Origin of the sequence: Amylibacter sp. IMCC11727 (assembly GCF_029854195.1) — a bacterium.
Lineage (GTDB): Bacteria > Pseudomonadota > Alphaproteobacteria > Rhodobacterales > Rhodobacteraceae > Amylibacter.
Genome location: NZ_CP122960.1, coordinates 2,692,235 through 2,807,577 on the forward strand (window position 1 = coordinate 2,692,235; position 115,343 = coordinate 2,807,577).

The window sequence follows — 115,343 nt, forward strand, 5'->3', positions numbered from 1 at the left end:
AAGATGAATGAATTCACCAGCTATCTCGCCTCAACGGCCCACGTCAATCACGCCCATCGCATGCGTGGTTCACGTTGGGCCACTCAACAATCGAGCTTTGATGACATGGCCGCCAAAGTGCCCCAGAACATGCGCGACACCTATGCCTACATCCAATCTGAATGCCTGCGCGGCCCGTGGGTCATGGGCGATCAGTATACGGTTGCAGATGCCTATCTGTATACGGTCTCCGCTTGGCTCGAAGGGGACAGCGTCGACATCAACGAATTCCCCGCAATCGCCGCCCATTCAACGGCGATGAAAACCAGACCAGCGGTGCAAAAGGCACTGGCCTACTGAACCCCGTTCTTGGCCTTCCACGCGTCCCACACCGCTTGGGAACCGTGGTACACGTTCAAATCAATGTCGCCTGGGGCCCCTGGCACACGCCCCGTACCTGAATACTGCCAGAACCCCCATTTCTGGCCCGGATACACAACCGATGGATGATCCGCCACGGACCGCAGCCAAAATGTATACCCGTTGACCTTTTCCAGCTCATTTTCACGGTAAAAATCAACGGTGGTGTAAATGATCGGCGCTTTGCCGTAATGCGCTTTCACAATGCGCAGGAATTGCCGCATCGACGCACGCACCTTACGCGCTTCTGGCCGCAATTTGCATGTGGGCGACGCGTGGTTCCATTCGATATCCAACACAGGCGGCAAAGCCCCCGCATCTTTGGGCACATTGCGAATATACCACGCGGCCTGTTCGCGGGCGTTGCGACAGAAGTAATAGAAATGATACGCCCCGCGTGACACACCTGCACGGGCTGCTCCGCGCCAATGGCTGCGAAACTCTGGGTCCAAATGATCCCCACCCTCAGTGGCCTTGATAAACGCAAACTGAATGCGGTTGGCCCGCATCTTGCGCCAATCAAGCCCCAGCTGATACCGCGCCACATCCACACCATGCACAGGATACTGCCACGGTTTAACCCCTGGCCAATCCACAGGATCACTGTCGGCAAATTTCGGATTGCCCGCCACAATGCTCGGACTTGGCTGCACCACTTGCGTTTTAGGGACCGAGTTCTGCCGCCCGCCGCCACAAGCCACCAATCCCAAAACCATAAAAACAAAAACCAAATACCGCATCAAATCGCCTCAACTTTTTTCTCAGTCTTGGCTCAATCCACCGCCAAGAGCCAATCACAAATCGCGACATCAGAAAAACGGTCAAAACCCGCCCATTCTTCTGGCCAAAAATATCCCCCGCGCGGAGCGCTAGAAATCTACGGCTCGTCTGGAATGGCTTTTGGTGGCCCCTCTGGCCCTTGCGATGCCTCTTGCGCCGCACCCGCAACCGCCCGCTTTTGCTCCTCGGTTAGATCGGCCCCCCCGCCTTCGATCTCAACCTTCACATTGCGTTCGGCCATACGAATACCGTTTGCATCAAAGATATCGCGCACCTTTTGATAGGCATCGCGGCGCACCAACCATTGTTCACCCGGTTTGGTCATGAACTTCACACCCACCACCATGTTGAACTCTTCCATGCGGCGCACCCCTTGGGATTTCAGCGTGGACAGGATCGACGGGCCGTAATGCTCATTGGCCTTTAATTCCGCGCCAACCTTCTTGACTAGCTTTTTAACCAGCTGCAAATCCGTATCAAACGGCACGCGGAATTCCAGCTTCATAATCACCCAGTCGCGCGAATGGTTGGTCAGCGATTTCAGCTCCCCATAAGGCACCGTATGCACTTTACCTCGGTGGTGACGAATGCGCATGGAGCGCACAGAAATGCTCTCCACCGTGCCCATCAAATCACCCACTTCGATGTACTCCCCAAGACGGAACGCATCATCAATCAAAAAGAAAATGCCAGCCACAATATCGCGAACCAAAGATTGCGTCCCGAACCCGATGGCAATGCCCATGATCCCAGCCCCTGCCAAGATCGGCGCAATGTTCACACCCGCGGCGCTCAGAACGCTCAACGACACCATAATCAGCAGGGACACCATCAAAATGGTGCGCAACAACGGCAACAACGTGAACATCCGCGCCTCTGGTCCAGGGGCTTGGCCGTCCACGGGCGGTTCATAATCTGCCACCCGTTTGTCGATCACGGTTTTCGCCCACGTCCACACCAAATCGGCCAGCAACAAGGCCACGATACTGTCGACCAGTACCTCCAGCACACGGCCCACGACACTGCGATCTGACGACAGATCAAAAATGTTGATGCCCCATGCCATGGCCAGTGCAAAGACCGCGCTCATCAGCAGAACAAACCGCGCAGCACGCTGCACAATGGGCCGCGTGGTTGCATAAGGATCTGCAAACTCTGGCGTCACAGGTTGCGGCTCCCCTTCCAAAACCTCGCCCTCGGCCTCGGCGGCTACAAATTCGTCCAAAACCTCTTGCGCCTCGGCAAGATGTGCATCGTGCAGGGCAGCGGTTGATTGATCAAAGAAATGATCGATCCACGCCGCCATCAATTTCAGGCTCGGAACGATCAGGCCAATCACAAGGATCGCCCACATAATTCCAAACAACCCGACCAGCCATGCGGCAAACACCACGCCCACCAAAATCATCAGATAATTGCGCCAAAACCGCAAATCCCGCAGCGCGGTTTCGTCTTCGCACAGGGTTGGAACACGGCGAAACGCCACCCAGATACAGACCCACGCCACCACCACAACCATCAGCGCCAAACCAACAGTTTGCGCCAATGCTACGGCCGTGATGCTGCCGCCCATGTCCATATCGCGCATGGTTGCGATGCGGTTCAAAATAAAGGACAGGGCCAAACCCGACACCACCGCAAAGGCCAACACCCGCACCATCCAATGCAAATGCCGCGCCACAGGCGACCCATAAGGAACAAGGCGCAGTTCAGGTGCATGTGGCGCTTGGAAAAACAGCGACACAGTCATGATAACGCGGAACAACAGCACCATCACCAAGAAATCCATCACCAGCGATTCCACCAATGGATGCCAAGTGAAACTCTTGAACGCGCCAATACTGCCCACGGCAAAAATGCCAAGACCCGCAAAAATGATCGCTGCGCGCAGGGCCGCCCCGGTCAGTTTTTCCATCGGCGCGTCTTTGGGCGATTGCTCCACACGCAACAGCGGATATTGCATAAACTGCCGATACAGCCATTCAAGCCCCAAACCGATCAGCAGAAATGTGATCAAATACGTCAGTGACCGCACCTTTTGCGCATGGCTCAATTCGCTGTCCCACACATCGGACATAACCATTGGCATACGCGGCAACACGTTCCACGCGACTGCCAAGGATTGCGCGCGCTCGGCAATTCGTGCCAGCCGCGCATCAATCTGTTCGCGCAGGGTCAGCACAGGGGCATCATCAATAACACCATCTTCGGTCACGCTGTCTTTGATCCATTCCTGCACACTCGGGTCACCAAGCAGACGCAAAAATTCTTTTACATCATTGGGGGATGGATCAGGCACGACAACGGTTTCCGATCCGCCACCGCTTGGCATGATTTGGGCGAATGCTGGCACAACGCCAAAGGTCAAAAGGATCGTGATAACAAGGCTGCGCAGAAACAAGGTCATGATGCACCTACTGGGCTACCGCTGTTTTTGTTGGCTTGGGCATAATCCAGATTGGAATAATCCGCCTTAACCACCCGTTCCACATCCAAAACACCTTCTTGGGGCATCACCTGACAGGCCAACCGTTCATTGGGCTCCGCATTCCATCGGGCCAGAACCTTTGCTTCCAATTCACTTGGCGGGGCCAGCTTTTCGCCCCCCTTCACAACCCGCACGCGGCAGGTTCCACACCGCCCGCGCCCGCGGCAGACGTTGGCGTGCGGGATGCTGTTTTCATGGGCCATTTCCAACAGGGTCAGCCCCGTTTCAGATTCAAACGTCATGGGGCGACGGCCACCATAGGACACCCGCACATGGGATCGCTCGCGCAGTTTCAGACGAATAAACCGCGCCAATAACACCAAAGCCACCAACCCCAGCGAAACGCGCGTGGCCAGTTTGGGGCGTTCTTTGGCCTGCGCCAAAATCACGGGGATCATTTCAGGATCAACGGTGGGGCCATCTGCATTGGGATCATTTTCCATCACCATGCCCAAACCACCCTCTTCAACCGAGATGATCTGGCGTCCCCCTTCCACAAACCCCAACATGGCAAGGATCGGCAACAGGACAACAAATGGATAAAAGAACTTCATCACACGGGCCGATCCATCTCGCGCCCGCAGCCATGAATACACACCAATGGCCCCGTGAATCCACGCCACCACCAACAGCGCAACCTGTTGCAAACCATTGATAGGCGACACGATCCAAAACTGGCTCAGGATCAGAAAATACGTGGGCTCCAACCCCAATTGCTTGACCGCCATAACCCCAAACACATGAATGCCCATCAGCGGGATAATCAGAACACCCGCAATCATCTGCGCCATGTCGTAAGCAGGTACGCGCAGCGTATTGCGCCGATACAGCGAATATAGCGCGATAATGAAATGCACGACCAAAGAGACCTGCAACAGAACTTTCAAAGGCAGGACCGAGGACCAAACGCCGCTCAATGCAAAGCGCCAATCCTCCATCAATTGCACCGAATGCAACCCGAGCGACAGGTTCAGCAAATGCATGGTGATAAAGGCAAACAACACCATGCCCGTGATGATCATCGCTTTCAGTCGAAGTTTTGCGCCCCAATGGTTGGCGATCACGGCATCGGACATCGTATAGTTCCCTCGTTCGCAGTGCCATCATTGGCGCAGCACGTGCATAGGAAAACCTTTGACCCAATGGGCCAAAAGGTCAAGCCACCGATCACGCCATCGGGTTTAGGATTTGTGCAGTTTCGCCGCCGCCCGCAGACCATTGGCCAACATCACCACATCAATGGCCACACAGGCGAAATTCACCCCCCAGCCAATGAATTTTTCCGCCAACTTTGGATCAGGGCACATAATCCCCGCCGCCTTACCCGCCGCGCGAATACGCTTGATTGCGTCTTCCATGGCCGCCTGCACGTCTGGCGCTTGATCATTGCCCAAATACCCCATGTCGGCGGCCAAATCAGCAGGCCCAATAAACACCGCATCAACACCATCAACCGCAAGGATATCATCCAGATTGTCCAATCCGCGCTGCGCCTCCACCTGAACAATCAGGCACATCTGATCGTTTGCGGTGGTCAGATAATCAGGAATGCCCGTCCACTGCGACGCACGCCCCAGCGCCGAACCGACCCCGCGAATACCTTCGGGTGCATAGCGCGTGGCCCGCACCATCTCCGCCGCCTGCTCCCCCGTTTCCACCATCGGCACCATCACTGTTTGCGCCCCTGCATCCAGCACTTGTTTGATGAACCAATCTTCGCCTTTTGGAACCCGAACAATTACCTGAGACGACGACGCGCTCAGCGCGCCAATCTGCTGGGAAATCTCGGTTGTGCCGTTGGGGGCATGTTCCCCGTCAATCAACACCCAATCAAACCCCGCCGTGCCCGCAATTTCCGCCGCATAGCCATCCACCAGCCCCAACCAAGCCCCTGTTTGCAGCCTGCCTGCGGCCAGATTTTGTTTCAATGTGTTGATCGGTGCGCCCATAGCGGCCTCCTGTGTGTGGGATTGGTGTGGTGTGTCCAGCTTTTCGGGAAACGCAGCGCGGTTCAAGAGAATTGCGAGGTGAGGCCGTGATTGAACACGTTACAAAGATTGAACACCTTACCAGTTGGTTAACTCTGACGCGTCGTGCAACACGCGTTGTCTAAGACGCGTTATCCATGACGCGTGTTGTATGACGCGTCATGATTCACCATTCGTTAATAAATCGACAAAAGCCTCGCAAAATCATCACCCTAGGGCGCGGCCGCAATTCTCAAACCTCAACAAACAGTTAATCGAACGTCACATCCACACGCCCAAACGCGCCATAATCTGCAGCAAAAACAGACCCTGACGGCGCCTCAATCGGGCGTATGAACGAGCCTGAAAGCACAACATCCCCCGCACTCAGTCCTTGGCCATACTGCGCCAACCTTTGCACCAACCAGACAATCCCCATCGTCGGATCGTTCAGCACACCCGCCCCCAAACCCGTTTCTTCAACCGTTCCATCGCGCGCAACAACCGCCCCGACCCAACGCAGATCAAACGCATCAGGGCTATGTTTTTTGTCTCCCAAAACGATGCCCGCATTGGCCGCATTATCGGCAATCGTATCAAACACTTTGCGTGGGGCGCCGCTGTCTGGGTCCACCCGTTTGATCCGCGTGTCCAGAATTTCAATCGCAGGGGCCACCCAATCTGTTGCCGCCAAAACAGCCTCGCGCGTCACATCCGCGCCAGCCAAATCTTCTCCCAGAATAAACGCTATTTCCGCTTCGATCCTTGGCTCGATAAATCGCCCCTTTGGCACATGCCCATCGTGATCAAAAAACATGTCGGCAAACAGGATACCGCTGTCAGGAATATCAATACCCAGCGCCATCTGCATCGCCCGACTGGTCAGCCCGATTTTCCACCCCTTTCGCACTGCGCCGCCCGCCTCTTTTGCCGCGACAAACGCGTCTTGAATGGCATAGGCCTCGTCCATCGTGATATCGGGATGCGCCACTGAAATCACACCCGTTTGGGTGCGTGTCACTTCGGCATCCAGCAATTTTTGCGCCGCGACTTTGATCTCTTCAGGGGTCATTCGTCCACCACGCTGTTGCGCAAAATGCCAACACCTTCCACTTCCACTTCAACCACATCACCTGGCTTCAAAAATACGGGCGGATCAAATCGCGCCCCTGCCCCTGTCGGCGTACCTGTGATGATCATGTCCCCGGGCACCAGCGTCGTGAACGTCGAAATATACGCAATCTCGGCCGCATGATTGAAAATCATCCGACTGCTGCGGTCTGATTGGCGCACTTCACCGTTCACCCGCGTTTCCAGCTTAATATCCAAAATCTGATTTGGGTCTTTGAACGGCACAATCCACGGTCCGATGGCCCCCGATCCGTCAAAATTCTTTCCTTGCGTGACGTTGAATTTCGCGTGGCGCACCCAATCGCGCACCGTGCCCTCATTACAAATCGACAAGGCCGCAATATGATCCAGCGCATCTTCTTCTTTGATGTGCCGTCCGCCTTTGCCAATCACCACAACCACCTCGCCCTCATAATCCAATTGCTCTGAAACAGTTGGGCGGGTCAGCGGCACGTCATGGCCAACAAAGCTGCGTGGAAATCGCGGAAACAACGACATAAACTTCGGCGCGTCTTGGCCGTCTTTGTACTCGGCATTTCGGTCGGGAAAATTCACCCCGACACAGATAATTTTTTCTGGCTGCGGGATCGGAATTTCATACACAAACGTCCCGATGGGATGGGTCACGTCTTTGGTTTGCGCGGCTGCGTCCAACCTGTCCAACCCACCCTCTGCAATCACTTCGCGCAGGGTCGGCCACTCTGGAAACTGGTCGGATAGGGCAATCATTCCGCCCTCTGCAACAGCGCCGTAAAACATGTGGCCTTCACTGGAAAAAGTCGCAAATCGCATGGGATATCCTCACGTCATAGGTCGAAATATAGATAACACGTTAACAAGATTTCGCAACAGATATCCCGTTTCACCCAGATATCTCATTCATTAACATTCATTAAAATGAACGCACATTAACGGTTTTCAACAGACAATAAGGTACGTTTCTGGGCGCGTTCTGGGTGGTTTGCTTTTTTCCAAACTGACGTTAACCTTTTCTCGTCTGCCCGTTAATGAATCCGAACGCCTTGGCGCACCAATTCGTCCTGAACCTGTTCAATATTAACCTTTGCCACTTCGGTATTGCCCTGCACGGCAACGGCCGCAGCGATCCCCGCACCCTGCCCTGCCACCGCACAACAGGCCATGTTGCGGGTCGCCGCATGGGCCACTTTATCCCCGCCAATGGCACGCCCTGCCACCAGCAAATTCTTCACCCCTTTCGGGATCAAAGCACGGTAGGGAATCTGCATATACCGCCCCGTTGTTGGAATGATCAAAATACCGTAACCATCTATGAATTCGGGATAAATTCCAATCGTATCCTCGAAACGCCCTTGCGCGCGCACATCCGTTTCACTCATATTGTAAACCGCATCAATCTTGCGCGTATCCCGAATGCCAATGGTCATACCAAAGTTGCGCAACCGCGCCCCTTCACATCCAGGCGTGTATTCGCGCAGCGCCTGGATCGCCAGCATCGCTTGCTTACGCCCTTCGATCTCGAACCGTGTCAAACTATCTGGGTCCGTCCCGTCACATTCGGCCAGATGCACAAGGTTCATATAGGTCATTTCACCTGTGTCATGCACCGCGCCCCACGTGCCCGCAATGGTGTTCAAATGCGGTGGGATAATTCCATTTTTTATCGCCTTTTCAAAGGGTTTGCCCAGATAGGGCGAAAACATCTCGTCCTCTTTCCCATCCGTTTCCACCTGCCATTCGCCGCTCGACCAATCCGCATAGGTTTGCGGATCGGCCTTCACGCCCTCCATGAATTTCTGCTTATCCGCACCTGCCAAATGGAACATCACAGACGCGGCCTGCATCTCTTCCACAGGGGTTTTCACACACGGAGCCCCTGCCCGTTCCGCCACATCCGCATCCCCCGTGGCATCAATCACAACGGTTCCCAAAATCGCCTCGCGCCCAGCTTTGGATTCCACAATCACGCCTGTGATTGTGTCCCCGTCCATCACGGGGGCCACAAACTGGCGGTGCATCATCGGATGAATGCCAGCCTCTTCCACCAGCGCATCCGCAACCAGCTTAAACCCTTCGGAATCAAGTTCATAAGACAGAGATTGGCTCTCAGGAACCGCAGCGCCCGCCGCCTTGGCTCGCTCTTCAAACTCCATGCCAATGCCGCCTGCTTCAACGGTCTGCGCATGGCGATACCATGCAAATCCTTCAACCCCGACCGTGGTGATATTGCCGCCAAAACAGCCAAACCGCTCCACCAGCGCCACACGCACCCCTGCCCGCGCCGCCGCCAATGCCGCAGCCAAGCCGCCAGGGCCAGACCCGATCACCAACACATCCGTTTCATGGATCACAGGGGTTTCACGGGGCGGTTCATTAATGGTTTGCATGGGTTTTCCTGCTAAAGATCACTCAGATTTGGCGTTTTCAACTTCTTCCAACAAAATCGGTATCGCCAAATTACAAGAATGGATTCCCATCACAGTGGTCAACTGGATCGCTTCCAAAATTTCCGCCTGCGTGGCCCCTGCCGTTAACGCATTCTTAATATGTCGCCGCACGCCTGGCCCGTACAAATGTGTTGTCGCAGCATTAATCGCAATCAGGATCAGCTCCTTCGTTTTCTGATCCAACGGTCCTTGTTGGGGCACAGTTCGAAACGCCAAATAGGCTTCTAAAAACTCTGGATCCAGGTCCGCAAACGTATCCCACAAAGGGTTCCAATCCCCTTTGTCTTTATGCGCTTTCATGTTCGGATAATCGGTCATTTCTTTGTTCTCCAAATACTCATCCACCCCGATGCTTAAACGAATCCCGACGGAAAGAATAAAGCGCGTTTGGATCAACCGCCACATCCACCACCGCTGGTTTTCCACAGGCCAACGCTGCGGTGATCGCATCCCCAACCTCTCCAATTTCATCAACGGAATAGCCAACCGCACCGTATAATTCCGCCGCTTTGGCAAAATCGGGCGAAGACACATCAGCCCCAATATACCGCCCATTGAAAAAGTCCCGCTGATAGGCTTTTTCCGCCCCCCAACAGCCATTGTTCATTACCACAGTCACGGTATTGATGTTATGATCCACGGCGGTGGACAATTCGGAAATCGTCATCCCAAACCCACCATCCCCCATCAGGGACACTACGGGCCGATCAGGCTGCGCGCATTTAATCCCCAGCCCACAGGCATAGGAAAAGCCAACCAAGCCGAAATCCATCGGCGTGTGCAGTGATTTTGGCGACCAGTAATTCAGCGCATCCGTGGCCTGCAAACACAGCGTGCCTGCATCCATGGTAATCGCCGCGTCTTTTGGGATCACATCGCGGAACACTTTGAACAGGCCAGAGGGCTGGATCGGCCCCGCACCCATCATTGCCTCCGCATCACGTTTGGCCAAAAACGCACCGCGTTCTTCCTGAAATGTCGCGGTCCAATCGGCAATTTCATGGCGCTGCACGATCTTGCCAATGGCATCGGCAATCTGGCGCGCCGCACTTGGCGCATCCGCCCAAATGCCCACAGCTACAGGGAAAAATCGCCCAATCGCGGTTGGTTCCAGCTCTACCTGAATGATCTGCGCATCACGGTTGATGTTGTCATAGCTATAAAAAGTGGAGTTAAACCCCAGCCGCGTGCCCAGCGCCAAAATCACATCCGCTTCTTTCACCAAACGGGATGCCACAACATTACCGCGTGGCCCCATCTGCCCTGCATTCAATGGATGCCCAAACGGCACCGCATCGCCGTGACCTGGGCTTGTCACAATCGGACAGTTCACCGTTTCCGCCAGATAGATCGCCGCTTTGTGCCCGCCTGTATTCTTGATGCCACCGCCCGCAACTATTACAGGCTTTCTCGCGTTCTGCAGCAGCTCTGCAGCCGCCACAACACCTTGCGCACCTGCGCTTGGCAGGCTCGTGTTGCGATACGCATTTGGCCTTTGCAAATCTTCAAAATCATGCTGCCCAGACAACACATCGCGGGGCAAGTTCAATTGCACTGGCCCACGGCGCGGGCTGAGTGCCGTGCGAAACGCTTCGCGGAACATCTCTGGCACACGGTCCGTTCCTGTGGCCGTCCAGGTCTTTTTCGTCACAGGCGTGAAAATCGCCTGCTGGTCCACCTCTTGAAACGCATCGCGGTACACATGGCCAGACGCCAGCGCCCCCGCAATCGAAACAACAGGCGAAAACGCCGCCTTAGCCTGCCCCAACCCTGTCACAAGGTTCGTCGCACCCGGCCCATTTTGCCCCGCCAAGATCACGCCTGTCTCGCCCGAGACCCGCGCATAGCCATCGGCCATATGGGTTCCTGTGCGTTCGTCATGCACACCCACAAAATTGATGCTTTCACTGTCATAAAGCGCATCGAACATTTCCATCGTGGCGGACCCGATCAACCCGAAAACGGTCTTAACCTCTTCCACCTCAATCGCAGCAACTGCCGCCTGCCCACCAGACATAACACCCATGTCATTCACCCTTTTTCAAAAATTCTAAAATTGGCCGCGAAAATAATTCGGGGCTTTCCATCATGCCAAGATGCTGTAAATGCGGTACAATCTGCACTTCTGCTCCTGCTATTTCTGCGGCAATCGCATGGCTCATGGCGGGCGTGCTGCCGCTGTCGTTTTCACAGGTCATCACAAACGAACGCGCCGAAACGGGTGGTTTCGGCGCGATCAGTTCCCGCACACCATGGGCCAGAACCCACGCCGCTTGGGCATAACTTTCGCCGTCCACCAACCCACGCCATTCGCGTACCAATCCTGGCGCAACATGATCGCTGTCCAAACAGGCAGGTGTAAACCACCGCTTCAACGCCGCATCAAACGTTGAAAACGCGCCTTGGTCTCGCACCGACTTCGCCCGCTCTTCCACCGCTGCCTGTCCGTCTTCCCCCCGATCATGCGGGGAGTTCAGGATCACCAGCGACGCAACCTTTTCGGGATGATCGAGCGCAAAGCGCCGATTGATCATGCCGCCAATGGAAAACCCAACCACATGCGCAGTCGTAACGCCCAGATGATCCATCAGCCCCGCCAATTGATCCGCATAAACAGCCAAAGACGCATCGCCAGACAGCGGCGCAGATTGCCCGTGACCATACAGATCATAGCGCAAAACACGGTACTCCGCTTCAAGTGAGGCCAACATCCCATCAAACACACCCGAACACAGGCCAAGACCGTGGATCAGCGCAATAACAGGCCGATCCACCGCTCCGCTCAGCGCAAAGGCTGTGCCATCTGGGGCCGTTTTAAACACCCGCTGGGTTGTCCACATCGCGGCCCATTTCGGCCAAATCTTCGTACCGATCCCCGATACGGTGATGTGGATGCCCCCCAATCGATGCCCCAAACGCGATGATCACTTCGTCATCCGCAGGCGCATCTGGCACCGTCAAATGAATGGTCTGATAGTGGGAGCGACGCCCTCCATCGTTTTTATCCATCAACGGGATCATCATGGAACAGCCCGCCGCCCCACGTGTGTTTGTGAACGCCAAATAGGATTTCGCATTCACCGCATCACGCATTTGATTGCCAAAAAACAGCGTATGCGTCAGCGCCTGCGCATGTTCAAGCGAACCGCCCATGCCCACAACAGATGCTTTGCCATACCCTTCCAGATCATCGCCTGTCACATCCAAAATCATGTCGGTCAGCAGCTTGCCCACCACAGGGCCAGATTCGATGATCGCAGGGCGCAGGTTTTCAACATACCCCATCCCAAACCACGGGTTTTTAATGATCGCCAGCGCGGCCACCAGTTTCGTGGCAGGTTCGACGGCACGACCCTCTTCAATCAGGGTATTTTGCACGTGCAACAACGTGCGGCGAATTTCTACGGCCATGTTTACGGTTCCTTAGCTAAATTCTGGCATAACTTCGTCGATGAACAATTTCATCGACCGTTTTTGATTTTCGATGTCGAGCCCCATGGACGCGTAATACAAAAAGCCATCGACGCCCAGCGCCTCGTATTTCTTTAACTTTTTGATCACCTCGTCGGGTGTGCCGAACATCAGGTTTTCTTCCAACATATTGGGTTCAACGCGCACGTTGCCCTCTAACTGATCAAACGGGATTGGCTCGGGGAATCCGTTCACCACATCGCCTTTTTTCATCATCAGATTGCCAAACAAGGACAACACATTGCGCACCGCCCCCAGCGCCGCCTGACGATCTTCTTCAGTGTTATAAACCGCCGTGTGACGCATGGTGGTGAATTTGCCGCTGAAATTCGGGTTCAACCGCGCCTTCGCATCATCCAACCGCTTCTTGTATTCTTCCAATTCAGAAAACGGCATGGTCAGCGGCCAAGACATGATATTGCAATTGTTTTCAACGGCATAGTCATAGGTCACAGGCGCCCGCGCGGCCACCCAAACAGGCACATCCTCTTGCAGTGGTTTGGGGCAAGATGTGGCTTTCGGGAACTGCCAATATTCGCCGTTATGCTCCACATCGCCTTTCCACAATTTTTGTACCAAAGGCAGCATTTCCTGCATGTATTTATAACTGTCCCGTTGGTCGAGCCCTGGGAACATGCGATCAAATTCGCGCTGATAGGCCCCAGAACCGATACCGAATTCCAACCGTCCACCAGACAGTAAATCGAGCATCGCTGCCTCGCCCGCCAAATTGATCGGATGCCAATAAGCGGCGTTCACGACACCTGCACCTAGGCGGATGTTTTCCGTATGCTCGGCCCACCACGTCATCAACTGAAACGGGTTTGGCGCGATGGTCATTTCAAGCGCATGATGTTCGGCGGCCCAGACCACTTCGAACCCAGCCTTATCGGCCATTCTAACCATATCAAGCGTGTGATCGCGCACCTCAATCATAGAGGTCTGATCGGTAATCCGTTCCAGATTGATTGCCAGATGAAACTTCATAACGTCCTCCTATCGTGGGGTGAATTGGGATGGCAGCGGATCAGATGACGTGTTCATCCAAACCGTTTTGGGCCGCGTGTAATCGTAAACCGCCTGATAGCCGCTTTCACGACCATAGCCCGAGTTTTTCATGCCGCCAAACTCGGCTACAGGGGAAATCACGCGGTAGGTATTCACCCAAACGATCCCCGCTTTTACGGCTTTTGATACGCGTAAGGATCGCGCAGAATCCCGCGTGAAAATCCCTGCCGCCAGCCCGTGTTCGGTATCATTCGCCAATCGAACCGCTTCTTCTTCGGTTTTAAATCGAACCACGCTTACCACAGGGCCAAACAGCTCCGTATCAACAATGCGCAGGTCATGGCTGGGGCAATCCACAATTGTGGGCTCAAAGAAAATACCATCAAGCCCTTCGGGGACTTTGCCCCCGGCCCGAATGGTCGCACCTTCGCTTACCGCATGGGCCACTTCGCGTTTGATGTGATCCTGCTGGGCTTGTGTACACAGCGGGCCCATTTCGGTTTCATCCAGCATCGGATCACCGATTTTTACGCTTTTCGCAACAGCAGTCAGTTTGTCGATAAACTCATCGGCAATATCTTCGTGCAACAACAACCGCGACCCGGCCACACAGGATTGTCCCGTGGCGGCGAAAATCCCGCCAACCGATCCGTTCACAGCACTTTCAATGTCAGCATCATCAAACACGATGAACGGAGATTTCCCACCCAATTCGAGCGACACCTCGGCAAAGTTCTCTGCCGTGTTCTGAATAACATGACGCGCTGAAATTGGTCCCCCCGTAAAGGACACACGCGCCACTTTTTTATGGCTAGTCAGTACCTTGCCACATGGATCGCCGTGGCCCGAGATGATGTTGACCACCCCGTCTGGAATACCTGCCTTTGCGATCAGTTTGCCAAATTCGAGAATTGGCGCAGCCGCGTGTTCCGATGTTTTCAACACAATCGTATTACCCGCCGCCAAAGCAGGTCCGATTTTAACCGCAGACAGGAACAACTGACTGTTCCAAGGCACCACGGCCGCGATCACGCCTAGCGGCTCGCGGTGGGTAAAGACAAACAGATCAGGCTTATCAATCGGCAGAGTTTTCCCCATAATCTTATCCGCAGCACCCGCGAAAAACTGGAAAAACTCCGCAATATACGTAGCCTGCCACCGCGTTTCCTTCAACATTTTGCCCGTGTCTCGGGTCTCCATCGCGCCCAGCGCTTCGGAGTTTTCTGCCAGCAAATCCCCCAAACGGCGCAGGCAATGGCCCCGTTGTGTTGGCGTCATTGTGGCCCATGGTCCCTCGTTAAATGCGCGATCTGCTGCTTCCACCGCGGCATTCACATCCTCGGCTGTTGCTTCTGGGATTTCTGCCCAGTCTTGACCTGTCGCGGGGTTAAAGCTGGTAAAGCTGCCCCCGTCGGACGCGCCAACCCATTTGCCATCAATCAGCATCTTAAACTGTGTCAGTTCAGCCATGTGGTGTTCCTTTTGTAAATTCGCCAAAGGCCCCATCGAAATAAATCAACGGCGCAGCTTTGGATGATCCTGCCCATGTCACCACCCCGAAAAACGCGGTGTGGCTGCCCTGTTCGACCGCTTGGGACACACTGCAAGAAAAAGACGTGCTGTCCTCGATATGAGGCGCATCCCAATCTTTGTGCGGCACGTCTGAAAAGCGGTTTTCAACCTGCAAATCATCGTTACCCGCAAACCGAAGGGCCGTGTCTTTCGCCCCTTTGGGCAGCACACATACAGCAAATTTCCCGTTGTCTTTCACCGCTTTTGCGATGCGACTGTCGCTGCGCAAACAGACCATCACAGTTGGCGGGTCTGCAGATACGGAGGCAAACGCACTAACGGTTGCACCGTGTTTTCCAGCGGGCCCGTTCGTTGTGACCACCGTCACCGATGCCGCCACGTGGCGCATGGCGGCGATGAAATTATCCCGTTCAACGATTGTGGTGGAAGGTGTGTTCGATTCCATTGAAACCCCATTTCGAGTGGCAGATGATCCTTTATTGCCGAAATTTATCTATTTGAAAAACGAATTTTACTGCATATAAAGTTCGAAAAAATCGAAGTGTGAGTGATGAATCTCTCTAACCTGCAAACTTTCCTCGCCATTGTCGAAACAGGCAGTCTGATCCGCGCGTCTGAACAGTTAAACGTGACCCAATCCACCGTCACCGCGCGGCTGAAAACACTGGAAGATGATTTGGGCCAAACCCTTTTTGTACGGCAAAAAACTGGTGCAACGCTCACTGCGCGGGGTGTGAAATTGCGCCGTTATGCCGAGGTCATGGTGGAACTATGGCACCAAGCCCGCCAAGAAACCGCCCTGCCCGAAGGGATAGAGGCACTCGTTAACATCGGGTGTCATTCGGATTTGCGCAAAGGGTTGGGGCAATCCCTGTTGAACAGCATTCGCGGTGCGCGCCCGAATTTGGCGGCAAGTGCTTGGTCAGGATCCAACGCCGATCTGACGCAATGGCTAAGCAGTGGGTTGATTGATCTGGCGGTCACCTATCACACCGCCACTGAGGACGGATTTCGCCTACATGGATTGACCGATGAGCCATTGGTTCTGGTGTCTTCGGACCCAAACAGCCCGATGCGGTTCGATCCCAACTATGTCTTTGTGGAGGGGGGCGAACAATTTGGCCGTGACCATGCCGCCTATTACGCGGATGCAGACACGGCGCGGTTGAGTTTTGGCTCACCAAACTGGGCGTTGGAACATCTACTGGAACAAGGCGGATCGGCGTATTTGCCCGCCAGTATTGTGAAACCCTATTTGGCGGCTGGCACATTGCACCCCATTGCCGAGGCGCCTAAATTCAATCGAAAGACCTATTTGATCGTAAATGAAAAGGCGACAGCCACATGGGATTGGTTGCCAAACGTCATTGCGGCCTTACAAGCATAGGTATCATTGAATTGGACAGACCATGAATACCATCGAAATTCTCGACCGTTTAATTGCCTATGACACGGTGTCTGCGAACCCTAATCTGGATTTGATTGAATGGTGCGCCGAACTGATCAAAGACGCAGGGGGCGATGTAACGCTAATCCCTGATGCCACGGGCAAAAAGGCAAATTTATTTGCAACGATTGGCCCACGGGATCAATCGGGTGTCATGCTGTCTGGCCATACAGATGTCGTGCCCGTTGAAGGGCAAGCATGGACCAAACCGCCTTTTGAATTGACGCTGGATGATGGCAAATATTTCGGGCGCGGAACCTGTGACATGAAAGGATTTGTGGCCGCTGCATTGTCCGCCGCTCTGACTGCTGCGCAATCAGATTTAAAAACACCGCTACACCTTGCCTTGTCGTATGACGAAGAAATTGGATGTATTGGGGTGCGGTCCTTGGTGGACATGCTGGCAGATGCGCCGTTCAAGCCGAAATTCTGCATCGTTGGCGAACCCACCTCTATGCAGGTGGCCGTTGGGCACAAAGGCAAAATGGCAGCCAAAGCCACGATGATTGGGCGCGAAGGGCATTCTGCGTTGGCCCCGATGGCCGTAAATGCCATTCACATGGGTGTGGATTTCGTAAATGTGCTCCGCGACCTACAAGATCGTTTGGCCCAAAAAGGCGCACAAGACGATGATTACAGCGTCCCCTACACAACCATTCACGTGGGAAAGATCAACGCAGGCGTGGCGCTAAACATTGTGCCAAATACCTGCGAAGTGTTGTTTGAAATTCGATCCCTTGCCCAAGACGATCCAGACGCGTTGATGGATGAAATCCGCGCTCAGGCCGACGCAATCGTGGCCCAATACCAACCCATCGCACCCGAAGCCGCGATCACCATTGAACGCACCGCAAACACCTATCCAGGCCTCTCCACCCCAGAAGAAGCCGCCGTTGTGCAGTTTGTAAAGTCTCTGCTCGGGGCAAATGACACCATGAAAGTGGCCTTTGGCACCGAAGGAGGATTGTTTTCTGAACAGGTGGGCATTCCAACGGTGGTTTGCGGCCCTGGCTCTATGGAACAAGGGCACAAACCCGATGAGTTTGTATCCGTGGATCAGTTGGCCAAATGTGATGACATGCTGGCGAATTTGGTGGCGCGTTTGAAAGACGGGATCGACTAGATTTCTAAGCCAATTCAGCAGACCGCTGCGCGATCCATTTCTGAAAATCATGCACTGTGCCCTCGTAATCTGGGCCAGCCAAAGGACCACCTGTGACATGGCGCGAATGCAGTGCGCGTTGCATGGTTTCCAGCTTTTCGCGGTCTTCGCGGTTTACTTCGTTCCACACAGCAATCCGATCCGCCAAAATGCCATCGTCCAATTCGTTGCCAAAGGTGGACAAAGTCCAGCGGACTTCGATTTGTTCAGCGTTGATTGGGAAAATCGACAAGGACACCAGCGTCGTCGCTGCCACGCTAACCACTTGGCTTGGATAAACCGCAAACAACGTGGATCGCTTGCGCTCTTCATCCGTTAACCCAGCCGCACCGTTACCCCGCCCTGCGGCACTGTCAGGGTAATTGGCGAAGTAGGATGTGAAACCCGCACCCGATGGCCCTTTGCGCGACAACCCTGTGGGCGTGTAATGGTGCAGCGTTTCGGGATGCACCACAGACAGGTGATAGCCTTCCATGAAATTCTCAACCAAGGCTTTCCAATTACAATTCCAAACCTCTTTCGCGGTATGAATATGGCGAAAATTCTCAGGCTCGTAGGGGGCGATCAACGCATCAAGGTCCGCCAGATCAAACGGATCGGGTGTGTCGGACAAAGACGCATAAATGAACCCATTGTGAATGCGGCTTGGAAAAGAGGGCAGCGCACAGGTCTTTGGATCAAACCCCGTGTTTTTCATACGTGGCGCAGACAGCAAATTCCCGTCAGGCGCATAAGCCCAAGCATGATACGGGCACACATGTCGTTTGGTATTTCCCGCCCCTTGCGCCACTGGCATACCGCGATGACGGCACGCATTGGACAACACGGCGATGTCAGCGCCCGCACGGGTAATCAGCAAAGGTTCGTTCAACACCTGCTGCGTGAAATAATCTCCATCATTTGGGATTTCATCCGCTCGCCCCAAACAGTGCCAGCCCGTTTGCAGGATCGTTTCACACTCCCACGCAAACAAATCCGCATCGGTGTAAAAGCCGCCCGGCATGCTTTGCGGCCCATCGCTTGGGCTGTTGGCAATGCTCACAAGGTTTTCACGCAAAGGATGGGTCATGGCAGGCTCCTGATCGAACAGCCAGAGGATGCCATTTGCGTTCAATCGGTCTGGCTTATTTGCGACCTGACAGCGACGTTATTGGGATATGGGCCGTACCAATTGCAGGTATGGATCAACGCCAAAAGCATCTAACACGGCGCTGTGGGTGCGTTGATTGATGACAAATCCAAGGTGCTGATAAAACCCAACCGCAGCATTTGACGCATAGGTATCAAGATAAAGCGACGTGCAGCCCGCACGCCGTGCCAGTTGATCTGCATGTTCCATCAATCGCCCACCTAGCCCCGTGTTTTGGGCTGACGCATGAACCGCGATATCGAGAATATAAAATGCATTCTCAATGGGTTCCGCAAACAGCGCATCAATGGCATCGGCAATGTCATCGGAAACCAAACGTGCGCCCTGAATCTCACTAGATTTGTCAAAGCGTGGTTCGATTTCACTGGCGGGGAAACCGTTAATCAACCCAACTATCGCATCACCATCCATTGCCAGTGTTGTGCTGTCATAACTGTTGGCAGCCCCTGCTACGGGCCATTCCTTTTGCGCTGCATCCACCCAGTTATCATAGGATTGATATTCAAGTCCGATCAACGCGGGGTCTTCGGACCAAATCAATTCCGCAATTCGCGTGGTAAAGTCAGTGGGCGTGCCTGCAACCAGTTGCGCCATACCCTTGTCCTAGCGTGAAAACAGGGTGCGGCAGACTGAAATAAAGGGACGCGCAGATTTAGGAAGAGCACCACCTTTTTTCGTTGCGATCACCGTGTGCAGCGTTTGCGTGTCTGCTGGCAACGGGCGTGTAATCAGTGCCTTACCGTTGTAGGACAGGTTGGTGGCTGGCTTCGTACCAAGAATAGAAAACCCGAGCCCTTGGCCCACAAGACCGCGCACCATTTCATAAGATGGGCAGCGGTATTTCACTTGCGGCGTCAGGTTTTGCGCAGCGAACAGTTGCAAAAAATAATCCCCAGACGGCGGCACATCCAGCAAAACCATCGGATGATCGGTCAGGGTTTCAAGGGTCAGGTTGGGTTCTGCCGCAAGCGGATGATCCTCTGCCAACAAAATGTAAGGTGGCAAAGAGGACAGCGTGGTCGCCTCGATATCATCAGGCAAATCAACACCCGTCATCAAGGCCAAATCCAGCTCCCCCGTGCGCAAGCCTTCGATCAAACGGCGATGATCCCCTTCCATCAATCGCAAATCGGTGCTGTCGTCTTGCGCAAATTTCGCGATGATTTCGGGCATCATGAACGGGCCAAACGTATGAAAACAGCCGATGCGCAATGCGGCATCCGATGGGCTTGTGGCCAAGGACGTTACAGGGTCAATTCGCGCGGTGCGCCCATAGGCACGGTTGGCATAGATCAGCGGCGATCCGTTTTTCGCGGTGAAAATATCCTGCACTTCGCCCACAAATACATGATGGGTGCCGATGCGCTCTGCCGAAATCACCGCGCAATCAAAAGCGACAAGTGGATCCACCACGCGCGGCGAGCCAGATTGCATATTTGCCCAGTTTGCACAGTCAAATTTGTCTTCGATTTCTGCCGCAAACCGCCCTGCGAAGGTATCCGAAATAAACGACTGATCATCGCGCAGCAGGTTCACACAGAAATTCCCGTTCTCAAGGATCAGCGGCGCGGCCTTTGCCTCGTGATGTACACAAACCAACAGCGTGGGTTTGGGCGTATCCGCTGATACAGACGTCATGGCAGACACGGTGACACCAGCACGCCCAGCAACACCGTCCGTGGTGACGATGTTCACGGTACAGGCCGCATGGGACATACCGCCCAAAAACGCTTCGCGTAGGGCTGCGTCTTGTGTTGAGGATTGGGTCACTTTTGCGCGGCCTGCATGCGAGCATTGATGTAGGTGGCAAAGTCATAATTCGGGCGTTCAAGATGCGACAGATGCCCAGGTTCCGCCATCTGGGAACAAATACCGTTATAGACTTTTTCGGTGCAACCACGGTCTTCTTCGTTCACGTCATCCAGCAGGGTTTTCAGGTCTGCAAGGTTTTTCAGCGCTTCTTCGTCTTTCATCCACTCTTTGGACATGCCACCACCGAAATTGATGCGCACTTTGCCCACCCCTTCGGGATGCAGCGTCAGATACCAGAAATAGCCAGGGGTCAGCGTGATCAGCAGGCTGGGATAAATCGCCAACAGATACGTGGTGCGGCGACGCTCCCCTTCCATGCGGTCATTGTCAGGATGGGCCAGCGCAATTTTTAACTGATCATCTTTGAGGATCGTGTGGTAATTGAAGGCAGGCAAACCCGGGGGGCAATCCATTTCTTCGAGTTTGGAAAACGCGCCAACAGTGCCAGCGTGGCACACGGGCAGGTGATAGCTTTCCATGAAATTCTCGGCCAGAACCTTCCAGTTGGTGTCCCAAACATGGGTTTCGAAAAAGGTTTCTTGATAGTTGGCCATATCATAGTCGGCGATCATGGCCTCCACATCAGAGAGCTGATCCGCCACATCTGGGGCATCTGAGTTCAACGTCACAAACACCCATCCCAGCCATTCTTGGCAGCGCACTTGGGGCAGTTTGTAATGCTCTTTGCAGAATCCTTCGTTCAGGGTCATGGCAGGTGCGCCGCGCAATGACCCATCAAGGTTATAGGTCCACGCGTGATACGGGCACACGATGGAACGGGCGTTGCCCCGACCGTGCAAAAGGGTCGACATGCGGTGCAAACACACATTCGATTGGGCCCGCAATGTGCCGTCTTTGTCGCGGATCACCATGATCGGTTGTCCTGCGAGGTCTTGCGTCACGTAATCCCCCGCATTTGGTAGCGCATCCGCGCGACCCACACAAAACCAATCTTTGGAAAAGATGTCCGACAACTCGCGTTTGAGGAACTCTTCAGACGTGTAAACAGACGGCGGCATAGCGCGGGCTTGTTCAAACGGCTGACTGACGTTTTGGTTCAGCTGCTCAACAGGGTTTGTCGTGTGATCAAGCATGGTCGTGCCTTTTCAAAAGAAGGGTGTCGATTCCGAATAACACATAGGTCAGAAACAGCTTTCGAGCAATTGCCGCGTGTTGATTTCTGTCATTTCAACGGGATTGCCGCCCACGGACGGGTCGCTCAAGGCTCCTGCTACCAACGCATCCATATCGGGGTCAGTGACGCCCAGATCAGTGAGCGTGTCAGGGATATGCAGCGCCGCGTTCAATTCACCGACAGCATCGTAAAATCCACCATAGCCGCCGCTTATGCCAAGATAGGCGGCGGCTTCGCTCAAACGATCTTTAATCGCGTGCTCGTTAAATCGCAGAACAGGCTGCATCACCACGGCATTTGTGGTGCCATGATGGGTGTTGTGATGCGCACCAATGGGATGGGACAGCGCGTGAATGGCACCAAGACCTTTCATAAACGCAGTTGCCCCCATCGTGGCTGCAACCAACATTTGTGAACGGGCGGCAATGTTTGTGCCATCGGTATAAGCGGTGACAAGGTTGTCCTTGACCAACTTCATACCTTCAAGCGCAATGCCTTGGGCCATTGGATGAAAATGCGGCGAGCAATAGGCTTCGAGGCAGTGAGCAAAAGCATCCATCCCCGTCCCCGCAGTAATCATCGGCGGCATGCCAACAGTCAGCTCTGGATCAGAGATCACAATGCTGGGCAACACTTTGGGATGAAAGATGATCTTTTTCTGATGGGTTTCAGAATTGGTTAGAACCGAAGCACGACCCACTTCCGACCCTGTACCAGCCGTGGTTGGTATCGCAATGATCGGTGCGATTTTGTCAGCGTCTGCGCGGGTCCACCAATCGCCAATGTCTTCAAAATCCCATACGGGGCGGGTTTGACCGCACATGAAAGCGATCATTTTTGCCAGATCGATGCCCGAGCCGCCGCCAAAGGCGATAATTCCATCATGATTTCCAGCGGCATAAGCCGCGAGGCCCGCAGCAAGGTTCTTTTCGTTTGGGTTTGGATCAACCTCGGCAAACAAGGCGTGCTCAAAGCCACCTGTTTCAAGAATATCCAATGTCTGCGCAGTAATGGGTAGTGACGCTAAGCCACGATCCGTGACCAGCAAAGGGCGTTTCATGCCAAGGGAAACGCAGGCTTCGGCCAGTTCGATAATGCGGCCAGCGCCAAAGCGAATGGCGGTAGGAAAGGACCAATTGGCGCTTGGGGTCATGGGTGTTCTCTCGGTTGTCAGGTTTCAAAGAAAACAGTGACCGAGGAAACCTGCCTTTGTCCATGACAAAGTGACTCCAAAACACTTGGAAAGCCGCACATCTATTGCCTGCTTCAACCAGATGAAGCAGGTGCAGTTTTTTAGGGGTTCAAAGGATTAGTTTACTGGCTTCTCCGCCAAAACAGTACCGATTTGATTGCCCACATCCGTGGTTCCATCAACGGTCATCGATACAACGATGCCACCGATTACCGCCAGCGTTGCGGTCAAAACAACCCAATCCACTGTCACAGCACCCTCGGTGTCCGCACACCATTGTTTAACGCGCTGAAAAATACGCGGCGCTGGTTTTTGAACAACTTCACTCATACTCTTACACATTTTACTGCCTCTCAAAATGGGCCCAAAACCTCGTCCGTTTTGGGTACATGTCTCGATCTTTACCGATTCTGTGCGCTCTTTTTATGGCGAAATGGGGCAGCAATAAGGAATTTACGATTTTCTATAATTTTTAAGTAAATTGAAATTTTCTGCCCTTATTTACAACGAAGTTCTTACGGACCAAAGCTCGGGAAACAGCTCAACTTTCAGCATATTATGCAGATACGACACGCCACCCGTGCCTCCTGTACCACGTTTATTGCCAATAATGCGTTCCACTGTTGTGACGTGATTGAACCGCCAACGACGGAAATAATCTTCGAAATCCACTAATTTTTCTGCCAACTCGTAGTATTCCCAATGAGTGTCGGGGTCCTGATAGATTTGCCGCCAAATGTCTTCTACCCCTGCCGAATGCGGTAGTTTTTGTGACACATCGCGGGTCAAAACCTCGCTTGGCACGTTATACCCGTTGTCCGCCAACATTCGCAGAACCGTGTCATAAAGGCTCGGTTTCGCCAGCTCATCTTTTAACGCTTGGTGTAGGTCTTCGCGGTGAGCATGGGGTTTTAACAGCGTGTGATTGCGATTGCCCACGATGTATTCCACCAAACGGTATTGATGTGATTGAAACCCAGATGACGCCCCAAGATCATCGCGAAACTGTGTGTATTCAGATGGCGTCATGGTGCGCAAAACGTCCCATGCCGAATTCAGCTGTTCGAAAATCCGCGCCACGCGGGTCAGCATTTTAAACGCCATACGCGTTTGACCTTGCGCAATCAAATTCCGCGCGGCCTGCAATTCATAAATTGCCAGCCGCAGCCAGATTTCAGAGGCTTGATGCTGCACAATAAACAACATTTCATCATGGGCATCGGACAACGGATGCTGTGCCGTCAGGATTTGATCGAGCCCCAGATAATCTGTGTAGGACATCTTATCAGCGAAATTGAGCGTTGCGGATTCAGGTGTTGTGTCTTTGGTCATGACGGTGATGTCCATTCCCTGCAATGGCGATTGGTTTCTGGACCCTACTGAGTACCACCCAGTTTACAACCCAATGGCACTGCAAGTTTCATCAAACGTGCCTCTGATCTGCCCTGTCAAAGGATTGTCCAACGGGCAACGATAATCACGCGCAAATGCGCCTCATTGGCCCATCCGCGCCCTTTCTGCTGGCCAAGGGGGATTTCATACTATAAGGCCGCGCCAAACACCTTATTTTCTTAGACAGGCCGATCCAGATGGAACTTAGAAATATCGCGATTATCGCGCACGTTGACCATGGTAAAACAACGCTCGTGGATGAGCTGTTGAAACAGTCTGGCGCATTCCGCGAAAATCAAGCGGTGGCAGAACGTGCTATGGACAGCAACGATCTGGAGCGGGAACGCGGGATCACTATTCTGGCCAAGGCCACCTCGGTGGAATGGAACAACACACGTATCAACATCGTGGACACCCCAGGCCACGCAGATTTTGGCGGTGAAGTGGAACGCATCCTGTCCATGGTCGACGGCGTTGTGTTGCTGGTGGACGCGGCCGAAGGGCCGATGCCGCAAACCAAATTTGTAACATCCAAAGCATTGGCGTTGGGTTTACGCCCGATTGTTGTGGTGAACAAGGTGGACAAGCCTGACGGTGAACCAGATCGCGCACTTGATGAGTGTTTTGATCTGTTTGCCAACCTTGGCGCAGATGATGATCAGTTGGATTTCCCAACGATGTATGCCTCTGGTCGTGCGGGCTGGGCCGATATGGAACTGGACGGTCCTCAAAAAGACCTGTCCGCCCTGTTCGATCTGATCGTGGATCATGTCCCTGCCCCAAAACAGTTGGCCAAACGCGAAGAACCGTTCAAAATGCTGGCGGTTACTTTGGGCGCTGACCCGTTCATTGGCCGCATTCTGACAGGCCGCGTTGAAAGCGGTACGCTGAAAACAGGCGACACAGTCAAAGCCATGAGCATGGACGGCGAAGTGGTTGAAAGTTTCCGCGCCACCAAAATCCTTGCGTTCCGCGGTTTGGCCCAATCCCCAATTGATGTCGCAGAAGCAGGCGATATCGTATCCCTGGCAGGTATGACCAAAGCAACAGTGGCAGACACATTGTGCGATCCTTCCGTTGAAGAGGCGATCCCAGCCCAGCCCATTGATCCACCAACCATTTCCGTAACCTTTGGCATCAACGACAGCCCTTTGGCGGGGCGTGACGGCAAAAAAGTGCAATCACGCGTTATCCGTGACCGTCTGATGAAAGAAGCTGAAACCAACGTCGCAATCAAAGTGTCCGACACTCCAGGTGGCGAAGCGTTTGATGTGGCGGGTCGCGGCGAATTGCAGATGGGCGTTTTGATCGAAAACATGCGCCGTGAAGGGTTTGAATTGTCAATTTCCCGCCCCAAGGTGCTGTTCCAAGAGGTGGACGGTGTGCGCTGTGAGCCAATCGAAGAAGTTACCATTGACGTGGACGACGAATATTCCGGCTCTGTTATCGAAAAACTGACAGGCCCACGCAAAGGTGCGCTGACCGAAATGAAACCCGCTGGTGCTGGCAAAACACGGATCATTGCGCATGTGCCATCCCGTGGCTTGATCGGCTATCACGGTGAATTCCTGACCGACACGCGCGGCACAGGTGTTTTGAACCGTGTGTTCCACGAATGGGCACCGCACAAAGGCAAAATTCCAGGCCGTCGCGCAGGTGTGTTGATTTCCATGGAAAACGGCACATCCGTGGCGTTTGCGCTGTGGAACCTTGAAGATCGCGGTAAGATGTTTATCGGCGCACAAGAAGACGTGTACACTGGCATGATTATCGGCGAACACAGCCGTGAAAACGATCTGGAAGTGAACCCGCTGAAAGGTAAAAAGCTGACCAATGTGCGGGCCAGCGGCACAGACGAAGCGGTGCGTTTGACCACACCTGTACGCTACTCCTTGGAAGAAGCCATCGCCTATATCGACACGGATGAATTGGTTGAAGTAACACCAAACGCCATTCGTCTACGCAAAGTTCATTTGGATCCGCACGAACGGAAACGCGCGGCCAAAGCTGAAAACGGCTAAACCGTTCTCGGTACAAAGCCAAGAAATTGGGACGGCGTCGCCTTTGAACAAGGTGACGCCGTCTTTTTTTAATTCTGTCCCATAGTTTTCCATTTGCCCAAAACGTAAGCAGAATTTAGTTGCGCCTGCTGCGACCTTCTGTCCATATTGATCTTGTGCCACGTTACGCTCGGGGGCACGGGTTCTCGGGTTTTGGTGGCCGTTTCTTAACACAGCACAGGGGCCATTATGCCACGCCAAGCAGAACCAAGTTTCCGCGAATCCACCAACATCATGTTCAACAACGCCGTGGACCTGCTGGACCTGCCGCCAGGTCTGGTGGAAAAAATCAGAGTCTGTAACGCCACCTACACTGTTCGATTTGGTGTTCGACTGCGGGGTGATATCCATACCTTTACGGGCTATCGTTCTGTGCATTCTGAACATATGGAACCCGTCAAAGGCGGCATTCGGTACGCCATGTCCGTGAACCAAGACGAGGTCGAAGCGCTGGCGGCCCTAATGACCTATAAATGCGCATTGGTCGAAGCGCCGTTTGGCGGATCAAAGGGCGGTTTGTGCATTGATCCACGGGAATGGGAAGAAGACGAGTTGGAACGCATCACCCGCCGCTTTGCCTATGAATTGGCCAAACGTGATTTGATCCACCCATCCCAAAACGTACCAGCCCCTGACATGGGAACAGGGGAGCGGGAAATGGCGTGGATCGCCGATCAATACGCGCGCATGAACACGACGGACATCAACTCGCGCGCCTGTGTGACGGGTAAACCAATTTCTGGTGGCGGTATCCAAGGCCGCACCGAAGCCACAGGTCGCGGCGTGCAATACGCGTTGCAAGAGTTTTTCCGCCATCCTGAAGATGTGAAAGCCGCAGGACTGAGCGGCACGCTGGACGGCAAACGTGTGATTGTGCAGGGCCTCGGCAACGTGGGCTATCATGCGGCCAAATTCCTGTCAGAAACCGACGGCTGCAAGGTCGTTGGCGTTTTGGAATACAACGGCTGTGTCGTTAACGAAGACGGCATCGACATCGAAGCCCTGAAACAGCATTTGATTGCGCACGGAAGCCCAGATGGTTTTGCTGGCGGTACGATCCATCCTGCAGATGCACCAATTCTGGAAATGGATGCTGATATTTTGGTCCCTGCCGCCATGGAAGGTGTGATCAATTTGAACAACGCCGATCGCATTAAAACACCCCTGATTATCGAGGCCGCGAACGGCCCAGTCACATCAGGCGCGGATGAAATCCTGCGCAAGAAAGGTTGTGTAATCATCCCCGATATGTACGCAAACGCGGGTGGTGTAACGGTATCTTATTTTGAATGGGTCAAGAACCTCAGCCATATTCGATTTGGCCGTATGCAGCGCCGCCAAGAAGAAGAACGCCACCGTTTGCTGATTGACGAATTGGAAGTCGTGACAGGGCAAAAACTGTCAGACACGTTCAAACAGCGCTATTTGCATGGCGCGGGGGAGTTGGAGTTGGTGCGCTCTGGGCTCGAAGATACGATGCGCGGGGCCTACCAAGATATGCGCAAGGTTTGGCATGAACGCGACGATGTGCATGACCTGCGCACGGCGGCATACCTCGTGTCGATCAACAAAGTGGCAGACAGTTACCGCGCTAAGGGTTTGTAAAACAATTCATATTTCAAAAACGGGCGCTGCGGTTTGTAGCGCCCTTTTTTGTTTTTGTGATCCACACAGTCTTTGCTCACACGGGACCAACACCAACCCTTTCAATCAAATTGTTCATATTTTCAAAAGCAGAATTCGATCAGCATTAACCATATCTATTCCTGACATCCTCCAAGGTTGCCGCAAGTCAACATCGTCATTTTGTAATTTCGGAGGAAACAATGAGCGCTACTGTCATGATTATAATGGGGCTGCTGTCGGTTCTTGCACTTTCAAGCATCGATTTCGATTCAATTGAAGAAATCCGCGATCGAATTAATGACGCCAGAGAGGATCGCGAAAACGCAGAAGAGCAATTTCAAGACACGGCAGATTTAGGATGGCTTGATGTTCCCGAAGACGGTGTGGATGGATCGGAAAACGATTTCAGCGCGTTTCGTGACAGTTTGTTGAACTTTGCCACAGCCAGTGACGCGGCGGATGCGTCCGTTGAACCTGCGCAGTTTGGGGCAGAGCTGCCGGTGGGCCAAGACACCGATCCGTTCGACAGCTTCGCGCAAGAAGAAATGGCCGAAGGCAACAGTGCATATGATCCATCTTTGGCATCCGACCCAGCCACGGATTTGTGGCCGATGGACGGGCAAAACCAGCCTGCGGATAACTCAGATCTGGTCCAATTGGCCGATAACGCTTCAGACGCGGACGCGCTGAATGGTCCTCATGGACCAAAACCAGATGCCGACGGCGTTGCGTTTGCCTCGGCGGAAACCATGACCCAGCATGAGGGGCACGCAGACAACGGATTGGATGACACATCCCAAATCGCAGTCCATTCATCGGAACAAGAGTTTAAAGGGTTGCCACCAGAAGAATTGGTGCTGCGCAAGGCGGCTTAACCCGTGTTCAAGCGTTTTCAGGCCCGAGGGATCGTTCCATAATCAGAACTTCGATCGCTTGGGCCAATTCGCGATTTTGCGCGGGGTTTGTTGCACCACCTACCCCCAAACGTTTGCCCAACCGCCAATACAAACCTGGTGCCCAACTTTTGGGTTCTGGTTCATGCAAACGCACTAGAAAACCGTTAGAGGGCTTAAACGCAAACACCCCACGATCCACTTCAGCCATGTTATACGCAGGGCACACAATGTTTCCTTGCGCATCAAACAAACCTTCTTTGGTTAAGTACAACCCGTGTTGCGTGACGCGCAAATTCCATTGCGCCTGCCAAATAAACAAGGCCCCAACCAGCGGTACCAATATCTTCAAAAGCACGCCATCTGGCGGGTTGCGGAGTGTCACAAAAATAAGCAACAGCCCTAAAATGCCCAGCACAATGGCACCGAACCAGCGGCGCCCTAAAGACGGTTCTAATGTTGCGATTGCATCTTTCATTCTCTCTTTAAAGCGTAACAACCAAAAGGTTTCCAGCACCTTTTGATCCGATAGCCGCCTTGCGCGTGACTTTGCAGATCGCCGCAATGCCCCTAGTCGATAAAGTCATCTGCCCGTTGCCCTGCCCGTTCATAGTGAATGGGCAGCACCCTGCCATAAAGCTGTTTGCAGCGTTCGGGCGTTGCCACCATATCAGGTTCTTCCACATAGGAAAATATCGCGACATACCGCTGACGTTGCCCAGACAGTGGTGCCACGCGATGCAAACTGTAACGTCCCTTGAACAGCTGCAAATCCCCCGGTTCCAAATGCAGTTGCGTGACTTTGTCTGATGTCCCGTTCAGCACGCGTGCGACTTCTTCGAAGTTTTCACCATCCGCGCGGATGTTGGGGGCGTATTCAAACGCGCCACCGTGTTCAGCATTCTGAATGGCCAATGTGACGGTAAAATTGTTGGTATCGAAATGCCAGGGAAACCCAGAGCCGGCCCCCGCCGTATTGATGATCACATCTGCAAGCGGGTCGGCGTATCGGTAAAACCGGTCTTGTTGCAGGCAGGCCTGAATAAACGCATCGAAATTCGGATGGTCCTGAATTTGACGCAGAGGCCCTGATTTCGCAAAGTTATCCGCAGGTACAAACGCGTTAGAGCGATCAAAAAACTGCCGCGCGGGATGATGTTTGGGCAGGGATGGATCGTCTTTGGTGAAATAGGCATTCGTGCGCTTGTACGATTTATGGGCAAGTGGCGCAGTGGCTTCTGCCTCTGCGATCAGGGCGGCGCGGCCCGCATCCGTCAGCGTGTTTTTCACAACGGCACAGCCATCACGGGCCAAATCCGCACGCACCCGATCCACCAGTGCGGCGTAATTTGCATCCGTAGGCGCATTCAATGGCAAAGCCTCATAATTTATGAGCGCAGTCTGCTCCACGTGTTACTCCGCTGCAGTTTGTTTGCCTTGCGGGATCACTTCGTAGCCTGCCTCTTCGGGTTCATCATCCGTCATTTCAGGTGGGAAGCCAGGGGCACGGATATCAAGGCCCGTAGCCTCTTCGAGCCGTTTGATAATGTTGGGGGACAGCTCTCGATCACCGTATTTCTGAATGCCATCATCAAAAATTTCACAAATCAACGGAGAGATTTCCAAAGGCACGTTATTGCGTTCTGCAATTTCTTGGAACAGACCCACATCCTTTTTCACAAGGTCCATCGTAAAGGAAATATCGCGCGACCCGTTCAGGATCACTTGGCTTTCAGTGACGTGGCTGAACGAATTACCCGACGAAATTTTGATCGCCTCATAAGCCGTGTTCAAATCCATACCCGCCGCTTTGGCAGTTACCAAGGCTTCGGCATTGGCCACAAGATGCACGGTCGCGAGATAATTCGTCAGCACCTTGAGCATTGATGCTGAGCCAAGGTCACCCGTGTGCAAAATGCGCCGCCCCATGGTTTTAAGAAATGGAAGAATGCGATCAAACGTATCCCTATCACAGCCTGCAAAAATTGAAATATTGCCCGTATCGGCGCGATGACATCCCCCAGAAACAGGGCAATCCACCGCCGCGCCACCCGCCGCGATCACCTTTGCGCCCAAGCGCTCGGCCTCGGCCTGATCGGTGGTAGACATTTCCATCCAGATTTTGCCCTCTTTCACCTCTGGCAGCATCTCTTGCAGCACCGCATCAGATGCAGCAGGGGACGGCAGGCAGGTGATCACCGCATCACACTCGCGCATCATTTGGGCAGGATTTTCCGCCGCTTTGGCCCCTTTGGCCACCATTGCATCCACCAAATCGCGGTTCAAATCCAGAACGGTCAGGTCAATTCCATTGCGCAGCAAGCTGCCCGAAAGTTTGTGGCCCACATTGCCCAAACCGATAAATCCAACTTTCATAACTGTACCCTGTTCTTTGTTGTTTTGTTGTTTTGTTGTTCCCATGACATGCCAGTCGGCTCCAAAAGGATAGCCCATCTGCGACATGTTGGGGTCGGGTTTTGATGGATAGGGTTGCGCAAGAGGCTTCGCGCCCTAAGGTGATCCCATGACTTGGCCTGCAAATTCTCCACAGCATGACACGGATGCCCAAGCGGGTATCGAGGTTACAGACGATTTCGAACAATTCGAACAACGCAACGATGTGTTTAGCCGCGCAATGTGGGATGAAACCGTACAATCGCCCAAAACAGACGCTTTTTTCGCCAGTTACCGTATGGAAGCCACGCCACGACGGGGTGATGGTTTTTCACAAAGAGATTTTGCCTTGCGCAATGCGTCTTGGTTGATTTCGGATGTGATATCAGACCGAAGTGCAGCAGAGGGCCGCCGCGAAGGGTTTCAAGCTCCCATCGCCGCCGACACCCCGATTGCGCCCGAAGCGATGGCCATTGATGACCCATCCGCAATGAGCGCAGAAGTTAAACGCATTGCCACGTTTTTTGGGGCTGACCTGTGCGGGATCACAGAGTTCGACAGGCGCTGGCTTTATAAATCACGGGTGGACACTCGTGACATGTCTGCGGCCCCAAACGATTTGCCAGAGGGCATGACCAGCGTCATCGTGCTGGGACACCAAATGGAAGAAAACTTGGTTGCCACCTATCCGTCAGCACTGGCTGGGGCCGCAACGGGGCGCGAATATTCGCACGAAGCGGCCATTGTGATGCAAGTGGCTGCCTATATTCGCAATTTGGGGTACGAGGCAGTGGCATCGATGAATGATACGGGTTTGGTGATCCCCTATGCAGTGAAAGCAGGTCTTGGCGAATACGCGCGAAACCAATTGGTGATTACCCCAGAGTTCGGCCCGCGCCTGCGATTTTCCAAGATTTTTACCAATCTGCCGTTGTCCCATGACGCGGCAAAACCGCTCGGCGTGCGGGCCTTTTGCGATATTTGCACGGCTTGTGCAGATGCCTGCCCTGTTAAGGCGCTGCCGTTTGGCCCACCAAGTGATGAACAGCCCAACGTCAGTGCGATCAAAGGCGTTAAAAAATGGACGTCTGACGCCGAAAAATGTTTCGGTTTTTGGGCGAAACTGGCTTCGGACTGTGCGATTTGCATGCGGGTTTGCCCTTTTAACCGCGACTTTACCAAATGGTATCACCGTGTCTGGCTAAAGTTGGCGTTGTCTCCGTTGCGCAAGCTGGCCCTGCGCATGGCCAAAGGGCACGGTGCGCGCAAGAAACCCTCAGATTGGTGGCGTTCGCCGTAAGCGAACAGTGCTTTTCGCGCTGTGATCTTGGTTCCATATGAAATGCCACCTATGTTTGGAGAAACCAAATTCGGAGGCACGACCATGTCCATCAGACCCGTAAAATCCACTCGCCAAGCGCAACCAACGCTGGAAGGTGCAGGCGTCCATTTGCATCGCGCTTTTGGGTTTCAAGACCCATCAGAGCTGGATCCATTTCTGTTGTTCGATGACTTTCGCAATGACATTCCAGAACACTACGCCAATGGATTTCCGTGGCATCCGCATCGTGGGATTGAAACGATTACCTATGTTCTCTCTGGGGAAGTGGATCATGCAGACAGCCTTGGGAACGAAGGCAAGCTGGCCGCTGGGGATGTGCAATGGATGACCTCTGGCAGCGGGATTTTGCATCAGGAAATGCCGCGTGGAAATGCGCAAGGGCAGATGCACGGGTTTCAATTATGGGCCAACCTGCCCCGTGACTTGAAGATGACCGCGCCACGCTATCAGGATGTGGAGGCCAAGGAAATTCCTGTCATTCAGGATGATGACGGAACGATTGTTAAAGTGATCGTTGGGGATTTCTGGGGTAAAACTGGCCCCGTGGATGGCATCGCCGCAGAGCCGCAATACCTTGATGTTTATGTTCCAGCGGGTGTGAAAAAGACGCTGCCCGTGGACACATATCGCCGTGCGTTCGCTTATGTTTTTGAAGGGGCTGGTGCGTTTGCGGGGGCATCTGATCCAACGGGAGTGCTGCTCGAAAAAGAGGTGATGGGCGAAGAAGTGAATATTCGGGATCTGTCGGGCAACCGCACGCTGGTAAAGTTTGACACGGGCGACAGCGTTACCGTGCAAGCGGGCGAAGAAGGTATTCGATTCTTGCTGATATCAGGCAAACCGATTGAAGAACCCGTTGCTTGGCACGGACCGATAGTGATGAACACACAAGAAGAACTGCAAAAGGCCTTTGCCGAGTTGCGCAACGGGACGTTTATTCGCCCCGCCCACTGATCAGATTGCGCCCAGCCATTTCAGCAGGGCGTAATACACAACGCCGAACATCATCAGGTTGATCACCAAGACACCGAGCCAGTTGATCCGTTCACGAGATTTGTCGCGGGCCACATCGACGCGATCAAAGGCTTTGCGGTTGTTTTGCACGATTCCATCAACGCGTTTGCGATCCACTTGGCCCCGCCGCCGCGGGTGGGCGATACGCTTTTCCGCCTCTTCCAAATACGCAACATCTTGGGCGACGCCGCGGGGGAGGCGGCGGCCGGCGCGGCGGAGTTTTTGGGCTAAGGTGCCCTTTTTGGTTTTAAATTTGTCCGACACCAATGTGTCGATCTCGGCTTTGGCCGATTCAATTACTTTATTACTCACAGGTCATATCCCCCCAAAGGATGCACCCTGAGTACGCTGTTTTTAACCGATTCTCAAGCCGCGCGGGGCCTGTGGGCTACAGGTGTGGCATCTGCGCCAAGGCGGGTTTTGTGATGGGTTTGCAGAATAAATCAGCGCTCACGGATTTCGGATCAAGCGTGATGGACCCTGCCACCACATCGCACCCTGTGGCCCGTTTGATGGCGTTGACGGCGGGGGCCATATCGTCGGTAATGGATTGCGAGCCCATACGGATGGCCACGGCATTGCCCGCCTCTGCAAAAACGGCAAAGTCTTGATTTTCTTGGGTAATAATGTCCCCGCCTACGATACGTTGCTGCACGGGTATTTGCGAACAGGCCGCGGTGGCCACGGCCAAAATGGTGAAAAATCCTGCTCTCATGACGGCTCTCCTTTGTGTTTTGATGAAGGAAAGGATCGCCGCGATTGGTTAATTCAACGGGTGGGCTGGGCAGACAAAATACGCAGGATTTGAGGCAAGTTGATAAAGACGCGGGAGGCCATGGTTTTTCTTTCCACAGCCAATGGGGATGCAACGACAGCGGGACTCTTTACTGCCCATCAGGTGGATTGGAACCTCAAACACAGTGGCCTTCACGGCGTTGCGCAGAGAGATGCGTCAACCGTGCGCAGCGTTTAGGTTTGGGAGTTTGTGAAAAAAAGCAAACCACCCAGAAACAGGGGTCCTGTAGGTATGGGTGGCGTGTGGGTTAACGGGGTGTTGCGTGGGAGATCGGGGGTGACGATGGCCAATTAGGGGCCTTTTTGGAAGTCATGGAGTCTTCATTTTTCTTTCTAAAAAACCGATTGTCTGTAACGTAGAGTGTTTTAGGAATGGATAAGTTTAGAAAGAAATTGATACAAATGGAGCTCTTAACTGCGCCATTTTTTTCGGCGATTGTAAACGTACCTTCGCGCGTCGGTTTTTCGTATGCGATATTCTAGCAACTGCTTGCTGACCAAGTATTCATCAGATGCTTGTTCAAGGCTTATCCCTCTTTCAATAATACTAACCGCTACGGTTTTGGGAATTAAAATTGCCGTACTCAAAACCTTTGCCTCCTCCTCAACTTCTCTATCATAGTCCCGTTTCCCATTTGGCAAAATTGGAACGGAGAGCCCATGCCCCAAAATAATGTGTGCGAGCTCGTGCGCAATATTTGCATTCTGTCGATTTGGATGGTGGTAATCATTGTGAATTACCTCCCTTTTGTTTCCCAACGGCAAAGTAAGGGCCGAGAAAACGTCCTCGTTGTTGTTCTTCCAAAAATTTTTGATTTCGCTGGGAATAGTTGGGTGTGTTGAAAGTTCAAGGACATCAACGCACAAGTGCTCTGCGAGCTGTTTAGTAACAATCATCCCATCCGAACTGATTTTCAACTCTTCTCTATAAATTTGGGCGTATTCTTCAGACTCTTTAATGAACCCTCGTCTAAGTTTTATTTTCTTTCTCCCTCATGTGCTCATAAGCGGATTTTATCATAGCTTCCAATGCGGCTGCGCCATCAGAGCTCAAATTCCGATCTGCCCTGAGTAGCGTTGTAATTTCAGCTAATGGTTCAGGTTTACTAACTTCATCCAAATTAGTTTTGTAGAACTTCGAAACGTCTAGCTTCGACCAAGTAGCTAGTGCTGCAAGACTATCTATATCTGGCCGCCTTCCTTGACCCATTCTAGTTAAAGTGGAAGGGGAAACGCCAGACTCATTCGCAACCTTTTTCCAGTTTTTTTTCTTAGCCAATCGATAAGAATCTAGAGCAGAATAAAATGCCTCAGCATCGAAAAAAGAATTTGACATATGATCTCCATTTTCACTCTTGCAATTTTTTTTCCACGACCCTAGGTATAGTGAATAATTGCTACCTAGCAATTAACAATCACTACAACAATAAGGAATGACGCAATGTCACGATACTATGTAAACAAAAACTCTCAAAATAACGGTGACCACGAAGTCCATACCACTGGCTGCTCTTGGCTCCCAGCGGTGGAGAACCGAATTTATCTAGGGGACTTTACTACTTGTCGCTCAGCAGTAACAGAAGCGCGCAAGCACTATGCACAAGTAAACGGGTGCTATTTCTGCGCAACCGCATGTCATACACAATAGGAGAATAAAATGGCTACTAACCCACCCAAAGGCGACGGGCATCGTAAAGGAGCAGTAAGGCAGCGCTCTCAAACAAAAACGCCTTCAGGCCACTATGTCAAACGAGACGCAAACACAGGTCGCTTCATGGATGTTAAAACTTCGAGTAAGACGCCTTTTAAAGGCGTTCGAAAAGAGAAATGAAACGAGAGTCAGGCGCAAATTAACTGCCACATGCGCCTGATATCCTCACCCATCCATCTTCAACGCTGAAATAAACGCCTCCTGCGGGATGTCTACTTTCCCGAACTGACGCATTTTCTTCTTACCCGCTTTTTGCTTGTCCAACAACTTCCGCTTCCGCGATACGTCCCCACCATAACATTTCGCCGTCACGTCCTTGCGCAGGGCTGACAGGGTTTCCCGTGCAATAATCCGCCCCCCAATCGCCGCTTGGATTGGGATTTTGAACATGTGTTGGGGGATCAGGTCTTTGAGCTTTTCGACCATGGCGCGGCCCCGTTGTTCGGCGCGCTCAGAATGGACCATGGTAGAGAGCGCGTCGACGGGTTCTTCGTTCACCAAAATCTGCATTTTGACGAGCTTGTCTTCGCGGTAGCCTTCCATTTGGTAATCGAAGGACGCGTAACCTTTTGTTACGGATTTCAGGCGATCATAGAAATCGAACACCACTTCGTTCAATGGCAGGTCGTATACGCACATGGCGCGGGTGCCTGCGTAGGTGAGGTCCAGTTGGATGCCGCGGCGATCTTGGCAGAGTTTCAACACATCGCCCAAGTATTCGTCGGGCACAAGGATGGTGGCTTTGATGCGCGGCTCTTCGATGTGGTCCACATGGGTGAGGTCGGGCATGTCGGCGGGGTTGTGCAGTTCGATCATAGAGCCATCGCGCATGTGGACGTGATAAATCACGCTTGGGGCGGTGGTGATGAGTTCGATATCATATTCGCGTTCCAGGCGGTCGCGGATGACCTCTAGGTGCAAGAGGCCGAGGAAGCCGCAGCGAAAGCCAAAGCCGAGCGCGGCGGAGGTTTCCATTTCGGTGGAGAAAGACGCGTCGTTGAGCGAGAGTTTCGCGATGGCTTCGCGCAGGTCTTCGAATTGGGCGTTGTCCACGGGGAACAGGCCACAGAAGACCACGGGTTGGGACGGTGCGAAGCCTGGAAGCGGTTCTTCGGTGCCCTTCTTTTCGGTGGTGATTGTGTCGCCCACTTTGGTGTCGCGCACCTGTTTGATGGAGGCGGTGAGGAAGCCCATTTCGCCCGGGCCAAGCACGTCGATATTGTCCATCTGCGGGCGGAACACACCCACACGATCCACGGGGTAGACGGCGTTGGTGGCCATCATGCGGATGCGGTCACCTTTGCGCAGGTATCCGTCGATGACACGCACCAGAACCACCACGCCGAGGTAAGCGTCATACCAGCTGTCCACCAGCATGGCCTTGAGCGGGGCATCTGCTTTGCCTGTCGGGGCGGGCAAGCGGGTGACCACGGCCTCTAGCACATCTGGAATGCCGATGCCTGTTTTGGCAGAGACCATGATGGCATCTGTGGCGTCGATGCCGATCACATCTTCGATCTGTTCACACACGCGATCTGGTTCGGACGCGGGCAGGTCGATTTTGTTTAGAACGGGGACGATTTCGTGGTCCGCGTCGATGGCTTGGTAGACGTTGGCGAGGGTTTGCGCCTCCACCCCTTGGGTGCTGTCCACCACAAGAAGCGAGCCTTCGACCGCGCGCATGGAGCGGGAGACCTCATAGGCGAAATCCACGTGGCCGGGGGTGTCGATCAGGTTGAGGACGTAATCCTCCCCATCGTTGGCTTTGTATTCAATGCGCACAGAGTTGGCTTTGATGGTGATGCCGCGCTCTTTTTCGATATCCATCGTGTCGAGGATTTGCGCCTCCATGTCCCGCTCGGCCACTGTGCCTGTCTGCTGGATCAAGCGATCCGCAAGGGTGGATTTACCGTGGTCGATGTGCGCAACGATGGAGAAATTGCGGATTTTTGAAAGATCAGTCATGGGGTTGGGATATGGCGGGGATTGGCGTTTGCGTCAAGGTGGGTTGGGACAATCAGCACATCTATCCCATGGGGATCTGACCAACATGTGACTGCTGGTGTTCTTGCCTCGTGGGGGATGTCGTGTCACAAGGGCTTCAAGAGCGCATGAAGCGTCGGATTGAGGTGGATATGAAACGATTTTTAGCCCTTTTGGCGGCCTGTTCCATGCTGGGTGCTGCGGATGCGCAGGCGGGGCGGATTGAGCGGGCGTGCAAGGCATCGGACCGCAAAGCGGCCACGGCGAGTTTGTGTCGGTGTGTTCAACAGGCGGCGAATGCAAAGCTGACCTTTGCGGATCGGCGTTTGGCGGCGAAATTCTTCAAAAAACCAGACTTGGCGCAAGAAACACGCCAATCATCAGACCCGCGCAAAGAGCGATTTTGGAAGCGGTATAAGGCGTTTGGTGCCTATGCGTCCAAAATTTGCGCGAAGTAACAACGGCGCGTTTCAGGTTTTACTGGCCACCGTTGCGGCGCAATGCACTGACTGGTACGGCGGAGCCGATTGCGGACCAAGATGCAGAGGCGCGTGCGATTTTGGTGTCATCCCACGTCACGAACGACAGGATGAACCCTTCGCGCGTGATTTCTTCGGCGGTGATGTTAAAACGTAGGTTTTGCGCCCGCGAGGCATCAATGCCCGAAAGTCCGATTGTGATATGGGGTGGTTTTTGAAACGGCGCCGCAAAGGCCACAGGAATGCGCACACCGCGATCCCCGTCCCCCGACCACATCGGTTCATTGTTGTCCACGTGATTAAAGACCTCACCCGTGCCAGTGATGATCTGCATCCCCACCAAAGGGGAGGTTGTTTGTTGCGCAAATTGCGCTGGCATATGCCGTGTTCCGTCCATTGTTGTACCTGTGTTGCCCCACGGAAAATAGAGTACTCTGCCCTCGTTACACTTCGGTTAAGCTAAGCAAATCAATACAGGGGTTTAAAAAACTGCTGGTGTCCTGCGTTGGTATTTTTCCATCGTCTGGACAGGTTCAGTGAATCACAGCTGACAGATCAGGTCAAACATGAATTCGGGTAAACTTTGTGGACCGTGACAAATAAATCGACAGGGGACGCGATTATCCCGCTCTGATTGCAAGGTGGTTTTATCACACACGCCTTAGGGGGAAATTGCGATCCTGACATGGGATTGTGTTACATCAAGGGGAATGGGGCTGAGCGCGCAGTTTAGACCGTGGCCTGAAACGCCCTGCCCTGACAGGGCATCAAAGACAGCATCATGATTGGTGCAGATCAATCGCGTGCCATCCGCGCCCAACACGTCACCGCGGGCATCCAAAGGCAGGAACTGATGCGGACAGGCATTCACAAAAGCACGAATGCCAGCGTTGTCGTGGACAATGAGCATAGGGAAATCCCCGATCAGATGTGCCGATATGCCCATTTGCACGTCTTTAAGCGTGCAAATGAGCGTACCAGCGGCTGGCGCGTCTGGGAAATCTGTCCAATGCAGGGTCATTAGGCCGCGTCGATCACACCGCGTTCGATTTGATCCGCTTCGATGCTTTCGAACAGGGCTTTGAAGTTGCCTTCGCCGAAACCATCATCGCCTTTGCGTTGGATGAATTCGAAAAAGATCGGTCCGATGACTGTTTTGGAAAAGATTTGCAGCAAAACGCGGGTTTCACCGCCATCCACGACGCCTTCGCCATCAATGAGGATGCCGTGTTTTTCCATACGTTCAATCGGCTCTTGATGGCCCTGAACCCGTTTGTGGGACATTTTGTAATACATCGGTGGGGGCGGTGGCATGAACTCAAGGCCGCGGCTGTGGATTTCATCGGTGGCCGCGTAGATGTCGTTTGTGGCAACCGCGATGTGCTGGATGCCTTCGCCTTTGTATTCTTTCAAATACTCTTCGATCTGGGATTTATCGTCGGCGGATTCATTGATCGGAATGCGGATGCGTCCACAGGGCGACGTCAGGGCGCGTGATGTCAGGCCAGTGACCTTGCCCGCGATATCAAAAAAGCGGATTTCACGGAAATTGAACGTGTCGCGATAGAATTTATACCATGTGTCCATGTTGCCTCGGATCACGTTGTGGGTCAGGTGATCGAGGTAGAAGAAGCCAACCCCTGTTGGCTGTTCGTTGGTGTTGAAATCAAATTCATCCGCATAGGCGTTTTCGCCTGCACCATAGGTATCGACAAAATACAAAAGCGAACCGCCGATGCCTTTGACGGCTGGTACATTCAGGGATTTGTCGTCTGCGTCATAGGGCTCTGCCCCTAGCTTGATCGCATGTTCATAGGCGTGTTGTGCATCCACGACCCGCCACGCCATAGACGGCGCACAGGGGCCATGATCGTCCACGAAACGCATCCCAAAGGAGTTTGGTTCAGCATTCAGAACATAGGTAATATCGCCCTGCTGCCACAGCTCTATCGCTTTGGTTTTGTGCGTGGCCGTGTGGGTGTAGCCCATTTTGGTGAACAGTTTGCGCAGTTCTTCAGGCTCGGGATGGGCGAATTCAACAAATTCAAACCCATCGGTCCCTGCTGGGTTCATGTCTGAGATCGTGGATTTTGGTGCGTCGTGAGGAAACGGGCCCATGGGAGACTCCTGTAAGGTGCGATGTTTCCATTAAGATATCGCGCTAATATTGCGGGAGGTGCGCAAAGTTGTTAGTGAACAGAGGTAGAATTGCGATAAAGTCGCAAAATATAGCTTAATCACGCGATAAATTTGCAACCAAGGGAAATATCATGCTTGATTCCACAGATTTAAAACTGCTTTCCGCGTTGCAGGACAATGCAACTGCAACGGCGCAAGAGCTGTCTGAAACGTTGCACTTGTCAGCCAGCCAGATTGGACGGCGGCGACAAAGGCTGGAGGAAGCGGGGTACATTTTGGGGTATCACGCCCATGTTTCGCCCAAGCATTTGGGATTGGATGTACAGGCCTTTGTGCAGGTGGCCATGGTGGGACACACGACCGACAATGCAAAGCAGTTTGAACAGCTGGTGGATCGCACGCTCGAGGTGGTTAGCCTGTGGACGCTGACAGGGGATGCGGATTACATGCTGCGGGTCTATTGCAAATCGTTGGCGGCGCTGAATACGCTGGTGCATGAGGTGTTTTTGCCCCACGAAGCGGTGGCCCGTGTGCAGACCAAGATTGTGATGAAGCAGTTGAAAAAGGATACAGGTCTGCCCATTGATTAACGCCGTTGCCGCGCCAAAATCACATGTGCCGCAATGCCCAGTCCGTAGGCCGTAAGGGCAAAGACAACAACGCCTGAAAAACCCATTACGGCAATCATGCTGAGAACAATGGGTGTGCCAAAGGTGTTCCCCAAATTGCCCATCTGTGCAACGGCCCCATTGGCGTGGGCTCGGTCCGTGGCCGATTGGTTGAGCGCAGGAATGGCCGCGAAATTTGCGCCCTGCACCAACCCCAGGCAAGCAAACAACCCAATGCACAGCGCGGGGTGTCCTGGGGACACAAGCAACAGTGCGATGTCGCAGGATGCTGCGGCGAACCCTGCAACGACCACAGTGACAGCGGAACACCAGCGCAGCAGCAAAACGCCGAGGGTCATGGATGTGGCGATCCCCGCCAAGGGCATTAATCCAACGGTTATTGCGCGGGAGGGTTCAGGGATGAACGGCGGCAAAATCGTGAGCAGGGACACAAACGTCAGCGTGTAGCACAACCATGCAAGCGCGGGCGCAGAAGTGGCGGGGTTTGTGTAAACCGCCACATGTTGGCGCAATAAATTTGTGATGGGTGCGGGCGTTTCACCAGATACTTTGGGCAGGGTCACAAACAGGATGCCCGCGATGGCCAGCATCCATATGGCGTGGGCGTAAAAGATACTGGGCACGCCGTAAGCCGCAATTAACGGAGCGCCAAGCCACGCTGTGAGCGCATAGGACACCCCAAAGAACGTGGACCACAGGGTCATGGCCAATGGAATGAACCGCACTTTTGTGATCTGTGCAATCAGCGTTGGTGCGGCAACTGTGATGACCAAATGCGAGGCCCCTTCGATCAGGCGCAGGCCAAGCATAATGGGCAAGGTTGGCAAGGTTGCTTCGATCAGGGTGATACCGGCGCCCAGCAGCAAACCCGCCAGCAGCATTTTGCGAAACCCGACGCGGGCCACGATCAGGCCAGCGGTCAGGCCAAACACGATGCCCAGAAAACTGATAATCGACAGGATAAAACCAAACCACGGGGAGGCGGCTCCGTTTGTGTAAAAGGCTTCGAGGTCGGCATAAACGAGCGAAACTTTGGAAAACTGCGCCGCTGCCCCAAGGCCCGCGCACCAAAGCAAAATCACGACAAAGGGAGAAGACCGCAGCATATGAAACTTGTGACGGGCGCGAACAAGAAGGGCAAGTCGGCATTTTTGTGAATTGGGTCTTTTGTTCACGTGGGCTTTGGCGCAAATTGATCGCATAGGTTACGCGAAAGGCCCCCATGGACAGTTTTTTCCTTCAAGCCACGATTTATCTTGCCGCTGCGGTGATTGCGGTTCCGATTGCCAAACGAATTGGGCTCGGTTCGGTGCTGGGGTATTTGATTGCGGGCGTGGTGATTGGGCCTGTTACGGGGCTTGTGGGCAACGAAACCAAGGACTTGCAGCATTTCGCGGAATTTGGCGTGGTGATGATGCTGTTTATCGTGGGTTTGGAGCTGGAGCCGCGTGCGTTGTGGGATATGCGGCATCGGTTGGTCGGGCTTGGAGGGTTGCAGGTTTCGCTGACAACGCTGGCGATCACGGCGGCGTTTCTGATTTTTGGACAGATTTGGTATGTCGCACTGGCCATTGGTTTGACCTTTGCGCTGTCATCCACCGCGATTGTTGTGCAAACCCTGAATGAAAAGAACCTGATGCAAAGTCAGGGGGGACGGTCCGCGTTTTCGGTGCTGTTGACCCAAGACATTGCGGTGATCCCTATGCTGGCGCTGGTGCCTTTGCTGGCGCTGGGGGATTTCAAGAACTTTGCCAGCCATAAAGGTGGTCATCATTCCATGTCATTGGTGGAAGGGTTGCCTGGCTGGGGTGTGACCCTTGTAACCCTTGGGGCGGTGGCTGCGGTAATACTCATCGGGGTTTATTGCACCCGACCAATTTTTGCGTTCATCGCGCGGTCACGGCTGCCTGAAATGTTTACGGCCATTGCCCTGTTGCTGGTTGTGGGTATTGCGTTGTTGATGACCGTGGTTGGACTGTCCCCTGCCCTTGGCGCATTTTTGGCGGGTGTGGTTTTGGCGAACTCTGAATTCCGCCATGAACTGGAAAGCGATATTCAACCCTTTAAAGGGCTGCTGTTGGGGTTGTTTTTCATCACAGTTGGGGCTGGCATCAACTTTGCCATTTTGGCCGAAAACCTTGTCGGCGTTATCGGGATGACCCTTACGGTTATGGCGATCAAAGGCGCAGTTTTGGCCGGGCTTGGCCTGTTGTTCAAATTGAAAGGACGCGACCAGTGGTTGTTTGTGCTGTCCCTAGCGCAGGCAGGTGAATTTGGCTTTGTTATGTTGTCGACCACGGTGCAAACCAATGTCATTCCTTACACGCTGTCCCAACAACTGTCGCTGATCGTTGCGCTTTCGATGCTGTTAACGCCGTTGTTGTTCATTGTGTATGAACGTTTGACCAAGAACATGGACGAAGCAGACCCAGATCATGCCGAGGATGAAATTGACGAACAGGGCACGGTGATCATTGTTGGCATTGGGCGGTTTGGCCAGATTGTGAACCGACTTGCCTTGGCGGTTGGGATCAAAACCGTGGTGATCGACCATAAGATTGATCAAATCGACGCCATGCGCAAATTTGGCGTCAAAGGGTATTTCGGAGACCCCACACGGCCCGAGTTGATGCACGCCGCAGGGTTGGAGCATGCGAAAATTCTGGTTGTTGCGGTAGATGATCGCGGTGCGGCCAATAAGTTGGTGAGCTATGCACGGTCCAAGAGACCCGACATTTTTATCATCGCCCGCGCCTATGACCGCAACCATGTGTATGAGCTGTTCCATGCGGGGGCCAACGAGATTGTGCGCGAAAGTTTCGACAGTTCGCTGCGTGCAGGGAAATACATGCTGCAAGGTATGGGTTGGACCGAATTTGACGCAGATCGTGCCCGAGAGCATTTCTTTGAAGCGGATCGCCATGCGCTGGCGGAATTGGCGGAGCAGTGGGACCCCAATGTGCCAAATCTGCAAAACAAGGCCTATGTAGAAAAAGCCAAGGCGGTTAACGAAGACCTGTACACCAGCTTTTTGTCAAACCTGACGCAAGTGCTAGAGGCGGAAAACCCGAGTGCCGATGAGGACGAAAAAGAGGGTTAATCATCCGCGATGCGCGGGCGTCCGGATGCAATGACCGTGATGTCAGCTTCTACGAATACGTGCTTGCCTTCGATGTTTGCTGTGCGCATGTCTTTTTCAACACGGATACGAATGCCTTGGGCCCCTGAGGACACTGCGTCGCTGTGGGCTTGATCGGACAGATGTTTTTCAAGGTCGGCTAAGGCCAAATCTTGATCGGCATACTCTTTGGGTCCATCGGCGAAATGCACGCGATATCGCCCTTCGCCAGCGCTGGTGATTTGGCCAGAGCGGCGCATTGAGATTTGCCCGACCACTGCCCCGATAGCGTTGGCCACACCCGCATATTCAGGCAGGATCATCGGCGTAGACAAGCGTTCACCAACCGCGCCGTAATAGCTGGGTGCGGATGCGCCAAGGCCAATCACAGGCAGGTTCAACCCCACATCCAAGGCCACCAATCCACGGTGATGGGCCATGCCCATGCGCGAGAGAACATGACGTGCGAGATCAGCAGATGGAACGCCAAAATCGCTGCCATCTTCGGCAAAGGCCGCATCGAGCAAGGTTTCAGCGGTTTGCGTTGTGACCTGATCAATCACCGCCACCGCCATGTCATCTGCATTGGCTGCAATACGTTGACCTGCGCCGTTGCGTTGGCGTGAAAACAGATCAAGCGCCGCGCGGGCCGCATCTGCGTTCCAGCTGTTCAAGATGCCCGTTACATGGGCCGCGTCTGACGGCGTGACGGAGGACACCATCACCAAACCACGGGCCACCAGTGTTTTCAGCGCAGCACTTTCCATGCGGTTGGTCAGCAGTTTGCCCATTTCCCATGCCTGATCGCCAACGCGATCAAGCACACGTTGTTCACGGTCTGACAGCCCCGTTGGGGCATGGCCAGAGTGACGGATCGGCACAACAAATCGCCCATCATATTCGCCCAGCCGTTCCGAACTGACCTGTCTTTCCAAGGCAGGTAAAACCACATCAGGAAATTGTTGTGCCGCCAAAGACACGGGCAAAACACGGCGTGGACCAAGTGTTAGGCCGCCACGCAGTCCATCCCGCGCGGCGTGGACTTCGCTGTCGCCGCCCAGACCTGATGTGCGCATGGCCACGGCTTCGACCATGGTGCGAAAGCCGCCAACGCGCGCGCCTTGAGGATCAATCATTGGACGGCCATCACGCAACACGGCCACGTCTGTGGTTGTGCCACCGATATCTGACACGAGCGCGTTGGTTTCATTTGTCAGCCAGCGTGCCCCGACAATGGAAGCCGCAGGGCCAGAGAGGATTGTTTCGATGGGGCGTTCGCGGGCCATTTCTGCGCTGATGAGCGCACCATCGCCGCGCACAACCATCATGGGGGCGGTGATGCCTGCGTTTTGCAAATAGGCTTCGGTTGCGCCGATCAAATGGTCAATCATCCCAATCAGACGCGCGTTCAAAACGGCGGTCATAGCGCGTTTTGGGCCGCCGAGTTTTGCGCTGAGTTCGTGTGAACAGGTCACGGGTGCGCCTGTCACTTCGCGGATGATATCGCGGGCGGACATTTCGTGTTCTGGGTTTCGCGTGGCGAATTGGCCTGCAACGGCAAAACCAGACACATCGCCCTGCAAATTGGCCAGTTCACTGCGCAACGCATCGAGGTCCAGCGGCGCGGCTTCGCCCCCTGAATGGGTGTGGCCACCTGCAACCGAGATTACAGGGTCGCCGCCCAATGCTTCGTCGAGGCCCTGGCGTGCGATGTCTTTGGCGTTAAAGCCGATGAACACCAAACAGACCCGTGCGCCCTGCCCTTCGACCAGTGCGTTGGTGGCCAGAGTGGTGGAAAGGGAGGATAAAGCGATGTCGCTGGGGGCGACGCCTGATTGATCAAGCACCGCCTGAACGGCCGCGCCAACACCTTCGGCCAGATCGTGGCGTGTTGTCAGAGATTTGGCGCTGGCCACAACCGTATCGTCTTGGATCAATGCCGCATCCGTGTATGTGCCGCCCGTGTCCACGCCCAAAAGATATGCCATTTTGCCTGTCCCTTTAAACCCGTTTGGTGTGTAGCGGGTGCATGACCAATCGTCAGGAGAAAAAGCGACACCCATTCACATTTTTTACCCCAAACGCGACGTCACCTGTGATTGGGGTTTAGCGATGGGCAATTTTGGCGCAAACTGACGCAAACTTTGCAAAGGCTGATGACATGTATGATCGTTTAGAAATCGAAATCAAAGACCATGTGGCAGAGGTGCGTTTGAACCGCCCTGAAAAGAAGAATGCGCTTGATGCGGTGTTTTTCGAAGAGCTGGCAGCGGCGGGTGAGGCGTTGCAGGACAATGACGATATTCGCGCGGTTGTGATGTATGGCAATGGGGGATGTTTTTGTGCAGGCATCGACACCAGCGCGTTGATGCAGTTTGCCTCCGACATTGATGGGATGCGCGCGGAACTGGCGACGCGCAGCGCAGGGGATCGGGGCAATAAATTCCAGCGCCCAACGGTTGTATGGCAGGACTTGAAGGTTCCCGTGATTGCCGCGATTGAAGGCGTGGCCTTTGGGGCGGGTATTCAATTGGCGCTGGCGGCGGATTTTCGGTTTATGGCGCACGATGCGCGTATGGCGATTATGGAGGCCAAGTGGGGCATTATCCCTGACATGGGGATCAGCCAAAGCCTGCCCCAATTGATGCGGGCGGATCAGGCGAAAGAGTTGATTATGACGGGACGGATTTTAGAGGCGCAAGAAGCCCATGATCTTGGCCTGACGACATATCTTGCGGATGATCCTGTGGCCGAGGCCAGAAGAATGGCAGCTGATTTGGCGGCGCGGTCCCCTGACAGCATCCAAGCCAGCAAAACACTGGTGGACACACTGTGGGGCGAAGGGCGCGATCAGTTGGTGTTGGAAGGCGAGTTGCAATCCAAGATCATCGGGCATCCACACCAGATGGAAACCGTGATGGCACAGATGCAAAAACGCGCACCCGTTTACAAATAAACGGGTGCGACGGATTTAGGGCCTGTTAACAGGCCCTAATCGAACAGCTTTTTCAGCGCGTTGCCGACTTCTTCTTTCAGCTTGTCCTTGGCTTGATCTTCAAAGGACCGGGTGTCGGTTTCGCTGCTGAGTTCTTTTTTCAGCTTTTTCTTCACCTCTTCCTCGGGATTTTTGAGTTTGGCCTTCGCCTCGTCGAGCTTCTTTTTCAGCTTTTTGGCTTCTTCGCTTTCCTTCAGCTCTTTTTGCAGCAAAAGGTTTAGCAGTTTATCCAAATCAGGGCGGAATTTCAGGTTTTGCCAAGGGCCCGTGATGGTCACGGGAACGGAAAATTCTGCATCTTCTGACAGGGATGTCGGTGTAACCACATAGTTCATCGCCTGCCCGCCGATGTCCACTGATCCTTTGCCGCCTGCCTTAAACAAGGGGCTGATCAAGGACAGGTCCACGTTTTTCAAAACGCCGTTGTCCATTGAAAATGTGCCATCCAATGTGGAAAATTCTGTGGCCCCTTTGAACCCGCCAAAGGCGGATTTGAGGTTGCGCATCATGCCCGCCAGATCAATGCCTTTGATGACACCGTTGGTGAATTTGACCGAGCCGTTGCCTGACAAAGAGGTCATAATTTGATCGAGGCTTTGCCCGCGCCCGCGCAGCGCAAGCGTGGTGTTGCCAGAGCCGCCGAGGCGATCCATGCCAAGCAGTTGACCCAACAGAGGTTCCAGTTGCACGCCATTGGCGCGGATGTCTGTATCAAAGGCAACGGTATTGCCACCGCGCACATTGATTTCGCCCACCATCGCCCCTTGGAACGCACGCACGTCCCGCAGTGTCAAAGTCAGCAATCCGTTGGTAAGCTTTGCCTTAACATCAGTTTTGCCCAGTTGGCTGACGCCCAGATTTATGCCTGCGGCGCGCAAATCAACATTGGCGTCAATTGCATCCAGACCCTTGAGCGTGATCGGGTCTTTGGACCAGCCCGAAGAGGATGCCCCCGCAGATGACCCCGAGCCAGAGCCAGCCCGTGCCCCGCTTGACTTATCCGCCGTGTAGGCGCTGAAATCCAATTTGCCGCCGTTCAACTGTGCTAATAACAGTGGGCGCGGGTCTTTGGGTGTTATGCTGATGGCCCCTGTCAGGGTGTTTTCATCCAAACGGAGCTTTGCCTTGCGCAGACGATATTTTCCCGCAGGTGTCAGGGCAAACGTGCCCGACATGCTGGCGGATTGGAATGTGCCTTTGGGCATGCCTGCATCCACATCAAGCATTTGCATGGCCCCACGCAGATCAGAAAAATTCGCCGCAAAATCCCCATCGGCAAAGTTTTCAGCACCTTGGCCAAAACGGCCATTGTAAGAGGCAGAGCCAATGCCCGCGATTTTCAGCGATAGGTCGCCTTCAAATTCCATCGTATCGAGCCAGTTGCCATCACTGAGGACCGCAATTTTGACATCTGTGTTTTTGCCGCCGTATTGCGCCGCTGTGTTGGCGTTCAGCGAAAGACCCGCATCATTCATGCGCACTTGGCCCGCGCCGACAAGGTTTTTCAGATTGTTCGCTTGGGCGGGCAATTGAATGCCCGCACTTTTGGCAACCGCAATCAGATCAGGAATATCAGCAGTGAAGGCAGCATCCACCATCGGCAGTGCGTCTGTCATTTGTGCAATTCCGTTCAAGCCAATGGTTGCATCCCCCATGGAAACAGAACCGTTAATGGTGGTGGATTTTTGCGCCGCAAATGCAGAAAGATCGGAAATCGTTCCTTGGACAGAGGCCGTGCGCCCGTCGATGGTGGCCGTAAGATCAACCATGGCGTTTGAGGAAGCTTTGGGCAGTGAAATCGTGCCACTGATCCCTGTTACATTCACAGTGGAGCCTGCGGCGCGATCTGTATAAACCACCTGCCCGTCCGAGATTTGGCCCAATTCAAGAGTGGGTGTCGCAGAGCCCGAAGAACCGTTTGACCCAGAGGATGGGGTGGCTGAAGCGTCGCTTGCCGTGCCGTTCGATAAATCCCAGTTTACGCGGCCGTCTTTGGCCTTTTCCAGGTAAACAACGGGGGAGATCAATTCCAGCTTTTCAATTTCAACCTCACCGCCCAGCAAGGCCATCAGATTCACGCCGACCGCCGCACCATCGGCGGCGATCATAACGGGTTCGCTGGCCCAATCCGCATTCGAAATGGTCATACGGCCTGTTTTCACACCGAGTGTTGGGTACAAAGTTGGCGAAAAGTCACCTGCCAACGTCAGTGTACGCCCTGTTTGTTTTTTCAATTGATCCGATGCCAGTTGGCCAATTCTGTCCGTGGGCAGCATGAACAAAAGGCCCACAGCCACAACAACCAACGCCACAAGGGCCACACAAATTCTTACAATCCAACGCATAAATACCGCTCTTTCTTTTGACCTATTATTTGGGGCATTTGGCGAAAATCGCAACCTTTGGTCTGGAACGTGTCACAATAATCTTATCTTGGATCGCAAAATCACAAGAATCGGGTCGTATTTGATGTGGCGATCCCGCAGAAAGGCCCCATGACACAGAAATCACATGCGATGTCCCTTTTTGAATGGGCGCTTCTGCTTACCTTAGCGTTTGTGTGGGGCGGTTCGTTCTTTTTCGCCGCCGTTGCAGTGGTGGAAATTCCCCCTGTCACGGTTGTTTGGGTACGGGTTACGGGGGCCGCGGTTATTTTGTTTTTGGCACTGCGTATTATGGGCCAATCCATGCGGTGGGAGCGCGAGGTTTGGGCCGCGTTTTTCTTTATGGGGTTGGTCAACAACGCGATTCCGTTCAGTTTGATCTTTTGGGCGCAAACGGAGCTTGCAAGCGGGGTTGCATCCATTTTGAACGCGATGACACCTGTTTTCACGGTGATTGCCGCGCATTTCTTGACCGCAGACGAACGGATCACAGCCCCGCGTTTGCTTGGCGTGGTGTTGGGTTTTGTTGGGGTGTTTGTTCTGATCGGGACACCTGTGGGAGGCAGTTTGCTTGCCCATCTGGCAGTGCTGGGGGCGGCGGTGTCTTATGCGTTTGCGAGCATTTTTGGAAAACGGTTCGCGCGTTTGGGGGTGAAGCCGATGGTTACGGCAACGGGTCAGGTCAGTGCTTCGGCGATCCTGTTGTTGCCCGTGATTTTGGTGCTGGAACAGCCCTGGACCTTGGCGATGCCATCACCGGCGACCATTTGGTCGATGATCGGGCTGGTGACGGTTTCAACGGCTTTTGCCTATTTTTTGTATTTCCGTATCTTATCAACCGCAGGGGCCACAAATGTGGCGCTGGTCACGTTGTTGGTTCCTGTGTTCGCAATCGCCCTTGGCATTCTGGTCTTAGGCGAAAGCCTGAACGCACGACAGGTGCTTGGATTGTTCATCATCGTCGCGGGGTTGATCGCCATTGATGGACGCGCATTGCGGTGGGTTAAAAGGTAACCTCAACGCCTGGCAATTTCAGCTCTGCCACCAGATCGCGCACTTCTTGGCGGGCGGCCACATTGGAAATGTTCAACGAACCGCCGCCCACGTCTTTGATATCCAAAAGCGTGAGGCCGTGGGGAAACAATTCGCGAAACACCACACGATCCGAAAAGCCAGGGGCCAAACGGAACCCGATGCGGCGGGACAAATCCTTGAGCGCCGCGCCCACTTTGCGTTTGTTGTGCATGTTTTGCGCGCCAACACGGTTGCGGGTAACGATCCAATCAATGGGGCGTGCGCCCGTTTCGGCGCGGGCTTTGCGGGCTTCCCACACCATTTCGGAATACACGCTTGGCCCTGTGACGGCGGTGGTTTCAGGATCAATACGTGCCAGCAGATCAAAGTCCACAAAGCTGTCGTTCATGGGAGTGACAAGGGTGTCGGCCATGGCGTGGGCCAGCTCTGCCAATGCCGAATGAGACCCTGCGCAATCCACGACGATAAAATCGTTTGCTTCATCAAGAGATAGAATCGCTTTTTGAAACGCGACGAGTTTTACTTCGTCGTCCGCGTCTGCGTCTGCGGCAGTGGGCATTTCGGCCAATTGCGGTTGGGGCAGCGTGACATCAGTTTTGCGAACGTATTCGCGGCGGTTTTCGATGTAGCGGCCCAAGGTGCGCTGACGCAGATCGAGATCGACCGCGCCAACCTTAAATCCGCTGCGTAATAGTGCGGTCAAAACGTGCATGGCCGTGGTGGATTTGCCAGACCCGCCCTTTTCATTCCCAAAGACGATAATATACGCCATCGTTGTCCCTTGCCCCATTTCTTGGTTTGTTTACGTCGGGCTTGCGGGCACTATGCGACAAGCCAAAACCGAATACAATATTGTTTCCAATATGGAAACGGTTGGAATTTTACGAAAAATTCCAGTGCTGAATCAAAAACGCCGCCCCAATTTGGAACGGCGTTCTGAAAATCTGAAAGCGGGTGATTAGAAGCCCAAGCCTTCGTATTTCTTTTTGAACTTTGAAACGCGGCCACCGGCGTCCATCAGTTTTGTGTTACCACCTGTCCACGCTGGGTGAGCGGATGGGTCGATGTCGAGTGTCAGGGCGGAACCTTCTTCGCCGTATGTAGAACGGGTTTTGTAGGTTGTACCGTCGGTCAATTTAACCTCGATCATGTGATAGTCGGGGTGCAGATCTTTTTTCATGTTCCAAGCTCCAAGATGCGGGCTAATCCGTGTGCGGCATCAGCTGATTCTGACCCGGTAACGCGGTCGCCCTGCGGAATTACAGATGCGCCGTATAGACCAGAAAAACAAACGGAGCAAGGTGTTATCTTGCTCCGTTTGAGAGTCATTTTTCTTGGGTGTTTTGCGCCTTATTCGGCGGGCACACCCGTCATCCGCGACATGCGCAAGGCACGCAGTTCATCAACCGACATTGGCTTTTCAAAGACGCGGGACATTTCAAAATCTTTGGCCGCTTGCAAACGGTCGCGGTGATCCATGAAACAGACGGTTGCCCCAGCGCACCAGAGGCTGACCATCCACACAAACCCAGCAATTGGGAACAATACCAGTGCGGCCAGCATGGCATAAGATGCAATGGTTGTTGGGGCGGCGATATCTTCGATGTTTTCGAATTGCAGGATCGTTAAGCCATCAAACACAGGCATGGTGAGCAAGAGGAATACATAGGCGACAACCAGTGCCACAACGATGGTCCCCGAAATCAGGTTCAAGAGGAACATGCGAATTGTATATGCCCCAAAACCCCAGAAGATTTCCACATCGCGGCCCTTGGGGGTGCAAGCGTGGGCATTGGCAGCCATTGGCACAGCCAAAGACCCGTAAAACAGCTGCGCAAAAATCTGCATGACACCAAAGTAGGCATAGGCAGCGGGGTGCATCAATTGCGCATAAAACGCGAGGAGATCTTCGTCACGGCCAGAGAGGATCGCATCCTCTGCCACGGACAAATCAAAAATCCCAATTTTTGCGGCGATGACAAACATCACCAGCGACATACAGCCAAACAAAAAGTTCACGAGCGCGTAGAAGCGGAAGAATTTGAAGGACCGTTTGAACAATTTGCCCAAATCTGTCGGCGTGACCTCATCCGCGACGATCAAGCCTGATCGGATGTGGACAAAGATCATGTAGACCGTGAGCGTGCCAAACCCAAGCATCAGCAACAGGGCAAAGACAATCGGGGAATCCGATAGGAAAGAGAACAGAGCATAAAGAATTGCGAAAAGAAGCGCCCAACACGGCAAAGCGCGCCAGAAGATAGAAAACGACAATGCAAACGTGCGCATCAGAAAGGACAACATGCCTGTACCCCTAAAAGACCTCAATTCTTGTCAAAGTTGCAAAAGAATGTGGCGGGAATTTGGAACCAATGCCCCGCCTCACGAAGAATTTTGTGTCAAATTGGAAACAATTGGTGGGAATAAGCTTCGAATTCGGATTGGAGGTCAATGAAATTGGTAAGTTTTGAACGCATCTTTTCAGGCGTTCTTGAAGATGCCATTGCACAAAAATCGTGGCTTGAACTGCCAAATCACTGACTTTATCAAGGGATTATGGAAAGATATCTGTTGATTTCGGGGATTGTGTTCTTCGTTTCCGCGGCAGTGGGCACTTTTACGCCGTATTACCCAAGGATTATTAAAATTTACTGGAGCATTTCCAGCGTTTTGGTTTTGCTCGTTGTTTTGCGCATGTTGGGAAGCGCTGGCGCAGAATTTGCTTTCTTTCTGATTTTCGCAGTCGCGTTCGGCGGTTGGTTTCTTGTGTCCACGATTGGGCTGGGTATCGGACGCATACTAGGTTCAATTATTCACTCACACAGGAGTGATTGAGCCTTTTTGTGCGACTTGCGATCAAAGGGTTCTTTGGTCGGTAAGAAAAAACCCCGCCAAAGTGACGGGGTTCATCTGTTGAAGAAAGGCGGCCCGCTGGACCGCCCTTTCGAATTCTAGTGTCGCTTGGCTTACTTGGCTGCCAAAGGACGATAGTTTGTCTTTTCTGCGATACGCGCGGATTTACCACGACGGGAGCGCAGGTAGTACAGTTTGGCACGACGAACGCGACCGCGACGTACAACTGTGATGCTGTCGATGTTTGTGGAGTAAAGTGGGAACACACGTTCCACGCCTTCACCGAAAGAGATTTTGCGCACTGTGAAAGCTGCTGCGATACCAGAGCCGCCTTTACGTGAAATGCAAACACCTTCGTAGTTCTGAACACGAGAGCGCGTGCCCTCTGTTACTTTAAAGCCTACGCGGATGGTGTCGCCCGCTTTGAAATCTGGGATGTCTGCGCCGAGAGCGGCGATTTGTTCAGCTTCGAGCTGTTCGATGATGTTCATCGTCATAGTCCTTCGTGTTGCGCTTTGATGCGCTGTTTGATGCCATTCCTAGAGCTCTGTGTCTTCGATCGGGTCCGCGTCTTATTTTCCTGCGCGCCCGCCAGAGGTGGGGTAACTGTTTTAGGTGTGGTCGTTGCCAACGATTGGGGACTGCGGCCAGAGGTTGCGAAGCACAACAGCGGCGCTGCGAATCCAGTTGGGTCGGAGCACTTGGGGCGTATAGGCGGGTGGCGTCTGGTTTGCAAGAGGTTTGCACAGGGTGCGGCGGCTTCGCTTTGAGTATTTTTGGAACAAAGAAACCTAGGCGTCCGTGTCCTTGTTCAAATACCGATCCCACATGTCGGGGCGACGGGCGCGGGTGATCTGTTCGGATTGGTCTTTGCGCCATTTTTCCACGTTGCCGTGGTGACCTGATGTCAGCACATCTGGAATTGTGCGGCCTTTATACTCTGCGGGGCGGGTGTATTGGGGATGTTCCAGCAAGCCGTTTGAATGGCTTTCGTCCACGGTGCTGTCTGCATTGCCAAGTACATTCGGCAACAGGCGTACAGTTGCGTCGATCAGGGCTTGGGCAGCGATTTCCCCACCTGTCAGCACAAAGTCACCGAGCGAGATTTCTTGCACGTTGTATTCTTCCAACACGCGTTCATCGACACCTTCAAAGCGGCCACACAAGAGGGTCATGCCCTCTGCTTTGGCAAAGTCCTGTGCCATTTGTTGGGTAAATGGTTTGCCGCGCGGCGACACGTAGATTACGGACCATTTGCGTTGATCCATTGGCGTGCCTTGACGTGCGAGATCGAATGCACGCCCCACCACATCGGCGCGCAAAACCATGCCCGCGCCACCGCCCGCAGGCGTGTCATCCACGTCTTTGTGTTTGCCATTGCCAAATTGGCGCAGATCAATGGGCTCAATCGCCCATTTGCCTTCTTGCAGCGCGCGGCCCGTTAGGGATTGGCCCAGCACTCCAGGAAAGGCGTCAGGAAAAAGCGTGATGATCTTGGCCCGCCATGCGCCAGCGATTTCTGGCGTATCGGTCATCAGTTCCGTTGGCTTGCGTGTTGCCCGCACCGCCAAGCGCCCGTGAGACCGAGTGAGGTTGCGGCTTTTCATACCGTGGGAGCGGGGTTTCTTTTCATCTGCCATAGGTTGGAATTAGTTGTTTGGTGGTTGATTGTCTATGCGCCCTGATCGGGATTCATCAAAGCGTGTTTTTGCGCGATCACTTCGGCATCGGATAGGCTTGACCCGTTCAGGCGTAGAAAAGCAGGGTTGAGATCGACAGATTGGCTGACATTGCGCTGGCTTACAGATTGGAGAGAATTTCGCACATCTTTTGGCACATTCAGCAGGTCCAACAAGGCGGGGGCGCAGGCGTTAGGGCCCTTTTGATACTCTTCTAACCGTGCGGTGGTGACGGAATGCGGAGCCAGAGCGGATTTGAGAAACGCGGCGGTTTTGGCAGTGCAGAGGTCTGGTGGCAGCGCCGCGTTGAAAGTTTCAAAACTGTCGGTCATGCGACTGGTTCGAAGGTGGCGTTTGTAAAGGCTCGAAATCCACGCCTCCCGATCCCGCAGTGTGTAAAACAAGCTGATTTCTGTGTCTGTGCCCAAGCGGTTTTGCAGCTCTTCTATTATCACTTTGGCCAAACGCGGGGCGGTTTGGGTATAGCCAAGCACGCGTGGGCCATGATTGGGACGAAACCCAGGCACACCGCCAGAGAAGGCTTCGCGTGATAGAACCAGCGTTTCGGTTTTAGGCAAGGTTTTGATGTCTGCGCGAAAGGCCCGGCGAAACTGAAACAGCCGCCATGTGTTCGGTGCCCAGCCATATCGCCGCGCTGCGTTCAGAGATGAGGCAAGTTCTGCCCTGTTCCAGAATGTGCAAAAGGGCGCGAGCGCGTCGCGGTTTCGCATCATAAAGCGTTGCAGCGTGGTGGTTCCTGTTTTGTGGAACCCCGTGTGCAAAATTACACGGGTCATTCAGGCATGACACCTTCGGGGGGATCAATAACCAAACGACCCGCAGTAAGGTCTACGGTTGGCACGGCTTCGGCAGTGAAGGGCAGCAAAACATCACCCCCTGATTTGAGCCTGATTTCCAGCAGGTCCCCTGCGCCATGATCGTGAACGGCGCGCACTTTGCCCAGGGTTTCACCACCCGTGTCGACAACAAGAAGCCCCATGAGATCGGAATAATAATATTCGTCATCAGGCAGGTTGGGCAGCACATCACGGGCAACAAACAGGCGCACACCGCGCAGATTGTCGGCCTGATCTTTGAAACGCACGTCTTTGATACGGGCGGCAAAGCCCCCTTTCACGGGGCGCGTGACCGTGAGATCAAAGGTCTGCGTGCCATCTTCGGAAGACAAGGGGCCATACGTGCCGATGTCTTCGGGCACGGCACAAAAGGATTTCAGGCGCACTTCGCCTTTGACCCCAAAGGCCCCCATGATTGCGCCAACGCAGATGGTTTTTGAGTCTGTCACAGCAAGGGTTTCCATATTCAAATCCGCAACCGTCCCTACCGCGAAAGTTTCCCGAAAGAAAGACGTGACAGATTTTTTGTCGGATGTTACGACTGTTTCATCAACAATGAGGTGACGCATGGATTGCTGGAAAATTACGAAGGCTGGGAAGACCCTATAGCCCCGTAATGTGGGCTGTTTGCCCGCCATCAATCTTTTACCTCGTGTTGCTTGGCCGTTTTGGCCTTTCTTTGCCCTAGCCAATTTGCAACCCGTGGTGCCCCCTTTTTCGCACACACGTTGGAATACCGTTATGTACCGTTTTTTTGAAAACCTCGTTAACCCCTATGCCAAACGGGCCGTTGGCACGCCGTCGGCCAATATCTGGGCCTTTATTCGCAGCGAATTGCATCCGTTCCGCCGTGTTATTCCGTGGATGCTGTTCACATCGCTTGCGGTGGCGTTGATGGAAACATGGCTGATTAGCTATTCTGGGCGGGTTATTGATTACATCAACAATTCGGACAAATCCGTTTTGTGGAATGACTATGGATGGGAGTTGTTGGGCGTTGCCCTGTTTATCCTGTTCGCGCGGCCCTTGGCCCATTGGATCACAGCCATTTTGCAGCATCAAACCCTGTCTGGTTCGCTGCGTGATCAAGTTCGCTGGCGGGCGCATACGCATTTGCTGGGGCAAAGTCGTGGGTTTTTCCATGATGATTTTGCGGGCCGATTGGCGAACCGTGTGATGCAGGTTGGTCCTGCGGTGGAAGACAATGTGTTTACTTTTTTCGACGCGGTTTGGTTTGTGTCGATCTATTTCCTGTCTGCCTTGTGGATCATGACGGGGATCAGTGGTGTGCTGGCCTTGCCGATGGTTTTGTGGCTGGGGGCGTTTGTCCTTTATATCGTTTACATGGGGCGCAAGATTTCAGCGGCGTCAGAGGACATGTCCCAAACCCGATCCATGGTGACGGCGCGGGTGGTGGATGCCTATACCAACATCGAAAGCGTTAAGTTGTTTTCAGGGGCTGCCCGTGAACAGGATTTTGCCCTTGAGGCGGCAAAAGCGGATTTGGAAAAGTTCCGTCTTTTTCTACGGCTGTGGTCGCGTATTCGGTTTGATCTGAACATTTTGACGGGCATTCTGATCGTCGGGGTTATTGGGCTGTCGCTGTATTATTGGACCCTTGATCTGGTCACGATTGGGGAGATTAGCATTGTTGCGGCATTGGTGATGCGCCTGTCTGCGATGACGGGTTGGATTATGTGGGTCAGTACCTTGTTGTTTGAAAATGCAGGGAAAATTCATGAGAGCATGGACAGTTTGGCGCGACCGCAAACCGTTGTGGATGCGGATGATGCCCCTGCGTTGGAAGTGGATCGCGGGGAAATCCGATTTGTGGAATTGGCCCATCATTACGGCAAAGACGCGGGTGGATTGAACGGGCTGGATCTGACGATTGCAGCGGGTGAAAAAGTTGGTCTGGTTGGGCGATCTGGTGCGGGGAAAACCACGCTTGTGAACCTGTTGTTGCGGTTTATGGACCCAGAAACAGGCCGCATCGAAATTGATGGGCAGGATATTTCTGGTGTTCAACAGGAAACCTTGCGCGGGGCCATTGGTATGGTCACGCAAGAACCAAGCTTGATGCACCGATCCGTGCGCGACAACATTATGTTGGGGCGGCCCGATGCGGATGATGGAATGATTGCATCCGCCGTAAAGCGGGCTGATGCGGCGGATTTCATCCCTGATCTGGAAGACCCAAAGGGCCGCCGTGGGATGGACGCCTATGTGGGTGAACGCGGTGTGAAACTGTCTGGCGGGCAACGGCAGCGCATTGCGCTGGCCCGTGTTGTGCTGAAGGACGCGCCGATTTTGGTGTTGGATGAAGCCACATCCGCGCTCGACAGTGAAAGCGAGGCGGCCATTCAGGATGCGTTGTCGGGTGTAATGCAGGGCAAAACTGTGATCGCCATTGCGCACCGTTTGTCCACCATCGCGCGGATGGATCGGATTGTTGTGCTGGATGACGGCAAAATTGCCGAAATCGGCACGCACCAAGAGCTTTTGGCCAAAGGCGGGCTATATGCTGGGTTCTGGGCGCGGCAATCGGGTGAAATGTTGGGATTGGACGAAGGATGAAATGGCTTTTAAATCGGCTTGATCCATTTGCAGCGGCAGATGGCCCGCCGCCTTTGTCTTTGTGGCCGTTCTTTCGCTGGTGCATCAGCGGTACTATTCATTGGTGTTTGATCGCTGGGTTTCTGTCCGCCTTGGTTGGCGTGATCGAAGTATTTACTGCGATCATCTTGGGGTCTGTGATCGACAGTGCGCTGAACAGTGGCGTGGATAATCTGTGGAATGACAACACGCTGCTGTTTACGGGGGCGTTGCTGTTCTTTCTTTTGCTGCGGCCCATAACATTTGGCCTGTCATCGGCCACGACATCCGTTTTGGTGGTGACAAACCTGAACCCGTTGGTTCACAGCCGATTACACCGTTGGGTGCTTGGGCAAAACATCAGCTTTTTTGACGATGATTTCGCGGGTCGTATTGCACAAAAAGAAATGCAGGCGGCGCGGGCCATTTCCGATGTGGTGGGCGAAACCCTGAACGTTGTGTTCTTTGCGCTGGCGTCGCTGGTCGGGTCTGTTTTGCTGTTAACAACCATCAATCTGTGGATGGCCATTGGGTTGGGGATTTGGACAGTATTGTATCTGCTGGCCATTCGCTGGTTCCTGCCTCGTGTCCGCGCGCGCGGCAAGGCGCGCGCGGGGGCGCGGGCGACCGTGACGGGGCAAGTGGTTGATACCATTACAAACATCAAGACGGTTAAGCTGTTTGCACGGCGTACATTTGAAGACGGCGCGGCCATTGATGCGATGGGACATTTTCGCGAACAGGAATTTAACTTTAAGGTTTTGGCAACCCTGTTCCGTTTCACCATGATCTCATTAGCGGGGATTTTGCCCGTGGTTTTGGTGGGGGCAACGTTGTATTTGTGGACCAAGGGTCTGGCCACACCTGGGGAAATTGTAACCGCAGGGGCCGTATCCATTCGCATTGCACAGATGACGGGATGGGTCGGGTTCACCATTATGGTGATCTACGCCAACATTGGCGAGGTTGAGGACGCGATGCGCACGCTGGCCCCGCCTAATCGTCTGGACGAAGTCCCTGCCCCCATCGCAATTGATGGCAGCGGTGCAATCGAATTTGATGATGTAACGTTCGGGTATGGGCGCGACGATAACGGTGTGCAAGGGATCAGCCTGACGGTGAACCCTGGGGAGCGTTTGGGCATTGTTGGCGCGTCTGGTGCCGGGAAATCGACGCTCGTGGCGCTGTTGCTGCGGCTTTATGATGTGGATCAAGGCGCGGTGCGTGTGGACGGACAAGATGTGCGCGAAACGTCCGAAGAAGATTTGCGCCGACAGATTGGGATGGTGACGCAGGACACGGCCATGTTCAACCGATCCGCGCGCGACAACATTCTGTATGGGCGCCCTGATGCGACCGAGGCAGAGTTGATCGCCGCAGCGGAACGGGCCGAAGCGCATGCGTTTATTTTGGAGTTGGAAGACCACGCGGGGCGCAAAGGGTATGAAGCGCACCTTGGGGAACGCGGTGTGAAATTATCGGGCGGGCAGCGCCAACGGATTGCGCTGGCCCGCGCCATTTTGAAAGACGCGCCGATTTTGGTTTTGGATGAGGCGACCTCTGCGCTTGACAGTGAAGTAGAAGCCGCCATTCAAACCGCGCTAGATCAGGTGATTGAAGGAAAGACAGTTTTAGCCATTGCGCACCGATTAAGCACGATTGCGAAAATGGATCGGATTGTTGTGCTGGACGAAGGCCGCATCGTGGAAGAGGGAACGCATGACGCCTTGCTGGCAGAAAACGGATTTTACGCGAAGTTTTGGGCGCGGCAAACGGATGGGTTTGCAGCCTAACGGTCGATGATATGCAAAACCTCTGATCGGTCTTCCCAACCTTTGGCCTCCAACTCTGGCTGGAGGCTTTCTTCTTCGGGGTAGCCGACACACAGGTATGCCACGAGGGTCCAATCTTGTGGCACATCCAAATCTTCGCAGAGCTTTTCTGGGTCGAGGATAGACACCCAGCCAAGACCGAGCGAATGGGCGCGGGCAATCAGCCAGAATGACATGATAGCAGACACCACGGAATACCGGCGTGCTTCGGTCATTGTGGAGGCGCCAAGGCCAGAGCCTTTGGTGGTGCTGTCATCGCAGAAAATAGCGAATTGTTCGGGGGCCTCTTTCATGCCAGCGAGTTTCAGATCGGCGTATTTCTTGGCCTGATCGCCGCTGTAGCCTGTCAGCGCCTTGTCGTTTTCCGCCTTGAAATTGGCATAGGCTTTGGCGCGGGCCGCATCTGTTGACAGGCGCACAATGCGCCACGGTTCGGACAGGCCAACGGAAGGCGCGAGACGAAAGGCCTCGAAACATTCGGTAAGACTGTCTTGGGGGATTGGGTCGGTTTTGAAGTGGCGCACATCGCGGCGCCACTTCAAGAGGTCAAAAAACTCGGACCGGAAATCAGACGAAAATTCGCGCATTTTTCCGATCCCGTTTCTTATTCTTCAGCTGCTGCTTCTTCTGCAGGTGCGTCTTCTGCTGGAGCTTCCTCGGCTGGTGCTTTGGCGGCTTCGGCAGCGTCTGCTGCTTTTTGTGCTTTTTCTTCAGCGCGCTCTACAGCTTTTTTGCCTGGCTCGCCTTTTTTCAGGTTGGCACGTTCTTTTTTCTCAACAACGCCAGCGGCCTCGAGGAAACGAGATACGCGGTCTGTTGGTTGTGCGCCTTCGCCGAGCCAGTACTGAACGCGTTCCATGTTCAGCTGAACACGGTTTTCGTCGTCTTTGGCGAGCAGTGGGTTATATGTGCCGAGCTTTTCGATGTAACGGCCATCGCGTGGCATGCGGCTGTCTGCAGCCACAACGCGGTAAAATGGACGTTTCTTAGAGCCGCCGCGGGCCAGTCTGATCTTCATTGCCATGGTGTTTTCTCCTTGAATGGCGTGTGAGGGAAACCCTCAGGATTGGTGTTGTTTGTGGTGTTGGATTACTTCGCTGATGATGAAGTTCAGGAACTTCTTTGCGAATTCGGGATCAAGATCCGCACGTTTGGCCAAGTCTTCGAGACGTTCGATTTGGCCTGCTTCACGTGCAGGATCAGATGGCGGGAGGTCGTGGGTGGCTTTCAGTTTTCCCACGGCCTGTGTGTGTTTGAACCGTTCGCCCAATGTATAGACGAGGATGGCATCAAGGCGGTCGATGCTGTCACGGTGATCCTTCAGGATCTCGGCGGCTTTGGTTACGGTGTCAGTCATTACAATGCCTCCGGTGACGGGTGACGCCAAATATGCATGGTTCCGTATTCAACGTGTTCGAAGGTGGTTTCATAGGCTGCGCCCAAGCGTTCTGCGACACGCTGGCTCGGTGTGTTTGCGGGATCAATTAGGCTGATCGCCGTTTCCCAACCAAGTGTGTTGTAAGCAAAGTCGCGCGCCGCAAAGGCGGCTTCGGTGGCGTATCCATGGCCCAGCGCGTCTGGCATCAAAGACCATCCGATTTCACGCTCTGGCCAGCCAAAAGGCTTTAACAAACCGCAGCGTCCAACGTATTGACCGGTTTCACGCACATCGAGGTGCCAAAAACCATAACCGCGCACGGCCCAGTGGCCCACGCGACCGACGATTTTGTCCCAAGCACCCATTTTGCTGGTCTGGCCACCGACAAATTTCGAATGATCGGACGAATAAAAATCCATCTCGCGGTCAAGATCATCTTCGCGCGGTGCGCGTAAAATGAGGCGTTCGGTTTCAAGCACTGGAATATTGATCATGCCAACTCCTCCGGTGCGGGGTGACGAAAGATTTGATCTTCGCCCATGTGCGGGTTGACGTAACTGCTTTCGTACACCGCGCCGAGCCGCGCAGCGAGCGCCATAGAGCGGGTGTTGTCTGGCACGATATGCGAGGACAATGTGGTAAAGCCCAGATCGGAATAGGCCCATTTGCGCGTGCGAACGGAGGCTTCATAGGCGATGCCTTTGCCTTCAAACTCTGCAAACAGTGCATAGCCAAGTTCGGGTTCTGGCCAGCCTTCTGGGTTCCAGATGCCAGACAAGCCCGCAGGTTTGCCCGATGCTTTTTCCACGATGGAGAAATAGCCGTACCCGTGAATATGCCAGTGGCCGATGTTCAGTGCAAACCAGCGCCACGCGTCATCGCGTTTCATCTTTTCGCCAAAGCCGATGCACTGATCGGACGCGTAAAAATCAGCCAACGGATCGAAATCCGAAACCTGTGGTCCGCGCAGGATCAAGCGGTCTGTTTCCAGTGTGGGGGCGTTGGTCAGGGTCATTTTTTCTTACCGAACCCTGACAAACCTGGGGGCAAGCCCATGCCGCCGCCCAATCCGGGCAAGCCGCCACCGGGCATTTTCGCGCCCATTTGTTTGGCCGCTGCTTCCAATTGTTTTGGGTCCATATCGGTGGGCATTCCACCTGGAAGACCGCCTTTGCCCATCATGCCTTTCATGGCTTGTTTGAGCATGCCGCCTTTGCCCATTTTGCCCATCTTCTTCATCATGTCCGCCATCTGACGGTGCATTTTGAGAAGTTGGTTCAATTCGCGCACTTCCATGCCCGCCCCTGCGGCGATCCGTTTTTTGCGGCTGGCTTGCAGGATTTGCGGGGCGGCGCGTTCTTTTTTGGTCATGGAATTGATGAGAGCGATCTGGCGGTTAAAGACGCTGTCGTCCATGCCCGATTCCTCGACCTGTTTGGCCATTTTCTTCATGCCCGGCATCATCCCCATGATGCCTTCCATGCCGCCCATTTTTTTCATCTGTTCCAGCTGGCCCTTGAGGTCGTTCATGTTGAACTGACCTTTGGCCATGCGCTTCATCATCTTTTCGGCTTGTTCGGCCTCGATGGTTTCTTGCGCCTTTTCCACAAGGCTGACGATATCGCCCATGCCAAGGATGCGGCCTGCAACCCGTTCTGGGTGGAATTCTTCGAGGGCGTCCATTTTTTCGCCCAGACCGACGAATTTGATCGGCTTGCCTGTAACGGCTTTCATGGACAGGGCCGCGCCGCCGCGTCCATCGCCATCCATACGGGTTAGGACCACACCGCTGACGCCGATTTTATCGTCAAATTCTGTGGCAACATTCACCGCGTCTTGGCCTGTGAGGCCATCGACCACCAAAAGCGTTTCGCGGGGCTGAGCCACATCGCGCACCTCTGCGGCTTGTTGGATCAGCTCTTGGTCGATGTGCAGACGGCCCGCGGTGTCGAGCATGTAAACATCATAACCGCCAAGTGTGGCTTGTTGTTTGGCGCGTTTGGCGATTTGGACGGGTGTTTCGCCTTTGATGATTGGCAGAGTGTCTACGCCGATTTGCGTGCCCAAAATCGCCAACTGTTCCATCGCCGCAGGGCGGTTGGTATCGAGCGAGGCCATAAGAACGCGTTTCTTTTCGCGTTCAAACAGGCGTTTGGCGAGTTTTGCGGTTGTTGTGGTTTTACCAGAGCCTTGCAGACCGACCATCAATATCGGGGCTGGCGGGTTGTCGATTTTCAGATCGCCCGCTTTGGCATCATCCCCTGACAGGAAATGCACCATTTCGTCGTGAACGATTTTCACAACTTGTTGGCCCGGTGTCACGGATTTGGTGACGTTCTGACCTGTGGCTTTTTCCTGAATGGCCTTGATGAAATCGCGGGCCACGGGCAGGGAAACGTCTGCTTCCAAAAGGGCAACGCGCACTTCGCGCAGGGCGGTGGATACGTCAGCTTCGGACAGCGCACCTTGTTTGGTGAGTTTGTCAAAGACGCCAGAGAGGCGGTCGGAGAGACTTTCAAACATACCGTGGCGTCCTTTCGTTGTTGCCGGTTACAGAAGAATGTAGGAATTCCGAGCCCAAAAACCAATTGCCCAAACGACAATTACACCCATGGGCGAAACTCGCTGATGGGTGGCGATCCTGAGACCGGAAGTCTGATGCTTCCAATGGATAGGGAGCGTTTAGGGGTTCAGGGGATGCGAGTCAAGCGGGGTTGGGTTTTATCGTGGCTTTACTCGGCCACGGAAAGTATAAAATGCTTTCGCGTTGTCAACTTGTACTTGCCAGATCTTGAAGCTCGGTGGAGCAATACATCCGCTAGCAGAGCTCATTGAAATCTTAATTTGCGTACTATCACCGATGCTGTAAGCAAAGATGCCTGTGCCGGTCGCAATTGGAAACATGTGTAAAGCTGTGTACCCAGGTTCTGGTGGTGACGGCTGTCCACTTGGATAGAACAATCTATAACGACGTGCTTCATTTGGTAATTGAAAAGAAATGGTGCCTTTACCCGTATCACCATCGTCGAATAGTAACCGCCAAGTTGTTCCTTCCCTCACAAGTTTGATATCAAAATTCTGACTAGGATGATCGAAACCAAAATGGCAGTTTTCGGGGCAAGCTGGCCAAATTGAAATTCTTGCCTTCCCCTCTGGTTCAAAATTGTTGAATTGATCCTCTAACGCGCCAGAAATTTCTACGGTATCTCGGGCTTGCTCTTTGGGTTTTGAACATGCTTCTGCATAAGAGTTTAAAAACAATGCAGTAATTATGCCTACAGAAGTGCATTTTGTTAAATTCATAACACTTTTCCTGGATTGCAGATGGTGTAGGGGTCAATCATTTGTTTGATCATTGTCATCAGGTGCAGCTTGCCCGTATCGCCGTATTTTTGCAGGGCTTCGCGTTTTTCTGTGCCGATGCCGTGTTCGGCAGAAAATGAGCCGCCGATGTCTTTTAGGCCGTCCATCACGGCGGGCTTTATCTGGGCTTTGAGGTCATCTGGGATGGGGTCTGTGTGGGCGATGGAATAGTGCAGATTTCCATCCCCTAGGTGGCCCAGAACGTGGATCATCAGCCCTGCATTGAGCGCAGCAATGCGGGTTTCGACCAGTTTCACAAAGCTGTCGAGATGCGCGAGGGGCACGGAAATGTCGAACCATTCGCTGTGGGGATAGACGGTGCCCATGGACATGGTGTCTTCGCGGATCATCCAGATATCATTTGCCTGTTGCATGGATTGTGCGGCAATGGCGTCTAGCACATTTTGGGTTTCGAAATGCGGTTCTAGGGCCGCGAAAACCACCTCCTCTGCTGTGCCTGTGGGCACATGCAGTTCGTAAATCACGTAGAGGGGTGCATTTGGCAGAGTCATGAGCGGGTTGGTTGTTTGCAGCTCTGCGTTTTTGGTGGCGAAGGCGTTCCACATAGCCTCGGCGCGCAGCACGTCGATGCCTTGTGTGCGGTGTAGGGTTTGCAAAACAGCCAAGGCCGCCGCTGCGTCTGGCAAGGCCAGAAGAAACGTATGGGGTGCAGGTGGTTCGGGAAGCAATTGCAGAATAACACTGGTCACAAGGCCAAGCGTGCCTTCGGCCCCGATGAGCAATTGTTTGACATCGTAGCCTTCGTTGCATTTTCGCACATGGGCCAGATCAGATAGGATTGTGCCGTTTGGCAACACGGCTTCTAGCCCCAGAACGCGGTTGCGCATGGTGCCGTTTCGATGTGCTTCCATGCCGCCCGCGTTGGTGGACACCATGCCCCCGATTGTGGCTGTGTCGCGGGCTGCCAGATCAATGCCTGTGGTCAACCCGTGTGCCCGTGCGGCGGATTCTGCTTCGGCGAGCGTTGTATTGGCGCTGATGTGGGCGGTTTGGGATAAGGGATCGATGTCCAATACCCGTGGCATATTGGACCCGAGGATCATCACTTCATCACCAGATGCTGCAACCGCCCCTGCAAGACTGGTGCGCCCGCCATGCGGGATCACGGGCGTGCGTGTGTCATTGCAAAGGGAAAACACAGCAACGATTTCATCGATAGTGCGCGGTGCAACGGCCAGCGCCCCTTGGGTATTGGCGGGATCAATGACGGGATCTAGCGCGCCGATCTGATCTGGTGTCAGCACCGTTGTCACATCATTCAGGCGGTCGCGAAGGGAAGTCTTGGTCATGTAAAAACCATAGCCCGATTGCACCTCGCCCGCAAAGCGATATGAAAGGGTATGACTCTTTCACCATATATGCGTGGCCATCTGGCGATGCTGGCGTTTTCACTGCTGGTTGCAGGGTCGTTCCCACTTGGTGTTCGCATCGCGAATTTCATTGATCCTGTGGCGCTGACTGCGGCGCGGTTTTGGATTGCGTCTGCAATCCTTGGTGCGATTGTTCTGGCTGGCCCCAAACTCACCCGCAGCGATATCAAAGCACCTTGGCGGTACTTTGCGCTGGGGGGTGTGTTTTCCATCTATTTCGTTTTGATGTTTCAAGCGTTGAAGACCGCGCCGTCCATTTCCACGGCTGCCATTTTTACGCTTACACCGATTATGTCCGCTGGGTTTGGGTGGCTTTTGTTGCGGCAGGTTACAACCCGTTGGATGGCGTTGGCATTGACGGTCGGTGGGCTGGGTGCGGTGTGGGTGGTGTTTCGCGGCGATATCGGCGCCATTCTTCGATTTGATGTGGGGCGCGGGGAAATCATCTTTTTTGTCGGGTGTTTTGCCCATGCGCTTTATACGCCCATGGTGCGATTGCTGAACCGTGGGGAGCATCCTGCGGTGTTCACCCTTGGCACGCTGATTGCTGGAGGTTTTATCCTGACCGCGCTGTCGTATCGCGCGTTGTTGGCGGTGGATTGGGCCGCCCTGCCCGTTATCTTTTGGATTGGGCTGACCTATCTGTCCCTTTGCGCCACGGCGGCATCGTTTTTCTGTGTGCAATACGCCACGCTGCACCTGCCGTCGGCTAAAGTCATGGCCTATACATATCTGATCCCAAGTTGGGTGATTATCTGGGAGATGGCGTTCGGATCGAACTTGCCGCCTTTGGTTATTCTTCTTGGTGTGGCGGCCACCATTGTGGCGTTGTGGATGTTGTTGGCGGATCGCTGAGCAGGCTATTCCGTGGCAATGGTTTCGGCGGCCAAGAATTTTTCAAAGTCATCAAGGTTTACCACTTCGAACTGGCCAAAGCTTTCCATCCAGATCGAGGCATCTTTCAACGCTTCGGGGGCGAGTTTGCACCATTTCACCCGTCCACGGCGTTCTTGTTCGATCAGCCCAGCGCGGGTCAAGATTTGCAGGTGTTTGGAAATCGCCGCCAGTGACATTTCAAAAGGCTCCGCCACATCTGTCACCGCCATGTCGTCTTCTAACAGAAGGGTCAGAATGGCGCGGCGTGTGGGATCGGCCAACGCAGAAAAGACCATATCGAGGGAGGGTTTTACCATGACGCCAGCCGTAGCGGTTGCGGGCAGGTTTGGTCAAGGGCGCTTGCGTCCATGCAATCCTAGTAAGATTCCCAAATTTCACGTGATTTCCGCGCTTGACGGGTGCGGTTCAGTTGCCTAAACAGCGCCACGGTCCGGCGTGGTAGCTCAGTTGGTTAGAGCGCACGACTCATAATCGTGAGGTCGAGAGTTCAAATCTCTCCCACGCCACCATTATTCCTCTGAAAGCAGTCTTCCCCACACTTTGGGGATGCGAATCCCGAAAAGCCGTGCAATTTTGCACTGCAAACTGGGAGACACCGCATGGCTAATGTTCTGTATGACGCATTGTTTGGAAAACACGCAGGCAAAGACACGCCTTTTTTGTGGTTGCCTGATGGCCGTAAAATCACCCACGCCGCGTTCCTAAAACAGGCCGCGCAATTTGCGCATGTGTTAACGGATGCAGGGCTGTCGGTTGGGGATCGCGTGGCGGTACAGATTGAAAAATCCGCAGAGGCGCTTGCGATCTATGCGGCCTGTGTGCAGGCGGGGTTTGTGTTTCTGCCTTTGAACACGGCTTATACCGCAGATGAAGTGTCCTATTTCGTGGAGAACAGCGGAGCCAAAGTGTTCATCTGTGATCCTGCCAAACAGACCGCGCTGCAAAGCGTTGCGGATGCGGCAAGGGCGCAGTTGGAAACGCTGGATGTGAACGGGAACGGCAGTTTTGCCGATGCGGCCCAAAGCAAAGACACGCAATTTCAGACCGTGCCACGGGACAGTGATGATCTGGCGGCGTTTTTGTACACGTCTGGCACAACGGGCCGTTCCAAAGGTGCGATGCTGAGCCACAAGAACCTGTTGTCCAATTCCGAAGTGCTCGCCGAATTGTGGCGATTTAGCAGTGATGATGTGCTGTTACATGCCCTGCCAATCTTTCACACGCACGGTTTGTTTGTGGCCAGCAACATCACCCTTTTGGCGGGTGGCTCGATGATTTTCCTGCCCAAATTTGATTTGGATGTGGTGATCGAAAAGTTGCCACAGGCCACATCCATTATGGGGGTTCCGACGTTTTATACCCGTCTGCTGAGCGATGCGCGGTTCGATAAGGCGCTGACTGCGCATATGCGATTGTTTGTGTCTGGCAGTGCGCCCCTGTTGGCCGAAACCCACGTGGAATTTGAAAAGCGAACGGGCCATCGCATTTTGGAACGCTATGGCATGACCGAAACCAATATGAATACGTCGAACCCCTATGATGGGGAACGCCGTGCGGGCACGGTTGGATTTCCCCTGCCAGGTGTTGAAGTCAAGGTCACAGACCCTAACACAGGGGACACATTGCCAAACGGAGACATTGGTATCTTGGAAGTGCGCGGTGACAACGTGTTCCAAGGCTATTGGCAGATGCCCGAAAAAACCGCCGAGGAATTGCGCGAAGACGGGTTCTTTATCACGGGCGACATGGCACTGGTGGATGAAGATGGATATGTGCAGATCGTTGGACGCAACAAAGACCTGATTATTTCAGGCGGGTTCAACATTTACCCCAAAGAAATAGAAGAGATTCTGGATGCACAAGACGGCGTGTTGGAAAGCGCCGTTATCGGGGTGGCTCACCCAGATTTTGGCGAAACGCCTGTGGGTGTTTTGGTGCCAAAAGCGGGTGAAAAGCCCGATCTTGAACAGATCGCAGCGGGACTTCACGATACCTTGGCACGGTTCAAACATCCGCGAAAGTTGATCACGATGGATGCGCTGCCGCGCAACACAATGGGCAAAGTGCAAAAGAATGTTCTGCGCGAGGACCTGAAGGACTTGTTTGGCTAAGGAACCTGTGGCGCGGTGATGGTTTCAACGTTTTCCATCCGCTCGATATAGTACCAATCGTCCTCGTAGTTTTCGCTCATGCCTTCGGTCAGTTCCTCTGGCCAATGCAGATCGTGATTGTGGCCAAGATGGCTTGGGAATTTCTGATCAAAGGCGGCACGCACCCGTTCAAACTCTGCCCGCGTGGCCACGTTGTTTTCCTGTAAGTATCGGTGCATTAAAATTGCACCGCGCAAGGACAACCCAGCATTAACAGGCGCTGTGGAGCCCACAAGCTCTTCGCGGTTTTCGATCCCTGTGAGGGCCTGCACCACATCCCGCCAGATGAAAGGATAATCTTCGAACCGCCAAACCGTCATAGGCAGATCAGCCTTTTTCATTTGCGCACGGTGCAAGAAATCAGACCAGCGCAGCCCTGGCAGGTTTGCCTCTGATACGAAATGGTCAAAGGAGACTTCGGGCTTAGCCTTGATCCCAGTGGAATAGCATGACGGAATGAAGGTGGCGGGATTGCGGATGCACACAAACAGACGTGTTGGCAGCCCTTCTAGTGCTGTCACGATGCGATTGATCGTTGTGCCAATGCGCGGGTAGAAGAACTCTTTCCCGATGGGGCGCATGAGTGTCCCCGATACATTGGGATCGACCATAACGATGCGACGGTATTCTTTGTCTTGTGTCAAAGTCGACAAAAGATCCGCATTGATTTGCTCCACATCTTCGCCCGCCTTGAGCTGACGAACCGCGCGCGCAAAGGCTTTTTCAGAAAATTCGGGTTCTGGAACACAGACCCCATTGGCCGCCAACAGATCGCTGTTCAGCGCGAGCATTTTACGCAAATGCTGTGTTCCTGTGCGATGCACGCCGATGTGAATCCGAATATCCATAGTTGCCTTATGCCAGACTGGCCAATGATTGCCTAAACGAAAGTAAACGCAAATGAAAACGCCGTTGTGGACACCGAAATAGCTTTGGTTTATGCGCGGATCAATGGCTGATACATCAGATATACCGCCTGTCGCCCCTGCGCCACGTTTGGCCCATGGGCGGCTGTGGCGCCTGTTCAATGGGTGGAGCCTGCTCGGGCTGGCCATTGCTGCGGTTGTCATCTTGCCGATTGCCACGGTGTTTTGGCTGGCATTGTTTCCCGAAGAAAACATTTGGCCGCATATGTTGGACACCACGCTGCCGCGGTATCTGCGCAATTCGATTGTTATGATGCTTGGGGTTGGTGTGCTGGCGGGAGGTGTTGGCACGTTGGCTGCGTGGTTGGTGGTGATGTATCGCTTTCCTGGCCGCAATGTGGTGCAATTGGCATTGCTGCTGCCCTTGTCCCTGCCCGCCTATATTGCCGCCTTTGCCGTTGTAGATTTCCTTGAATACGCGGGGCCGTTGCAAACATGGATGCGCGGTGTATTTGGCTGGGCCACACCGCGCGATTATATGTTTCCAGAAATCAGATCTCGTGGCATCGCCATTCTGGTGCTGGCATCCGCGCTGTATCCTTATGTGTATTTCCTTACGCGCAGTGTGTTCCAAACCCAATCCGGGGCCGCCATTGAAGTGGCCCGCGCCTTGGGATGTGGCCCATTTCAAAGCTTTTATCGTGTTGGCCTGCCATTGGCCCGCCCAGCCATCGCGGCCAGTGTGGCCATCGTTATGATGGAAACCTTAAACGAGTTTGGCGCGATGGAATTTTTCGCCGTGCAAACTCTGACAACGGGCATCTTTTCGGTGTGGCTGGATGGGAATAACGCGGGGGGCGCGGCACAGTTGGCCTGTGTGATTCTTGTGTTTGTGATGGTACTTGTGCTGTTAGAAAAGTTCAGCCGCCGACGGATTAAGTTTCATGAAACAGCCCGCAATATGCGGCCCCCAAAACCGATGGAACTGTCGGGGAAATCTGCGTGGGCCGCATTGGCATTTTGCACAGCACCCATCTTAACTGGGTTCGTTTTGCCATTGGCGATTTTGTTGGATCACGCCACGGGACGGTGGATTCTGTGGGCCGATCCCGCCCTGTGGGCAGCAACACTGCGCACCATCGTTTTGGCCGGATTGGCCGCCCTGATCACTGTTGGTGCTGGCCTGTTGCTGGTGTTTAGCGTTCGATTGATGCGCAACCTGTTTATGACACGCCTGCTGCCCATCACGACCATTGGCTACGCTGCACCGGGTGCCGTTCTTGGATTGGGCATTTTGTTCCCGTTCGCGGCAATGGATCACAGCGTGGCGGATTTCATCCTGTGGGTTACAGGCTTTGATCCAGGGCTGTTGCTGGTTGGTTCAATGGGGGCGGTTGTCATTGCCTATTGCGTGCGGTTTTTTGCAATTTCTGTGGGCACGATTGACGCTGCATTTACCAAGATATCGCCATCCCTTGGTATGGCATCCCGATCCTTGGGCAAAACCCCAAGGCAAACGCTGTTCCAGCTTTATACGCCTATGATCAAAGGGGCGGTTGCCACCGCTGGCCTATTGATTTTTGTTGATGCCGCCAAAGAGTTGCCCGCCACGCTGCTGCTTTATTCCAAAACGACACTGGCCACCGAAGTGTATTCCAAGGCATCGCTTGAAGACATCGAAGGCGCTGCGCCTGCGGCCCTTATCATCGTGCTGATAAGCCTCTTTGCGGTTGTGGTTGCCAGCGCGTCAAACCGTGATTGAGCCCTATCGGTGCAGACAGAAAATACTGTAAAGCGGCACTGCACCACGAATTGGGGGAGCCTGCAAAATTTTTCCCCAAAAGGTGCGAAAAAACTCTTGCAATCACCCCCATCTTAGACCAAAACGCCGCGCAGTGCCCCTATAGCTCAGCTGGTAGAGCAACTGATTTGTAATCAGTAGGTCCGCGGTTCGAGTCCGTGTGGGGGCACCATCACTCCAGCTAACTCATTGGTATCGCTTCAGCTTTTGGCATTTGCTAGGAGCCGTAGACCATGTCGGAGACCATTTCACGCCCATTCACCTTCGTCAAAGATGGTGTTTTCTACTTCAGCCGTCGCATTCCGAAAGAGCTGAGAAGCCACTACACATCGCCCCGGATCGCGTATTCACTGCGCACGAAGTCGCCGAAGATCGCGGAAACGAGAGCCAGAAGAGCTGCCGATCAGCTGGATGAATACTGGTATCACCTGAGGTGTCGTGACGCAGAGCTGCCGGGAAAGCACATGCTGAGGCTTCAAAGGGCGACGGGAACCAACAACTCTGATCTGCAGCCTGATGTCTCCTCGTCATCTGTTCTTTTGTCTGAGGCCGTGGGGATTTATCTGCAGCTGAAGGGCAAGGGCCGCCCTGTGACTTTCCACAGAGCCGCTGAGAGGTCCTGTGGCTACGTCATCGACGCCTGCGGAGACAAACACCTAGATGCCTATACCAAAGCCGACGCTAACGCTTTCCGCGATGCCCTGATCGCTCGAGGCCTCGCAGGGAGCAGTATGACGCGGGTCTTCGGTACAGTCCGGGCGGTTACGAACTTCGCCGCAAGTGAACAGGGTCTCACCCTGAACAATCCCTTTGCAGGCGTCTACTATGATAGGTCGGCTGGTGTCTCTGATCGCACCTCTGTTCCTGCCGATGCTTTGGCTGTCGTTCAGGCCAAGTGCCGGGAGCTTGATGACGATCTTCGCTGGCTTGTGGCTCTGGTGTCGGACACAGGAATGCGCCTAGCCGAAGCTGCTGGGATGACCAGAGAAGACTTCATCCATGGCGAGGAGGGGACCTTGTTCGCTCGGGTCCGCCCTCATCCGTGGCGTCGTCTCAAGACCAAGGGCAGCGAACGGGATGTCCCGCTCGAAGGTGAAGCACGATGGGCCGCTGAGCGCATCCTCAACCAACAAACCTCCTCCAAGTTCGCCTTCCCTCGGTACAACAAGACCGACACGACGAACGCCAACGCAGCCAGCGCCGCATTGAACAAATGGATGAAGGAACACGTACCTGCAGGATGTTCCATGCACAGCTTCCGCCACTCGATGCGAGATCGCCTCAGGGCTGTTGAGTGTCCAGCCGACATCGTTGACCAGATCGGGGGCTGGCAGACGGACGGGGTGGGTCATGGATACGGCTCAGGCTATCCGCTGGAGGTCCTCAGGAAGTGGATGAAGGCAGTCACGTGAGCCGACATGGTCTACGGCTCCTAGCAAATGCCAAAAGCTGAAGCGATACCAATGAGTTAGCTGGAGTGATGGTGCCCCCACACGGTTAGTCTTGCGGCTTGTGTTCCCGCTGCAGGCGTCACTTCAGCTGGTAGCTCCAGCAAAACAAGGGCTATCCGAGGTCGGGGTTGTTCGTCAACAGGCGCGGCGTGGTCTACGGGAGGGTCTACGGTGACCCGAGCAAGGCGTCTGTGCGGTTCCCGGGGGCGTACTCACATTGCCGTCGCCGTCGCTGATCCATGGTCATCGCTGCAGCCGTGTGCCGCTGTAGGTGCATGGGGGGGTATTGCGAACGCCCCGCTTATTGGTAGGGCGCTCACATTTTTCTGGCTCAAACATCGGCGAGATAGCTGGAGCCGCCCACTGACCCAAAGGACTGGGGCTTCTTGGCTAGAGCGTTGCGGTAGCGGTAGTTGCCGATGGTGGTCTCTTCGAGGTCCAGAGCCTCCAGCCCAGCCTTGAAGACCGAATGGTTACGGATGCGATCTCGGAAGTTGGATGCATCATAACCAAGCTCAGCCCGTAGATCGGTGAACCGCAAGACCTCATCCGGGTGATCCTCGAAGTGCCTCTCTGCAAAGGTCAGAGCCTGCTGCACCTTCCCTGTGGCTTTCACCTTGGCTGGTTCCCAAGTGCTGACCTTGCAACCGGGGAAGACCACAGGGATGAGATCACGGATACCAGATTGCTTCGGAGCGATGATGTAAGCGTTGCAAGGGCCACACTCGGAGGCACTGCCCTGTCGCACTGCTGATCGGCACAGCGCCTGCAGGATGTGATGCATGTGTTCCCCTGCTTCCATCGCTTGGACGGAGGCTTTGGTGACCTTCTCGTCGTTCCTGATGCGGCTGTGGCACCGTGTCATCACTTCGTAGTCCACCTCCGAGTAGTTGTTGACCCCAGCGAGGATGACGTTCTGGACATGTCGGAACTCATTCGTCCCCTGATGCCTGCCCCAGTTGAGGAAGCTGACACGGTCCGGGGTCGTGCTGAGTAGCCCTCTGATCAGGTCCGGGATACCTCCGCTACTGACTGCCTTGTGGTAGACCACGAGCCACTCTTCGTCAGGCTTGCTATCGATCAGAAGGGCGACTTCCTGAGCCAGAGAACAGCCATGCTTTGCCCATGCGGTCTTGCCTGCCCCCTTGTCCATGACTTGGACAGTGAGGTTCCGATAGCTCTTGATCGCTGAAGGTAGTCGCACGAGCTTCCCTGTTGCCTTCTCCCATTGCGCGTAGGTGGCACGGACACGTCCGGAAGCATCGAGGATGACCACTGGGGCAAGATCATCTGGGATCGCGTCTCGGCTGTCGAGCGCAGTGATGACCGTGGAGGCGTTGTGGAGCTTGCGCAGCAGTACGCAGCGGCCTGAGAGAGCATACAGGGTGTCGAGATAGGCAACGTGGCGCTGCTCCAGACCTCGCCTCGCTGACCAGCAGCTGATCCCTGTAGCTCCCTCGATGTCAGGCCATGTGTGGGTCCCGCGACCACGAGAGGCTACAAGCTGACGTTCCAGCTCCTCGATTAGCTTGGCCAATGCAGGATGGGTGTGCCGCAGTGGATCGCGCAAGGACGCAAGCTGGTCTGTGCTGAGCGACACAACCTCAATGGGCAGCATCGCCTCGTCCCAAACCCGAACGGCACGAACGTCACCCCTGTACTGGAAGACCTCAACGTCTTGGAAGCGACGACCATGGCAACGGCTCATGACCATGGCGTGGGTGGTGAACAAGACACGAGCCTCTCTGGGCTGCGTGGAACTCAGCTGATTGACCTCGTTGTTCCGGGTAAGGACCGCAAAGTCAGCCTCATCAAGACCAATCTCCTCAACAAGCCGGGCGATCTCATCAAGCCGCGAGACGCAGAGCAGGATAGACACATCGCGGTGATGTTCAGACCTCAGGAGGTGCTGGACGAAGTGGATCAATGCCGTGGTCTTCCCAACCCCGGGATCGAGACTGGAGAGGAAGAAGCTGGGTGGCGCTGTCCCGTCAGCCATAGCCGCCATCGTAGCGACAGGTTCTCGCAGAGCTGTAGCGACATCCGGATGCAGCAGACCCCCACCACGACGGGTCAATGTGTCCATCAGGGAGGTGGTCGACGCGTCAGCCAAGCCGCCTGAGCTGTAGCTGGTACAATCGCTATAGAGAGGTCTTAATGGTGTTTGTACCACCGAGGCTGACCCATGCCGCAAAGCACAAGTCGACCCAGTGGCCAAAGCAGATGCTTGAGCCATGAGTTGGTCCTTGATCATGTCGTTGTTGGAGGGGGAGTTCGAAGCTGAAGACGCTTCAGTCAAAGCAGAAGATCACCGCCAAGGTCGATCCTTTGCAATGGTGGAACCTAATCCAGCTCAAGCAGCCGCATAGATACTCTCACCACCACCTTGATAGGCATCAAAGACATGCCGATAGAGGTTGTCGCATTTGGTGTTGAACACGGTCTCATCGTAGGCGTCTGGCAATCCACCATCGAGGATCACCTCAATCGCTTGCCGTACCGCGCCACGCGCCTTTTCTTTCTTAGTCCAGTCAATCACCAGCTTTTCGTCCTTCAGGGCCTGCAAGAGGTCCCGACAGACTGCTTTGACCTGATCGCGTTCTTTCTCGGACAGCTCCGGCTCGGGCTTCGTCAAGATGTCAAAGACAGCTTTCTCTTCTTCTGACAGCCCCTCACGTACAGCTTGCTGCTCTTCCTCTGACAGGTCTTCCGCCAGCTTCACAAGGGCCTTGAAGAACGCCTCGATGTTTTGGCTGCCGCTGTTGTAGCTGTCGATCAGGTTCTGGAAGCGCTCAAGGAAATCCGCGCGAGTTGGGTTTCGGGCAACCATCGCTGTGAGCTTCTGGTGCAGCAAGGCACGGAGCCTTTCGGCTTCGGTGCGCTTCTTACCTGTGTCAAACTTCTCTCGGAGCTTGTCGAAGTCGATCTGACTGATGTCGATCACCTCGGGATCATCTGGTGTCTCGTAGGGGATTGGTGCGACGGAACGATCCAAAAGGTCTTCCACGTCCTGCATGATTGCCTTGATGTCGGGCTTGGGCATCATTGAACGGATGCGCTCGGCAAGCACTGAGATGAGAACGACGTCGGGAGAGAACTCGCTGGAAGCAGGATCAGGCAGGATAGCCTTGTATACACGGGAGACAGCCCGAGCTTTGGCTAGGTACTCTCGTTTGGCTTCGTCCGTCTCAATCAGGGCCTCCACAGCATCGGCAAGCAAGGCGACCTTCTCCAGACCTTGTGCCTGCTTAATCGCAGCAGCGTCGATCTTCCTTTCGGCCAAATAAGCAACGGTAACCGCGACAAGGTGCCGGAGGTATTCAACGAGGTCGCTCTTGTCCCTGATGGGCGGCTCCTCCGTCCCAGTGTTGCCGCCACCGTAGATCGCCAACGCCTTTTGCAGGTTTCTGAACACACCGACGTAATCAACGATGAAACCTGCTTCCTTGCCGGGGTAGTTTCGGTTCGCCCGTGCGATGGTCTGCATCAGCGTGTGGTTCTTCATTGGCTTGTCGAGGTAGATCGTCGAACAGGACGGCACGTCAAAGCCGGTGATCCACATGGCACAGACGAAAACCAGCCGCAGAGGGTCCTTGTCATCTTTGAACTTCTCGTCGAGGTCTTCTTCAACTATCCGCTTCCGGTGGGGGCGAATGTCGAGACCTTTCGCTTCAAGTTCGGCAATCTCATTTTGGCTCTGTGACACCACTACTGCCATGTCAGTAGTCTTCATCACATCAATCTGAGCTTCCAGAACAGGCTTGTCCTCTGCCGAAGCCGTCGCAAGCTCAGCCTCTAACTCTTCACGATGTTTGTCCCAGTACACCCGGACCTTGTCGTGCATCTTCACCGCAGTTGCCTTGTCGATACACACCATCATCGCCTTGCTGCGTTGACCGCGACCAACGAAGTGACTGACCAGATCGGAGGCGATGGTCTCAAGCCGATCATCCCTCGTGATAAGATGGTATTCCCTTGCAAACTCGCGCTCGACCTTTCGCTCCTGTGCCTCATCGAGGTCAGCATCTTCGAGTAGCTGCTGCAGATCATCAGCCAAGTCTTCATTCATTAGCTGCAGTTCGGGGATACGGTTCTCGTAGTAGAGCGGGACAGTTGCACCATCCGCGATGGACTGGGCGAAGTTGTAGACAGAGATGTAGTCGCCGAAGACCTCGCGGGTGCGTTCCTCCCCAGCCATCAGAGGCGTCCCTGTGAAACCTAGGAAACCAGCATTAGGCAGCGCGTTCCGCATGTTCAGGGCAAGTGTGTCGTACTGGCTGCGATGGGCTTCATCCGTGATGACGATGATGTCCCGGCGATCAGACAACTTCGGGTAAGCCGCGCCGTCGCGGGTGTTGAACTTGTGGATAAGCGTGAAGACGTAGCGGTGGTCAGCACTCAGCAGTTCCTTCAGGTGCGCTCCGCTTTGTGCGTGAACTCCTGCACTTGTCACCGCTCCAGTCGCAGCAAAGGTCTTGTAGGTCTGCTCGTCCAGCTCCTGCCTGTCCGTCACGATCACAAAGGTCCAGTTACCCTGAACCGAACGTAGGATTTTCTGGCAGAAGAACACCATCGACAGGGTCTTGCCGCTGCCCTGCGTGTGCCAGAAGACACCCAGTCGCCCGGCTTCGCCCTCGGGCCTGTCCTTGGCGTTGATCACTTCGGTGATCGCACGGTTGACCCCGAGGTATTGGTGGTTCTTGGCCAGCTTCTTGACCAGCCCGGCCTTTTCCTCCTCGTAGACGATGAAGTTCTCAACCAGATCGAGCAGCCGTTCTTTGTCGCACAAGCCCCTGATGGCTGTCTCGAGCGAAACAACGCCCTCTTCGCCCTCGTCGTTGATCCGCTTCCACTCGTGGAAGAACTGCCAAGGGGAAAAAGTGCTGCCGACCTTGGTGTCCGCCCCGTTCGAGAGGATCACAAAAGCGTTCGGGGTGAAGATGTGGGGGATCGTGTCTCGGTAGTCGGTCAGGTTGTCATCATAGGCGTTCTTCACCGGGACACTGAACTTCTTCAGCTCGACAAGCACCAGTGGAATGCCATTGACGAAGCCGATGAGATCAGGCCGCCGCTTGTGCATCTCACCCTTCACCCAGAACTGCGAGGCGAGGAGGAAATCGTTTGCCTCGGGATCACGCCAGTCGATAATCTGCGCTGTTTCTGTGGTGGCATTGCCTCGGGCGTCGGTGACTGAGACCTTCACGCCATCACGTAGCAGCTTGTACAGCTCGTGGTTGGCGTTCTCCTGCACCATACGGGATCGGTCGCGGGTGATCTCGCCAGCAGCTTGGGTAATAGCACTGGCGGGTAGCTGAGGGTTCAACTTCTCCAAAGCCGACACAAGCCGGGCTTCGATGATCACTTGCTTCTCGCTTTCGCGCCCTTCAGTCGAACTGCCGCTGCCCCACTCATTGTAGAAGTTCACCGTTTCCCAACCCAGATCACCAAAGAGTTGGATCGCAGGCTGTTCGACAGCTGCGTCTTCTCCGTAGTCGTGGGCTGTGTCGGATGGGGTCATCGTGTATTCTAACCTTCGGGTTTGTACTCTTGGCGTTGGGCAATTTCCTGCTGAAGCGCCAGAGTTTGCCGTAGGCGTTCCAAGCCAGAGAAGCCGGGTGATTTCTCCTGCCAAATCAAGATTTCTTCATAGAGCTGCCATTTCGCATCCATCGCTTTCTCTATTCCGATTGATGTCGCAGTCGAAGAAAATCTGGATTCCACCCAATCTCCAAGTCGATCAACTTCTGCTACGAACGTGGAATCATTGTAGGGGTCGAGCCACGCTCTTTGTCGATCCAATGCGTCCAAAAGAAGATCGACTGTTTGGTATTCAATAGTACCAGAAGCGGTGCGGATCAGTTCAAGTACTTGTTCAAGGTCTTCTTCTGAAGTTGCGTGCCGTATGCTTTCGTAAGCAGAGACAGCCGAAAACGGAGGCTTTTGCTCGTTGGCCTGCTGGGACGTAACCGCCATTGGAAAGAGACTCGCAAACGAAAGGCAAAACGCCAGCAATGTCCTGTTCATTCGGCGGCCTCGATCGCTTCCTCGGCTTCGCTCACGTCGATCTCGCCAGAGACCAACTTGGGCAGCAGCAGATCGCGCTGTGCGCGGAGGTTGGCGTTTGTTCTGGCAAGTGCGGAAACCTGCGCGAACATCGGTTGAGCAATCTGCTCAAAGCGATCCAGCAAGACTGCAGGGGGCTTCGCTATCGGGAAGGACTTGACGCTCTCAGGACGAACTCGCTGACGGCCTTCCGATCCTGACATGCTCTTGATCGCCACATCGCGGAACGCGTGTGAACGGGCCAAGCAGTAGATCGCATGTTGAGCCAAGATCAGAGGACGTAGCACGATGAACTCGGTTGATCCAAAGGCAACAGGCCTCTCTTCATCTAGGAAGTTGACGAACCCGGTCTTACCGTTTTCCAGGCAAGGAGTGATCCGAGCGACAAGTGTGTCACCGTTCTGGAACTTCGTCCCGCTGTTGCCGTCGCGTTCCTCGATAGGCCCTATGGTCATGTTAGTTTCCGACAGCGAACCCATGGGGACAAAAGGCTTGAAGCCCTCGCGAGGAACTGTAGTTCTCGGGTTGACCAGTACGATTTCTTCCAGTCGAACGATGGGCCAACCAGCTGGGACCACACCAGCCTCACCCTCCTCAAACTCCACCTCCCCATGCCCCGGAAAGCGGAAGTGGACGAACCACTCCTCGTAGAGCCGCCGGGCCATTTCTTCGATGATCGCGATGCGGCGCGTGTTGCTCTCGATAAGGTCGTCATAGGCCGAGAGTATCGCTGCAATGCGCTGTTGGGTAGGAAGAGGCCAAACAGGGACTTCCGCCACTTTCAGGTGTTTCATGTGGCGCTGATAGCCGAAGTGTTCCAAGCCCAAGGACTGACAGGCAAAGTATAGGTAGCGGGTGTCGATGCCATCCTTGCCGCGAAAGACTTGGGTGCCGTCGGCACCTGCAGCGAAGGGGAATGGAACATACTTGAAGCGGCATGTGTGATCACCGAAGACGATCACAGGGTCGACGGACGGAAAACGCGTACCCGCGTCATTCGTGTAGCCACCTATCAAGCCCGCGCCTTGGTCTATAACAGGCAGTAGACCATTGGGCAGGTAGTCAGATTTCTGCACTTTGCTCGTGGGGCGTAGGATGACCACCAAGTCGGTGAACTGCATTCTTTCGGGGATACAGCTCAATGAGTAGCCTCCAATACGAGCGAGACGTTCTCGGCTACCTGCTCCTCCAGTGCCGCCGCTTCGACGTTCAACTGTGCGAGTTCCTCGTTCAACTCCTCGAACCGCTCGATGAAGTCCACATCCTCTTCACCACGCGCTGACGCTCCGACATAGCGTCCGGGGTTCAGGCTCCAGCCTTGCGCCTCGATCTCCGTTCTTGTCGCGATCTTGCAAATGCCGGGGACATCAACATAGCCCTCAGCCAGCCCATGCTCGGCCAACAGGTCGGAACTACCAGCCTCGGTCTCAATGTCTTCTCCCCTGTGAAGCCGCACGATGTTGGCAAGGAACTCGATCTGCTCGGGCAGGAAGTCGCGATGGGCGCGGTCGATTTGGTGGTAGAAGCTGCGGGCATCGAGGAACAGTACTGAGTTCTCCCGCTCGGTCCCGCGTTTACCCTTGTCGAAGAACCAAAGGGTGCAGGGCAGCGTGACAGTGTAGAACATGTTCGGCCCAACTGAGACGATGACATCCACATCTCCGGTTTCGATCAGCTTCTGCCGGATCAGCTGTTCGCTGTGCCGTGCGTCGCCAGCGGAGTTGGCCATCACGAAACCCGCTCGACCATTCTCGTCCAACGACGAGTGGAACAACTGTATCCAAAGGTAGTTCGCATTGTCGGTGCTGGGTACGCCGAAGGGAAAGCGCCAGTCACCTTCCAGCTCCTCCTTGCGGACGCCCGAGACGTTGAAGGGCGGATTGGCCATGACAAAGTCGAACCCACCGTCCTCGAAGGGCCTTGGGAACAGCTTCTTGATGTCATCGGAGTACGTGTTGGCCTCGCGCACGTCACCGGAGAGGCCATGGACGGCGAGGTTCATCTTGTTGAGGTTGACCGTCGTGCGGTCCTTTTCGACCCCGTAGATGCTGATCTCGCTGTTTGCCGTCTTGCCGTGGCGTTCCACGAAGTCCGCCGACATTGCGAACATGCCACCAGAGCCACAAGCCGGGTCGAGGATGCGACCATGGAACGGCTCGATGATCTCGACGATCAGCTTCACGATGCTCTCAGGCGTGTAGAAGACGCCGCCCTTTTGCCCTTCCTTCATGGCGAAGTTGCCGAGGAAGTACTCATAGACCTTGCCGAAGGCGTCCCCGGTCAGGTCGATGGGGGCAAGGAGACGGAGCAGTTCGACCAGCACCTCGTTGCCAAGGTCGGTGTAGGTCTGGGGCAATGCTCCGGCGAGGTCCGGGTTGTCCTCTTCGATAGCTTTCATCGCCTCGTTCACGGCCTTGCCGATGTTCGAGCCTTCAGGGAGAGACTGGAGATGGCTGAACCGAGCCTCAGGGCGCAGGAAGATCACACCCTCGGCGTCGTAGTCGGCCTTGCTGATCTTGCGACGGTTGCCTGAGCCGATGGGGCCGATCTTGGCTTCGGCCTCAGCGAACCGCTTCTCAGCATAGCGCAAGAAGATCAGGCCAAGGACGGGCGACGAGAACTCAGCAGGCTTGAGCCCGGTGTTCGCCCAAAGTTGATCTGCTGCGGACCATAACCGCTTCTCGACGTCCCCGTTGACCATAAAGTCACCCCGTTCTCAAAAATATCTCAACATCAGTATCCAGTCATTGGACAATCGGAAAGGGCATAAGTCGAGAGCCTGATCCAACGACAGTCAGTTTCTACCCATGCGGTCTTGGCCGATCTCCAGCACCACTTTAGCAATAAAGTTCCACCAATGCATCACCCGAAACTGTTTTCGGTCGCATTCAGCGTTCGTGGCAATCCAACCCGTATCAATTCCCCGAAAGGAACCGGCATGCATGACATCGCATCCATCTTCACCACCATCAAACTCGGCCCGCTTTCTGTCGCTGCAGCATGCTTCGACGGTCAGCTCCTGTTTCTAACCGAACATCTTCTGGACAGGCTGAAGTTCGACGGCTTGACCCTAGAGGCTGTCTTCTGCAGCGCCACCGCTTATGACAAGGCAGGCAAGAAACATGAAGTTGTCACCGAGGAAGGGCTTTATTTCCTGCTCCTTCAGTCCGACGCCAAGGAAGCCAGACCGTTTCAGAACTGGGTAAGCCAATGCGTTCTACCTGCCGTTCTGCTTGATCGGTTTTACCAAGTCGGTGAAGAGAAAAACGGCACACATTCACATGATGTGCTTGATCCCAAGGATGAATACGGGAATGTCCCAGAGGCATTTCATTCTTGGTTGGCGGAAGCCGTACTGCCCTCAATCCGCCGGTGTGGTAGGTTTTTCACCGACCTTGAGGAACTCTTCGACGATCAAGGCTTGTATCACCCAAGCCCTAAAGCCGTGAGCAAAGAGCTTGAACTTCTGGTCCTCCGTAGCGGTGTAGGCCGCAAGATCAGTCGGTTTCACCAGCAGCCGTCTAAACGCCGATTTGCTCGTGTGGCAAAGCAGTTCTCAGCCTTGAATGACCTGACCGATCCTGCCACCTGACCTCTAAGTTCCTCCATTGCAATAAGCCGTTGCCCCTGATGCTGCCTGCTTCGTTAGGTTGATTTCTGGCGACGGCTGAAGCGTCTTCAGCTTCGAACTCCCCCTCCAACAACGACATGATCAAGGACCAACTCATGGCTCAAGCATCTGCTTTGGCCACTGGGTCGACTTGTGCTTTGCGGCATGGGTCAGCCTCGGTGGTACAAACACCATTAAGACCTCTCTATAGCGATTGTACCAGCTACAGCTCAGGCGGCTTGGCTGACGCGTCGACCACCTCCCTGATGGACACATTGACCCGTCGTGGTGGGGGTCTGCTGCATCCGGATGTCGCTACAGCTCTGCGAGAACCTGTCGCTACGATGGCGGCTATGGCTGACGGGACAGCGCCACCCAGCTTCTTCCTCTCCAGTCTCGATCCCGGGGTTGGGAAGACCACGGCATTGATCCACTTCGTCCAGCACCTCCTGAGGTCTGAACATCACCGCGATGTGTCTATCCTGCTCTGCGTCTCGCGGCTTGATGAGATCGCCCGGCTTGTTGAGGAGATTGGTCTTGATGAGGCTGACTTTGCGGTCCTTACCCGGAACAACGAGGTCAATCAGCTGAGTTCCACGCAGCCCAGAGAGGCTCGTGTCTTGTTCACCACCCACGCCATGGTCATGAGCCGTTGCCATGGTCGTCGCTTCCAAGACGTTGAGGTCTTCCAGTACAGGGGTGACGTTCGTGCCGTTCGGGTTTGGGACGAGGCGATGCTGCCCATTGAGGTTGTGTCGCTCAGCACAGACCAGCTTGCGTCCTTGCGCGATCCACTGCGGCACACCCATCCTGCATTGGCCAAGCTAATCGAGGAGCTGGAACGTCAGCTTGTAGCCTCTCGTGGTCGCGGGACCCACACATGGCCTGACATCGAGGGAGCTACAGGGATCAGCTGCTGGTCAGCGAGGCGAGGTCTGGAGCAGCGCCACGTTGCCTATCTCGACACCCTGTATGCTCTCTCAGGCCGCTGCGTACTGCTGCGCAAGCTCCACAACGCCTCCACGGTCATCACTGCGCTCGACAGCCGAGACGCGATCCCAGATGATCTTGCCCCAGTGGTCATCCTCGATGCTTCCGGACGTGTCCGTGCCACCTACGCGCAATGGGAGAAGGCAACAGGGAAGCTCGTGCGACTACCTTCAGCGATCAAGAGCTATCGGAACCTCACTGTCCAAGTCATGGACAAGGGGGCAGGCAAGACCGCATGGGCAAAGCATGGCTGTTCTCTGGCTCAGGAAGTCGCCCTTCTGATCGATAGCAAGCCTGACGAAGAGTGGCTCGTGGTCTACCACAAGGCAGTCAGTAGCGGAGGTATCCCGGACCTGATCAGAGGGCTACTCAGCACGACCCCGGACCGTGTCAGCTTCCTCAACTGGGGCAGGCATCAGGGGACGAATGAGTTCCGACATGTCCAGAACGTCATCCTCGCTGGGGTCAACAACTACTCGGAGGTGGACTACGAAGTGATGACACGGTGCCACAGCCGCATCAGGAACGACGAGAAGGTCACCAAAGCCTCCGTCCAAGCGATGGAAGCAGGGGAACACATGCATCACATCCTGCAGGCGCTGTGCCGATCAGCAGTGCGACAGGGCAGTGCCTCCGAGTGTGGCCCTTGCAACGCTTACATCATCGCTCCGAAGCAATCTGGTATCCGTGATCTCATCCCTGTGGTCTTCCCCGGTTGCAAGGTCAGCACTTGGGAACCAGCCAAGGTGAAAGCCACAGGGAAGGTGCAGCAGGCTCTGACCTTTGCAGAGAGGCACTTCGAGGATCACCCGGATGAGGTCTTGCGGTTCACCGATCTACGGGCTGAGCTTGGTTATGATGCATCCAACTTCCGAGATCGCATCCGTAACCATTCGGTCTTCAAGGCTGGGCTGGAGGCTCTGGACCTCGAAGAGACCACCATCGGCAACTACCGCTACCGCAACGCTCTAGCCAAGAAGCCCCAGTCCTTTGGGTCAGTGGGCGGCTCCAGCTATCTCGCCGATGTTTGAGCCAGAAAAATGTGAGCGCCCTACCAATAAGCGGGGCGTTCGCAATACCCCCCCATGCACCTACAGCGGCACACGGCTGCAGCGATGACCATGGATCAGCGACGGCGACGGCAATGTGAGTACGCCCCCGGGAACCGCACAGACGCCTTGCTCGGGTCACCGTAGACCCTCCCGTAGACCACGCCGCGCCTGTTGACGAACAACCCCGACCTCGGATAGCCCTTGTTTTGCTGGAGCTACCAGCTGAAGTGACGCCTGCAGCGGGAACACAAGCCGCAAGACTAACCGTGTGGGGGCACCACTACCTTCCTAATGTCAAGCTATTTTTACTGCCTAATTTAACTTTAGGGAGTGTCTTCATGGGTTACATTCTGGATACATCAAACTCACAATCATCTATTCCTCACACGGTTATCCGTGGCAGGACCTACTACTTTCAGATGCGAGTGCCGAAGCAACATCAGCAAGTATACGGGCAATCTATTCGGGCTAGGCTGTCTGAGTGCGAGGACGAGGCACGTAATCTAGCTACGCATCTTTCCCATCTGCTAAAACAGTCATGGCAATCAAACACCAAAGTTAAGGTGTGCATTGATCAGGCTTTACGTTCTGTCCGTCCAGTCAAGGTAACTTTTGCTGCGATAGCTGATGAATACATCATCACGAGACAGGTTGATCACAAGTCTAGCATGGTAGCTGTCAGAGCTTTGCTAACCGTAGCTGGTGATCGTGCAGTTGAATCCTACAAACGAGACGATGCACGGGCTTTGATGGCTCACCTTCAGTCTGTTGGGAATAAGACTGCGACCATTAGAAGACGGTTCAACACTATTAGTGCTATTCTCAACTTTGCTTACCAAGAGCTAGAGATTGATAGACGTAACCCATTTGCCAAGATGACCATAATTGGTGAAGGGTTGGATGCAGCCAAAAGAGGGACGTTCACAGAACAGGAACTTCGTGATGGCTATCAACAATCAATGAACAGCATGACAGGGATACCGTTGCTGTTTCCGATGCTTGGTGAGACTGGTTGTCGTCTGGCTGAGATCGTTGGGTTGAGGGTAGGGGATGTCGAACTTGATGATCGTGTTTTACACATCCGTCCCAATGATAAACGAAGACTAAAGACTACTGGCTCAGAACGATCTTTGCCTCTGACGCAGACGGCTTGTTTTGCCCTAACAAAAGCACTCCAGCATTCAGATGATGAGTGGGTCTTCCCACGGTACATCAAAGAGGATGGTTGTTATGCCACTCATGCGAGTAATGCCTTAGCCAAGTGGACGAAGAGAAGATGGGGGCTGACTGCACATAGTCTTAGACACACGTTTAGAGACCGTCTCAGGGCTGCTGAGGTACCATTAGAGGCCATAGACCAGATCGGTGGCTGGTCCTCTGTCTCAAACATCGGCTCAAAGTATGGGCAGGGTTATTCGGTGGAGCACTTGAGGCAGTACATGGATAGGATTGCTATCACCTGACCCCAGTTAAACTCCCCGAGTAATAGAAGAAGTAAATTGGTGAGAGGGCTGGCTTATGTGCTGGCCCTTTTACATCTCCATGCTGGCTCAAAAGGGACCAGTAATACCCTGCTAGGATGACCGTAAGTAGTGGACCGTAAAAGTTGATAGTCCCCTCTCAGTCCCTCTTTACTACTCTTTTTCTCCATAAAATATTGACATACTGTTAAGTTTATGTTATAATATAACATATAGAGCGGGGTGAGTTTCCACTCTGCTTTACAAAAAACAAATCCCCAAAAACATACAAACATACAGGTGAGCAAATGCCCGTTTTTTCGGACTCGGATTCCGTCATGGACTCTAGTGACAACAATCAACCCAAAACATTCAAACAGTGGCAACAGCTGCGTCGTTCCAACCCATCAGGAATGAACGGCTACTACAGCACGAAGACCCAGCAGAAATTAATGCAGGACCGTCAGACTTTGGGGGATTCATTCTATGAATAGCCTCGAACTGCTAGAGCAGCTAGATCAAGCACGTGATGTGTTTCAGTCAGCAAACGTCCATCAGCAACATGAGATGGAAGGTATTCGTACAGAGCTTCGTCTACGTGGTTTGTTCTCATCCAAACAAATCAGGCCTTCCAGCATGGCGTATGAGTCAATCGTAGCAGTGCTCTTTATGCAAATGACACGGACAGGTCAGAAGCTAACCGTTCCACCGACTATTCTCAGCAATCCACACAAGTACTCGGTACCCACATCGTTACCGAGAGACTTAGCTGCAGCTGTGAAGGCCGACCTGCTCCTGCTGGAAGACAAGTGTACATACAGCCCTGCACTGCGTCTGCATCAGCTTGTCATAGGCACCTTGGCTAAGATCAATGGTGAGGATGCAGCATGACTGAACTTACATACCGTTCACTGCTCCGTACCCAGCAGCCCAATAAATACGAACGGCATGGGTACACACTCTATCGTTCAATGCAGACGGACCCTGAGTTCAAGCATGGTCTTCGTGCTTGGGTACAGTTTCCTAACGAGACAGAAGCAAGTCTCTGGAGAGAGGAAGGCTCATTAATGCGGAGCAAAGGGTCGTTTGAAGATCAAGCTTTGTTCACGGGGCTGTCGGCTTGGCTTCAGGCCATTGAGCTTGATCTGATCAAGCAATCCAACGAGGAGCAAAGTAATGCAGAATAACACACCTGCCCACATTAACTCTCTGGCTGAACTCGGCTCTTTTAGAACTTCCAACCCTGAAACGATCAAGATGGCAGATGGAACTGTACTCCGTCAGGTTACCAATAAAGAGTTCCTAGCTAAGGCAGAGGAAGATAATGCCTCGGACCATGTGATGGCAAGGCAGTCTGGAATGTCTGGATGGGTGACACGAGACAGTGGCCAACACGTAATGATTAAGCTGGCGACTGAAACTGCCTACGATCTTTCTGTCCCAGAGGATGGGCCAGTTGCACCATCAAACAGTGACACTGAATATGCTCCGGATGACCCAGAAGAGCTCAACTATGATGGTGAGTTCTCTGACCGTGACTTTGATCTGTTTGCTGATGTAGTCGGCAAGATCGAAAGCAATGGAGACTACACAGTCGTTGGTGGCTACAACGACCACTATCAAGGCAAGTACCAGTTCGGACGGCTTGCTCTCAAGGATGTTGGTATTGGGTTTAGTCAGGAAGCACGACAGGCGTTCTTGGGAGACCCTGAGTTGCAGGAAACAGCCTTCCAGTCTCTCACAATGCAGAACCATAAAACACTGACGAGGCTTTCTGCAAAGTACCGTCGGCTTAGCCAACGTGAACAGCTGGCCATTCTGGCTATGGCTCACAATGCAGGTGCGGGTGGGGCCTTAGAGTATCTTCGTACAGGCAAGGACACAGCTGATGGCTTTGGTACAGCTGGATCCAAGTACATCAATGCAGTCAGGTCAGCATTCCGAGGAGGTGAGGCATGAGTAGCCTGTCTGAAACCTCATTCGACTATGACGGTGTCGTCTGGACCTGTGCTTTGCTCCCGTATCGGATCATCGCATGTAGGGACCTTATTCAATACATTGTGCAGGTCCGTAATGAGAAGGCTTACCGTAATCTCTCATACTTCTCGGAGTGGGAGCCTATTGAAAGACATTACCCTCAGCTGGCAATGGCTGGTCTACCACTTAACAGCCCTGAGGTGCTGTCTCATGAGGTGAAACGGAGAGTGATGCGGCTGGGCAATAAACCTGCTCTCAATGATGATGAAATTGAAAGGGGGCCTACCTGCAACTTAGGTCAACTAAAAACGTCTAAATAGAAGTTAGACTATGTTGTTAGTAGTCATGCTTATTCGATTTTGAGGCCCCGATATCCAATGATCTTTCCTCCTTTGCAAAGGTAGTTCTGAGTTCCTCTACACTGATATTCATTCACGTGTTTAACCGAAAGGTCCTCGGGAAACATAAACCCCGTTGCAGACACTTCACCTTCCAGATCCCATGATGGTTCAATCCAGGTCTGCATGACTGCATGTTTTCGGTAAGGTTTCCCTGTTACGTCGTGAAACTCAAACTCAACATGTATTTCGGTTATGACAACGTCATCTGACATGTTTTTCCCGTTGGTAATAAAGGCTTTGGCTGTTGCTTTTTCGGGTCTGTCGTCGAACGGATGAGCATATAAACCAAACCTTGCGTAAGCTTCAGAGGTTTGTGGAGAAACTTCAATCTGTTGATCCATTATACACCTTCTTTTTATGGTTTCCGCAGATAACAGACCTGCCCCACCGTGGCTATTAATGCAACGATTGGCAGAGGTTACGGTCCCTTCGTTGTTTTTAGCTGTGGCTGGCCAACCAGTTGTGAGTGTCAAAGCTAATGTTGAAGCAAAAAACAAAGGAAATTTAGTCATGTGACCCACCCATGATATCATTGCCGATCGTAGGCATTTAACAAACCCAGACTAAAAATTCTTCCAGCTGAAACCTTACGCATCTGTATCTCTCCACAAGTTTCATAATGAGATTGGCATGTCCCTATGTGGTTAGCAACCAACGTCTAGGTATACCTGCTGACAGGACGGTCAGGGATGTATGGCTAGCTCGGTAGGGGGGCTTTAGGTCTGGCTGTCAGCAGGGCTGAGAGGTTCTCCGTGGCATGTGAGACAGGTGGTAGAACCAAAAAAAGGGCCAGACCCGAAGGTCCAGCCCAGTGTGGAAGTGTCTGCAGGGAAGTGAGACATGTGTATTACGGACCAATGCCTGAGTTGTAAGCGTTTGGCGAACCCGCTCTGACGGAGAGTGAGGGAATGAGTTAAGTGTCCACTATTGAGAATGGACACTTAGGGGCATTTTATGAGCCGAGGAAAGAAGCGCTTTTGGTCGGATGACGAGAAGCGAGAGATTTGCCGCCAAGCGGCAACGGAGGGCTTTTCTGTCGCGCAAGTTGCACGACGTTATGCAGTGAACGCAAACTTGATTCACAACTGGATGAAGGATCCCCGCTTTGCAACGCCCACGGAGGACATAACCTCTCCCCCCGAAGACGCTTTTCTGCCTGTCGAAGTTGAACTGAGCGCTCAGCCGATAGATAGGATGGTCACTACCCCTTCGGCTTCAGCTCTTTGTGCGACGCGCGTTGATCTAACGTTGTCGGATGGACGACGGGTTTTGATTGAGGGGCCAACAGCGCTGAGCGCGGTTGTGGGTTTGGTCGAAGGATTGGCCGTTTGATCCCCGTTCCTAGTAATACACGGGTTTGGCTTGCGGCTGGCGTAACGGACATGCGGCGCGGCTTCTATACACTGGCATCGCAAGCGGCAAGCGTCCTAGAACAAGACCCGTACTCGGGCCATCTGTTTGTGTTCCGTGGCCGTCGGGGTGACCTTTTGAAGATCATTTGGTGGGATCAACAGGGCGCATGTCTATTCAGCAAGCGGCTGGAGAAAGGCCGCTTTGTTTGGCCTGCTGCAAAAGACGGCAAGATCAGTGTAACGCCCGCACAATTATCAATGCTGTTGGAAGGCATCGACTGGCGCATGCCCCAGAAGACGTGGCGGCCATTGCAAGTTGGATAGGTGCATATTTGTTGGTTTTTGTACGTTCAGGGATTCACGACGCTGACCACATCAAGTATAGGAACGCATGCCCGATGCACCCGATATAATCCCCTCCGAACCCACAGAGTTGCGCGAGTTCACCGTTGGATTATTAGCCGAGTTGAAGAACCGTGACTTGCTTATTGAGAAGCTGCGCCATCAGGTTGCAGGGCAGAACAGTCACCGCTTTGGATCGAAGGCCGAGGGCATCGATCAGCTACAATTGCGACTTGAGGATGAAGAAGTTGCTCAAGCTGTGATCGCGCCCAATGCGCCGCCTGAGCAACCTGCTGCGCATGCAAAGATCAAACCCAAGCGTAAACCACTGCCTGATCATCTGCCACGCGTGGAACGGGTTCTTTCTGTCGGTGATGACTGCGCCGAGTGTGGAGGTGCACTGCGCGAGTTGGCCCGCGATACAACAGAAGAGCTGGAATACGTCCCGGGACGCTTTGTCGTGAACCAGATCATCCGCCCCCGCGTGGCCTGTAAGTGTTGCGAGGCAATCAGCCAAGCACCACTGCCGTCACGCCCGATTGAGAAGGGCATTCCCGGCCCAGGGTTCTTAGCCCATGTGTTGATCAGCAAATACATGGATCACTTGCCGCTCTACCGTCAGGCACAAATCTTTGCCCGTGAGGGCTTGGACATTGATCGTTCGACACTGGCGGGATGGGTGGGTAAATCCGCAGCGTTGCTGGAACCACTGGCGATGGCCATCAAACGTCACGTTCTGTCAGGCCAAGCCATCTTTGCCGATGATACGCCCGTGAAGATGCTGGCGCCAGGCATTGGCAAGACAAAGACAGCCCGCCTCTGGGCCTATGACAGGGACGAACGCCCTTGGGCCAGTGATACCCCACCAGCTGCTTGGTATGAGTTCACGCTAGACCGCAGAGGTATCCGACCAAGCGAACATCTCAAAGGTTACCAAGGCTGGATGCATGCCGATGGCTACGCAGGATTTGAAGAGCTTTACCGTTCTGGCCAGATCAAGGAAGTGGCCTGCATGGCCCATATCAGACGCAAGTTTGTAGACGTGTTCAAGTCCCAAGGCTCGCATGTGGCTGAAGAGGCCATACAGCGCATCGCCCAGCTCTATGCCGTAGAGAAGGAAGCACGCGGCTCACCGCCAGGCCAGCGCGTCGCACTGCGACAACAAAAAGCAAAACCTATTCTTGATGATCTGGAAAGCTGGCTGCAAGGCGAGTTACCCAAACTATCGGGCAAAACGCCATTGGCCAATGCAATCAGATACGCACTGACCCGCATGAAGAGGCTGCGTGACTATTTGGATCATGGCTTTCTGGAGCTGGACAACAATACAGCAGAACGATCCATGCGTGGCATTGCCATAGGCCGCAAAAACTACATGTTCATGGGATCTGAACGCGGGGGCCAGTCAGCTGCCATCATCTATACCCTCATGGAAACCGCCAAGCTCAACAACGTTGATCCCCAAGAGTGGCTCACAGACGTCCTAACCCGCATCGCCAACCACAAGATCAACAGAATTGATGAGCTGCTACCTTGGAACTACAAGGGGTGAAGCTAGGGGTTCGCCTACTGGAACAGGTTCTCCAAGTGCTTACGTTTTACACGCTCATTTTGGTTTGGCCAAATATCAGTGGAAGGAATCAGGTACATGCTTGCTAAACGTTGTTCGACCAACGTAAAGCGCAACCCAATATTCTTGATCACCGGCGTCTTTTTCCTTCGGCTTTCAAATCGTACCATGTTGTTACATGCTTTTGCATCTGATGGCCCAAGTCCATGATTGATCAACGCACTTTGAGACAACATTAAAACTGGATATGACATTTGAGTACTCGCTAATATGAACTAATGCACATTTAGGAACCAGAACGTACTTTTCAAGTGTAAATGCCACAGTATTGTGCTGGAAGCACCTTTAACTGTTCATTAGCCCACTCAACACCCGCCGCATTCCATCAGGATTTCCGACCAGTTTGGGGTCACGGCACAGATGCGTAGCAATGACTTCGGCCGATTGTCTTTCCAGGCCTGCCAAAACAAGTGTTTCAATAAAAACGGGATTTGCATGGTCCCATATTACTTCATGTGACGGACCCCGATAGCAGCTTGCTATGATAGTTGTTGCAAAACTTGGCGTTGTCATAAGCAAAGCTAGTGTTGATATAATGATAGTACGTTTCATGTTGCCCCCAACATATATTTGAAAGCACTAGGCATCGTTCAAAAGCCAAATTTTGTCAAACAATCTAAAATTGAAAGAGAGTAATGTCGCTTGGATTAGGGTGGCTTTGGACGACAGCGAGCGAGTTGACCATACCACCAAAAATGCCATCTTGAGAATGGGTCACCAACCTTTTACAATCGGCTACCCATTATCACCCCTAAAAAAACACCCAAGCGCCCGTTTTTGGTCTCATTTTCTTGTCAGACAGGCTTTGTAACAAGTTTGATGAGTATTTTGATAAAATGTCTGACCAACTACAAATCCTGTATGCCCTTGCAATAAGCGCCATTCTTGGTGCTTTGATCGCGCATGGCGTCTTTGCGCTTTTGTCGATTGCTGTAACCTGACTGCCCTCGGTGTTGCCGCATCTCGTCTAAATTGCCGCGGCAACACCAATCGGACGGATTTAACAAGAGTTCCATTTGGGCGACCACCCAAGCGCACATTACTATTAGGCTGAACCATGAGTAACACATACAAAAAACGGTTTGTTCTAGAGGGGTTACACAGCCTGACAGGATCATGGGTTGATTTGATTGAATTTAAAAGCACTGCGCAAGAGGCTCAAGCCAAACTGTCTATCATCGAAACGCACCTAATTCTTCCAAGCCTGTCGATTGAGGGCGCAATCATCCTGCCTGCAGAGTTTTCCGCGTTTAGAATTGAGCGGATCCAAAATAAATTTGATGATCAATAATCAGACGAATCATCCTAAAGCGAACCATCCCTAAGCAGGTTTACCGAACGCTTACCCTGAGTTGGATCACTCTCTAAAACAACGATCCAAGATTACCCTCTCTTATAGCCAACACTTAGGTTGTAGTCGGTGTCACAAGTATCCCCTGAACAGCACTCAAAGATGTTGGACTTACAAACAGCACACTGCTCATGCCCATGTACGACTACAGTGTTCAGTGGTGACTGACATCTAGGGCAACGTTGTTTGTGGGCATTAGCTGGGTTTAGAAGGTTATCCGTTTCAATATCGGTTCCACACGTCATACTTGGGCCAAACCTTACATGATGAGTTCTGCATCATGTATGATCCAAAGTCATTCCCACCAACAGAACAGTATCCCACAACCCTATCATAGGTCTTGGCTCCAGTAAGTTCACATATAGCCTGTGCCCCTTGGAACTGCTTGGCCAGCTTGGTTGCGGCTTGGCCCTGCCTAGTATCATTCTCAGGGCAATCTAGTGCTGACAGCCTGACAGCTATGCCATTCACTTCAATGGTATCTCCGTCTCTCACATGAGTTACCGTTCCACTAAGGATCGTCGATTGAGAAGAAGCCTTTGGGGCGGCTTTAGGGCCTCTATGGCAGTGGTAAGGCTTAGAGCCAGCATGACACCCCTGTTTGTTTAAGCCACCACTATGGGCAGTGGCTTGATTGGCTAGGATGAGGAGCATTGTTGCGATGAAAGCTGTCTTCCAGACGTCATTACTCGTGAGCCACTTCACGCATGGACGTAGGATGAGTGAAATGAATGAGAGGGTCTGGTTAGCCATTAGGTTTTGTCTTTCTGCATATCCCAGATGAAGCCTAAGTCATCTAGTCTCTGTATACGTTCGGGCGGCAGGTAACTCTTGCGCACTCTTTGACTGATCACCCATTGGCCCAGATGAAACCCATTCTGCTTAAACCTCTTCTTAACCTTACAATGCCCCTCGATTTCTTTGAACTGAACTAAGCTATCGAAACCCTTTTCCCATGCTGTCTCATACGGGTTAAAAACAAAGTCTATGTTGTTTAGCCTTTGCTGACGATCATGGGAAAGATGATCTTTGCCCAGCCTTTGGTTGCCGACCCATACCCCAAGCTTATAGCCTTCCATTTCAAAGGTTCTTGGTACTAGGCAATGACCATTAGTGGTTTTGAACTGGAGCAGCTTACTGAAACCATATTCCCAAGCCTCAGTGAGGGCATCCCAAACGAAACCTATATCATCTAGTCTTTCCTTGCGTTCAGGGGGCATGCTGTCTTGGTTGGCTCTTTGTGTGCCAACCCACTTTCCAAGCTGAAACCCATCCAGCTTAAAGTGTTGATGCACTCTGCAATGACCTTCGGTTTCTTTGAACTGCTCCAACAATCCAAACCAGAACTCCCAAGAAGCAGTACTTGCCTCAACCAACACAGTCCTGAGTGCAGATGAGAACTCAGCATCAACAGACTTGGGCAGATCAAAGATGATCTTATCACTGATGCTCTTTCGGTTCTGAGAGCCGTTCTTAGCCATGCTGGTGCGGTACTGATCCAATGTATCGGCTAGTACCTCGTCATGTGCTCTAAGTGCCTTCAGGACATCCCACACAGGCTTGAAGTTACTTGCCTCAATGGATGCCTCATGGTCATCCCCATCCTCAATGAAGACAGGCAATACAATCGTACCCTTCTTCTGAACCTTGGCTCCTCGAACCTTCCTGATCGCACGACCAACAGCCTGAATGATCTCAACCTGACTGCCACGAGGATCAATGAATGCCACACCATCGAGGGATGGAACATCTACCCCCTCAGCCAAGCATCTAGCATTGGTCAGGAGGCCTCTGTCGTAGCCTTCAAGCACCTTCAGCCTGTCGATCTTCTCCTTGCGATCTCCAGCCTTCATAGCACCTGAGACGTAGTCCGACAGGAAGGTGCCTTCAGGTCTATTTTCTGGCTCAATCAGGTTGGCTACATCCACCAATTCATCTGAGAACTGCCTGGCTCCAGCAACTCGACTGTGGAATGAGATCACCCTTTGAAGATCGTAGTCTTTGACTGCCTTCAACATGCCGATCTTAGCTGCGAGTGTTCTAGCATCTGTCTCATTGTCAGGGTCTGTCGAGACAATCTCGTAGTTCTCAATCCACTCCCAAACCATCGGCTCATCAACACCGACGATGACCACTTGGTAGTCCGTCAGGAGTTCCTGTTCGATGGCCTGACCAAATGTCAGCTTGTGAATAACAGGACCGAAGACAGCTTCGTCGTCCATTCCGACCACGGCTAAGTCATTAGCCTTAGCAGCATCCTTTACCGTCTTACCGAAGTACCTTGGTGTAGCTGTCGTGAAGAGCCGTTTGTCTGCCCTGATCTTCTCACCATCAAGGATCGTAGCAAACCCTGCATCAGCCTTACCTGCGCATCTGTGGGCTTCGTCAGCTACTGCTAGATCAAACGCAGGCACTGCATCATCAAGCTGTGCCTGAGCTATCAGGTCAGAAGACTGGTAGGTGCAGAACACAACCTTCGGTTTTGGCTGCTTCAGGAACTTAGCAATCTCTTCAATCTCAGACGTAACAGGGAAGGGTGCATCAGCAGGGTCCATGTCTTCTGTCTTCTTGCCCACTGACTTATCAGAGCAGACATTGAGAATGTCGAAGTCGGTGTTTCCTGCCCAAGCCCACTCTCGCATGGTTTGAGACAACAGGCTCAAAGAGGGCAGCAGGACGAGTGTGGTATGTGCTTTCAGTGCTTCCTTGATCCATAAGGTGGTGAACGTCTTGCCTGTGCCACAGGCCATGATCATCTGGCCACGGTCAGAACTCTTCAAGCCAGAGGCGGCATCCTCAATGGCTTTGATCTGGTGGGTGTCTGGTTTTGGCTTTGCTTTAACCTTTGCCTGATAGAGATCGGCAAATGATGCAGGGTACTCAAGAGGGGCGTCACGGAAAGAGTTGAGGTTGAAGATTGTAACAGGCTTGTCTTGTCCTTTGAGTGTCTTCTCGGCCTTGGCTTCAATCTTGTTGGTGGTTTGCATCCACAGACGTTTGTCGACTTCTTTGCGACCAGTGTCAGCCAAGAAAGAGTTCATATCACCTTTGGTGGTGGTTCTATGCTCACCGTAACACTTAGCTTGGACAGCCCAGATCAGGCCCTCTTTGTCCCTAAAGACTAAGTCAGTTCCTAAGTCCTGTCGTTGCCACTTGTTTGGGTAGTCATCCCATAGCCAGACCTTATCGACAGTCTTGGACCACTCAGGATCGTTCTCTAAAAACCACTTACAAAAGACTTCAAAAGGTTTGCCCTTACCTTGCTCACCGTAGTCTTGCTCAAGAGAGGCAATGAACTCATCGAAAGTAGCCAAGGTAATGATCCTCTTAGGTGACTAAATGATGTTGGATGATTAACGTGATGTCATCAAGGGCAACGGTGTTCATAGAAAAGTTCTTTTTGCCACTAACGGTGCCACCGTATTTCCGTGTATTTGCTGACGAAGAGAACGACTTGTTGCTCCCAAACTAGTTTGTTCTACGAGGTTGACGAGTGGCCACATTTCCGGAATGACATTGAGAAGGAGTATTGTAAGCGTTCGGTAAACCTGCTTAGGGATGGTTCGCTTTAGGATGATTCGTCTGATTATTGATCATCAAATTTATTTTGGATCCGCTCAATTCTAAACGCGGAAAACTCTGCAGGCAGGATGATTGCGCCCTCAATCGACAGGCTTGGAAGAATTAGGTGCGTTTCGATGATAGACAGTTTGGCTTGAGCCTCTTGCGCAGTGCTTTTAAATTCAATCAAATCAACCCATGATCCTGTCAGGCTGTGTAACCCCTCTAGAACAAACCGTTTTTTGTATGTGTTACTCATGGTTCAGCCTAATAGTAATGTGCGCTTGGGTGGTCGCCCAAATGGAACTCTTGTTAAATCCGTCCGATTGGTGTTGCCGCGGCAATTTAGACGAGATGCGGCAACACCGAGGGCAGTCAGGTTACAGCAATCGACAAAAGCGCAAAGACGCCATGCGCGATCAAAGCACCAAGAATGGCGCTTATTGCAAGGGCATACAGGATTTGTAGTTGGTCAGACATTTTATCAAAATACTCATCAAACTTGTTACAAAGCCTGTCTGACAAGAAAATGAGACCAAAAACGGGCGCTTGGGTGTTTTTTTAGGGGTGATAATGGGTAGCCGATTGTAAAAGGTTGGTGACCCATTCTCAAGATGGCATTTTTGGTGGTATGGTCAACTCGCTCGCTGTCGTCCAAAGCCACCCTAATCCAAGCGACATTACTCTCTTTCAATTTTAGATTGTTTGACAAAATTTGGCTTTTGAACGATGCCTAGTGCTTTCAAATATATGTTGGGGGCAACATGAAACGTACTATCATTATATCAACACTAGCTTTGCTTATGACAACGCCAAGTTTTGCAACAACTATCATAGCAAGCTGCTATCGGGGTCCGTCACATGAAGTAATATGGGACCATGCAAATCCCGTTTTTATTGAAACACTTGTTTTGGCAGGCCTGGAAAGACAATCGGCCGAAGTCATTGCTACGCATCTGTGCCGTGACCCCAAACTGGTCGGAAATCCTGATGGAATGCGGCGGGTGTTGAGTGGGCTAATGAACAGTTAAAGGTGCTTCCAGCACAATACTGTGGCATTTACACTTGAAAAGTACGTTCTGGTTCCTAAATGTGCATTAGTTCATATTAGCGAGTACTCAAATGTCATATCCAGTTTTAATGTTGTCTCAAAGTGCGTTGATCAATCATGGACTTGGGCCATCAGATGCAAAAGCATGTAACAACATGGTACGATTTGAAAGCCGAAGGAAAAAGACGCCGGTGATCAAGAATATTGGGTTGCGCTTTACGTTGGTCGAACAACGTTTAGCAAGCATGTACCTGATTCCTTCCACTGATATTTGGCCAAACCAAAATGAGCGTGTAAAACGTAAGCACTTGGAGAACCTGTTCCAGTAGGCGAACCCCTAGCTTCACCCCTTGTAGTTCCAAGGTAGCAGCTCATCAATTCTGTTGATCTTGTGGTTGGCGATGCGGGTTAGGACGTCTGTGAGCCACTCTTGGGGATCAACGTTGTTGAGCTTGGCGGTTTCCATGAGGGTATAGATGATGGCAGCTGACTGGCCCCCGCGTTCAGATCCCATGAACATGTAGTTTTTGCGGCCTATGGCAATGCCACGCATGGATCGTTCTGCTGTATTGTTGTCCAGCTCCAGAAAGCCATGATCCAAATAGTCACGCAGCCTCTTCATGCGGGTCAGTGCGTATCTGATTGCATTGGCCAATGGCGTTTTGCCCGATAGTTTGGGTAACTCGCCTTGCAGCCAGCTTTCCAGATCATCAAGAATAGGTTTTGCTTTTTGTTGTCGCAGTGCGACGCGCTGGCCTGGCGGTGAGCCGCGTGCTTCCTTCTCTACGGCATAGAGCTGGGCGATGCGCTGTATGGCCTCTTCAGCCACATGCGAGCCTTGGGACTTGAACACGTCTACAAACTTGCGTCTGATATGGGCCATGCAGGCCACTTCCTTGATCTGGCCAGAACGGTAAAGCTCTTCAAATCCTGCGTAGCCATCGGCATGCATCCAGCCTTGGTAACCTTTGAGATGTTCGCTTGGTCGGATACCTCTGCGGTCTAGCGTGAACTCATACCAAGCAGCTGGTGGGGTATCACTGGCCCAAGGGCGTTCGTCCCTGTCATAGGCCCAGAGGCGGGCTGTCTTTGTCTTGCCAATGCCTGGCGCCAGCATCTTCACGGGCGTATCATCGGCAAAGATGGCTTGGCCTGACAGAACGTGACGTTTGATGGCCATCGCCAGTGGTTCCAGCAACGCTGCGGATTTACCCACCCATCCCGCCAGTGTCGAACGATCAATGTCCAAGCCCTCACGGGCAAAGATTTGTGCCTGACGGTAGAGCGGCAAGTGATCCATGTATTTGCTGATCAACACATGGGCTAAGAACCCTGGGCCGGGAATGCCCTTCTCAATCGGGCGTGACGGCAGTGGTGCTTGGCTGATTGCCTCGCAACACTTACAGGCCACGCGGGGGCGGATGATCTGGTTCACGACAAAGCGTCCCGGGACGTATTCCAGCTCTTCTGTTGTATCGCGGGCCAACTCGCGCAGTGCACCTCCACACTCGGCGCAGTCATCACCGACAGAAAGAACCCGTTCCACGCGTGGCAGATGATCAGGCAGTGGTTTACGCTTGGGTTTGATCTTTGCATGCGCAGCAGGTTGCTCAGGCGGCGCATTGGGCGCGATCACAGCTTGAGCAACTTCTTCATCCTCAAGTCGCAATTGTAGCTGATCGATGCCCTCGGCCTTCGATCCAAAGCGGTGACTGTTCTGCCCTGCAACCTGATGGCGCAGCTTCTCAATAAGCAAGTCACGGTTCTTCAACTCGGCTAATAATCCAACGGTGAACTCGCGCAACTCTGTGGGTTCGGAGGGGATTATATCGGGTGCATCGGGCATGCGTTCCTATACTTGATGTGGTCAGCGTCGTGAATCCCTGAACGTACAAAAACCAACAAATATGCACCTATCCAACTTGCAATGGCCGCCACGTCTTCTGGGGCATGCGCCAGTCGATGCCTTCCAACAGCATTGATAATTGTGCGGGCGTTACACTGATCTTGCCGTCTTTTGCAGCAGGCCAAACAAAGCGGCCTTTCTCCAGCCGCTTGCTGAATAGACATGCGCCCTGTTGATCCCACCAAATGATCTTCAAAAGGTCACCCCGACGGCCACGGAACACAAACAGATGGCCCGAGTACGGGTCTTGTTCTAGGACGCTTGCCGCTTGCGATGCCAGTGTATAGAAGCCGCGCCGCATGTCCGTTACGCCAGCCGCAAGCCAAACCCGTGTATTACTAGGAACGGGGATCAAACGGCCAATCCTTCGACCAAACCCACAACCGCGCTCAGCGCTGTTGGCCCCTCAATCAAAACCCGTCGTCCATCCGACAACGTTAGATCAACGCGCGTCGCACAAAGAGCTGAAGCCGAAGGGGTAGTGACCATCCTATCTATCGGCTGAGCGCTCAGTTCAACTTCGACAGGCAGAAAAGCGTCTTCGGGGGGAGAGGTTATGTCCTCCGTGGGCGTTGCAAAGCGGGGATCCTTCATCCAGTTGTGAATCAAGTTTGCGTTCACTGCATAACGTCGTGCAACTTGCGCGACAGAAAAGCCCTCCGTTGCCGCTTGGCGGCAAATCTCTCGCTTCTCGTCATCCGACCAAAAGCGCTTCTTTCCTCGGCTCATAAAATGCCCCTAAGTGTCCATTCTCAATAGTGGACACTTAACTCATTCCCTCACTCTCCGTCAGAGCGGGTTCGCCAAACGCTTACGGAGTATTTTGATTTATGAAAAAATTAGCTTTGGTCGTTGCCCTATTTGGGTTGCTTGTAAGTTGTGGTGCGGCCGAGCTGTACACTGAAGATAGAGCAGTGGATAAAACCATAATGGTACCGACAGGGTTGAGACCAGTTCCTAAGGCAATAAAAGAAGTTTTCAAAGAAGCAGGGTGGAAAACCGTCGTTGCGGGGAAATCTTTAGTGACGGCAGGAACTTCAAATGGTTCCTATATTAACCTCTCTACGAAAACTAAATACCCTGCTAGATACTCAGTGTTGGCAGACTCTCGGCCTTACGATTACTGCATCGATTTCACCCAAAAGATCATCTACGATATTTCTATATTGGATAATGTAACTGGTGAGGAAGTAGCTGCATTTTCCGGTTGGGGCTGCGGTGAGAGGATAAAGAAAAAAATACGTGCAACACTTGAGCCGTTTCTCTAGCTGAATGCACAACCACGGGGCTCTGTCGATAATTGAAGTTGGTTTTAAACGGCTTAGAGAAATGAAAGAAACACATGAATAAACCATTGGTAAGTTTTGCAGCTTTAACAATAGTTGTAGGCTGTGCATCGGAGCCTCCAAGAATAGAGCATGCATCCGAGCATACAATTCAGATTGGTGTTAACACTCTCTCGCCCGTTAACAGACCATCTTTTCAAATGATTGAGATGGCTGCTGCCCATTGCGGAAAATATGGTAAAAACGCCTCGTTTAGAGGTGGTGGAAATACAATTGAAAGCCTCTCAACTGCAGAGTCTTATCTATGGCAATGCGTAGGGTATTAGGAATAATACGAGGTCCCATATTTCATTTTCCAGTACGTCCATTGTGATGGTAGGAGATTTTTAGTTGGCAACTAAGGTCATAGGATATGTGCTGACAGTTGGTCATAGGTGTTGGGCTAGGTGTTATAGGGAAGGCTTTAGGGTCTTGCTCAGCAGCCCCACAAATTTGAATGGCCACAATCACGACGTGCACTGAATCACATAAGAACGTGTGCGGCGCATAAACCCTGCTGCCAAAGCTTGGGACATATTTGGATCATCGACGAAACGATATTCGTTGGGACATTCTTTAGCAGCAAACCGAACGGCAAACTGATAAATACGTTGTTTGATTGATCCTTCCGTTTCACCTATGCCCGGTGCTGCCGTCACCGTAAGAAATCGTTTGCTGGGGGTCAGTTCCTCCACAGAGAACTGGATATTACCAGTACCCCCAATAGAGCTGTCCTGTGATAATTGTTGAGGTGAAGGGGTGTAGTCACACCCAGCCAACAAACTGATACCTACAATTCCTGCAACCAAAACCTTACGCATCTGTATCTCTCCACAAGTTTCACAACCAGGTTGGCATGACCATATATGGTTAGCAACCAACGTCTAGGAATGCCTGCTGACAGGACGATGGTGGTCTTCTGGCTAGGTAGTGTAGAGGCAGGCCCTAGAAGTGGCTGTCAGCAAGGCTGAGGGGATGTCATGCAGTTTTCACAGCTGCTATTCTCAACTCATTAAAGACGAAGCCTAAAATGCTTTCTTTGATGTTCCTGCTCGAAGCACGCAATCTGCTTCTCGAGCCTTCAATTCTTTAAAGATTGCAGCTCTTTCGTTGCCTGTTGTAATCCAAGTATTTGGATCCAAGAACGTGCAGAGATAACCTGTGGGCATGTCCTTGACAGTCTGGTCGTTGATTGATTCACAAGCAGTTAACAGCCCAAGACCAAGAACACTTACAACCAAAGCCTTACGCATATTTACCTCTCCACAAGTTTCACGATTATATTCGCATGACCATATATGGTTAGCAACCAACGTCTAGGAATGCCTGCTGACAGGACGATGGTGGTCTTCTGGCTAGGTAGTGTAGAGGCAGGCCCTAGAAGTGGCTGTCAGCAAGGCTGAGGGGATGTCATGCAGTTTTCACAGCTGCTATTCTCAACTCATTAAAGACGAAGCCTAAAATGCTTTCTTTGATGTTCCTGCTCGAAGCACGCAATCTGCTTCTCGAGCCTTCAATTCTTTAAAGATTGCAGCTCTTTCGTTGCCTGTTGTAATCCAAGTATTTGGATCCAAGAACGTGCAGAGATAACCTGTGGGCATGTCCTTGACAGTCTGGTCGTTGATTGATTCACAAGCAGTTAACAGCCCAAGACCAAGAACACTTACAACCAAAGCCTTACGCATATTTACCTCTCCACAAGTTTCACGATTATATTCGCATGACCATATATGGTTAGCAACCAACGTCTAGGAATGCCTGCTGACAGGACGATGGTGGTCTTCTGGCTAGGTAGTGTAGAGGCAGGCCCTAGAAGTGGCTGTCAGCAAGGCTGAGGGGATGTCATGCAGTTTTCACAGCTGCTATTCTCAACTCATTAAAGACGAAGCCTAAAATGCTTTCTTTGATGTTCCTGCTCGAAGCACGCAATCTGCTTCTCGAGCCTTCAATTCTTTAAAGATTGCAGCTCTTTCGTTGCCTGTTGTAATCCAAGTATTTGGATCCAAGAACGTGCAGAGATAACCTGTGGGCATGTCCTTGACAGTCTGGTCGTTGATTGATTCACAAGCAGTTAACAGCCCAAGACCAAGAACACTTACAACCAAAGCCTTACGCATATTTACCTCTCCACAAGTTTCACGATTATATTCGCATGACCATATATGGTTAGCAACCAACGTCTAGGAATGCCTGCTGACAGGACGATGGTGGTCTTCTGGCTAGGTAGTGTAGAGGCAGGCCCTAGAAGTGGCTGTCAGCAAGGCTGAGGGGATGTCATGCAGTTTTCACAGCTGCTATTCTCAACTCATTAAAGACGAAGCCTAAAATGCTTTCTTTGATGTTCCTGCTCGAAGCACGCAATCTGCTTCTCGAGCCTTCAATTCTTTAAAGATTGCAGCTCTTTCGTTGCCTGTTGTAATCCAAGTATTTGGATCCAAGAACGTGCAGAGATAACCTGTGGGCATGTCCTTGACAGTCTGGTCGTTGATTGATTCACAAGCAGTTAACAGCCCAAGACCAAGAACACTTACAACCAAAGCCTTACGCATATTTACCTCTCCACAAGTTTCACGATTATATTCGCATGACCATATATGGTTAGCAACCAACGTCTAGGAATGCCTGCTGACAGGACGATGGTGGTCTTCTGGCTAGGTAGTGTAGAGGCAGGCCCTAGAAGTGGCTGTCAGCAAGGCTGAGGGGATGTCATGCAGTTTTCACAGCTGCTATTCTCAACTCATTAAAGACGAAGCCTAAAATGCTTTCTTTGATGTTCCTGCTCGAAGCACGCAATCTGCTTCTCGAGCCTTCAATTCTTTAAAGATTGCAGCTCTTTCGTTGCCTGTTGTAATCCAAGTATTTGGATCCAAGAACGTGCAGAGATAACCTGTGGGCATGTCCTTGACAGTCTGGTCGTTGATTGATTCACAAGCAGTTAACAGCCCAAGACCAAGAACACTTACAACCAAAGCCTTACGCATATTTACCTCTCCACAAGTTTCACGATTATATTCGCATGACCATATGTGGTTAGCAACCAACGTCTAGTAATGCCTGCTGACAGGACGATAAAATCCGTTTGTCTGGAGTGGGTAGGTAGCCGCATCATATCGGGCTATCAGCAGCTGATAGTGGCTCTCAGGGTTATCTACGGCTTGTGGCGTCTCTGATCTTATTTCTTAAATCTGCTAGATAACGAATACTCTGATGATAAGCTTACTTGCGGATGCGGTTAATCCAAACATCAATTGAAAGAGCCTTCACGTGTCTTCAAACCAACCAATGGACAGATATTACTCTAGTTCTTTTGATTACTCTGCTCACACAGACTCAAAACCTCTGTTAGAAGCAGTCAAGTCTATCTGGCTCAGTCTACCTTCTGATACTCGTGCAGCTATTGACCCAGTAGGTCCAAACGCCAAGAAGGCAGGACTACCAACTCTTGAGGTAGTATTACTTCAACTATTCAGACTTTGGATTACTGAACCTGAACGGTGTTTAGCTACCCCTCGTGGTAACAGCCTGAAAGTCAAAAGCATTTACAACCCGAAGGGTATTAACCCTGAAAAGTTGCGTATGATCTTGGATGCTCTCGAAGCAAATGGTTTCACGGAAACTCTTGCACACAGCCACAGTGATAACCCTGCCCATACAAACACGACTAGCCGCATCAGAGGATCAAAGAAGCTGTTTCGGCTTTTTGAGGGGGTTAATGCCTCTGAGTTTGACATCACAGAAGACCCAAACACACCATTAGTGAAACTAAACAAGTTTGATTTAGACCCAAGAACTGGTGAACCCAAACGGTCCAAGTCAGGGACGAAGATCAAACACGCAGTCGAGTATGATCAAACACTCCCGCATGTGATGGAAATGACCAAAGTCCTCAGAGCATACAATGACCTCTTGAGTAAAACACATATTCACCTTGCCAACATTGATACACCGACCATCACACGTATTGGTACAGATGGGAAAGAACAACAAATCCAGATCACCCATTCGACTAAAACTGTTACACGTGTGTTCAGCAGAAATAATTGGGAATGTTATGGCAGGTTCACTGGTGGTTTCTGGCAACGTGTCGGAGACAAGGACAAAGAAAATCAAATTCCCTATCGACGTCATATCAGGATCAATAATGAAGCTACTGTTGAACTAGACTACTCCTCACTTCATCCAAACATACTAACAGTGGAAGCAGGTCTAGACCCGATAGATGACATCTACACACTGGGTTACCAAGTGGTGGAACAGTACGATCAAACAGACCAGAGACTAATTCTCAAAGGGCTGATGCTAAATCTACTGAATGCTAAAAGTCACAAAGCTGCTTATGGAGCCTTCAAGTATGACCAGCCTACAGGACACCCGTTCAAGAGCCTAGAGAAGGAACAGTTTGATAAGTACGTTGAAGCAATCATCAATAAATACCCATATCTAGAAAAGAGTTTAGGTGCTGATCAAGGGGTGAGATTGATGTTTATAGACAGCCAAATCATTGAACAGATCATAATCTTAGCCACTACAAACAATATCCCCATCTTAACAGTTCATGACTCTGTGATCTGTAGAGAAAGAGATGAGGAATCTTTAAGAAGCTTTATGAAGATTGCCACCTACAAGATATTAAGCACACAACTGAACTTTGACATAAACAGAGCTTCAATGATGAGAGCTGTTCAGTCCACAATACAAGAAAATAAAGAGCTGTTTAAAAAACTGTATGACAACGCAATCAAACAGGATGTTGGATCATCTACTGATTACCACAAACAACAATGGGAAAAGTTTCAAAGACTAGCCTTTCTACAGTAAGGGTTTTTTTGTTACCGGCCACATTAGCAAGCTACCACCTAAAACCACTATTCCTTGCTTAACTACTAATTCACCCAAGCAGGTTTACTTCTACTATTACTAGGGGGTTTTAAGATTAGTCCCCCGTATGAAACATTTCTATCAGTAGAATTTTTCACCTATTGTACATACGAGAAGCTACCCCCCCCATCCCCCCTTTGGGGGGGGTGAGATGCTTCGTAACAATGTTTGTTTTAGAGGTGTGAATCCTAAACTGGGACCCAAACAACCATAAGAATATCCAAGCAGGGTTGAGCCATACTGATGTTGACCAGACAGGTTGGTATACATCCTGCGATACAAACCCAAAAGCTCCCCACTAAATCTACAATGTGAATAATCTCGAAACGATTGCCGATGGAGAACTTATGGTTATGTCACATGCTAAGTTCATTCCTGTTTGTCGCAGCAACTGTGATGCGGTGTTAGACAGCTGCGATACACACCTCAGAGGTAAGTAGCTGAAATCAATTGAAAAATACATTAAGTTACTGAAAAACAATAACTATTTTGTAATCCCCTGTATTTGAGCCGTTGGATACATCTTGTGATACATTTCAGTGTTTGTGGTGTTTCAAGCCTAAGATCATGTTGACAGGCCGAAGTTAATCCAGCAAGGTTTATGGGCAGTGAAATTGGCTAAGTCATTGAGTAGGTTCGATAATACTACTCGCATGGATAACCTTGGTAAGCTCACGGATGTTCGAGAAATGCTTTAGCATTTTGAGGTTAGTCCGTGTGGGGGCACCATTTTTCCAACAGATCTAAATGAACAATGTCGTGAGCCGCACACAACTCGTGAGGTCTGCGGGTTTTCAGAAATCACATCGGTTGGACGGTCAGTTCGCTGGTGTGCGTTTTAGCATCAAACCGTCGACCACGACCCATGCGATTGTGCTGTACCAATCTGAGGATTGGCCGCGGCGGGTGGGTTTGGGGGCGCTGGTTTCGGTGGTGGCTGCAAAGGGGAAAACACAGGGAAATGCGGAGTTTGCGCCATCCGTTTTGCAGGCTTTTAACAGCTCTTCTTCGTCCAAGTCCCGTTCGGTATTTAAGTTCAATGCCTTGTTAATACGCACAAAAATATCTTCTTGGACCTTACTGGAAAACGGCACGTATCCGATGTCTTTGATGCGGATTGGAGCTTGGGACAAGGCGTGCAATGTGTCGCTCGGTTCAGGTGTGGCCTGCACCAGAAACAGCGAAGTCTCGTCTGGGAATCCGAGTTCTGGGGCGCGCAAGTTCACGCGTTTGCGCAGCTTGCTGATATAGGCTTCGGTTTCAATTTCAGCCCCCGACAGGCCGATGACAATCCGTTTGTCCGCTGTCGGATCAAGCGTTTCAGATACGGAATGCAAGGCTTGCAACAACGGTTCAGCTTGTGAAAGTTTGCTGCCCGCAGGGCCTGCGATCAGATCCTGAATGCGAGCTTCGTCCACCGCGCCCAAATCTTTGAAGTTGTCAAAAAAATTGGCGCCAAACACGCCTAGGCGAATGTTGGCCACGTCCCCTGCCCGCGTTGTTGAGCGCCGCAAACGGCGATACAGCGCATCTGCGGTTTGGCGGTTGAACGTCACCGCATCCGGGCTGGCATCCACGACGAGCACAATTTCGTATTTTTTGCTTTGGGCACCGCGCAGCGCATCGAATGCTTTGACCCGCGCCGTATCCATTGGCAACATAACCGCGGCCATGGTCACAGATGATTGCCCCATAACATCCACCACATCCGCAGCCATGATTGGCATGGAAAGGTCAGAAAAGCGCCCTTTGATCTGAACCTCTTCAAGGTCTGGGGCCGCCTTGCGCACATTGGTCGCTGTTAAAAATTCAGTGGCTTGTGACAATGAATTCCAGAACCGCAATGTGGGCCGTTTGGTTGCTGAAATACCCGCACCTGGCACAATTTGGCCCAAGTCGGGCGGCATTAGAACGTCAGCTCGGCGCAGCCAAACCTGTTTGCCGTCGTGATTAATTTGCACGTGTTTGTCAGTTCCGTCGATGACGGTTAACGGTTTGCCAAATTCAAATTTTTGCAGATTGAGGGTTTCGAAAGCAGGGCTTGCGGATACTTCAATCGGGCTGAACTTTGCATATGCTGTTTGTTGCGCGAGGCTCGGCACTGTCAAACAAAGCCAAGTGAAAAGCGTGGCGCAAAAACGTATGATCATTGGAGCCACCGCTTGATGTCTCGGCGTCCGCAAATGACGCCCAATCGGTTAAACCCACTGCTGAAACCGCTGGCGGAAAAAGAGATTGTTCCGTTGCGACGCGTGGCTTCGACCGTGCCGTTAAAACTGATTTCGCGGCCACGTTTAAGCGCGCGCGCGATTGCTGTAGACATGTATTTGCCGTCAGGACCCGGCACAATGGTGCGGCCGCGCACCTCAATCGGGTATCTGCGCCCGTCCACAACGGCAAACCTAACAGAATTGGGCACAAATGGGTTTGGGGTGAGCAAATCAAAATACATCCGCGCACCTGAATCTGTGGTTTTAACGGAAAGTTTCATTTCAGGACTGCGAAACAGGTTCATCCCAGACCATGTTTTCGCGGGGGTCGTAAGTGCGCAGGTATCGCTGGTTGCGCGATAGGTGGCCCATTGCCCAGAGCGTTTATAGTTACGGCTCGACGTGTGGTCGGGCGTGACTGGCGTGAATTTGGTTTTCAGCAGCATATTGGCCAAATCCCGCGATAAATATTTACGTGCAGGTTTGCCTTTGCGTCGCGCATATTGGGCAATTGAATTGCGGTCATCCGCCGTAAAGGTTTTGGATTTTCTTGGCTCACGCACCGCATTGTTGATTGTACGGGCCAGAACCCATCGAATGTGACGCACTTGATTTTCGTTCAGCCGAAGAGCGTTTTCCTTTTTCGCAAGCGACGCAACGCTTTCAGGGAACATATCAGACCCGTCATAGCCACATTGCGCTTCGAGCAGTGCGATAATGCCTTTGGGGTCCAGATCATCATAGCGCGATGAGGCATATTCACCGCTGGTTGTTTTACCTGTCAGGAAAAAGGGTTCTTGGGCTTTGTGGCTGGCACTGATGGCGGCCCATATTTGCGTTTTGGCCAATCCACGTGCATTGGCAACAGACTCGCCGGTGAACGGAACCCGCTGGTTGGCTGCGACCATTTCGGAACTGACAAGCGGCTTGCGTGTATCAATAGACAGAGTCAGTTTTTCCCGTTTTGGGTCCAGTGACGCCCCGAGTTTCAGGCGCGGCGCAGTGCTTTCCGTGGACACAGAGGGCACCAAAATAAGCGTGCAGCTTTTGGTTTTGGTGTCTTTCGTGGCCTCGTTTGCGGGAAACCGCGTTTGCGCCATGCCGGGTGCGGCAAGGGAGACCCAGCCAATGGCGGCAATCGTCACAGCACGCATAATCTGCTTGGTAAGGCCCGTCATTTGCGTGGTGCTACCTGTCGTTACTTGCGGATAGGAAAGAATATATGCGTACAGTTGCGATCTTGAAAGCGGGAAAAGCCTTCGGTCAAATCTTCGAACCACTGTCCTAGGCGGACATAGTTTTCATCGTCCACCGCCTTAATCCCCAGTGTTTTCAACCGCAACTTTAACGCCGCCTCGGACAGATCGCGTTTTGGTAAAACCGCATCATTGCCTGAGCGCATCGACGACAAGGAAACCATATCAATGTTACCGCTGGTTTCTGCACCAGAACGTCCTGATAGGATATCTTTCATCAACAATTCAGATGTAATCACACTGATCAAACGTTCGTTGGTGTCCACGTTTCGCGCCAAAAGCCCAGTTTCGCGCAGCACATCATCGCGGTTAAACACAGGCGCATCCGGCCCTTCGATCACCACGTCATCTACGGTTTTAACTGACTTTGACGCGCCCAAGCGTTTGGCCACATCCACCGCGCGCGATAGGCTGTTGACGATGTCCTTGGTGTTGGTGATGAGTGTGGATCGTTCCACTTTGCCTTTGCGATCTTCCACATAGAGGGACGCGCCAAATGTGGTTTTTACCGCGCCGTCCAAGTAATATTCGGCAAACTTTGTACCAAACTGGCCTGTGATAATATCGAGCCACGCACGTTCTTTGCCCGAAGGCCCGCGTAGAACGTTGCCTGACTTGGTGACAGACGTGATGAGGTTCTCCACATCAACTGGAGCCGTGTTGGGCAGACGGATCCCTTCGATCACCCAAAACGCCCGTGTGATCGGCTGTCCTGCCTCTTTCATGCGCGTTTCGATATTGGATGTTAACAGGCTGAATTGGGCAGAGGTTAACGGGCTGAAGCTGTTGTCGCTGTCAATCGCGTCCATCATCTTTTTGAAGGTATCGAACTGTTTGGCTGGCAACACATCGCCCGATGGCGCAATTTCGAACCAATCCACAACCCAGCGCGTTTCTGGCTTAGCTTTGCGCAGGGCAGTTTCAAGTTTTTCAAACCCTGTCTGTGCCAGAGTTGCCGCATCAGAGAACACGGCAAAGCGAACCAGATCGGCATCAATTTCGGTTGTGACGACGCTGCGACTGGTTATGCCTGCCCCCGGGAGACGGATGGGAATGATTTTTGTTTCGTCTGCCAGCGTTATTTCGCGATTGCCAAAAGGTTGGGAGATGGGCAGCAGTTTGCCAATTTTGTCGTCTGGAATGTTGGCTTGCGTCTCTTCTTCGATGAACACATCTGTGCTGTCGAACTGGGAATAGGTTTTGATATCCGTTCCATCTTTCAAAACCCCCGCCGTCATAAAGTCTGCGTCGGGGACCGTACCAAAAAGCGGCAAACGCTCATCCGTTCCTGCGTGACACACGGACAAAGCCACAGGCTTGCTGGGCGTAGGGTCAGGCTCTTCCTCTTTAGGAACCGTCACGGCCACTGTGTCTTTTAATTTGGGTTTGATTGACGGCTTTTCGATTTTGGCAGCTTTGTCTTCCAGCTCGGACGCAAGATCGGCGATGCTGCCAACTTTTTTGTCCGCTTTGTCAGGCTCATCATCTGACAGATCAGCCAAACCAGAAATGCCCCCGCCTTCGACGGTTGGCTCGCTTAACGCATCGCCGATACTTGGATTTTTGCGAACGGTTGGCTCTTCCGGATCCCCTGTCAGAATATCGCCAATTTTGCCGATGATTGTGGGCTCTCTGTCGATGGGGGATCGGTCTTCCATCTTTCGCGGAGCTGCGATGACGATGATCGTAACGCCCTTTTCCTCGGCTTCGTCACGGGACAAAAGATGATTGGTTCCTTTGACCCGCACGCATTTCGTGTTGCGAAGCCGAATTCGATAATCAACGGACGACTCGATGAGTTCGCCGCCTTGGCGGATGTTGATGGTGGAATCATCTTCAAGAACGAGTTCAGCTACCTGCCCCATCCCGAGAGTCAGATATTCTTTTTCCGTTGTGGCGAATACGCGCGCAACGAGGGACTTTTCTGGTGGAACGACGATTTGTCCCCGTTTGCGCCCGTCTCGCGTGGATATTTCAACGATAACGCGGTCGGATTCCGCGATCTTGAACCGTTTACTCCCTTGGACCTCGACACCCGCTTTCATCTCATTTGGGGCCGCCCACTGCCGACAATTTGCGTCCACAGCCGTGCCAAGCAGGGCCGCTGCAAGCGCCCCGACCAGACCTTTTGTGAACCAGCCCTGCTTCATGATTTCAGAACTTTCGCAGGGTCTGTTTTGGCGGTGCGGAAGGCTGGATAAAGCGCAGACAGCAGACCAATGGAAATGGCACAGATCACAACCGGCCAGAAGAAGTTTGAAACAGGGGCAAAGATCGCGTCAAATTCTGCGGCCTGATCGCCTGTGGCTTGCGCGGTTTCAAGGGCGCGTGCCACCAACATCTGGCGAGTCTTTTCAATCAAAAACGCCCCAAGGCCCAATCCAGCCAATACGCCGACCGTGACCGAGAAAAACACCGACATCACTTGCGTCAAAACCAGATCACCACGCCGCATACCGAGCACGCGCCACAAGGCCAGCTCTGTTTCGCGCAATTTGGCAGAGGTAAAGATATTGGCCGCCACGGTAATACAAACGCCAAGCACAATCAGGCCCAGCAGTGGGAGAAAGATGCGCCATGCCGTGTCTTGAATATCCAGCGCCCATTTGAAATCCCAAATATCTGATTGTGGTTTGAACCCCATCTTGGACAGACGAGAATATAGCACCAGAACCTCGCGGATTTCTTTGGCATAGATGTGAAGGGAATCTTCCCATGGAAAATCCGTAAGCGTAGCGATGGTTTCCCCGTCGAACCAATTATCGACACCCGCGTTTTCAGGGAACTTATATTCGCCATCGCGATCCCGCACAAAGCGATCGAAGATCAACAAAGTGCGGTTGGGGAAATACAACTGACGCCCCCCTTCCCCGTGCAGGATCACGCCTGCCAGTTCCAATTCGACCGGCACTTGCCCCACCAATTTGCGCCCACGGTTATAGCGGTTGATGATCACAGTCACACGCTTGCCGATGAAATCAGAGTAATCCACCGCCCCTGTGTCGAGCCCTTCGGTATCGAAGACTTCGGACACCATTGCGGCGGTTAGAATGACCTGTGGCTGGTCATGGTTGCCCACAAACGGGCCACCCGCGGCAAAGTTCAACAGGTCATATTCTGGGTCGTTTTCCAGCAATCCTGTCACAGAAAATGTTTTTGCTTTGCCCGATTTTACAACAACACGGGACGTGGTGGCGCGGCGTTGCACAACCACGTCTACCAAATCATCGTCGATAATCGCTTGTCGATCAGGAAAGCGGTCATCGTTTGCTTTGTCTTTGATCCTCGGCTTAATTTGTATTCGGTTCAGCCGCGATCCTTCGGTGATTTTCTGGTTCACGTAGTCCTGCGCCCCGACAATGACCGAGGTAAACACGGAGACCTGACACACCCCGATGATCAATGACACAAGGATCAGGGACAGAAACAGCGGTCGAAACACCGTTTCGCGGATGGCTTGGCTGAGCAAAATGCGGAATGGCGCACGGGGTTTCCACCCGAAAAAGATCGCTTCGTCTTGGCCAGGCATATGCGAAGGCAGTGGTGTTGCGGTACTGGCGGGTTCTGAGTTCAGTTCGCGCAGCACGCCGTTTTCCAACAACAACTGACGGCCGTGATCGTAGAACACCTCGTCATGGCTGACGACGATGACCGTATGGCCGTCTTCAACGAGCGCGCGCAGATGCGCGACAACTTCTTGTTTCAACTCGCCGTGCAAACTGGCCGTTGGCTCATCTGCAAGAATGATGCTTGGGCGTTTTACAACCGCACGCATGATCGAGGCACGTTGCGCCTGCCCGCCAGATGCGGAGGATGGATAGTTGTTGAGCGTGTTTTTCGCTCGTTCTTTTTCGCTGTAGAACGCAGGCTCCAGCGCCTTGATCCGCTCGGATCGTTCGTTTGGCGTGTTATGGCCCTGTAATTCCAGTGGAATTTCGATGTTTTTGGTCAGCGACATATGGCTGAACAAACGGCCCTCTTGAAAGATGAAGCCAATATTGTTGGCACGCAACTCGTCCAAATACCAATCAGGACGGCCCGCTACATCGGTTCCTTCGAAAGCGAATTCGCCTTCATAGTCGGTGTCCAAAAGGCCCAAAATACGCAGAAGTGTTGTTTTACCCGAGCCGCTCTCGCCGCTGATAACGTTGAAACTGCCCCGCTCAATATCCAGAGAAAGGTCTTTCAGAATTTCGATGCGCTCATCGGCGACTTCGAAAACGCGGTTAATATTTTTTAATGAAATAATGGAGTTGTCGGACATGGCCTGCGGTCCCTTTTACAAAAAAAACACGTGTGCGAACCCCCTGCGCCCACTTTGGTGCAGGGGGTTGCAGGTTTTAAGGGAGTACCGCGATGGGCATCCAAACCGCAGGGTTACGGTCAAACTCGTCTTGGTTCGCTTCAAAGAACTGGTTGAGCTTTTCAGAGGCCGTGTCGATCCGCTTGGTCATGGCCAAACGTTCATTTGGAACCATTGCCGCCAAGAAGTTGAGGTCAAAGTTCAACAGGTCAGAGCGGAACTGAATGCCCAGTTTCTTCTCAATCACTTCTTCGATTGGCTCGCTGGAGTCGTACTCTTCCCCTGAAATCGCAGCAATCGCTTCGGAGATGGACTGAATCATTGCCTCTTCGTCCACACCAACAGTCGCCAGAACGGAATAGAGGTTGATCAGGTTGATCAGCGTTTCTTTTTCGATCTGGATTTCAGGTGACAACAGATCG

General features: G+C 52.9%; 106 protein-coding genes and 2 tRNA genes (2 of these 108 running past the window's edge). 34 read left to right on the forward strand and 74 right to left on the reverse strand.

Features of this window, described 5'->3' with window-relative positions; genetic code table 11:
* Positions 1-339: the 3' portion of a glutathione S-transferase N-terminal domain-containing protein gene (locus QBD29_RS13615; protein ID WP_280098639.1), read on the forward strand. 267 nt of this gene lie to the left of the window's left edge; the window shows 339 of its 606 coding nt (coding positions 268-606); its start codon lies beyond the left edge, outside the window; the stop codon is at positions 337-339.
* Here the strand turns inward: QBD29_RS13615 and QBD29_RS13620 are convergent.
* From QBD29_RS13620 to QBD29_RS13685, 14 genes are all read right to left on the reverse strand, one after another.
* Positions 333-1,139, reverse strand: coding sequence for a GH25 family lysozyme (locus QBD29_RS13620; RefSeq protein ID WP_280098640.1), 807 nt, complete (start codon positions 1,137-1,139; stop codon positions 333-335). The genes QBD29_RS13615 and QBD29_RS13620 overlap by 7 nt on opposite strands.
* A gap of 137 nt (positions 1,140-1,276) precedes the next feature.
* Positions 1,277-3,586 (reverse strand): mechanosensitive ion channel family protein, encoded by a 2,310-nt coding sequence (locus QBD29_RS13625; RefSeq protein WP_280098641.1) that lies wholly within the window; start codon positions 3,584-3,586, stop codon positions 1,277-1,279.
* Positions 3,583-4,743 (reverse strand): 2Fe-2S iron-sulfur cluster-binding protein, encoded by a 1,161-nt coding sequence (locus QBD29_RS13630; RefSeq protein ID WP_280098642.1) that lies wholly within the window; start codon positions 4,741-4,743, stop codon positions 3,583-3,585. The genes QBD29_RS13625 and QBD29_RS13630 overlap by 4 nt, the downstream gene beginning before the upstream one ends.
* Before the next feature lie 105 nt (positions 4,744-4,848).
* The gene (locus QBD29_RS13635) at positions 4,849-5,616 is read right to left on the reverse strand and encodes an HpcH/HpaI aldolase/citrate lyase family protein (RefSeq protein WP_280098643.1); all 768 of its coding nucleotides are present in this window, start codon (positions 5,614-5,616) and stop codon (positions 4,849-4,851) included.
* Between the two features lie 289 nt (positions 5,617-5,905).
* Positions 5,906-6,706, reverse strand: a complete 801-nt coding sequence (gene hpaH / locus QBD29_RS13640) for a 2-oxo-hept-4-ene-1,7-dioate hydratase (protein ID WP_280098644.1) — start codon at positions 6,704-6,706, stop codon at positions 5,906-5,908.
* Complete coding sequence (locus QBD29_RS13645) at positions 6,703-7,557, reverse strand: fumarylacetoacetate hydrolase family protein (protein WP_280098645.1); 855 nt, start codon at positions 7,555-7,557, stop codon at positions 6,703-6,705. Before QBD29_RS13645 ends, hpaH begins: the two co-directional genes overlap by 4 nt.
* A gap of 212 nt (positions 7,558-7,769) precedes the next feature.
* Positions 7,770-9,131 carry an FAD-dependent oxidoreductase gene (locus QBD29_RS13650; RefSeq protein ID WP_280098646.1) on the reverse strand — a complete coding sequence of 454 codons (1,362 nt, stop codon included), beginning with the start codon at positions 9,129-9,131 and terminating at the stop codon, positions 7,770-7,772.
* 18 nt (positions 9,132-9,149) lie between these two features.
* On the reverse strand, positions 9,150-9,509 hold the full coding sequence (locus QBD29_RS13655; RefSeq protein WP_280098647.1) for a carboxymuconolactone decarboxylase family protein: 360 nt from the start codon (positions 9,507-9,509) through the stop codon (positions 9,150-9,152).
* Positions 9,510-9,528: 19 nt separating this feature from the next.
* Positions 9,529-11,217: a thiamine pyrophosphate-binding protein gene (locus tag QBD29_RS13660; RefSeq protein WP_280098648.1), complete on the reverse strand. Its 1,689-nt coding sequence runs from the start codon at positions 11,215-11,217 to the stop codon at positions 9,529-9,531.
* Between the two features lies 1 nt (position 11,218).
* On the reverse strand, positions 11,219-12,031 hold the full coding sequence (locus QBD29_RS13665) for an alpha/beta fold hydrolase (RefSeq protein WP_280098649.1): 813 nt from the start codon (positions 12,029-12,031) through the stop codon (positions 11,219-11,221).
* A complete protein-coding gene (locus QBD29_RS13670; RefSeq protein ID WP_280098650.1) occupies positions 12,006-12,602 on the reverse strand; it encodes an amino acid synthesis family protein in 597 nt (198 codons plus the stop codon). The genes QBD29_RS13665 and QBD29_RS13670 overlap by 26 nt, the downstream gene beginning before the upstream one ends.
* 12 nt (positions 12,603-12,614) lie before the next feature.
* Positions 12,615-13,649, reverse strand: a complete 1,035-nt coding sequence (locus QBD29_RS13675) for an LLM class flavin-dependent oxidoreductase (RefSeq protein ID WP_280098651.1) — start codon at positions 13,647-13,649, stop codon at positions 12,615-12,617.
* Positions 13,650-13,658: 9 nt separating this feature from the next.
* Positions 13,659-15,140: an aldehyde dehydrogenase gene (locus QBD29_RS13680; RefSeq protein ID WP_280098652.1), complete on the reverse strand. Its 1,482-nt coding sequence runs from the start codon at positions 15,138-15,140 to the stop codon at positions 13,659-13,661.
* Complete coding sequence (locus tag QBD29_RS13685) at positions 15,133-15,648, reverse strand: flavin reductase family protein (RefSeq protein ID WP_280098653.1); 516 nt, start codon at positions 15,646-15,648, stop codon at positions 15,133-15,135. Before QBD29_RS13685 ends, QBD29_RS13680 begins: the two co-directional genes overlap by 8 nt.
* A gap of 105 nt (positions 15,649-15,753) precedes the next feature.
* Here QBD29_RS13685 and QBD29_RS13690 point away from each other — a divergent pair, with 105 nt between their 5' ends.
* Together QBD29_RS13690 and argE are read left to right on the forward strand one after the other, a co-directional pair.
* Positions 15,754-16,590: a LysR family transcriptional regulator gene (locus QBD29_RS13690; protein WP_280098654.1), complete on the forward strand. Its 837-nt coding sequence runs from the start codon at positions 15,754-15,756 to the stop codon at positions 16,588-16,590.
* Positions 16,591-16,612: 22 nt separating this feature from the next.
* The gene (gene argE, locus QBD29_RS13695) at positions 16,613-17,773 is read left to right on the forward strand and encodes an acetylornithine deacetylase (protein ID WP_280098655.1); all 1,161 of its coding nucleotides are present in this window, start codon (positions 16,613-16,615) and stop codon (positions 17,771-17,773) included.
* 4 nt (positions 17,774-17,777) lie between these two features.
* Here argE and QBD29_RS13700 read toward each other — a convergent pair whose 3' ends face one another.
* The 7 genes from QBD29_RS13700 to kynA form a co-directional block, all read right to left on the reverse strand.
* The gene (locus QBD29_RS13700) at positions 17,778-18,881 is read right to left on the reverse strand and encodes an aromatic ring-hydroxylating dioxygenase subunit alpha (protein WP_280098656.1); all 1,104 of its coding nucleotides are present in this window, start codon (positions 18,879-18,881) and stop codon (positions 17,778-17,780) included.
* A gap of 78 nt (positions 18,882-18,959) precedes the next feature.
* The gene (locus tag QBD29_RS13705; RefSeq protein ID WP_280098657.1) at positions 18,960-19,556 is read right to left on the reverse strand and encodes a GNAT family N-acetyltransferase; all 597 of its coding nucleotides are present in this window, start codon (positions 19,554-19,556) and stop codon (positions 18,960-18,962) included.
* A 9-nt stretch (positions 19,557-19,565) separates the two neighbouring features.
* Positions 19,566-20,732: a LysR substrate-binding domain-containing protein gene (locus QBD29_RS13710; protein ID WP_280098658.1), complete on the reverse strand. Its 1,167-nt coding sequence runs from the start codon at positions 20,730-20,732 to the stop codon at positions 19,566-19,568.
* Positions 20,729-21,868, reverse strand: coding sequence for an SRPBCC family protein (locus QBD29_RS13715; protein ID WP_280098659.1), 1,140 nt, complete (start codon positions 21,866-21,868; stop codon positions 20,729-20,731). Before QBD29_RS13715 ends, QBD29_RS13710 begins: the two co-directional genes overlap by 4 nt.
* A gap of 48 nt (positions 21,869-21,916) precedes the next feature.
* Positions 21,917-23,062, reverse strand: a complete 1,146-nt coding sequence (locus QBD29_RS13720; protein ID WP_280098660.1) for an iron-containing alcohol dehydrogenase — start codon at positions 23,060-23,062, stop codon at positions 21,917-21,919.
* Positions 23,063-23,218: 156 nt separating this feature from the next.
* A complete protein-coding gene (locus QBD29_RS13725; protein ID WP_280098661.1) occupies positions 23,219-23,431 on the reverse strand; it encodes a hypothetical protein in 213 nt (70 codons plus the stop codon).
* A gap of 171 nt (positions 23,432-23,602) precedes the next feature.
* On the reverse strand, positions 23,603-24,433 hold the full coding sequence (kynA, locus tag QBD29_RS13730) for a tryptophan 2,3-dioxygenase (protein ID WP_280098662.1): 831 nt from the start codon (positions 24,431-24,433) through the stop codon (positions 23,603-23,605).
* A 257-nt stretch (positions 24,434-24,690) separates the two neighbouring features.
* Here kynA and typA point away from each other — a divergent pair, with 257 nt between their 5' ends.
* From typA to QBD29_RS13745, 3 genes are all read left to right on the forward strand, one after another.
* Positions 24,691-26,514 carry a translational GTPase TypA gene (gene typA / locus QBD29_RS13735; protein ID WP_280098663.1) on the forward strand — a complete coding sequence of 608 codons (1,824 nt, stop codon included), beginning with the start codon at positions 24,691-24,693 and terminating at the stop codon, positions 26,512-26,514.
* Between the two features lie 228 nt (positions 26,515-26,742).
* Positions 26,743-28,158 (forward strand): Glu/Leu/Phe/Val dehydrogenase, encoded by a 1,416-nt coding sequence (locus QBD29_RS13740; protein ID WP_280098664.1) that lies wholly within the window; start codon positions 26,743-26,745, stop codon positions 28,156-28,158.
* 221 nt (positions 28,159-28,379) lie between these two features.
* Positions 28,380-29,054 carry a hypothetical protein gene (locus QBD29_RS13745; protein WP_280098665.1) on the forward strand — a complete coding sequence of 225 codons (675 nt, stop codon included), beginning with the start codon at positions 28,380-28,382 and terminating at the stop codon, positions 29,052-29,054.
* A gap of 7 nt (positions 29,055-29,061) precedes the next feature.
* Here the strand turns inward: QBD29_RS13745 and QBD29_RS13750 are convergent, their stop codons facing one another.
* The 3 genes from QBD29_RS13750 to QBD29_RS13760 form a co-directional block, all read right to left on the reverse strand.
* Positions 29,062-29,550 (reverse strand): hypothetical protein, encoded by a 489-nt coding sequence (locus tag QBD29_RS13750; RefSeq protein ID WP_280098666.1) that lies wholly within the window; start codon positions 29,548-29,550, stop codon positions 29,062-29,064.
* 92 nt (positions 29,551-29,642) lie between these two features.
* Positions 29,643-30,482 carry a hypothetical protein gene (locus QBD29_RS13755; RefSeq protein WP_280098667.1) on the reverse strand — a complete coding sequence of 280 codons (840 nt, stop codon included), beginning with the start codon at positions 30,480-30,482 and terminating at the stop codon, positions 29,643-29,645.
* 3 nt (positions 30,483-30,485) lie between these two features.
* Positions 30,486-31,493, reverse strand: a complete 1,008-nt coding sequence (locus QBD29_RS13760; protein WP_347936471.1) for an NAD(P)-dependent oxidoreductase — start codon at positions 31,491-31,493, stop codon at positions 30,486-30,488.
* 103 nt (positions 31,494-31,596) lie between these two features.
* On the opposite strand from QBD29_RS13760, the gene QBD29_RS13765 reads away from it, so the two are divergent.
* Both QBD29_RS13765 and QBD29_RS13770 read left to right on the forward strand, forming a co-directional pair.
* Entirely contained in the window at positions 31,597-32,766 is a 1,170-nt protein-coding gene (locus QBD29_RS13765) for a reductive dehalogenase domain-containing protein (RefSeq protein WP_280098669.1), read from the forward strand.
* Positions 32,767-32,850: 84 nt separating this feature from the next.
* Positions 32,851-33,762 carry a pirin family protein gene (locus tag QBD29_RS13770; RefSeq protein WP_280098670.1) on the forward strand — a complete coding sequence of 304 codons (912 nt, stop codon included), beginning with the start codon at positions 32,851-32,853 and terminating at the stop codon, positions 33,760-33,762.
* On the opposite strand, the gene QBD29_RS13775 is transcribed toward QBD29_RS13770, so the two are convergent.
* The 5 genes from QBD29_RS13775 to lepA form a co-directional block, all read right to left on the reverse strand.
* Positions 33,763-34,134, reverse strand: a complete 372-nt coding sequence (locus tag QBD29_RS13775) for a hypothetical protein (RefSeq protein WP_280098671.1) — start codon at positions 34,132-34,134, stop codon at positions 33,763-33,765.
* A gap of 76 nt (positions 34,135-34,210) precedes the next feature.
* On the reverse strand, positions 34,211-34,537 hold the full coding sequence (locus tag QBD29_RS13780; protein ID WP_280098672.1) for a hypothetical protein: 327 nt from the start codon (positions 34,535-34,537) through the stop codon (positions 34,211-34,213).
* Positions 34,538-35,028: 491 nt separating this feature from the next.
* The gene (locus tag QBD29_RS13785; protein WP_280098673.1) at positions 35,029-35,535 is read right to left on the reverse strand and encodes an ImmA/IrrE family metallo-endopeptidase; all 507 of its coding nucleotides are present in this window, start codon (positions 35,533-35,535) and stop codon (positions 35,029-35,031) included.
* A gap of 52 nt (positions 35,536-35,587) precedes the next feature.
* Complete coding sequence (locus QBD29_RS13790) at positions 35,588-35,953, reverse strand: helix-turn-helix domain-containing protein (protein WP_280098674.1); 366 nt, start codon at positions 35,951-35,953, stop codon at positions 35,588-35,590.
* 540 nt (positions 35,954-36,493) lie between these two features.
* A complete protein-coding gene (gene lepA, locus QBD29_RS13795; protein ID WP_280098675.1) occupies positions 36,494-38,293 on the reverse strand; it encodes a translation elongation factor 4 in 1,800 nt (599 codons plus the stop codon).
* Positions 38,294-38,463: 170 nt separating this feature from the next.
* Here lepA and QBD29_RS13800 point away from each other — a divergent pair, with 170 nt between their 5' ends.
* A complete protein-coding gene (locus QBD29_RS13800) occupies positions 38,464-38,769 on the forward strand; it encodes a hypothetical protein (protein WP_280098676.1) in 306 nt (101 codons plus the stop codon).
* 19 nt (positions 38,770-38,788) lie between these two features.
* Here QBD29_RS13800 and QBD29_RS13805 read toward each other — a convergent pair whose 3' ends face one another.
* From QBD29_RS13805 to hppD, 3 genes are all read right to left on the reverse strand, one after another.
* Complete coding sequence (locus QBD29_RS13805; RefSeq protein ID WP_280098677.1) at positions 38,789-39,169, reverse strand: H-type lectin domain-containing protein; 381 nt, start codon at positions 39,167-39,169, stop codon at positions 38,789-38,791.
* A 282-nt stretch (positions 39,170-39,451) separates the two neighbouring features.
* Positions 39,452-39,811, reverse strand: a complete 360-nt coding sequence (locus tag QBD29_RS13810) for a Rieske (2Fe-2S) protein (protein WP_280098678.1) — start codon at positions 39,809-39,811, stop codon at positions 39,452-39,454.
* The gene (gene hppD, locus QBD29_RS13815; RefSeq protein WP_280098679.1) at positions 39,811-40,908 is read right to left on the reverse strand and encodes a 4-hydroxyphenylpyruvate dioxygenase; all 1,098 of its coding nucleotides are present in this window, start codon (positions 40,906-40,908) and stop codon (positions 39,811-39,813) included. The genes QBD29_RS13810 and hppD overlap by 1 nt, the downstream gene beginning before the upstream one ends.
* A 152-nt stretch (positions 40,909-41,060) precedes the next feature.
* Here hppD and QBD29_RS13820 point away from each other — a divergent pair, with 152 nt between their 5' ends.
* The gene (locus tag QBD29_RS13820) at positions 41,061-41,519 is read left to right on the forward strand and encodes an Lrp/AsnC family transcriptional regulator (protein WP_280098680.1); all 459 of its coding nucleotides are present in this window, start codon (positions 41,061-41,063) and stop codon (positions 41,517-41,519) included.
* Here QBD29_RS13820 and QBD29_RS13825 read toward each other — a convergent pair.
* The gene (locus QBD29_RS13825) at positions 41,516-42,664 is read right to left on the reverse strand and encodes an MFS transporter (RefSeq protein ID WP_280098681.1); all 1,149 of its coding nucleotides are present in this window, start codon (positions 42,662-42,664) and stop codon (positions 41,516-41,518) included. The two genes, QBD29_RS13820 and QBD29_RS13825, sit on opposite strands and share 4 nt — an antisense overlap.
* A gap of 116 nt (positions 42,665-42,780) precedes the next feature.
* On the opposite strand from QBD29_RS13825, the gene QBD29_RS13830 reads away from it, so the two are divergent.
* On the forward strand, positions 42,781-44,658 hold the full coding sequence (locus QBD29_RS13830; RefSeq protein WP_280098682.1) for a monovalent cation:proton antiporter-2 (CPA2) family protein: 1,878 nt from the start codon (positions 42,781-42,783) through the stop codon (positions 44,656-44,658).
* On the opposite strand, the gene QBD29_RS13835 is transcribed toward QBD29_RS13830, so the two are convergent.
* Positions 44,655-46,664 carry a hydantoinase/oxoprolinase family protein gene (locus QBD29_RS13835; RefSeq protein ID WP_280098683.1) on the reverse strand — a complete coding sequence of 670 codons (2,010 nt, stop codon included), beginning with the start codon at positions 46,662-46,664 and terminating at the stop codon, positions 44,655-44,657. The genes QBD29_RS13830 and QBD29_RS13835 overlap by 4 nt on opposite strands.
* A 173-nt stretch (positions 46,665-46,837) precedes the next feature.
* On the opposite strand from QBD29_RS13835, the gene QBD29_RS13840 reads away from it, so the two are divergent.
* Complete coding sequence (locus tag QBD29_RS13840; protein ID WP_280098684.1) at positions 46,838-47,632, forward strand: crotonase/enoyl-CoA hydratase family protein; 795 nt, start codon at positions 46,838-46,840, stop codon at positions 47,630-47,632.
* Positions 47,633-47,667: 35 nt separating this feature from the next.
* Here QBD29_RS13840 and QBD29_RS13845 read toward each other — a convergent pair whose 3' ends face one another.
* Positions 47,668-50,016 carry an AsmA family protein gene (locus tag QBD29_RS13845; RefSeq protein ID WP_280098685.1) on the reverse strand — a complete coding sequence of 783 codons (2,349 nt, stop codon included), beginning with the start codon at positions 50,014-50,016 and terminating at the stop codon, positions 47,668-47,670.
* Between the two features lie 150 nt (positions 50,017-50,166).
* Between QBD29_RS13845 and QBD29_RS13850 the strand changes: the two genes are divergently transcribed.
* A complete protein-coding gene (locus QBD29_RS13850; RefSeq protein ID WP_280098686.1) occupies positions 50,167-51,069 on the forward strand; it encodes a DMT family transporter in 903 nt (300 codons plus the stop codon).
* On the opposite strand, the gene QBD29_RS13855 is transcribed toward QBD29_RS13850, so the two are convergent.
* The 7 genes from QBD29_RS13855 to rimM all read right to left on the reverse strand — a co-directional run bounded on the left by QBD29_RS13855 (position 51,059) and on the right by rimM (position 56,943).
* On the reverse strand, positions 51,059-51,862 hold the full coding sequence (locus QBD29_RS13855; RefSeq protein ID WP_280098687.1) for a division plane positioning ATPase MipZ: 804 nt from the start codon (positions 51,860-51,862) through the stop codon (positions 51,059-51,061). The two genes, QBD29_RS13850 and QBD29_RS13855, sit on opposite strands and share 11 nt — an antisense overlap.
* Positions 51,863-52,048: 186 nt before the next feature.
* Entirely contained in the window at positions 52,049-52,270 is a 222-nt protein-coding gene (rpmE, locus tag QBD29_RS13860; RefSeq protein WP_280098688.1) for a 50S ribosomal protein L31, read from the reverse strand.
* Between the two features lie 170 nt (positions 52,271-52,440).
* Positions 52,441-53,394: a hypothetical protein gene (locus tag QBD29_RS13865; RefSeq protein WP_280098689.1), complete on the reverse strand. Its 954-nt coding sequence runs from the start codon at positions 53,392-53,394 to the stop codon at positions 52,441-52,443.
* A 662-nt stretch (positions 53,395-54,056) separates the two neighbouring features.
* Positions 54,057-54,434, reverse strand: a complete 378-nt coding sequence (gene rplS, locus QBD29_RS13870; RefSeq protein ID WP_280098690.1) for a 50S ribosomal protein L19 — start codon at positions 54,432-54,434, stop codon at positions 54,057-54,059.
* Positions 54,435-54,734: 300 nt separating this feature from the next.
* The gene (gene trmD / locus QBD29_RS13875) at positions 54,735-55,478 is read right to left on the reverse strand and encodes a tRNA (guanosine(37)-N1)-methyltransferase TrmD (protein ID WP_280098691.1); all 744 of its coding nucleotides are present in this window, start codon (positions 55,476-55,478) and stop codon (positions 54,735-54,737) included.
* A gap of 137 nt (positions 55,479-55,615) precedes the next feature.
* Positions 55,616-56,419, reverse strand: a complete 804-nt coding sequence (locus tag QBD29_RS13880; RefSeq protein WP_280098692.1) for a hypothetical protein — start codon at positions 56,417-56,419, stop codon at positions 55,616-55,618.
* Positions 56,416-56,943: a ribosome maturation factor RimM gene (gene rimM / locus QBD29_RS13885; RefSeq protein WP_280100973.1), complete on the reverse strand. Its 528-nt coding sequence runs from the start codon at positions 56,941-56,943 to the stop codon at positions 56,416-56,418. Before rimM ends, QBD29_RS13880 begins: the two co-directional genes overlap by 4 nt.
* 277 nt (positions 56,944-57,220) lie before the next feature.
* Between rimM and QBD29_RS13890 the strand changes: the two genes are divergently transcribed.
* Both QBD29_RS13890 and QBD29_RS13895 read left to right on the forward strand, forming a co-directional pair.
* The gene (locus tag QBD29_RS13890; protein ID WP_280098693.1) at positions 57,221-59,056 is read left to right on the forward strand and encodes an ABC transporter ATP-binding protein; all 1,836 of its coding nucleotides are present in this window, start codon (positions 57,221-57,223) and stop codon (positions 59,054-59,056) included.
* The gene (locus QBD29_RS13895) at positions 59,053-60,867 is read left to right on the forward strand and encodes an ABC transporter ATP-binding protein (protein WP_280098694.1); all 1,815 of its coding nucleotides are present in this window, start codon (positions 59,053-59,055) and stop codon (positions 60,865-60,867) included. Before QBD29_RS13890 ends, QBD29_RS13895 begins: the two co-directional genes overlap by 4 nt.
* Here QBD29_RS13895 and bluB read toward each other — a convergent pair.
* From bluB to QBD29_RS13935, 8 genes are all read right to left on the reverse strand, one after another.
* On the reverse strand, positions 60,864-61,493 hold the full coding sequence (gene bluB, locus QBD29_RS13900) for a 5,6-dimethylbenzimidazole synthase (protein ID WP_280098695.1): 630 nt from the start codon (positions 61,491-61,493) through the stop codon (positions 60,864-60,866). The two genes, QBD29_RS13895 and bluB, sit on opposite strands and share 4 nt — an antisense overlap.
* Before the next feature lie 17 nt (positions 61,494-61,510).
* A complete protein-coding gene (gene rpsP, locus QBD29_RS13905; protein WP_280098696.1) occupies positions 61,511-61,930 on the reverse strand; it encodes a 30S ribosomal protein S16 in 420 nt (139 codons plus the stop codon).
* Positions 61,931-61,966: 36 nt separating this feature from the next.
* On the reverse strand, positions 61,967-62,263 hold the full coding sequence (locus QBD29_RS13910) for a chorismate mutase (RefSeq protein WP_280098697.1): 297 nt from the start codon (positions 62,261-62,263) through the stop codon (positions 61,967-61,969).
* Positions 62,263-62,778 (reverse strand): GNAT family N-acetyltransferase, encoded by a 516-nt coding sequence (locus tag QBD29_RS13915; protein WP_280098698.1) that lies wholly within the window; start codon positions 62,776-62,778, stop codon positions 62,263-62,265. Before QBD29_RS13915 ends, QBD29_RS13910 begins: the two co-directional genes overlap by 1 nt.
* Complete coding sequence (locus QBD29_RS13920; protein WP_280098699.1) at positions 62,775-63,299, reverse strand: GNAT family N-acetyltransferase; 525 nt, start codon at positions 63,297-63,299, stop codon at positions 62,775-62,777. The genes QBD29_RS13915 and QBD29_RS13920 overlap by 4 nt, the downstream gene beginning before the upstream one ends.
* Entirely contained in the window at positions 63,296-64,807 is a 1,512-nt protein-coding gene (gene ffh, locus QBD29_RS13925) for a signal recognition particle protein (RefSeq protein ID WP_280098700.1), read from the reverse strand. The genes QBD29_RS13920 and ffh overlap by 4 nt, the downstream gene beginning before the upstream one ends.
* Before the next feature lie 198 nt (positions 64,808-65,005).
* Entirely contained in the window at positions 65,006-65,587 is a 582-nt protein-coding gene (locus QBD29_RS13930; RefSeq protein ID WP_280098701.1) for a hypothetical protein, read from the reverse strand.
* The gene (locus tag QBD29_RS13935) at positions 65,584-66,957 is read right to left on the reverse strand and encodes an FAD-binding oxidoreductase (protein WP_280098702.1); all 1,374 of its coding nucleotides are present in this window, start codon (positions 66,955-66,957) and stop codon (positions 65,584-65,586) included. The genes QBD29_RS13930 and QBD29_RS13935 overlap by 4 nt, the downstream gene beginning before the upstream one ends.
* 51 nt (positions 66,958-67,008) lie before the next feature.
* Here QBD29_RS13935 and QBD29_RS13940 point away from each other — a divergent pair, with 51 nt between their 5' ends.
* Complete coding sequence (locus tag QBD29_RS13940) at positions 67,009-67,893, forward strand: DMT family transporter (protein ID WP_280098703.1); 885 nt, start codon at positions 67,009-67,011, stop codon at positions 67,891-67,893.
* 5 nt (positions 67,894-67,898) lie between these two features.
* Here QBD29_RS13940 and QBD29_RS13945 read toward each other — a convergent pair whose 3' ends face one another.
* A complete protein-coding gene (locus tag QBD29_RS13945; protein ID WP_280098704.1) occupies positions 67,899-68,231 on the reverse strand; it encodes a metalloregulator ArsR/SmtB family transcription factor in 333 nt (110 codons plus the stop codon).
* Positions 68,232-68,367: 136 nt separating this feature from the next.
* Here QBD29_RS13945 and QBD29_RS13950 point away from each other — a divergent pair.
* Positions 68,368-68,444 (forward strand) — tRNA-Met (locus QBD29_RS13950).
* Between the two features lie 90 nt (positions 68,445-68,534).
* Positions 68,535-70,046, forward strand: a complete 1,512-nt coding sequence (locus QBD29_RS13955; protein ID WP_280098705.1) for a malonyl-CoA synthase — start codon at positions 68,535-68,537, stop codon at positions 70,044-70,046.
* Here the strand turns inward: QBD29_RS13955 and QBD29_RS13960 are convergent.
* Positions 70,043-70,933: a hypothetical protein gene (locus tag QBD29_RS13960; protein ID WP_280098706.1), complete on the reverse strand. Its 891-nt coding sequence runs from the start codon at positions 70,931-70,933 to the stop codon at positions 70,043-70,045. The genes QBD29_RS13955 and QBD29_RS13960 overlap by 4 nt on opposite strands.
* A 103-nt stretch (positions 70,934-71,036) precedes the next feature.
* Here QBD29_RS13960 and QBD29_RS13965 point away from each other — a divergent pair, with 103 nt between their 5' ends.
* The 3 genes from QBD29_RS13965 to QBD29_RS13975 all read left to right on the forward strand — a co-directional run bounded on the left by QBD29_RS13965 (position 71,037) and on the right by QBD29_RS13975 (position 74,164).
* Entirely contained in the window at positions 71,037-72,713 is a 1,677-nt protein-coding gene (locus QBD29_RS13965; RefSeq protein ID WP_280098707.1) for an iron ABC transporter permease, read from the forward strand.
* A gap of 135 nt (positions 72,714-72,848) precedes the next feature.
* Positions 72,849-72,924 (forward strand) — tRNA-Thr (locus QBD29_RS13970).
* A gap of 61 nt (positions 72,925-72,985) precedes the next feature.
* The gene (locus QBD29_RS13975) at positions 72,986-74,164 is read left to right on the forward strand and encodes a DUF6538 domain-containing protein (RefSeq protein ID WP_280098708.1); all 1,179 of its coding nucleotides are present in this window, start codon (positions 72,986-72,988) and stop codon (positions 74,162-74,164) included.
* Positions 74,165-74,534: 370 nt separating this feature from the next.
* On the opposite strand, the gene QBD29_RS13980 is transcribed toward QBD29_RS13975, so the two are convergent.
* On the reverse strand, positions 74,535-76,202 hold the full coding sequence (locus tag QBD29_RS13980; protein WP_280098709.1) for a hypothetical protein: 1,668 nt from the start codon (positions 76,200-76,202) through the stop codon (positions 74,535-74,537).
* 235 nt (positions 76,203-76,437) lie between these two features.
* Here QBD29_RS13980 and QBD29_RS13985 point away from each other — a divergent pair, with 235 nt between their 5' ends.
* A complete protein-coding gene (locus tag QBD29_RS13985; protein WP_280098710.1) occupies positions 76,438-76,572 on the forward strand; it encodes a hypothetical protein in 135 nt (44 codons plus the stop codon).
* On the opposite strand, the gene QBD29_RS13990 is transcribed toward QBD29_RS13985, so the two are convergent.
* Genes QBD29_RS13990 through QBD29_RS14005 form a run of 4 tightly spaced genes read right to left on the reverse strand, consistent with a single transcriptional unit; the run spans position 76,557 to position 82,967 of the window.
* Positions 76,557-79,721 (reverse strand): type I restriction endonuclease subunit R, encoded by a 3,165-nt coding sequence (locus tag QBD29_RS13990; protein WP_280098711.1) that lies wholly within the window; start codon positions 79,719-79,721, stop codon positions 76,557-76,559. The two genes, QBD29_RS13985 and QBD29_RS13990, sit on opposite strands and share 16 nt — an antisense overlap.
* Positions 79,722-79,729: 8 nt before the next feature.
* A complete protein-coding gene (locus QBD29_RS13995; RefSeq protein ID WP_280098712.1) occupies positions 79,730-80,227 on the reverse strand; it encodes a hypothetical protein in 498 nt (165 codons plus the stop codon).
* A complete protein-coding gene (locus QBD29_RS14000; RefSeq protein WP_280098713.1) occupies positions 80,224-81,408 on the reverse strand; it encodes a restriction endonuclease subunit S in 1,185 nt (394 codons plus the stop codon). Before QBD29_RS14000 ends, QBD29_RS13995 begins: the two co-directional genes overlap by 4 nt.
* A complete protein-coding gene (locus QBD29_RS14005) occupies positions 81,405-82,967 on the reverse strand; it encodes a class I SAM-dependent DNA methyltransferase (protein WP_280098714.1) in 1,563 nt (520 codons plus the stop codon). Before QBD29_RS14005 ends, QBD29_RS14000 begins: the two co-directional genes overlap by 4 nt.
* Positions 82,968-83,204: 237 nt before the next feature.
* Between QBD29_RS14005 and QBD29_RS14010 the strand changes: the two genes are divergently transcribed.
* From QBD29_RS14010 to QBD29_RS14035, 6 genes are all read left to right on the forward strand, one after another.
* Positions 83,205-83,858, forward strand: a complete 654-nt coding sequence (locus QBD29_RS14010) for a BRO family protein (RefSeq protein ID WP_280098715.1) — start codon at positions 83,205-83,207, stop codon at positions 83,856-83,858.
* Positions 83,859-84,229: 371 nt separating this feature from the next.
* Positions 84,230-85,897, forward strand: coding sequence for a hypothetical protein (locus QBD29_RS14015; protein ID WP_280098709.1), 1,668 nt, complete (start codon positions 84,230-84,232; stop codon positions 85,895-85,897).
* Positions 85,898-86,256: 359 nt separating this feature from the next.
* Entirely contained in the window at positions 86,257-87,381 is a 1,125-nt protein-coding gene (locus QBD29_RS14020; RefSeq protein ID WP_048599962.1) for a site-specific integrase, read from the forward strand.
* A 483-nt stretch (positions 87,382-87,864) separates the two neighbouring features.
* Complete coding sequence (locus QBD29_RS14025; protein WP_048599961.1) at positions 87,865-88,269, forward strand: hypothetical protein; 405 nt, start codon at positions 87,865-87,867, stop codon at positions 88,267-88,269.
* Positions 88,266-88,565, forward strand: coding sequence for a hypothetical protein (locus QBD29_RS14030; RefSeq protein ID WP_143082041.1), 300 nt, complete (start codon positions 88,266-88,268; stop codon positions 88,563-88,565). The genes QBD29_RS14025 and QBD29_RS14030 overlap by 4 nt, the downstream gene beginning before the upstream one ends.
* A complete protein-coding gene (locus QBD29_RS14035; RefSeq protein ID WP_048599960.1) occupies positions 88,555-89,337 on the forward strand; it encodes a hypothetical protein in 783 nt (260 codons plus the stop codon). The genes QBD29_RS14030 and QBD29_RS14035 overlap by 11 nt, the downstream gene beginning before the upstream one ends.
* 367 nt (positions 89,338-89,704) lie before the next feature.
* Here QBD29_RS14035 and QBD29_RS14040 read toward each other — a convergent pair whose 3' ends face one another.
* On the reverse strand, positions 89,705-90,268 hold the full coding sequence (locus QBD29_RS14040; RefSeq protein ID WP_280098716.1) for a hypothetical protein: 564 nt from the start codon (positions 90,266-90,268) through the stop codon (positions 89,705-89,707).
* A 442-nt stretch (positions 90,269-90,710) separates the two neighbouring features.
* On the opposite strand from QBD29_RS14040, the gene QBD29_RS14045 reads away from it, so the two are divergent.
* The 4 genes from QBD29_RS14045 (at position 90,711) to QBD29_RS14060 (ending at position 94,371) form a co-directional block, all read left to right on the forward strand.
* Positions 90,711-91,088: a transposase gene (locus tag QBD29_RS14045; protein ID WP_280098717.1), complete on the forward strand. Its 378-nt coding sequence runs from the start codon at positions 90,711-90,713 to the stop codon at positions 91,086-91,088.
* Entirely contained in the window at positions 91,085-91,432 is a 348-nt protein-coding gene (gene tnpB, locus QBD29_RS14050) for an IS66 family insertion sequence element accessory protein TnpB (protein ID WP_280098718.1), read from the forward strand. The genes QBD29_RS14045 and tnpB (QBD29_RS14050) overlap by 4 nt, the downstream gene beginning before the upstream one ends.
* Positions 91,433-91,499: 67 nt before the next feature.
* Entirely contained in the window at positions 91,500-93,002 is a 1,503-nt protein-coding gene (locus QBD29_RS14055) for an IS66 family transposase (protein WP_280098719.1), read from the forward strand.
* Positions 93,003-94,137: 1,135 nt separating this feature from the next.
* The gene (locus QBD29_RS14060; protein WP_280098720.1) at positions 94,138-94,371 is read left to right on the forward strand and encodes a hypothetical protein; all 234 of its coding nucleotides are present in this window, start codon (positions 94,138-94,140) and stop codon (positions 94,369-94,371) included.
* A gap of 812 nt (positions 94,372-95,183) precedes the next feature.
* Here QBD29_RS14060 and QBD29_RS14065 read toward each other — a convergent pair.
* The 5 genes from QBD29_RS14065 to QBD29_RS14085 all read right to left on the reverse strand — a co-directional run bounded on the left by QBD29_RS14065 (position 95,184) and on the right by QBD29_RS14085 (position 101,678).
* On the reverse strand, positions 95,184-97,745 hold the full coding sequence (locus QBD29_RS14065) for a DEAD/DEAH box helicase (RefSeq protein ID WP_280098721.1): 2,562 nt from the start codon (positions 97,743-97,745) through the stop codon (positions 95,184-95,186).
* 272 nt (positions 97,746-98,017) lie between these two features.
* Complete coding sequence (locus QBD29_RS14070; protein WP_280098720.1) at positions 98,018-98,251, reverse strand: hypothetical protein; 234 nt, start codon at positions 98,249-98,251, stop codon at positions 98,018-98,020.
* A 1,135-nt stretch (positions 98,252-99,386) separates the two neighbouring features.
* Complete coding sequence (locus QBD29_RS14075; protein ID WP_280098719.1) at positions 99,387-100,889, reverse strand: IS66 family transposase; 1,503 nt, start codon at positions 100,887-100,889, stop codon at positions 99,387-99,389.
* Between the two features lie 67 nt (positions 100,890-100,956).
* Complete coding sequence (gene tnpB, locus QBD29_RS14080; protein ID WP_280098718.1) at positions 100,957-101,304, reverse strand: IS66 family insertion sequence element accessory protein TnpB; 348 nt, start codon at positions 101,302-101,304, stop codon at positions 100,957-100,959.
* Positions 101,301-101,678, reverse strand: coding sequence for a transposase (locus QBD29_RS14085; protein WP_280098717.1), 378 nt, complete (start codon positions 101,676-101,678; stop codon positions 101,301-101,303). Before QBD29_RS14085 ends, tnpB (QBD29_RS14080) begins: the two co-directional genes overlap by 4 nt.
* Before the next feature lie 101 nt (positions 101,679-101,779).
* Here QBD29_RS14085 and QBD29_RS14090 point away from each other — a divergent pair, with 101 nt between their 5' ends.
* Entirely contained in the window at positions 101,780-102,217 is a 438-nt protein-coding gene (locus QBD29_RS14090; RefSeq protein ID WP_280098722.1) for a hypothetical protein, read from the forward strand.
* 524 nt (positions 102,218-102,741) lie between these two features.
* Here QBD29_RS14090 and QBD29_RS14095 read toward each other — a convergent pair.
* The 6 genes from QBD29_RS14095 to QBD29_RS14120 all read right to left on the reverse strand — a co-directional run bounded on the left by QBD29_RS14095 (position 102,742) and on the right by QBD29_RS14120 (position 105,255).
* Complete coding sequence (locus tag QBD29_RS14095; RefSeq protein WP_280098723.1) at positions 102,742-103,095, reverse strand: hypothetical protein; 354 nt, start codon at positions 103,093-103,095, stop codon at positions 102,742-102,744.
* A gap of 204 nt (positions 103,096-103,299) precedes the next feature.
* Complete coding sequence (locus QBD29_RS14100) at positions 103,300-103,527, reverse strand: hypothetical protein (RefSeq protein ID WP_280098724.1); 228 nt, start codon at positions 103,525-103,527, stop codon at positions 103,300-103,302.
* 204 nt (positions 103,528-103,731) lie between these two features.
* Positions 103,732-103,959 (reverse strand): hypothetical protein, encoded by a 228-nt coding sequence (locus QBD29_RS14105; protein ID WP_280098724.1) that lies wholly within the window; start codon positions 103,957-103,959, stop codon positions 103,732-103,734.
* A 204-nt stretch (positions 103,960-104,163) separates the two neighbouring features.
* A complete protein-coding gene (locus QBD29_RS14110) occupies positions 104,164-104,391 on the reverse strand; it encodes a hypothetical protein (protein ID WP_280098724.1) in 228 nt (75 codons plus the stop codon).
* Positions 104,392-104,595: 204 nt separating this feature from the next.
* Positions 104,596-104,823 (reverse strand): hypothetical protein, encoded by a 228-nt coding sequence (locus tag QBD29_RS14115; protein WP_280098724.1) that lies wholly within the window; start codon positions 104,821-104,823, stop codon positions 104,596-104,598.
* Between the two features lie 204 nt (positions 104,824-105,027).
* Positions 105,028-105,255 (reverse strand): hypothetical protein, encoded by a 228-nt coding sequence (locus QBD29_RS14120; protein ID WP_280098724.1) that lies wholly within the window; start codon positions 105,253-105,255, stop codon positions 105,028-105,030.
* A 283-nt stretch (positions 105,256-105,538) separates the two neighbouring features.
* Here QBD29_RS14120 and QBD29_RS14125 point away from each other — a divergent pair, with 283 nt between their 5' ends.
* On the forward strand, positions 105,539-107,092 hold the full coding sequence (locus QBD29_RS14125) for a hypothetical protein (RefSeq protein ID WP_280098725.1): 1,554 nt from the start codon (positions 105,539-105,541) through the stop codon (positions 107,090-107,092).
* Between the two features lie 878 nt (positions 107,093-107,970).
* Here the strand turns inward: QBD29_RS14125 and QBD29_RS14130 are convergent.
* The 5 genes from QBD29_RS14130 to QBD29_RS14150 all read right to left on the reverse strand — a co-directional run.
* Positions 107,971-109,302, reverse strand: coding sequence for a hypothetical protein (locus QBD29_RS14130; protein ID WP_280098726.1), 1,332 nt, complete (start codon positions 109,300-109,302; stop codon positions 107,971-107,973).
* Complete coding sequence (locus QBD29_RS14135; protein WP_280098727.1) at positions 109,299-110,540, reverse strand: hypothetical protein; 1,242 nt, start codon at positions 110,538-110,540, stop codon at positions 109,299-109,301. The genes QBD29_RS14130 and QBD29_RS14135 overlap by 4 nt, the downstream gene beginning before the upstream one ends.
* Before the next feature lie 20 nt (positions 110,541-110,560).
* Positions 110,561-112,768, reverse strand: a complete 2,208-nt coding sequence (locus QBD29_RS14140; RefSeq protein WP_280098728.1) for a hypothetical protein — start codon at positions 112,766-112,768, stop codon at positions 110,561-110,563.
* Complete coding sequence (locus QBD29_RS14145; RefSeq protein ID WP_280098729.1) at positions 112,765-114,882, reverse strand: ATP-binding cassette domain-containing protein; 2,118 nt, start codon at positions 114,880-114,882, stop codon at positions 112,765-112,767. Before QBD29_RS14145 ends, QBD29_RS14140 begins: the two co-directional genes overlap by 4 nt.
* 76 nt (positions 114,883-114,958) lie before the next feature.
* Positions 114,959-115,343: the 3' end of a VWA domain-containing protein gene (locus QBD29_RS14150; protein ID WP_280098730.1), read on the reverse strand. Its footprint extends 1,367 nt past the window's final position; only the last 385 of its 1,752 coding nucleotides appear in the window; its start codon lies beyond the right edge, outside the window; its stop codon occupies positions 114,959-114,961.

Excerpts from the sequence above, each read along its gene's own strand:
- ffh (WP_280098700.1), bottom strand. The coding sequence starts at position 64,807 with ATGTTTGAAAGTCTCTCCGACCGCCTCTCTGGCGTCTTTGACAAACTC.
- QBD29_RS13865 (WP_280098689.1), bottom strand. The coding sequence starts at position 53,394 with ATGTTGTCCTTTCTGATGCGCACGTTTGCATTGTCGTTTTCTATCTTC.
- hppD (WP_280098679.1), bottom strand. The coding sequence starts at position 40,908 with ATGGGCCCGTTTCCTCACGACGCACCAAAATCCACGATCTCAGACATG.
- QBD29_RS13960 (WP_280098706.1), bottom strand. The coding sequence starts at position 70,933 with ATGGATATTCGGATTCACATCGGCGTGCATCGCACAGGAACACAGCAT.
- QBD29_RS14060 (WP_280098720.1), top strand. The coding sequence starts at position 94,138 with ATGAGTAACACATACAAAAAACGGTTTGTTCTAGAGGGGTTACACAGC.
- argE (WP_280098655.1), top strand. The coding sequence starts at position 16,613 with ATGAATACCATCGAAATTCTCGACCGTTTAATTGCCTATGACACGGTG.
- QBD29_RS13830 (WP_280098682.1), top strand. The coding sequence starts at position 42,781 with ATGGACAGTTTTTTCCTTCAAGCCACGATTTATCTTGCCGCTGCGGTG.
- QBD29_RS13995 (WP_280098712.1), bottom strand. The coding sequence starts at position 80,227 with ATGAACAGGACATTGCTGGCGTTTTGCCTTTCGTTTGCGAGTCTCTTT.
- QBD29_RS14020 (WP_048599962.1), top strand. The coding sequence starts at position 86,257 with ATGGGTTACATTCTGGATACATCAAACTCACAATCATCTATTCCTCAC.
- QBD29_RS13880 (WP_280098692.1), bottom strand. The coding sequence starts at position 56,419 with ATGACCCGTGTAATTTTGCACACGGGGTTCCACAAAACAGGAACCACC.
- QBD29_RS14075 (WP_280098719.1), bottom strand. The coding sequence starts at position 100,889 with ATGCCCGATGCACCCGATATAATCCCCTCCGAACCCACAGAGTTGCGC.
- QBD29_RS14015 (WP_280098709.1), top strand. The coding sequence starts at position 84,230 with ATGGCTGACGGGACAGCGCCACCCAGCTTCTTCCTCTCCAGTCTCGAT.
- QBD29_RS13670 (WP_280098650.1), bottom strand. The coding sequence starts at position 12,602 with ATGGCCGTAGAAATTCGCCGCACGTTGTTGCACGTGCAAAATACCCTG.
- QBD29_RS13790 (WP_280098674.1), bottom strand. The coding sequence starts at position 35,953 with ATGTCAAATTCTTTTTTCGATGCTGAGGCATTTTATTCTGCTCTAGAT.
- QBD29_RS13725 (WP_280098661.1), bottom strand. The coding sequence starts at position 23,431 with ATGAGTGAAGTTGTTCAAAAACCAGCGCCGCGTATTTTTCAGCGCGTT.
- QBD29_RS13990 (WP_280098711.1), bottom strand. The coding sequence starts at position 79,721 with ATGACCCCATCCGACACAGCCCACGACTACGGAGAAGACGCAGCTGTC.
- QBD29_RS13850 (WP_280098686.1), top strand. The coding sequence starts at position 50,167 with ATGACACAGAAATCACATGCGATGTCCCTTTTTGAATGGGCGCTTCTG.
- QBD29_RS14005 (WP_280098714.1), bottom strand. The coding sequence starts at position 82,967 with ATGGTCAACGGGGACGTCGAGAAGCGGTTATGGTCCGCAGCAGATCAA.
- QBD29_RS14010 (WP_280098715.1), top strand. The coding sequence starts at position 83,205 with ATGCATGACATCGCATCCATCTTCACCACCATCAAACTCGGCCCGCTT.
- kynA (WP_280098662.1), bottom strand. The coding sequence starts at position 24,433 with ATGACCAAAGACACAACACCTGAATCCGCAACGCTCAATTTCGCTGAT.
- QBD29_RS14030 (WP_143082041.1), top strand. The coding sequence starts at position 88,266 with ATGACTGAACTTACATACCGTTCACTGCTCCGTACCCAGCAGCCCAAT.
- QBD29_RS14145 (WP_280098729.1), bottom strand. The coding sequence starts at position 114,882 with ATGTCCGACAACTCCATTATTTCATTAAAAAATATTAACCGCGTTTTC.
- QBD29_RS13895 (WP_280098694.1), top strand. The coding sequence starts at position 59,053 with ATGAAATGGCTTTTAAATCGGCTTGATCCATTTGCAGCGGCAGATGGC.
- QBD29_RS14070 (WP_280098720.1), bottom strand. The coding sequence starts at position 98,251 with ATGAGTAACACATACAAAAAACGGTTTGTTCTAGAGGGGTTACACAGC.
- QBD29_RS14035 (WP_048599960.1), top strand. The coding sequence starts at position 88,555 with ATGCAGAATAACACACCTGCCCACATTAACTCTCTGGCTGAACTCGGC.
- QBD29_RS13740 (WP_280098664.1), top strand. The coding sequence starts at position 26,743 with ATGCCACGCCAAGCAGAACCAAGTTTCCGCGAATCCACCAACATCATG.
- QBD29_RS14110 (WP_280098724.1), bottom strand. The coding sequence starts at position 104,391 with ATGCGTAAGGCTTTGGTTGTAAGTGTTCTTGGTCTTGGGCTGTTAACT.
- QBD29_RS14130 (WP_280098726.1), bottom strand. The coding sequence starts at position 109,302 with ATGATCATACGTTTTTGCGCCACGCTTTTCACTTGGCTTTGTTTGACA.
- QBD29_RS13705 (WP_280098657.1), bottom strand. The coding sequence starts at position 19,556 with ATGGCGCAACTGGTTGCAGGCACGCCCACTGACTTTACCACGCGAATT.
- typA (WP_280098663.1), top strand. The coding sequence starts at position 24,691 with ATGGAACTTAGAAATATCGCGATTATCGCGCACGTTGACCATGGTAAA.
- QBD29_RS13625 (WP_280098641.1), bottom strand. The coding sequence starts at position 3,586 with ATGACCTTGTTTCTGCGCAGCCTTGTTATCACGATCCTTTTGACCTTT.
- lepA (WP_280098675.1), bottom strand. The coding sequence starts at position 38,293 with ATGACTGATCTTTCAAAAATCCGCAATTTCTCCATCGTTGCGCACATC.
- hpaH (WP_280098644.1), bottom strand. The coding sequence starts at position 6,706 with ATGACCCCTGAAGAGATCAAAGTCGCGGCGCAAAAATTGCTGGATGCC.
- QBD29_RS13890 (WP_280098693.1), top strand. The coding sequence starts at position 57,221 with ATGTACCGTTTTTTTGAAAACCTCGTTAACCCCTATGCCAAACGGGCC.
- QBD29_RS13985 (WP_280098710.1), top strand. The coding sequence starts at position 76,438 with ATGAGTTGGTCCTTGATCATGTCGTTGTTGGAGGGGGAGTTCGAAGCT.
- trmD (WP_280098691.1), bottom strand. The coding sequence starts at position 55,478 with ATGACCGATACGCCAGAAATCGCTGGCGCATGGCGGGCCAAGATCATC.
- rimM (WP_280100973.1), bottom strand. The coding sequence starts at position 56,943 with ATGGAAACCCTTGCTGTGACAGACTCAAAAACCATCTGCGTTGGCGCA.
- rplS (WP_280098690.1), bottom strand. The coding sequence starts at position 54,434 with ATGAACATCATCGAACAGCTCGAAGCTGAACAAATCGCCGCTCTCGGC.
- QBD29_RS13845 (WP_280098685.1), bottom strand. The coding sequence starts at position 50,016 with ATGCGTTGGATTGTAAGAATTTGTGTGGCCCTTGTGGCGTTGGTTGTT.
- QBD29_RS13720 (WP_280098660.1), bottom strand. The coding sequence starts at position 23,062 with ATGACCCCAAGCGCCAATTGGTCCTTTCCTACCGCCATTCGCTTTGGC.
- QBD29_RS13685 (WP_280098653.1), bottom strand. The coding sequence starts at position 15,648 with ATGGAATCGAACACACCTTCCACCACAATCGTTGAACGGGATAATTTC.
- QBD29_RS14100 (WP_280098724.1), bottom strand. The coding sequence starts at position 103,527 with ATGCGTAAGGCTTTGGTTGTAAGTGTTCTTGGTCTTGGGCTGTTAACT.
- QBD29_RS13800 (WP_280098676.1), top strand. The coding sequence starts at position 38,464 with ATGAAACGATTTTTAGCCCTTTTGGCGGCCTGTTCCATGCTGGGTGCT.
- QBD29_RS13655 (WP_280098647.1), bottom strand. The coding sequence starts at position 9,509 with ATGACCGATTATCCGAACATGAAAGCGCATAAAGACAAAGGGGATTGG.
- QBD29_RS14140 (WP_280098728.1), bottom strand. The coding sequence starts at position 112,768 with ATGAAGCAGGGCTGGTTCACAAAAGGTCTGGTCGGGGCGCTTGCAGCG.
- rpsP (WP_280098696.1), bottom strand. The coding sequence starts at position 61,930 with ATGGCAATGAAGATCAGACTGGCCCGCGGCGGCTCTAAGAAACGTCCA.
- QBD29_RS13915 (WP_280098698.1), bottom strand. The coding sequence starts at position 62,778 with ATGATCAATATTCCAGTGCTTGAAACCGAACGCCTCATTTTACGCGCA.
- QBD29_RS14115 (WP_280098724.1), bottom strand. The coding sequence starts at position 104,823 with ATGCGTAAGGCTTTGGTTGTAAGTGTTCTTGGTCTTGGGCTGTTAACT.
- QBD29_RS13745 (WP_280098665.1), top strand. The coding sequence starts at position 28,380 with ATGAGCGCTACTGTCATGATTATAATGGGGCTGCTGTCGGTTCTTGCA.
- QBD29_RS13840 (WP_280098684.1), top strand. The coding sequence starts at position 46,838 with ATGTATGATCGTTTAGAAATCGAAATCAAAGACCATGTGGCAGAGGTG.
- rpmE (WP_280098688.1), bottom strand. The coding sequence starts at position 52,270 with ATGAAAAAAGATCTGCACCCCGACTATCACATGATCGAGGTTAAATTG.
- QBD29_RS13770 (WP_280098670.1), top strand. The coding sequence starts at position 32,851 with ATGTCCATCAGACCCGTAAAATCCACTCGCCAAGCGCAACCAACGCTG.
- QBD29_RS13780 (WP_280098672.1), bottom strand. The coding sequence starts at position 34,537 with ATGAGAGCAGGATTTTTCACCATTTTGGCCGTGGCCACCGCGGCCTGT.
- QBD29_RS14025 (WP_048599961.1), top strand. The coding sequence starts at position 87,865 with ATGAATAGCCTCGAACTGCTAGAGCAGCTAGATCAAGCACGTGATGTG.
- QBD29_RS13715 (WP_280098659.1), bottom strand. The coding sequence starts at position 21,868 with ATGCTTGATCACACGACAAACCCTGTTGAGCAGCTGAACCAAAACGTC.
- QBD29_RS14120 (WP_280098724.1), bottom strand. The coding sequence starts at position 105,255 with ATGCGTAAGGCTTTGGTTGTAAGTGTTCTTGGTCTTGGGCTGTTAACT.
- QBD29_RS13700 (WP_280098656.1), bottom strand. The coding sequence starts at position 18,881 with ATGACCCATCCTTTGCGTGAAAACCTTGTGAGCATTGCCAACAGCCCA.
- QBD29_RS14095 (WP_280098723.1), bottom strand. The coding sequence starts at position 103,095 with ATGCGTAAGGTTTTGGTTGCAGGAATTGTAGGTATCAGTTTGTTGGCT.
- QBD29_RS13680 (WP_280098652.1), bottom strand. The coding sequence starts at position 15,140 with ATGGCTGAACTGACACAGTTTAAGATGCTGATTGATGGCAAATGGGTT.
- QBD29_RS14055 (WP_280098719.1), top strand. The coding sequence starts at position 91,500 with ATGCCCGATGCACCCGATATAATCCCCTCCGAACCCACAGAGTTGCGC.
- QBD29_RS13955 (WP_280098705.1), top strand. The coding sequence starts at position 68,535 with ATGGCTAATGTTCTGTATGACGCATTGTTTGGAAAACACGCAGGCAAA.
- QBD29_RS14105 (WP_280098724.1), bottom strand. The coding sequence starts at position 103,959 with ATGCGTAAGGCTTTGGTTGTAAGTGTTCTTGGTCTTGGGCTGTTAACT.
- QBD29_RS14040 (WP_280098716.1), bottom strand. The coding sequence starts at position 90,268 with ATGACTAAATTTCCTTTGTTTTTTGCTTCAACATTAGCTTTGACACTC.
- QBD29_RS13805 (WP_280098677.1), bottom strand. The coding sequence starts at position 39,169 with ATGCCAGCGCAATTTGCGCAACAAACAACCTCCCCTTTGGTGGGGATG.
- QBD29_RS13665 (WP_280098649.1), bottom strand. The coding sequence starts at position 12,031 with ATGTGGACAACCCAGCGGGTGTTTAAAACGGCCCCAGATGGCACAGCC.
- QBD29_RS13935 (WP_280098702.1), bottom strand. The coding sequence starts at position 66,957 with ATGACCAAGACTTCCCTTCGCGACCGCCTGAATGATGTGACAACGGTG.
- QBD29_RS13645 (WP_280098645.1), bottom strand. The coding sequence starts at position 7,557 with ATGCGATTTGCGACTTTTTCCAGTGAAGGCCACATGTTTTACGGCGCT.
- QBD29_RS13980 (WP_280098709.1), bottom strand. The coding sequence starts at position 76,202 with ATGGCTGACGGGACAGCGCCACCCAGCTTCTTCCTCTCCAGTCTCGAT.
- QBD29_RS13675 (WP_280098651.1), bottom strand. The coding sequence starts at position 13,649 with ATGAAGTTTCATCTGGCAATCAATCTGGAACGGATTACCGATCAGACC.
- QBD29_RS13810 (WP_280098678.1), bottom strand. The coding sequence starts at position 39,811 with ATGACCCTGCATTGGACAGATTTCCCAGACGCGCCAGCCGCTGGTACG.
- QBD29_RS13750 (WP_280098666.1), bottom strand. The coding sequence starts at position 29,550 with ATGAAAGATGCAATCGCAACATTAGAACCGTCTTTAGGGCGCCGCTGG.
- QBD29_RS13760 (WP_347936471.1), bottom strand. The coding sequence starts at position 31,493 with ATGGGAACAACAAAACAACAAAACAACAAAGAACAGGGTACAGTTATG.
- QBD29_RS13940 (WP_280098703.1), top strand. The coding sequence starts at position 67,009 with ATGACTCTTTCACCATATATGCGTGGCCATCTGGCGATGCTGGCGTTT.
- QBD29_RS13650 (WP_280098646.1), bottom strand. The coding sequence starts at position 9,131 with ATGCAAACCATTAATGAACCGCCCCGTGAAACCCCTGTGATCCATGAA.
- QBD29_RS13630 (WP_280098642.1), bottom strand. The coding sequence starts at position 4,743 with ATGTCCGATGCCGTGATCGCCAACCATTGGGGCGCAAAACTTCGACTG.
- QBD29_RS13910 (WP_280098697.1), bottom strand. The coding sequence starts at position 62,263 with ATGACTGACACCGTAACCAAAGCCGCCGAGATCCTGAAGGATCACCGT.
- QBD29_RS13920 (WP_280098699.1), bottom strand. The coding sequence starts at position 63,299 with ATGACCCTGACCAACGCCCCCACACTGGAAACAGACCGCTTGATCCTG.
- QBD29_RS13825 (WP_280098681.1), bottom strand. The coding sequence starts at position 42,664 with ATGCTGCGGTCTTCTCCCTTTGTCGTGATTTTGCTTTGGTGCGCGGGC.
- QBD29_RS13765 (WP_280098669.1), top strand. The coding sequence starts at position 31,597 with ATGACTTGGCCTGCAAATTCTCCACAGCATGACACGGATGCCCAAGCG.
- QBD29_RS13820 (WP_280098680.1), top strand. The coding sequence starts at position 41,061 with ATGCTTGATTCCACAGATTTAAAACTGCTTTCCGCGTTGCAGGACAAT.
- bluB (WP_280098695.1), bottom strand. The coding sequence starts at position 61,493 with ATGCGCGAATTTTCGTCTGATTTCCGGTCCGAGTTTTTTGACCTCTTG.
- QBD29_RS13690 (WP_280098654.1), top strand. The coding sequence starts at position 15,754 with ATGAATCTCTCTAACCTGCAAACTTTCCTCGCCATTGTCGAAACAGGC.
- QBD29_RS14090 (WP_280098722.1), top strand. The coding sequence starts at position 101,780 with ATGAAAAAATTAGCTTTGGTCGTTGCCCTATTTGGGTTGCTTGTAAGT.
- QBD29_RS13635 (WP_280098643.1), bottom strand. The coding sequence starts at position 5,616 with ATGGGCGCACCGATCAACACATTGAAACAAAATCTGGCCGCAGGCAGG.
- QBD29_RS14085 (WP_280098717.1), bottom strand. The coding sequence starts at position 101,678 with ATGAGCCGAGGAAAGAAGCGCTTTTGGTCGGATGACGAGAAGCGAGAG.
- QBD29_RS14135 (WP_280098727.1), bottom strand. The coding sequence starts at position 110,540 with ATGACGGGCCTTACCAAGCAGATTATGCGTGCTGTGACGATTGCCGCC.
- QBD29_RS13620 (WP_280098640.1), bottom strand. The coding sequence starts at position 1,139 with ATGCGGTATTTGGTTTTTGTTTTTATGGTTTTGGGATTGGTGGCTTGT.
- QBD29_RS14045 (WP_280098717.1), top strand. The coding sequence starts at position 90,711 with ATGAGCCGAGGAAAGAAGCGCTTTTGGTCGGATGACGAGAAGCGAGAG.
- QBD29_RS13835 (WP_280098683.1), bottom strand. The coding sequence starts at position 46,664 with ATGGCATATCTTTTGGGCGTGGACACGGGCGGCACATACACGGATGCG.
- QBD29_RS13660 (WP_280098648.1), bottom strand. The coding sequence starts at position 11,217 with ATGGGTGTTATGTCTGGTGGGCAGGCGGCAGTTGCTGCGATTGAGGTG.
- QBD29_RS13855 (WP_280098687.1), bottom strand. The coding sequence starts at position 51,862 with ATGGCGTATATTATCGTCTTTGGGAATGAAAAGGGCGGGTCTGGCAAA.
- QBD29_RS13945 (WP_280098704.1), bottom strand. The coding sequence starts at position 68,231 with ATGGTAAAACCCTCCCTCGATATGGTCTTTTCTGCGTTGGCCGATCCC.
- QBD29_RS13930 (WP_280098701.1), bottom strand. The coding sequence starts at position 65,587 with ATGAATTTAACAAAATGCACTTCTGTAGGCATAATTACTGCATTGTTT.
- QBD29_RS13975 (WP_280098708.1), top strand. The coding sequence starts at position 72,986 with ATGTCGGAGACCATTTCACGCCCATTCACCTTCGTCAAAGATGGTGTT.
- QBD29_RS13965 (WP_280098707.1), top strand. The coding sequence starts at position 71,037 with ATGGCTGATACATCAGATATACCGCCTGTCGCCCCTGCGCCACGTTTG.